This window comes from Pseudomonas sp. UV AK001 (assembly GCF_046097675.1).
GTDB lineage: Bacteria > Pseudomonadota > Gammaproteobacteria > Pseudomonadales > Pseudomonadaceae > Aquipseudomonas > Aquipseudomonas kribbensis.
The window spans coordinates 53,970-147,964 of the sequence record NZ_JBJUVZ010000013.1 but is presented as its reverse complement, the minus strand read 5'-3'; the positions used below and the strand labels follow the sequence as shown (position 1 = coordinate 147,964).

Annotated in this window: 90 protein-coding genes (1 of these 90 only partly in view); 34 read left to right on the top strand and 56 right to left on the bottom strand. The window is 59.8% G+C overall.

Features of this window, described 5'->3' with window-relative positions; genetic code table 11:
- Positions 1-542: 542 nt before the first annotated feature.
- From ACKLNA_RS27560 to rpmH, 24 genes are all read right to left on the bottom strand, one after another.
- Positions 543-737, bottom strand: a complete 195-nt coding sequence (locus ACKLNA_RS27560) for a hypothetical protein (RefSeq protein WP_408987707.1) — start codon at positions 735-737, stop codon at positions 543-545.
- 135 nt (positions 738-872) lie between these two features.
- Positions 873-1,109, bottom strand: a complete 237-nt coding sequence (locus tag ACKLNA_RS27555; protein WP_408987706.1) for a hypothetical protein — start codon at positions 1,107-1,109, stop codon at positions 873-875.
- Positions 1,110-1,217: 108 nt separating this feature from the next.
- On the bottom strand, positions 1,218-1,730 hold the full coding sequence (gene tenpIN, locus ACKLNA_RS27550; RefSeq protein WP_408987705.1) for a type III toxin-antitoxin system TenpIN family toxin: 513 nt from the start codon (positions 1,728-1,730) through the stop codon (positions 1,218-1,220).
- Positions 1,731-2,129: 399 nt separating this feature from the next.
- On the bottom strand, positions 2,130-3,962 hold the full coding sequence (glmS, locus tag ACKLNA_RS27545) for a glutamine--fructose-6-phosphate transaminase (isomerizing) (RefSeq protein WP_408987704.1): 1,833 nt from the start codon (positions 3,960-3,962) through the stop codon (positions 2,130-2,132).
- A gap of 2 nt (positions 3,963-3,964) precedes the next feature.
- Positions 3,965-4,741: a DeoR/GlpR family DNA-binding transcription regulator gene (locus ACKLNA_RS27540; RefSeq protein ID WP_085713102.1), complete on the bottom strand. Its 777-nt coding sequence runs from the start codon at positions 4,739-4,741 to the stop codon at positions 3,965-3,967.
- A 131-nt stretch (positions 4,742-4,872) separates the two neighbouring features.
- Positions 4,873-6,240 carry a bifunctional UDP-N-acetylglucosamine diphosphorylase/glucosamine-1-phosphate N-acetyltransferase GlmU gene (gene glmU, locus ACKLNA_RS27535; RefSeq protein WP_408987703.1) on the bottom strand — a complete coding sequence of 456 codons (1,368 nt, stop codon included), beginning with the start codon at positions 6,238-6,240 and terminating at the stop codon, positions 4,873-4,875.
- A gap of 118 nt (positions 6,241-6,358) precedes the next feature.
- Entirely contained in the window at positions 6,359-6,784 is a 426-nt protein-coding gene (locus ACKLNA_RS27530; protein WP_007954164.1) for a F0F1 ATP synthase subunit epsilon, read from the bottom strand.
- 45 nt (positions 6,785-6,829) lie between these two features.
- Positions 6,830-8,206, bottom strand: coding sequence for a F0F1 ATP synthase subunit beta (gene atpD, locus ACKLNA_RS27525; RefSeq protein ID WP_007954162.1), 1,377 nt, complete (start codon positions 8,204-8,206; stop codon positions 6,830-6,832).
- 27 nt (positions 8,207-8,233) lie between these two features.
- Positions 8,234-9,094: a F0F1 ATP synthase subunit gamma gene (gene atpG, locus ACKLNA_RS27520; protein WP_008084419.1), complete on the bottom strand. Its 861-nt coding sequence runs from the start codon at positions 9,092-9,094 to the stop codon at positions 8,234-8,236.
- A 50-nt stretch (positions 9,095-9,144) separates the two neighbouring features.
- Complete coding sequence (atpA, locus tag ACKLNA_RS27515; RefSeq protein ID WP_085606310.1) at positions 9,145-10,689, bottom strand: F0F1 ATP synthase subunit alpha; 1,545 nt, start codon at positions 10,687-10,689, stop codon at positions 9,145-9,147.
- A 21-nt stretch (positions 10,690-10,710) separates the two neighbouring features.
- Positions 10,711-11,247, bottom strand: a complete 537-nt coding sequence (locus ACKLNA_RS27510) for a F0F1 ATP synthase subunit delta (RefSeq protein WP_007911956.1) — start codon at positions 11,245-11,247, stop codon at positions 10,711-10,713.
- 12 nt (positions 11,248-11,259) lie between these two features.
- On the bottom strand, positions 11,260-11,730 hold the full coding sequence (locus tag ACKLNA_RS27505) for a F0F1 ATP synthase subunit B (RefSeq protein WP_007954149.1): 471 nt from the start codon (positions 11,728-11,730) through the stop codon (positions 11,260-11,262).
- A 58-nt stretch (positions 11,731-11,788) separates the two neighbouring features.
- Positions 11,789-12,046, bottom strand: a complete 258-nt coding sequence (gene atpE, locus ACKLNA_RS27500; RefSeq protein ID WP_003097235.1) for a F0F1 ATP synthase subunit C — start codon at positions 12,044-12,046, stop codon at positions 11,789-11,791.
- Positions 12,047-12,180: 134 nt separating this feature from the next.
- Positions 12,181-13,050: a F0F1 ATP synthase subunit A gene (gene atpB / locus ACKLNA_RS27495; protein ID WP_085686128.1), complete on the bottom strand. Its 870-nt coding sequence runs from the start codon at positions 13,048-13,050 to the stop codon at positions 12,181-12,183.
- 16 nt (positions 13,051-13,066) lie between these two features.
- Positions 13,067-13,474, bottom strand: coding sequence for a F0F1 ATP synthase subunit I (locus ACKLNA_RS27490; RefSeq protein WP_003229783.1), 408 nt, complete (start codon positions 13,472-13,474; stop codon positions 13,067-13,069).
- Between the two features lie 148 nt (positions 13,475-13,622).
- Positions 13,623-14,495 (bottom strand): ParB/RepB/Spo0J family partition protein, encoded by an 873-nt coding sequence (locus tag ACKLNA_RS27485; protein WP_085713100.1) that lies wholly within the window; start codon positions 14,493-14,495, stop codon positions 13,623-13,625.
- A 9-nt stretch (positions 14,496-14,504) separates the two neighbouring features.
- The gene (locus ACKLNA_RS27480; RefSeq protein ID WP_085713099.1) at positions 14,505-15,302 is read right to left on the bottom strand and encodes a ParA family protein; all 798 of its coding nucleotides are present in this window, start codon (positions 15,300-15,302) and stop codon (positions 14,505-14,507) included.
- Between the two features lie 18 nt (positions 15,303-15,320).
- On the bottom strand, positions 15,321-15,965 hold the full coding sequence (gene rsmG / locus ACKLNA_RS27475; RefSeq protein ID WP_007911906.1) for a 16S rRNA (guanine(527)-N(7))-methyltransferase RsmG: 645 nt from the start codon (positions 15,963-15,965) through the stop codon (positions 15,321-15,323).
- Positions 15,962-17,860: a tRNA uridine-5-carboxymethylaminomethyl(34) synthesis enzyme MnmG gene (gene mnmG, locus ACKLNA_RS27470; protein ID WP_408987702.1), complete on the bottom strand. Its 1,899-nt coding sequence runs from the start codon at positions 17,858-17,860 to the stop codon at positions 15,962-15,964. Before mnmG ends, rsmG begins: the two co-directional genes overlap by 4 nt.
- Positions 17,861-18,413: 553 nt before the next feature.
- Positions 18,414-19,784, bottom strand: a complete 1,371-nt coding sequence (mnmE, locus tag ACKLNA_RS27465; protein WP_408987701.1) for a tRNA uridine-5-carboxymethylaminomethyl(34) synthesis GTPase MnmE — start codon at positions 19,782-19,784, stop codon at positions 18,414-18,416.
- An 81-nt stretch (positions 19,785-19,865) separates the two neighbouring features.
- Entirely contained in the window at positions 19,866-21,548 is a 1,683-nt protein-coding gene (yidC, locus tag ACKLNA_RS27460) for a membrane protein insertase YidC (protein ID WP_408987700.1), read from the bottom strand.
- A gap of 2 nt (positions 21,549-21,550) precedes the next feature.
- Positions 21,551-21,796, bottom strand: coding sequence for a membrane protein insertion efficiency factor YidD (gene yidD / locus ACKLNA_RS27455; RefSeq protein ID WP_010465488.1), 246 nt, complete (start codon positions 21,794-21,796; stop codon positions 21,551-21,553).
- Positions 21,789-22,190: a ribonuclease P protein component gene (gene rnpA, locus ACKLNA_RS27450; protein WP_011336726.1), complete on the bottom strand. Its 402-nt coding sequence runs from the start codon at positions 22,188-22,190 to the stop codon at positions 21,789-21,791. The genes yidD and rnpA overlap by 8 nt, the downstream gene beginning before the upstream one ends.
- 16 nt (positions 22,191-22,206) lie before the next feature.
- Complete coding sequence (rpmH, locus tag ACKLNA_RS27445; protein WP_003213577.1) at positions 22,207-22,341, bottom strand: 50S ribosomal protein L34; 135 nt, start codon at positions 22,339-22,341, stop codon at positions 22,207-22,209.
- A gap of 564 nt (positions 22,342-22,905) precedes the next feature.
- Between rpmH and dnaA the strand changes: the two genes are divergently transcribed.
- The 4 genes from dnaA to gyrB are packed head-to-tail and all read left to right on the top strand — an operon-like array spanning position 22,906 to position 29,113.
- The gene (gene dnaA / locus ACKLNA_RS27440) at positions 22,906-24,429 is read left to right on the top strand and encodes a chromosomal replication initiator protein DnaA (RefSeq protein ID WP_085713096.1); all 1,524 of its coding nucleotides are present in this window, start codon (positions 22,906-22,908) and stop codon (positions 24,427-24,429) included.
- A gap of 39 nt (positions 24,430-24,468) precedes the next feature.
- A complete protein-coding gene (dnaN, locus tag ACKLNA_RS27435; protein WP_085733897.1) occupies positions 24,469-25,572 on the top strand; it encodes a DNA polymerase III subunit beta in 1,104 nt (367 codons plus the stop codon).
- A 14-nt stretch (positions 25,573-25,586) separates the two neighbouring features.
- The gene (gene recF / locus ACKLNA_RS27430; RefSeq protein WP_007911886.1) at positions 25,587-26,690 is read left to right on the top strand and encodes a DNA replication/repair protein RecF; all 1,104 of its coding nucleotides are present in this window, start codon (positions 25,587-25,589) and stop codon (positions 26,688-26,690) included.
- Between the two features lie 5 nt (positions 26,691-26,695).
- Positions 26,696-29,113 (top strand): DNA topoisomerase (ATP-hydrolyzing) subunit B, encoded by a 2,418-nt coding sequence (gene gyrB / locus ACKLNA_RS27425; RefSeq protein WP_085686140.1) that lies wholly within the window; start codon positions 26,696-26,698, stop codon positions 29,111-29,113.
- A 62-nt stretch (positions 29,114-29,175) separates the two neighbouring features.
- Here gyrB and ACKLNA_RS27420 read toward each other — a convergent pair whose 3' ends face one another.
- Positions 29,176-29,892: a response regulator transcription factor gene (locus ACKLNA_RS27420; protein WP_085713094.1), complete on the bottom strand. Its 717-nt coding sequence runs from the start codon at positions 29,890-29,892 to the stop codon at positions 29,176-29,178.
- A gap of 166 nt (positions 29,893-30,058) precedes the next feature.
- Between ACKLNA_RS27420 and ACKLNA_RS27415 the strand changes: the two genes are divergently transcribed.
- Positions 30,059-31,600: an ATP-binding protein gene (locus tag ACKLNA_RS27415; RefSeq protein ID WP_408987699.1), complete on the top strand. Its 1,542-nt coding sequence runs from the start codon at positions 30,059-30,061 to the stop codon at positions 31,598-31,600.
- Positions 31,601-31,757: 157 nt separating this feature from the next.
- Here ACKLNA_RS27415 and ACKLNA_RS27410 read toward each other — a convergent pair whose 3' ends face one another.
- The 4 genes from ACKLNA_RS27410 to glyQ form a co-directional block, all read right to left on the bottom strand.
- Entirely contained in the window at positions 31,758-32,537 is a 780-nt protein-coding gene (locus tag ACKLNA_RS27410) for a 1-acyl-sn-glycerol-3-phosphate acyltransferase (RefSeq protein WP_085713092.1), read from the bottom strand.
- Positions 32,538-32,619: 82 nt separating this feature from the next.
- A complete protein-coding gene (gmhB, locus tag ACKLNA_RS27405; protein ID WP_178083500.1) occupies positions 32,620-33,159 on the bottom strand; it encodes a D-glycero-beta-D-manno-heptose 1,7-bisphosphate 7-phosphatase in 540 nt (179 codons plus the stop codon).
- A gap of 4 nt (positions 33,160-33,163) precedes the next feature.
- Positions 33,164-35,218: a glycine--tRNA ligase subunit beta gene (gene glyS, locus ACKLNA_RS27400; protein ID WP_085713090.1), complete on the bottom strand. Its 2,055-nt coding sequence runs from the start codon at positions 35,216-35,218 to the stop codon at positions 33,164-33,166.
- A complete protein-coding gene (glyQ, locus tag ACKLNA_RS27395; RefSeq protein ID WP_003187265.1) occupies positions 35,215-36,168 on the bottom strand; it encodes a glycine--tRNA ligase subunit alpha in 954 nt (317 codons plus the stop codon). The genes glyS and glyQ overlap by 4 nt, the downstream gene beginning before the upstream one ends.
- Positions 36,169-36,249: 81 nt before the next feature.
- Between glyQ and tag the strand changes: the two genes are divergently transcribed.
- Together tag and ACKLNA_RS27385 are read left to right on the top strand one after the other, a co-directional pair.
- Positions 36,250-36,807 carry a DNA-3-methyladenine glycosylase I gene (gene tag, locus ACKLNA_RS27390; protein WP_408987698.1) on the top strand — a complete coding sequence of 186 codons (558 nt, stop codon included), beginning with the start codon at positions 36,250-36,252 and terminating at the stop codon, positions 36,805-36,807.
- Positions 36,808-36,847: 40 nt separating this feature from the next.
- Positions 36,848-37,735, top strand: a complete 888-nt coding sequence (locus tag ACKLNA_RS27385; RefSeq protein WP_085713088.1) for a lysophospholipid acyltransferase — start codon at positions 36,848-36,850, stop codon at positions 37,733-37,735.
- Between the two features lie 51 nt (positions 37,736-37,786).
- Here ACKLNA_RS27385 and ACKLNA_RS27380 read toward each other — a convergent pair whose 3' ends face one another.
- From ACKLNA_RS27380 to def, 5 genes are read right to left on the bottom strand one after another with little or no spacing between them, the layout of a single operon-like run.
- On the bottom strand, positions 37,787-38,101 hold the full coding sequence (locus tag ACKLNA_RS27380) for a tetratricopeptide repeat protein (protein ID WP_408987697.1): 315 nt from the start codon (positions 38,099-38,101) through the stop codon (positions 37,787-37,789).
- Positions 38,102-38,121: 20 nt separating this feature from the next.
- On the bottom strand, positions 38,122-39,498 hold the full coding sequence (gene trkA / locus ACKLNA_RS27375) for a Trk system potassium transporter TrkA (RefSeq protein ID WP_085713086.1): 1,377 nt from the start codon (positions 39,496-39,498) through the stop codon (positions 38,122-38,124).
- Between the two features lie 22 nt (positions 39,499-39,520).
- Positions 39,521-40,831 carry a 16S rRNA (cytosine(967)-C(5))-methyltransferase RsmB gene (gene rsmB / locus ACKLNA_RS27370; RefSeq protein WP_408987696.1) on the bottom strand — a complete coding sequence of 437 codons (1,311 nt, stop codon included), beginning with the start codon at positions 40,829-40,831 and terminating at the stop codon, positions 39,521-39,523.
- Complete coding sequence (gene fmt / locus ACKLNA_RS27365; protein WP_408987695.1) at positions 40,828-41,787, bottom strand: methionyl-tRNA formyltransferase; 960 nt, start codon at positions 41,785-41,787, stop codon at positions 40,828-40,830. Before fmt ends, rsmB begins: the two co-directional genes overlap by 4 nt.
- Before the next feature lie 57 nt (positions 41,788-41,844).
- Positions 41,845-42,351 carry a peptide deformylase gene (gene def, locus ACKLNA_RS27360; protein WP_085713083.1) on the bottom strand — a complete coding sequence of 169 codons (507 nt, stop codon included), beginning with the start codon at positions 42,349-42,351 and terminating at the stop codon, positions 41,845-41,847.
- A gap of 169 nt (positions 42,352-42,520) precedes the next feature.
- Here def and ACKLNA_RS27355 point away from each other — a divergent pair, with 169 nt between their 5' ends.
- The 8 genes from ACKLNA_RS27355 to ACKLNA_RS27320 all read left to right on the top strand — a co-directional run bounded on the left by ACKLNA_RS27355 (position 42,521) and on the right by ACKLNA_RS27320 (position 50,684).
- Positions 42,521-43,546, top strand: coding sequence for a LysM peptidoglycan-binding domain-containing protein (locus ACKLNA_RS27355; protein ID WP_408987694.1), 1,026 nt, complete (start codon positions 42,521-42,523; stop codon positions 43,544-43,546).
- Positions 43,547-43,625: 79 nt separating this feature from the next.
- Positions 43,626-44,726 carry a DNA-processing protein DprA gene (gene dprA / locus ACKLNA_RS27350; RefSeq protein WP_408987693.1) on the top strand — a complete coding sequence of 367 codons (1,101 nt, stop codon included), beginning with the start codon at positions 43,626-43,628 and terminating at the stop codon, positions 44,724-44,726.
- A 54-nt stretch (positions 44,727-44,780) separates the two neighbouring features.
- Positions 44,781-45,338, top strand: coding sequence for an L-threonylcarbamoyladenylate synthase (locus tag ACKLNA_RS27345; RefSeq protein WP_265812788.1), 558 nt, complete (start codon positions 44,781-44,783; stop codon positions 45,336-45,338).
- A 272-nt stretch (positions 45,339-45,610) separates the two neighbouring features.
- A complete protein-coding gene (locus tag ACKLNA_RS27340; protein WP_408987692.1) occupies positions 45,611-46,282 on the top strand; it encodes a hypothetical protein in 672 nt (223 codons plus the stop codon).
- Positions 46,260-46,994 (top strand): iron-containing redox enzyme family protein, encoded by a 735-nt coding sequence (locus tag ACKLNA_RS27335; RefSeq protein WP_408987691.1) that lies wholly within the window; start codon positions 46,260-46,262, stop codon positions 46,992-46,994. Before ACKLNA_RS27340 ends, ACKLNA_RS27335 begins: the two co-directional genes overlap by 23 nt.
- Before the next feature lie 42 nt (positions 46,995-47,036).
- Positions 47,037-48,131, top strand: a complete 1,095-nt coding sequence (locus tag ACKLNA_RS27330) for a DUF3419 family protein (protein WP_408987690.1) — start codon at positions 47,037-47,039, stop codon at positions 48,129-48,131.
- Positions 48,128-49,396: an aminotransferase class I/II-fold pyridoxal phosphate-dependent enzyme gene (locus ACKLNA_RS27325; RefSeq protein ID WP_408987689.1), complete on the top strand. Its 1,269-nt coding sequence runs from the start codon at positions 48,128-48,130 to the stop codon at positions 49,394-49,396. Before ACKLNA_RS27330 ends, ACKLNA_RS27325 begins: the two co-directional genes overlap by 4 nt.
- The gene (locus tag ACKLNA_RS27320) at positions 49,386-50,684 is read left to right on the top strand and encodes a phenylacetate--CoA ligase family protein (protein WP_408987688.1); all 1,299 of its coding nucleotides are present in this window, start codon (positions 49,386-49,388) and stop codon (positions 50,682-50,684) included. The genes ACKLNA_RS27325 and ACKLNA_RS27320 overlap by 11 nt, the downstream gene beginning before the upstream one ends.
- A gap of 23 nt (positions 50,685-50,707) precedes the next feature.
- Here the strand turns inward: ACKLNA_RS27320 and ACKLNA_RS27315 are convergent, their stop codons facing one another.
- Complete coding sequence (locus ACKLNA_RS27315; protein WP_408987687.1) at positions 50,708-51,685, bottom strand: NADPH:quinone reductase; 978 nt, start codon at positions 51,683-51,685, stop codon at positions 50,708-50,710.
- Between the two features lie 152 nt (positions 51,686-51,837).
- Here ACKLNA_RS27315 and hemF point away from each other — a divergent pair, with 152 nt between their 5' ends.
- Both hemF and aroE read left to right on the top strand, forming a co-directional pair.
- Positions 51,838-52,752, top strand: a complete 915-nt coding sequence (hemF, locus tag ACKLNA_RS27310) for an oxygen-dependent coproporphyrinogen oxidase (protein ID WP_408987686.1) — start codon at positions 51,838-51,840, stop codon at positions 52,750-52,752.
- Between the two features lie 9 nt (positions 52,753-52,761).
- Positions 52,762-53,583 carry a shikimate dehydrogenase gene (gene aroE, locus ACKLNA_RS27305; protein WP_408987685.1) on the top strand — a complete coding sequence of 274 codons (822 nt, stop codon included), beginning with the start codon at positions 52,762-52,764 and terminating at the stop codon, positions 53,581-53,583.
- Between the two features lie 7 nt (positions 53,584-53,590).
- On the opposite strand, the gene ACKLNA_RS27300 is transcribed toward aroE, so the two are convergent.
- From ACKLNA_RS27300 to betC, 3 genes are all read right to left on the bottom strand, one after another.
- Positions 53,591-55,159, bottom strand: coding sequence for a SulP family inorganic anion transporter (locus ACKLNA_RS27300; RefSeq protein WP_408987684.1), 1,569 nt, complete (start codon positions 55,157-55,159; stop codon positions 53,591-53,593).
- Positions 55,160-55,261: 102 nt separating this feature from the next.
- Entirely contained in the window at positions 55,262-56,179 is a 918-nt protein-coding gene (gene choX / locus ACKLNA_RS27295; protein ID WP_408987683.1) for a choline ABC transporter substrate-binding protein, read from the bottom strand.
- A gap of 16 nt (positions 56,180-56,195) precedes the next feature.
- Complete coding sequence (gene betC, locus ACKLNA_RS27290; RefSeq protein ID WP_408987682.1) at positions 56,196-57,710, bottom strand: choline-sulfatase; 1,515 nt, start codon at positions 57,708-57,710, stop codon at positions 56,196-56,198.
- A gap of 114 nt (positions 57,711-57,824) precedes the next feature.
- On the opposite strand from betC, the gene ACKLNA_RS27285 reads away from it, so the two are divergent.
- Positions 57,825-58,775, top strand: a complete 951-nt coding sequence (locus ACKLNA_RS27285) for a choline sulfate utilization transcriptional regulator (RefSeq protein WP_408987681.1) — start codon at positions 57,825-57,827, stop codon at positions 58,773-58,775.
- Here ACKLNA_RS27285 and ACKLNA_RS27280 read toward each other — a convergent pair whose 3' ends face one another.
- The gene (locus ACKLNA_RS27280; protein ID WP_408987680.1) at positions 58,776-59,441 is read right to left on the bottom strand and encodes an NAD(P)-dependent oxidoreductase; all 666 of its coding nucleotides are present in this window, start codon (positions 59,439-59,441) and stop codon (positions 58,776-58,778) included. It abuts the gene before it with no gap.
- Positions 59,442-59,525: 84 nt separating this feature from the next.
- Between ACKLNA_RS27280 and ACKLNA_RS27275 the strand changes: the two genes are divergently transcribed.
- Entirely contained in the window at positions 59,526-59,852 is a 327-nt protein-coding gene (locus ACKLNA_RS27275) for a DOPA 4,5-dioxygenase family protein (protein ID WP_408987679.1), read from the top strand.
- Here the strand turns inward: ACKLNA_RS27275 and ACKLNA_RS27270 are convergent, their stop codons facing one another.
- The 3 genes from ACKLNA_RS27270 to ACKLNA_RS27260 are packed head-to-tail and all read right to left on the bottom strand — an operon-like array spanning position 59,853 to position 61,788.
- Positions 59,853-60,254: a GFA family protein gene (locus tag ACKLNA_RS27270; protein WP_408987678.1), complete on the bottom strand. Its 402-nt coding sequence runs from the start codon at positions 60,252-60,254 to the stop codon at positions 59,853-59,855.
- Positions 60,255-60,271: 17 nt separating this feature from the next.
- A complete protein-coding gene (locus tag ACKLNA_RS27265) occupies positions 60,272-60,751 on the bottom strand; it encodes a hypothetical protein (protein ID WP_408987677.1) in 480 nt (159 codons plus the stop codon).
- Positions 60,752-60,774: 23 nt separating this feature from the next.
- On the bottom strand, positions 60,775-61,788 hold the full coding sequence (locus tag ACKLNA_RS27260) for an AAA family ATPase (RefSeq protein ID WP_408987676.1): 1,014 nt from the start codon (positions 61,786-61,788) through the stop codon (positions 60,775-60,777).
- 416 nt (positions 61,789-62,204) lie between these two features.
- On the opposite strand from ACKLNA_RS27260, the gene ACKLNA_RS27255 reads away from it, so the two are divergent.
- From ACKLNA_RS27255 to ACKLNA_RS27215, 9 genes are all read left to right on the top strand, one after another.
- Positions 62,205-63,512, top strand: a complete 1,308-nt coding sequence (locus tag ACKLNA_RS27255) for a CitMHS family transporter (protein ID WP_085713065.1) — start codon at positions 62,205-62,207, stop codon at positions 63,510-63,512.
- 70 nt (positions 63,513-63,582) lie between these two features.
- On the top strand, positions 63,583-64,350 hold the full coding sequence (locus tag ACKLNA_RS27250; RefSeq protein WP_408987675.1) for a TerC family protein: 768 nt from the start codon (positions 63,583-63,585) through the stop codon (positions 64,348-64,350).
- A 211-nt stretch (positions 64,351-64,561) separates the two neighbouring features.
- Positions 64,562-66,220, top strand: coding sequence for a Na/Pi cotransporter family protein (locus tag ACKLNA_RS27245; RefSeq protein ID WP_134828627.1), 1,659 nt, complete (start codon positions 64,562-64,564; stop codon positions 66,218-66,220).
- A 94-nt stretch (positions 66,221-66,314) separates the two neighbouring features.
- The gene (locus ACKLNA_RS27240) at positions 66,315-67,706 is read left to right on the top strand and encodes a M16 family metallopeptidase (RefSeq protein WP_408987674.1); all 1,392 of its coding nucleotides are present in this window, start codon (positions 66,315-66,317) and stop codon (positions 67,704-67,706) included.
- A 76-nt stretch (positions 67,707-67,782) separates the two neighbouring features.
- Positions 67,783-68,811 (top strand): DUF5924 family protein, encoded by a 1,029-nt coding sequence (locus ACKLNA_RS27235; RefSeq protein ID WP_119429912.1) that lies wholly within the window; start codon positions 67,783-67,785, stop codon positions 68,809-68,811.
- A gap of 55 nt (positions 68,812-68,866) precedes the next feature.
- Positions 68,867-70,015 carry an ABC transporter permease gene (locus ACKLNA_RS27230; RefSeq protein ID WP_085713058.1) on the top strand — a complete coding sequence of 383 codons (1,149 nt, stop codon included), beginning with the start codon at positions 68,867-68,869 and terminating at the stop codon, positions 70,013-70,015.
- A 14-nt stretch (positions 70,016-70,029) separates the two neighbouring features.
- Positions 70,030-70,815 (top strand): ABC transporter ATP-binding protein, encoded by a 786-nt coding sequence (locus ACKLNA_RS27225; protein WP_305834599.1) that lies wholly within the window; start codon positions 70,030-70,032, stop codon positions 70,813-70,815.
- A 1-nt stretch (position 70,816) separates the two neighbouring features.
- Complete coding sequence (locus ACKLNA_RS27220; RefSeq protein WP_085713056.1) at positions 70,817-71,755, top strand: MlaD family protein; 939 nt, start codon at positions 70,817-70,819, stop codon at positions 71,753-71,755.
- Positions 71,752-72,375: an ABC-type transport auxiliary lipoprotein family protein gene (locus tag ACKLNA_RS27215; protein ID WP_408987673.1), complete on the top strand. Its 624-nt coding sequence runs from the start codon at positions 71,752-71,754 to the stop codon at positions 72,373-72,375. The genes ACKLNA_RS27220 and ACKLNA_RS27215 overlap by 4 nt, the downstream gene beginning before the upstream one ends.
- 3 nt (positions 72,376-72,378) lie before the next feature.
- Here ACKLNA_RS27215 and ACKLNA_RS27210 read toward each other — a convergent pair whose 3' ends face one another.
- The 5 genes from ACKLNA_RS27210 to ACKLNA_RS27190 form a co-directional block, all read right to left on the bottom strand.
- On the bottom strand, positions 72,379-73,608 hold the full coding sequence (locus ACKLNA_RS27210; protein ID WP_085713054.1) for a nucleoside recognition domain-containing protein: 1,230 nt from the start codon (positions 73,606-73,608) through the stop codon (positions 72,379-72,381).
- A 102-nt stretch (positions 73,609-73,710) separates the two neighbouring features.
- Positions 73,711-75,042, bottom strand: coding sequence for a glutamate/aspartate:proton symporter GltP (gene gltP / locus ACKLNA_RS27205; RefSeq protein ID WP_085612511.1), 1,332 nt, complete (start codon positions 75,040-75,042; stop codon positions 73,711-73,713).
- Positions 75,043-75,739: 697 nt separating this feature from the next.
- Complete coding sequence (locus tag ACKLNA_RS27200; protein ID WP_408987672.1) at positions 75,740-76,204, bottom strand: inhibitor of vertebrate lysozyme family protein; 465 nt, start codon at positions 76,202-76,204, stop codon at positions 75,740-75,742.
- Between the two features lie 2 nt (positions 76,205-76,206).
- Positions 76,207-76,371 (bottom strand): DUF1328 domain-containing protein, encoded by a 165-nt coding sequence (locus ACKLNA_RS27195; protein ID WP_003177151.1) that lies wholly within the window; start codon positions 76,369-76,371, stop codon positions 76,207-76,209.
- Between the two features lie 67 nt (positions 76,372-76,438).
- A complete protein-coding gene (locus tag ACKLNA_RS27190) occupies positions 76,439-76,723 on the bottom strand; it encodes a hypothetical protein (RefSeq protein WP_408987671.1) in 285 nt (94 codons plus the stop codon).
- A 427-nt stretch (positions 76,724-77,150) separates the two neighbouring features.
- Between ACKLNA_RS27190 and algB the strand changes: the two genes are divergently transcribed.
- Both algB and ACKLNA_RS27180 read left to right on the top strand, forming a co-directional pair.
- On the top strand, positions 77,151-78,497 hold the full coding sequence (gene algB / locus ACKLNA_RS27185) for a sigma-54-dependent response regulator transcription factor AlgB (protein WP_025112294.1): 1,347 nt from the start codon (positions 77,151-77,153) through the stop codon (positions 78,495-78,497).
- A gap of 10 nt (positions 78,498-78,507) precedes the next feature.
- Positions 78,508-80,298: a KinB sensor domain-containing domain gene (locus ACKLNA_RS27180; RefSeq protein ID WP_408987670.1), complete on the top strand. Its 1,791-nt coding sequence runs from the start codon at positions 78,508-78,510 to the stop codon at positions 80,296-80,298.
- Here ACKLNA_RS27180 and ACKLNA_RS27175 read toward each other — a convergent pair.
- From ACKLNA_RS27175 to ACKLNA_RS27145, 7 genes are all read right to left on the bottom strand, one after another.
- Positions 80,295-81,908, bottom strand: a complete 1,614-nt coding sequence (locus ACKLNA_RS27175) for an EAL domain-containing protein (protein ID WP_085713050.1) — start codon at positions 81,906-81,908, stop codon at positions 80,295-80,297. The two genes, ACKLNA_RS27180 and ACKLNA_RS27175, sit on opposite strands and share 4 nt — an antisense overlap.
- 74 nt (positions 81,909-81,982) lie before the next feature.
- Positions 81,983-82,762 carry an N-acetylmuramoyl-L-alanine amidase gene (locus ACKLNA_RS27170; RefSeq protein ID WP_408987669.1) on the bottom strand — a complete coding sequence of 260 codons (780 nt, stop codon included), beginning with the start codon at positions 82,760-82,762 and terminating at the stop codon, positions 81,983-81,985.
- A 95-nt stretch (positions 82,763-82,857) separates the two neighbouring features.
- A complete protein-coding gene (locus tag ACKLNA_RS27165; protein WP_408987668.1) occupies positions 82,858-84,960 on the bottom strand; it encodes a diguanylate cyclase in 2,103 nt (700 codons plus the stop codon).
- On the bottom strand, positions 84,957-85,835 hold the full coding sequence (locus tag ACKLNA_RS27160) for an endonuclease/exonuclease/phosphatase family protein (protein WP_085713047.1): 879 nt from the start codon (positions 85,833-85,835) through the stop codon (positions 84,957-84,959). The genes ACKLNA_RS27165 and ACKLNA_RS27160 overlap by 4 nt, the downstream gene beginning before the upstream one ends.
- Positions 85,836-85,849: 14 nt before the next feature.
- Positions 85,850-86,491: a thiol:disulfide interchange protein DsbA/DsbL gene (locus ACKLNA_RS27155; RefSeq protein ID WP_085713046.1), complete on the bottom strand. Its 642-nt coding sequence runs from the start codon at positions 86,489-86,491 to the stop codon at positions 85,850-85,852.
- 211 nt (positions 86,492-86,702) lie between these two features.
- Entirely contained in the window at positions 86,703-87,314 is a 612-nt protein-coding gene (locus tag ACKLNA_RS27150; protein WP_169428253.1) for a cytochrome c, read from the bottom strand.
- Positions 87,315-87,346: 32 nt separating this feature from the next.
- Positions 87,347-87,652, bottom strand: coding sequence for a cytochrome c5 family protein (locus ACKLNA_RS27145; protein WP_085713044.1), 306 nt, complete (start codon positions 87,650-87,652; stop codon positions 87,347-87,349).
- 191 nt (positions 87,653-87,843) lie between these two features.
- Here ACKLNA_RS27145 and yihA point away from each other — a divergent pair, with 191 nt between their 5' ends.
- Complete coding sequence (yihA, locus tag ACKLNA_RS27140) at positions 87,844-88,488, top strand: ribosome biogenesis GTP-binding protein YihA/YsxC (protein ID WP_408987667.1); 645 nt, start codon at positions 87,844-87,846, stop codon at positions 88,486-88,488.
- Positions 88,489-88,773: 285 nt separating this feature from the next.
- Here the strand turns inward: yihA and polA are convergent, their stop codons facing one another.
- Positions 88,774-91,578 (bottom strand): DNA polymerase I, encoded by a 2,805-nt coding sequence (gene polA / locus ACKLNA_RS27135; RefSeq protein ID WP_408987666.1) that lies wholly within the window; start codon positions 91,576-91,578, stop codon positions 88,774-88,776.
- A gap of 74 nt (positions 91,579-91,652) precedes the next feature.
- Here polA and ACKLNA_RS27130 point away from each other — a divergent pair, with 74 nt between their 5' ends.
- A complete protein-coding gene (locus ACKLNA_RS27130) occupies positions 91,653-91,943 on the top strand; it encodes a DUF2782 domain-containing protein (RefSeq protein ID WP_085713041.1) in 291 nt (96 codons plus the stop codon).
- A 60-nt stretch (positions 91,944-92,003) separates the two neighbouring features.
- A complete protein-coding gene (locus ACKLNA_RS27125) occupies positions 92,004-92,957 on the top strand; it encodes a homoserine kinase (protein WP_408987665.1) in 954 nt (317 codons plus the stop codon).
- 41 nt (positions 92,958-92,998) lie between these two features.
- On the opposite strand, the gene ACKLNA_RS27120 is transcribed toward ACKLNA_RS27125, so the two are convergent.
- Entirely contained in the window at positions 92,999-93,919 is a 921-nt protein-coding gene (locus ACKLNA_RS27120) for a zinc ABC transporter substrate-binding protein (RefSeq protein WP_408987664.1), read from the bottom strand.
- A gap of 66 nt (positions 93,920-93,985) precedes the next feature.
- On the opposite strand from ACKLNA_RS27120, the gene zur reads away from it, so the two are divergent.
- A protein-coding gene (gene zur / locus ACKLNA_RS27115; RefSeq protein ID WP_011331783.1) for a zinc uptake transcriptional repressor Zur crosses the window boundary here: on the top strand, positions 93,986-93,995 show its start. Its footprint extends 473 nt past the window's final position; 10 of the gene's 483 nt are visible here — the first part of the coding sequence; the start codon lies at positions 93,986-93,988; the stop codon falls past the right edge of the window.

Here is a 93,995-nt window from a genome sequence, read left to right as displayed (position 1 = left end):
TGGACGAGATGCTCGGTTTCTTTCAACTCGTATGCATACGTCTTTACTTGTACATACAAGCATATGCAATTGAACGGCCAACTTATGGAGAAGCTGTTCGACAAACCCAGCGGACATCGGTGAAGACACCGAAATCACAGGGCATCGAGTGATTGAATTTTTTTCGAAGGGGCGCTTTTTGAAAGCAGAGAGGCTGTTACAGGAGCGTGGCATTGCACCGCGCTGGGGTGTTCGGTAACAAAAAGTGGGAAACATCCCACAGCCTGGAAACCCCAAGCTGGGGCTGTTTGGGTTGCTTACATCATAGTTGACACAACACACCCAGCGGAAACATTGAGCTTGCTAGCAAGACCAATGCTGCCGTGCGGCATCATAGATAGACACAGCTTCATGCATGCATCGAACTGCCATCGATAATTTGACACAAGCGCCGAAGCACGGGCTCATCTGTGAGCAACTTGGTCGCGAGGCCTTTATACAGCGGACCTTGAGTTAAGGCGCGCAGCCCTCTTCTCCTATAACGATTGCTGGACGCTTATCTACTACTTGACTGAAGCCCGGCTGCCATTTTGGCTGCCATGATCGCTGTGGAGTAAAACATTCTGTGGGCGGCCCCGCTGCTCATATGCCATGTCCTGGGCCTTGATCACCACATAGGCATCAGACTTCGCCTCCATCCGCCATTCTGCGATGGCGCGGATGGCGATCTCCGCTGCTTGCTCTAGGTTGTAGAGCACGCATGACCACCATGACGATTTCGTTTAAGTAGGAGTCGGCAGGGTAAAAAACCGTCACAGCTTGCTGTGGCGGTTTTTCATTTCCGGCGGGCAAAAGAAGCCCCAGTGCGGGCTTCTGGAGTTGCAGGGTAGATCTCAGGACAACTTTGCGATCACCAGCTTTTGAGCTTCCACAGCCTGACGTGCGTGATAAACCGCGTCGCGCATTCTCCGACCTTCTTCTTCGTGCATCTGGTCTTGGCGCATGCTGCCGTCGCGGCGACGGTAGTCATAATCCCGCCAGTCTGCCAGGTCCTTTTCGGCTGCTGCTAGGATCTGCTCCAACTCCAGCAGACGAGCGATCGCTGCCTCTTTCTCGGGTGTATCGGGCATAACGACTCCTTGGCTGCGCTTCTGCACAGAGGTATTCCCCTTCAGGCCAGGCCCTTATGCCTGGACGCGCTATATATACCCCTTCCCTTTAGGTGTAAAGCGCAAGCGTCACTCTACAAGCGCAGTCGCCGGGGCCTGTGCTGGAGCTGCAGCACCCGCCTGTTCCACGATCCCCAGCTCGACGTGGTAGTTGACCAGGGTGCTGAAGCGGTATTCGTAGCCAAGCACGGTGGACTCTGGAGTTTCCGTGCATAGCTTGATGTACCGGTCCACATACCGCTGAAATTTTTTCTCGATGACATACTCGTTATCACGAAGCTTCTGGTACTCAGCTCCGGGGATCCGAAACACCTCGTCGGCGATATAGGCTTCCTTGGTCAACAATACTGCCTTGCTGAAGTCCAAGCCCTTCTGCCCTTTCGTTAGGTAGCAGTGTTTGTTCGATACAGCCACGTGGGAACGCAGAGGGATGCCGAACGTCAAGCCGCGCACCTCAAACACTACGATGCCGTACCCGCGGGTCTTATTGCCGCCGACCCACCCGCCTGCATCCTTGTCCAGAACCTCCACGAGGTGAGTGTTCTCGTCGTAGAAGAGGTCTTCCAGTTTCCTCAGTTGCATCGCTATTGCTTTCCCCAGGTAAAAAAAAAGCCCTTCTTTTGAAGGGCTTTTTCTGTGCTTTCGAGTGGCGATTTCTTTTTTTTACGTGGGGTTCAACCTACCGCCACAACTTTCGTTTGGACATTTCTTTTTTTTACGTGGGGATTGTCCTTCCGCCACATCACGAGTCCAAAGGTACTGCTGGGTGACGGTGTTGTCAACCATTAAGCATTGACGACTGGGGTCGATCCATCACCGCCACCTTCCAATTTCTCTGAATTCGAGTACGCGGGTAAGTGTAAGCAGAAGAAAGCTTCGCTAGCTGCCGCCCCCTGCGGCATCGGTGCTAGCGACAGCCTTTATCCATTTCCGACAGACTTTATTTCGTAGGATCAATTGCTGGATACCAATGTGGATAACTTATTCCACCGTCACCGACTTAGCCAGGTTACGCGGCTGGTCCACGTCAGTGCCCTTGAGCACGGCGACGTAATACGACAGCAGTTGCAGCGGGATGGTGTAGAGAATCGGCGACAGGATGTCGTGGATGTGCGGCATCTGTACCACATGGGTGCCTTCGCCGTTGGTCATCCCGGCCTTCTCGTCAGCAAACACGATCAGTTCGCCGCCACGGGCACGGACTTCCTGCAGGTTGGATTTGAGCTTCTCGAGCAGTTCGTTGTTCGGCGCCACGGTGACCACCGGCATGTCGTTATCCACAAGCGCCAGCGGGCCATGTTTCAGTTCGCCGGCAGGATAAGCTTCGGCGTGGATGTACGAGATTTCCTTGAGTTTCAGGGCCCCTTCCATCGCGACCGGGTATTGCGCGCCACGCCCGAGGAACAGGGTGTGGTTCTTGTCGGCGAACAGTTCGGCGATCTTTTCCACGGTGCTGTCCATGGCCAGCGCTTCGCCCAGACGGGTTGGCAGGCGACGCAGTTCTTCGACCAGCGTGGCTTCAACGTCTTTGCCCAGCGTGCCGCGCACCTGGCCCAGAGACAGAGTCAGCAACAGCAGGCCAACCAGTTGCGTGGTGAACGCCTTGGTCGAGGCCACGCCGATTTCGCGACCGGCCTGGGTCAGCAGGGTCAGGTCGGATTCGCGCACCAGCGAACTGATGCCGACGTTGCAGATTGCCAGGCTACCCAGGAAACCCAGCTCCTTGGCGTTGCGCAGCGCGGCCAGGGTGTCGGCGGTTTCGCCGGACTGGGAGATGGTGACGAACAGCGTGTCCGGCTGCACCACGACCTTGCGGTAGCGGAACTCACTGGCGACTTCGACCTGGCACGGAATTCCGGCCAGCTCTTCGAGCCAGTAACGGGCAACCATGCCGGCGTGATAACTGGTGCCGCACGCGACGATCTGCACGTTGCGGACTTTGGCGAACAGTTCAGCCGCTTGTGGGCCGAACGCCTGCACCAACACCTGGTTCGGGCTGAGGCGACCTTCCAGGGTGCGCTGTACCACGGATGGCTGCTCATGGATTTCCTTGAGCATGTAGTGGCGGAACTCACCTTTGTCGGCGGCTTCGGCACCGTCGGTGTACTGCACGGTCTGGCGCTCGACGGCTTTGCCGGTCACGTCCCAGATCTGCACCTTGTCGCGCTGGATTTCGGCGATATCGCCCTCTTCCAGGTACATGAAACGGTCAGTGACCTGACGCAGGGCCAGTTGGTCGGAAGCGAGGAAGTTCTCGCCGAGACCCAGGCCGATCACCAGCGGGCTGCCGCTGCGGGCAGCGACCAGACGATCCGGTTGCAGCGCGTGGATGACCGCCAGACCGTAGGCGCCATGCAGTTCCTTGACGGTTGCCTTCAGGGCATCGGTCAGGTCCGGCAGGTTCTTGAGTTTTTCGGTCAGCAGGTGAGCGATGACTTCGGTGTCGGTGTCGGAAGAGAACACGTAACCCTGCGCCTTGAGCTGTTCGCGCAGCGCTTCATGGTTTTCGATGATGCCGTTGTGCACCACTGCGACGTTGCCGGAGAAATGCGGGTGAGCATTGCGTTCGCTCGGCGCACCGTGGGTTGCCCAACGGGTGTGGGCAATGCCGAGACGGCCAACCAGCGGGTGTTCCGCCAGGGCTGCGTCCAGTTCGCTGACCTTGCCCACACGACGGGTGCGCTCCAGCGTGCCGTCATTGGTGTACACCGCCACACCGGCACTGTCATAACCCCGGTATTCGAGGCGCTTAAGGCCTTCGACCAGGATGGCGGTGATATTACGTTCAGCTACCGCGCCGACAATTCCACACATGCTTATTTCTCCTGACTGACCGTCGCGCAAATCAAATTGATACCGCGAGCCTGAATCTGATCCCGTGCCTCCTGCGGCAGGCGATCATCGGTGATTAGGGTATGGACGCTGCTCCATGGCAGCTCCAGGTTTGGAATCTTGCGGCCGATCTTGTCGGCCTCGACCATCACGATCACTTCCCGCGCCACTTCCGCCATTACCCGGCTCAAACCGAGCAGCTCATTGAAGGTGGTGGTGCCACGCACCAGATCGATGCCGTCGGCACCGATGAACAACTGATCGAAGTCGTAAGAGCGTAGTACCTGCTCGGCGACCTGGCCCTGAAAGGATTCCGAATGGGGATCCCAGGTACCGCCGGTCATCAGCAGGACAGGTTCATGTTCGAGTTCGCTCAGGGCATTGGCGACGTGGAGGGAGTTGGTCATCACCACCAGCCCCGGCTGTTGGCCGAGTTCGGGAATCATCGCGGCGGTGGTGCTGCCGCTGTCGATGATGATCCGGGCGTGCTCGCGAATACGTGTCACCGCCGCGCGGGCAATCGCCTGTTTGTACTTGGAAACGTTCTGACTGACATCGGCCACCAGTTCCTGGGGCATGGTGATCGCTCCGCCATAACGGCGCAGCAGCAGACCATGGCTTTCCAGCGCGGCCAGATCCTTGCGAATCGTAACTTCCGAGGTTTCGAAACGCTTGGCGAGCTCGTCGACACTCACTTCGCCCTGCTCGTTGAGCAAGGCCAGTATGTTGTGGCGACGTTGGGGCGTATTGCGTTTCGACATGGCTTGGTAAGTTTCGTTTCGAAAGATAACGGAAGAAATCAAAACCTATCGACGCAAAGTCGTCAAGCTGGGGATGAAAAAAAATCGCTGCCCAGGGCAGCGATCCTTTTGATTGAAGCGCTGTGGATAACTCAGCTCTTCTTGATCTTCTCCGGCCGCTTCCAGCCATCGATGTTCTTCTGCCGCGCACGACCGACGGCCAGCTGGGCGTTATCCACATTCTGAGTGATGGTCGAACCGGCTGCGGTGGTTGCACCGGCAGAGATATCCACAGGCGCCACCAGCGAGTTGTTGGAGCCGATAAACACGTCTTCGCCCAACACGGTTTTCCACTTGTTGGCGCCATCGTAGTTGCAGGTGATGGTGCCGGCGCCGATGTTGGTACGGGCACCGATCTCGGCATCACCCAGATAAGTCAGGTGTCCGGCCTTGGCGCCCTCGCCCATGCGGGCGTTTTTCAGTTCGACGAAGTTACCCACATGGGCGCGAGCTTCCAGCACGGTGCCCGGACGCAGGCGTGCAAACGGGCCGGCATCGCTGCCTTCACCCAGCACTGCGCCTTCGATATGACTGTTGGCCTTGATGACAACGCCCTTGCGCAGGGTGCTGTCCTTGATCACACAGTTCGGGCCGATCACCACGTCATCTTCGATGACAACCTTGCCTTCGAGAATCACGTTGATGTCGATCAGCACATCGCGACCAACGGTCACTTCACCACGCACATCAAACCGGGCCGGATCACGCAGAGTCACGCCCTGCGCCATCAAGCGGCGGCCGGCACGCAACTGATAATGACGCTCCAGCTCGGCCAGTTGCTTGCGATCGTTGGCGCCCTGCACTTCCATCGGATCGTGGGGTTGCTCAGTCGCTACCACCAGGCCATCACCAACCGCCATTTCGATCACGTCGGTCAGGTAGTACTCACCCTGGGCGTTGTTGTTCGACAGGCGACTCATCCAGTCAGCCAGATGACTGGCAGGCACTGCGAGAATCCCGGTATTGCCTTCTGTAATCGCGCGTTGCGCTTCAGTGGCATCCTTGTGCTCGACGATTGCCGCAACCTTGCCGTTCGCATCGCGCACGATGCGCCCGTAGCCAGTCGGGTCATCCAGTTCGACGGTGAGCAACCCCATCTGACCGGGAACGACATGCTTGAGCAGTCGCTGCAGGGTTTCGACTTCGATCAACGGCACGTCACCGTAGAGAATCAGCACGGTGTCGGCCGTAATGAACGGCACAGCCTGTGCGGTGGCATGGCCGGTGCCCAATTGCTTGTCCTGCAGCACGAAATTGAGATCATCGGCGGCCAGGCGCTCGCGCACGACATCGGCGCCATGGCCGATGACCACGTGAATGCGCTGTGGATCGAGTTGACGGGCACTGTGGATAACATGGCCGAGCATGGAGTCGCCGGCAATCGGGTGCAGCACTTTCGGCAGTGCCGAACGCATGCGGGTGCCTTGGCCGGCCGCGAGGATAACGATTTCAAGAGACATGACTGGCTACCAATCCTGGGTGGTCAGCAACTGCGACCGGGTTTGTAGAATTCTGAAAAGAAAAAAGGGTAGCCGAGGCTACCCTTTTTTATCAATCGCACAACAAGTGGCTGACGGATTAACCGCCAAACTTCTTGCGGATCTGCTGGACGGTGCGCAGCTGAGCTGCAGCCTCGGCCAGACGTGCGGACGCAGCTCCGTAGTCGAAATCTGCGCTCTTCTCATGCAGAGCGGCCTCGGCTGCCTTGAGAGCTGCCTGAGCCTGAGCTTCATCCAGGTCGGCGGCACGTTGCACGGTATCGGCAAGCACCTTGACCATGTTCGGCTGAACCTCGAGGAAACCACCGGAGATGTAGAACACCTCGGCTTCCCCGCCTTGCTTGATCAGGCGGATCGGACCCGGCTTGAGATTCGTGATCAGCGGCGCGTGACCCAGAGCGATACCAAGATCACCCAGAGCACCGTGCGCAATCACCATCTCGACCAGGCCGGAAAAGATTTCTCCTTCCGCGCTGACGATATCGCAATGGACTGTCATAGCCATCTGATTGCCTCAACCTAAATGAGCGCCCGTTGCCGGGCGCCGGGATTACAGTTTCTTGGCTTTCTCGATCGCTTCTTCGATGCCGCCGACCATGTAGAACGCTTGTTCTGGCAGGTGGTCGTAGTCACCGTTGAGGATGCCTTTGAAGCCAGCAATGGTGTCTTTCAGGGAAACGTATTTACCCGAAGCACCGGTGAAGACTTCAGCCACGAAGAACGGCTGCGACAAGAAGCGCTGGATCTTACGAGCACGGTTTACCAACTGCTTGTCGGCTTCCGACAGCTCGTCCATACCCAGGATCGCGATGATGTCCTTCAGCTCTTTGTAACGCTGCAGCACGTACTGAACGCCGCGAGCGGTCTCGTAGTGATCGTTGCCGATCACGTTCGGGTCCAGCTGACGCGAAGTCGAGTCCAGTGGGTCTACCGCCGGGTAGATACCCAGGGAAGCGATGTCACGGGACAGAACGACGGTGGCGTCCAGGTGAGCAAACGTGGTCGCTGGCGACGGGTCAGTCAAGTCGTCCGCTGGTACGTATACGGCCTGGATCGAAGTAATCGAACCTTGCTTGGTCGAAGTGATGCGCTCTTGCAGCACGCCCATCTCTTCAGCCAGGGTCGGCTGGTAACCTACTGCCGAAGGCATACGGCCCAGCAGTGCGGATACTTCGGTACCGGCCAGGGTGTAACGATAGATGTTGTCGACGAACAGCAGAACGTCGTTACCTTCGTCACGGAACTTCTCGGCCATGGTCAGGCCGGTCAGCGCTACGCGCAGACGGTTTCCTGGTGGCTCGTTCATCTGACCGTAGACCAGCGCTACCTTGTCGAGAACGTTGGAGTCCTTCATCTCGTGGTAGAAGTCGTTACCCTCACGAGTACGCTCACCCACACCGGCGAACACGGAATAACCGCTGTGCTCGATGGCGATGTTACGGATCAGTTCCATCATGTTTACGGTCTTGCCTACACCGGCACCACCGAACAGACCGACTTTACCGCCCTTGGCGAACGGGCAAACCAGGTCGATAACCTTGATGCCGGTTTCCAGCAGCTCGTTGCCACCGGCTTGTTCCGCGAAGGAAGGAGCGGCGCGGTGGATACCCCAGCGCTCTTCTTCGCCGATCGGGCCAGCTTCGTCGATCGGGTTGCCCAGTACGTCCATGATCCGGCCCAGAGTCGCTTTACCGACCGGTACGGAGATGGCTGCGCCAGTGTTGTTGACGTCCAGACCGCGCTTCAAGCCTTCGGTGGAGCCCATCGCAATGGTACGAACCACGCCGTCGCCCAGCTGCTGCTGAACTTCCAGAGTGGTTTCGGCGCCTTGAACCTTCAAGGCGTCGTAGATGCTCGGTACGCTGTCGCGTGGAAATTCCACGTCGATAACGGCGCCGATGATTTGAACGATACGTCCGCTACTCATAGCTGGATCCTCTGAATATTTGAACCGTTAAACCGCGGCAGCGCCGCCGACGATTTCCGAGATCTCTTGGGTGATCGCAGCCTGACGCGCCTTGTTGTAGATCAGCTGCAAATCGCTGATCAAATCACCGGCGTTGTCGGTAGCGTTCTTCATCGCGATCATCCGCGCAGCTTGTTCGGCCGCGTTGTTCTCGACCACCGCCTGGTACACCTGCGACTCCACGTAACGCACCATCAAGCCGTCAAGCAGCTCTTTGGCGTCTGGTTCGTAGAGGTAGTCCCAGTGGTGCTTGAGATCCTGATCCGGGGTCGCTACCAGTGGAATCAACTGCTCCACGGTAGGCTGTTGCGTCATGGTGTTGATGAACTTGTTGGATACCACGGACAGGCGGTCAATACGGCCGTCCAGATAGGCATCCAGCATCACCTTGACGCTGCCGATCAGATCATTGATCGACGGCTCTTCACCCAGGTGGCTGATAGCTGCAACGACGTTACCGCCGAAGTTGCGGAAAAAGGCCGCACCCTTGCTACCAACGACACACAGATCAATCTCGACGCCGTTTTCGCGGTTTACCGCCATGTCCTTGACCAGGGCCTTGAACAGGTTGGTGTTCAAGCCGCCGCACAGACCACGGTCACTGCTCACCACGACATAGCCGACGCGCTTGATGGCGCGGTCGATCATGAACGGATGGCGGTATTCCGGGTTGGCGTTGGCCAGATGCCCAATTACCTGGCGGATACGCTCCGCATAAGGACGGCTAGCAGCCATGCGCATTTGTGCCTTGCGCATTTTGCTGACCGCCACTTTTTCCATGGCGCTGGTAATTTTTTGCGTGCTTTTGATGCTCGCAATCTTACTGCGAATCTCTTTTGCGCCTGCCATGTAACACCTATCAGGTTAGCAAGCGGGAGCCTTGCGGCTCCCGCTGCGGCTTACCAGGTTTGGGTGGCCTTGAACTTCTCGATACCAGCCTTCAGGCCAGCGTCGATTTCGTCATTGAAGTCACCTTTAACGTTGATCTTCGCCATCAAGTCGGCGTGATCGCGGTTGAAGAAAGCAATCAGCGCTTGTTCGAAGCTGCCGATCTTGGCGATTTCAATGTCAGTCAGGAACCCACGCTCAGCGGCATACAGCGACAGCGCCATGTCAGCGATCGACATAGGTGCGTATTGCTTCTGCTTCATCAGCTCGGTAACGCGCTGACCATGCTCAAGTTGCTTGCGGGTCGCTTCGTCCAGGTCAGAAGCGAACTGGGCGAATGCCGCCAGTTCACGGTACTGAGCCAGAGCGGTACGGATACCACCGGACAGCTTCTTGATGATCTTGGTCTGAGCGGCACCACCCACACGGGATACCGAAACACCGGCGTTCACTGCAGGGCGGATGCCCGAGTTGAACATGGCCGATTCCAGGAAGATCTGACCGTCGGTGATGGAAATCACGTTGGTCGGAACGAACGCGGAAACGTCGCCAGCCTGGGTTTCGATGATCGGCAGTGCGGTCAGGGAACCGGTTTTGCCGGTCACTGCGCCGTTGGTGAACTTCTCTACGTACTCTTCCGAAACGCGGGATGCGCGCTCCAGCAGACGGGAGTGGAGATAGAACACGTCGCCTGGGTAAGCTTCACGGCCTGGTGGACGGCGCAGCAGCAGGGAAATCTGGCGGTAAGCCACTGCTTGCTTGGACAGATCGTCATAAACGATCAGCGCGTCTTCACCGCGGTCACGGAAGAATTCGCCCATGGTGCAACCGGAGTACGGAGCCAGGAACTGCAGTGCTGCAGATTCCGAAGCGCTCGCTGCAACGATGATGGTGTTAGCCAGTGCACCGTTTTCTTCCAGCTTGCGAACCACGTTGGCGATGGTCGATTGCTTCTGACCGATTGCCACGTAGACGCAGAAAATGCCGCTGTCTTTCTGATTGATGATCGCGTCGATCGCCAGAGCGGTCTTACCGATCTGACGGTCACCGATGATCAGCTCACGCTGGCCACGGCCGACAGGGATCATGGCATCGACAGCCTTGTAGCCAGTCTGTACAGGCTGGTCTACCGACTTACGCCAGATCACGCCCGGAGCAACTTTCTCGACCGCGTCGGTCTCGGTGTTGCCCAGTGGACCTTTGCCGTCAACAGGGTTACCCAGTGCGTCGACAACGCGACCCAGCAGTTCCTTACCAACCGGAACTTCGAGGATGCGGCCGGTGCACTTGGCGCTCATGCCTTCAGCCAGAGTCGTGTATGCGCCCAGTACAACGGCACCTACGGAGTCTTGCTCCAGGTTGAGGGCCATACCGTAGACGCCGCCCGGAAACTCGATCATCTCGCCGTACATGACGTCGGCCAGACCGTGAATCCGCACGATACCGTCAGATACGCTGACGACAGTGCCTTCGTTACGGGCTTGGGAGGTCACATCGAGCTTTTCGATGCGGCCCTTGATAATTTCACTTATTTCGGAAGGATTGAGTTGCTGCATTGCTCTGCTGCCCCTTCAAACTCAAGATTTCAATGCTTCGGCAAGTTTCGCGATTTTGCCGCGAATCGAGCCATCGATAACCAGGTCGCCGGCGCGGATAACGACACCACCTATGAGGGCAGCATCCTCCGCAACTTGCAGGCGCACTTCCCGGTTGAGTCGTGCACTGAGAACCTTGGCGAGTTTGTCTTGCTGTTCTTGGTTCAATGCAAAAGCACTGGTCACTTCAACGTCTACCGATTTCTCTTGTTCGGCCTTGTACAGGTCGAAAAGAGCAGCGATCTCCGGCAGAAGCGGGAGACGGTCGTTTTCGGCAACGACATTGATGAAGTTCTGTGCCTTGGCATCAAACTTGTCGCCGCACACGTCAATGAACGTGGCGGCCTTTTCTGCGCTCGTCAGTCGCGGGGCCTTGAGCACGCGCTGCATGGTGTCGTCTTGCGACACCGCTGCAGCCAGGCCGAGCATGGCTGACCAATTGGCCAGTTGCTGGTGGGCCTGAGCGTGCTCGAAGGCCGCCTTAGCGTAAGGTCGGGCCAACGTGGTCAGTTCTGCCATGATCGCCCTCGCTTAGATTTCAGCAGCCAGTTGGTTAACCAGCTCTGCGTGCGCGTTTTGATCGATTGTGGCACCCAGGATCTTCTCGGCGCCGCCGACAGCCAGCAAGCCCACTTGGGCGCGCAGCTTGTCTTTGACACTGTTCAGTTCCTGTTCGATCTCGGCTTGAGCCTGAACCTTCACACGGTCAGCGTCGACACGGGCCTTTTCAACGGCCTCTTCGACAATCTGGTTACCGCGTTTCTTGGCTTGCTCGATGATTTCAGCTGCCTGAGCTTTCGCTTCGCGCAGTTGCTGACCCGCTTTCTCTTGGGCCAACTCCAGGTCGCGAGCTGCACGGCTGGCAGCGTCCAGACCATCAGCGATCTTCTTTTGACGTTCGTGCAGAGCTGCGATGACCGGAGGCCATACGAACTTCATGCAGAACAGTACAAAAATCAGGAACGCAACGGACTGGCCAATCAGGGTCGCATTAATGTTCACGCCAACACCTCGCAGTTACGTTGTCCATCACACCAAATCACTCGGAAAGTCCGAATGATTAGCCAGCGATTTGACCAACGAACGGGTTCGCAAAGGTGAAGAACAGAGCGATACCAACACCGATCATGGTTACGGCGTCGAGCAGACCGGCAACGATGAACATTTTAACTTGCAGCATTGGAACCATTTCTGGCTGACGCGCTGCGCCTTCCAGGAACTTGCCGCCCAGCAGGCCGAAACCAATTGCGGTACCCAGTGCGCCCAGGCCGATCAACAGTGCAACAGCGATAGCGGTTAGACCAACTACAGTTTCCATCTTTCCTCCCGACTTTTACGTCGTATGGTTTAGGTTTTTTAGATTAAAGCGGTAAAACAAATCGTTTCATGGTGCCCCGTGAGGAGCCCCTCCCCGTTTTACCGGGAAGGACATCAGACTAGTCGAGACTGGTCTTAATGGTTTTCTTCGTGCGCCATCGACAGGTAGACGATGGTCAGCATCATGAAGATGAACGCCTGCAGGGTGATGATCAGGATGTGGAACACAGCCCACGCCCACTGCAGGACAACGCCCAGGCCGCTGAGCCAGAGCAGGCCGCTGCCGAACATTACAGCGATCAGGATGAACACCAGCTCGCCGGCATACATGTTGCCGAACAGACGCAGAGCCAGAGAGATCGGTTTGGCGATCAGGGTCACGAATTCCAGCAGGAAGTTCACCGGGATCAGCAGGGCCTGAACGAAGATGTTCTTGCTGCCGAACGGGTGCAGGGTCAGCTCGCCGATGAAGCCGCCGAGGCCCTTGACCTTGATGCTATAGAAAATGATCAGTGCGAAAACCGAGAACGCCATGCCCAGGGTCGCGTTCGGGTCGGTAGTCGACACGGCACGGAACGGGATGTGGTGGTCGCCGGAGATCAGGATGGCCAGCTGAGGAATCCAGTCGACCGGTACCAGGTCGACGGCGTTCATCAGGAACACCCAGACGAAGATGGTCAGTGCCAGCGGTGCGATCACCGGGCTACGGCCATGGAAGCTGTCTTTCACGCTGCCATCGACGAATTCGACCAGGACTTCAACGAAGTTCTGCAGTGCACCTGGCTGACCGGAAGTCGCCTTCTTGGCCGCCATGCGGAAAAGAATGACGAAGATCAGACCCAGTGCGACCGACCAGCCGAGGGTATCGACGTGGAAAGCCCAGAAGCCCATTTCCTTGGCTTCTGCTGCGGTGTGGGCAAAGCCCCAGCCGCCGTTGGGTAGCTGACCGAAGGTCAGGTTCTGCAAGTGGTGCTGGATATAGCCCGAAGCGGTTGTTTCTGCCATGGTTGCCTCAAACGCCCTAAGGTCTCGAAAGTCTTGTTCTCATCAGCAGGGGAGCGAACCAGCTGACCGACTGAGTCAGCACGAAGGCGCCGAATACAGCGATCGGCGCCAGTGGCTTCACACCTGCAAACACCAGTGCAAACAGCACTGCCGTCAAAATCAGTTTGCCTGCCTCGCCGGCATAGAAAGACCGGACGATGGACTGGGCTGCTCGGGCGCCGGAAAACCGAAATGCCTTGTGAGCGAAATAAACATTGGGCAGCAAGGCTATCAGGCCTCCGCAAAGTCCCGAGTATCCGGCAACGACTCCGTGCCATTGCCAGAGCGCCAAAGCGGCAATGAGCAAAATGACAAATTGAGCCATCAACACCGGAAAAACCGCCAGGCGATGGAACGGCAGGCGGTTTGGCTTGCGGGTTTCCATCACTATTGCTCTCCAATGGTCGGCTGCCGAAATTCAATAACTTGGCATAATTTGTGCCGACAAAATGCGCGCAGAGTATAGGGGCGGTTCTGCCCCTATTCAACTGTCAGGTAGTGATTTCCGACTGCGCGCTACAAGAGGAATTGTTTCAGCGGATGTGTGCAAGCACACCCTGAAGCTCATCGAGGGAGTTGTAACCGATCACCAACTGACCCTTTCCTTTCTTCCCGTGGCGGATCTGCACCGCAGAGCCTAGGCGCTCTGCCAGACGCTGCTCGAGGCGCGCGATATCCGGGTCGGGTTTGGCAGGTTCAACAGGCTCGGGTTTGCCACTCAGCCACTGACGAACCAGTGCCTCGGTTTGGCGCACGGTGAGGCCGCGTGCGACAACATGTCGCGCCCCTTCCACCTGCTGATTGTCCGGCAGACCGAGCAATGCACGGGCATGACCCATTTCCAGGTCGCCGTGGGACAGCATGGTCTTGATGACTTCCGGCAATGCAATCAGGCGCAACAGGTTGGCCACCGTGACACGGGACTTACCCACAGCCTCGGCCACCTGTTGCTGGGTGAGCTGGAATTCCTGCTGCAAGCGCTGCAGGGCCACCGCTTCTTCGATCGGGTTCAAGTCTTCGCGCTGGATGTTCTCAATCAGCGCAATGGCGATCGCCGTTTCATCCGGCACGTCACGGACCATCGCCGGAATGGTTTCCTGCCCGGCCTGCTGGCTGGCACGCCAGCGGCGCTCACCGGCGATGATTTCAAAGCGACCGCCACCAATCGGGCGAACCACGATCGGCTGCATCACGCCTTGAGTCTTGATCGACTGCGCCAGTTCTTCCAGCGCCTGCGGATCCATGTCCCGGCGTGGCTGATACTTGCCACGTTGCAGCAGGTCCAGCGGCAGGTGCTGCAACTCACGGCTGTCAGCCTGCGCCGCCTGTTCTTCCAGCGAGCTGACAGTCGGACCGCTCAGCAGTGCATCCAGTCCTCGTCCGAGACCTCGTTTCTTGACGGCCATGGGGATTCCTTAAGTTGGCTGGGCAGCGGCGATGCGTGAATTTTTGCGCTGACGGCGAACCATCTCGCCCGCCAGGGCCAGATAGGCCAGCGCGCCACGCGATTGCTTGTCGTAGGCCAACGCCGGCATGCCGTAGCTCGGTGCTTCGGCCAGACGGATGTTGCGCGGGATGACGGTGTCGTACAGCTGATCGCCGAAGTGTTCCTTGAGCTGGGCCGATACATCGTTCATCAGGCTCAGACGCGGGTCATACATGGTCCGCAGCAGGCCTTCGACTTTCAGGTTCGGGTTCAGCAGTTCGGCGATGCGCTTGATGTTATCCACAAGGTCACTCAAACCTTCGAGCGCAAAGTACTCGCACTGCATGGGGATAATCACCCCGTCAGCGGCGACCAGTGCGTTCAGTGTGAGCATCGACAGCGACGGCGGGCAGTCGATCAGGATGTAATCGTAGTTTTCACGGATCGGCGCCAGCGCGCTGCGCAGACGGCTTTCCTTCATCTGCATTTCCAGCAGCACCACTTCGGCCGCCGTCAGATCCCGGTTGGCCGGAAGCAGTTGATAACCGCCATGTTCCGAAAAGTGCATGGCCTGGGCCAGATCGCATTCGCCGATCAGCAGGTCGTAGACCGAGTTTTCCAGGCCATGTTTATCCACACCGCTACCCATGGTGGCGTTGCCCTGTGGATCGAGATCGATCAACAGCACCCGGCGCTTGGTCGCGACCAGGGATGCTGCGAGGTTGATGCAGGTGGTGGTCTTGCCCACACCACCCTTCTGGTTCGCTATCGCGAATACCTTAGCCATTCTTGCTTGTGTTCCCAATCATGCCGTGCGGCGCAGTATCAGCAGATGGCGTTGGCCTTGGCAACCGGGTACGGCCAGGGCGTGTTCGCTATCGAGTTTGAAGTCTGCCGGCAATGCTACCAGCTCATCGGCCGGATGAACGCCCTTCATTGCCAGCCAGCGCGTATCGGCATCGCCGAGGTGGCGAGTCCAGTTGGTGAAGTTCTCCATGCTGCTGAATGCCCGGGAAATGATCCCGTTGAATGGCTGGGCAGGCTGGAACGCTTCAACGCGACTGTGGATAACTTGCAGGTTGTCCAGTTTGAGTTCGAGTTTGACCTGAGTCAGGAAGCGGGTTTTCTTGCCGTTGCTGTCCAGGCAGGTCACTTGCGAGTCCGGGTACAGGATCGCCAAAGGGATCCCCGGCATGCCGCCGCCGCTGCCGACATCCAGCCAGCGGCCGTTTTCGATGAACGACATCACGCTGAGACTATCAAGCAGGTGACGGGAAACCATTTCGTCCGGATCGCGAACGGCAGTCAGGTTGTAGGCCTGGTTCCATTTGATCAACAGGGCCAGATAACCCAGCAGCAATTCGTGCTGGGTTTCAGTGAGATTGACACCGAGCTCACGGGCTCCTGTGGATAACTCTTCGGCGTGTTGCGAAGTGACCTTAGAACTCAAGCGCTTTGCTCCAACTGACGGCCCGCGCCGCGTTTTTTCAAATGAATCATCAACAGCGATATCGCTGCCGGGGTCACACCCGGGATCCGCGAAGCCTGGCCCAGCGTCTCGGGACGCGTGGCACCCAGCTTGCTCTGGATCTCCTTGGAGAGACCGGAAATGTTGGTGTAATCGATATCCACAGGCAGTTTCGTGTCTTCGCTTGCACGCAGACGGGCGATTTCGTCCTGTTGACGGTCGATGTAACCGGCGTATTTGGTCTTGATCTCGACCTGCTCGGCGACCTGTGGATCTTCCGCGCCCTGCCCGGTCACTTCGACCAGACCAGCGTAGTCGATTTCCGGACGGCTCAAGAGATTGAGCAGGTTGTATTCGTGAGTCAGCGGCGTGCCGAATTTTTCTGCAATTGCATCGCCCTGCTGGGTGCCCGGGCGAACCCAGGTGCTTTTCAGGCGCTGCTCTTCCAGCTCGATGTTTTCGCGCTTCTTGCAGAACGCTGCCCAGCGCGCGTCATCGACCAGACCCAGTTCGCGACCTTTTTCGGTCAGACGCAGGTCGGCGTTGTCCTCGCGCAGAATCAGGCGGTACTCGGCACGGGAAGTGAACATGCGGTACGGCTCTTGGGTGCCGAGGGTGATCAGGTCGTCGACCAATACCCCGATGTACGCCTCATCGCGACGCGGGCACCAGGCTTCTTTGCCTTTGGCACGCAATGCGGCGTTCGCACCAGCCAGCAAACCCTGGGCGCCGGCCTCTTCGTAACCGGTGGTGCCATTGATCTGGCCAGCGAAGAACAGACCGCCGATGACTTTGGTTTCCAGGCTGTACTTCAGGTCGCGCGGATCGAAGTAGTCGTACTCGATCGCATAACCCGGACGCACGATGTGCGCGTTTTCCATGCCGCGAATCGATTGCACGATCTGCAATTGCACGTCGAACGGCAGGCTTGTGGATATCCCGTTCGGATACAGCTCATGGGTGGTCAGGCCTTCCGGCTCGATGAACACCTGATGGCTTTCCTTGTCGGCAAAGCGATGAATCTTGTCTTCGATGGACGGGCAATAGCGCGGACCAATGCCTTCGATCTCGCCGGCAGCGGAATACATCGGCGAACGGTCGAGGTTCGCGGCAATGATTTCGTGGGTGCGGGCGTTGGTATGAGTAATCCAGCAACTGACTTGCCGTGGATGTTGTTCCTTGTTGCCCATGAACGACATCACCGGGATCGGCGTATCGCCTGGCTGCTCGGTCATCACCGAGAAATCCACAGACTTGCCGTCGATACGCGGTGGCGTACCGGTTTTCAGGCGACCGACACGCAGCGGCAGTTCACGCAGACGATGCGCCAGGGCGATCGATGGCGGATCACCGGCGCGACCGCCGGAAAAATTCTGCAAACCGATGTGGATAAGTCCGCCCAGGAAGGTACCGGTGGTCAACACCACGGAATCGGCGAAGAAACGCAGACCCATTTGTGTGACAACACCGCGTACTTGTTCCTGCTCGACGATCAGGTCGTCGGCGGCCTGCTGAAATATCCACAGGTTCGGCTGGTTTTCCAGAATTTCGCGGACAGCCGCCTTGTAAAGAATCCGGTCGGCTTGCGCACGGGTTGCACGTACGGCCGGGCCTTTACGGCTGTTCAACACGCGAAACTGGATGCCACCCATATCGGTAGCAATGGCCATCGCGCCGCCAAGGGCATCGATTTCCTTGACCAGATGACTTTTGCCAATGCCGCCGATGGCCGGGTTGCAACTCATGGCACCGAGGGTTTCCACGTTATGCGTCAGCAGAAGGGTTTTTGCACCCATGCGTGCTGAGGCCAGTGCTGCCTCGGTACCGGCATGACCGCCGCCGATGACGATCACTTCAAAACGGGAAGGGAAATCCACCACGCACCTCGTGCCTGCTTAAGTAGGTAATTCAGGAATAGTTTGAGATCAGGTTTCTGGACCTGGTCGACAAGTATAGGGACTTCGCCCTTCCTAAAGAACCCTTTGCACAAAATTTAACCAGCTGTGGAGAACTCGCGGTTAAAAGAATAAAAAAGAGAGAAATTTATAAAACCTTTGTTTTAAAGCTTATTCTTACTGCCCGTGATTTCTGTGGATAGATTGATACAGGCCTTTATTTTCAATATGTACAGAGATTCAAAACCCTGTGCCCATGTGGCCATGAGGCCCTTGGATAACCGGTGTAAGCCTGTGGATGAATGGAGTGGTTATCCACAGAGGCAGTTATGTTCAGATTTCAGGCCCTGTTATCAACTGCCCTCAGCGGCAGTTATTCACAGGGCTTAATCCACAGAAATCGGATGAATGAGCATGCAACGGACAGGTGAAATCCGCTCAGGGAGAAGGAATCTGCCCGGCACTGGAAAAGAAGGAATGCGAGAAGGAGAAACAGACAGGCCGCGAATGGACCTGTCTGTGGACAACAGAAGGGTTATTTACCGATGCAGAAGCTGGAAAAGATCCGTCCCAGCAGATCATCGGAGCTGAACGCCCCGGTAATTTCCCCGAGATACTGCTGAGCCTGACGCAGATCTTCTGCCAACAGTTCGCCAGCCCCTGCCTGAGTCAGCTGTGCACGACCGTGTTCCAGGGCCGCGCTGGCATGACGCAGCGCTTCCAGGTGGCGGCGGCGTGCACTGAAGCTGCTTTCCGAGGTCTGCTCGTAACCCATGCAGGCCTTCAGGTGATCGCGCAGCAGATCCAGGCCTTCGCCGGCAGCCTTGGCGCTCAGGCTGATGGTGACATGGCCATCGTCGCTGACTTCCAGGGCAATCGCTTCACCGGTGAGATCCGCTTTATTGCGAATCAGGGTGACCTTTGCCGGATCTGGTCGGGTTTCGAGGAATTCAGGCCATAACGCGAACGGATCTGCAGCTTCCGGTGCTGTGGCATCGACCACCAGCAGTACCCGATCGGCTTCGCCAATGGCTTTCAACGCACGTTCGACGCCGATCTTTTCCACATGGTCGTCGGTATCACGCAAACCGGCGGTATCTACGACATGCAGCGGCATGCCATCGATGTGGATATGTTCGCGCAGGATATCCCGGGTCGTGCCGGCGATTTCCGTCACGATGGCGGCTTCTCGACCGGCCAATGCGTTGAGCAGACTCGACTTGCCGGCATTCGGACGACCGGCAATCACCACCGTCATGCCATCACGCAGCAGCGCACCCTGCCCGGCTTCACGCAGTACGGTGGATAACTCGTCGCGTACCTTGTCGAGCATGCTCAATACATGGCCATCGGCGAGGAAGTCGATCTCTTCTTCCGGGAAATCGATGGCTGCCTCAACGTAAATCCTCAGACCGATAAGTTGTTCGGTGAGGTTATGCACACGCTGGGAAAACGCGCCCTGCAAGGAACGCAAGGCGTTACGTGCAGCCTGTGCAGAACTGGCTTCGATCAGGTCGGCGATGGCCTCGGCCTGAGCCAGGTCGAGTTTATCGTTGAGGAAGGCGCGTTCGCTGAATTCCCCCGGACGGGCCAGACGGCAACCCAGTTCCAGGCAACGCTTGAGCAACATGTCCAGAACGATCGGGCCACCGTGGCCCTGCAGTTCCAGTACATCTTCACCCGTGAACGAGTTCGGCCCGGGGAAATACAGCGCCAGACCTTCATCCAGCACCTGTTGATCGTCACTGAAGAAGGGGCCGTAGTGGGCAAACCGCGGTTTCAGTTCGCGGCCGCTGATGGCTTTGGCCGCAACGCTGGCCAGCGGCCCGGAAATTCGAACGATGCCCACGCCGCCACGGCCCTGGGCGGTAGCGACGGCTGCGATGGTTTCACGAGGTGCGCTCATAAACCGGTATCCAGACAAAAATGGCAGATAGCAAAACGCCCCACTAGGGGGCGTTTTGAGTGGTGTTATCCACAGAGTAAGTTACGCCTCGGCTTTTTTCGTCGCCGCTTCGATCTTACGCGTGATGTACCACTGTTGGGCAATCGACAGGCAGTTGTTCACAACCCAGTACAGCACCAGACCAGCCGGGAACCACAGGAAGAAGAAAGTGAAGATGATTGGCATCATTTTCATCACCTTCGCCTGCATCGGATCCGGAGGAGTCGGGTTCAGACGCTGCTGGATGAACATGGTCGCGCCCATGATGATCGGCAGGATGAAGAACGGATCCTTGATCGACAGGTCGGTAATCCACAGCATGAACGGCGCCTGGCGCATTTCAACGCTTTCGAGCAGAACCCAGTACAGGGAAAGGAAAACCGGCATCTGCACGAGGATCGGCAAGCAGCCGCCCAGCGGATTGATCTTCTCTTTCTTGTACAGCTCCATCATGGCTTGCGACATTTTCTGCCGGTCATCGCCATGTTGTTCTTTCAGTGCAGCCAGTTTCGGAGCCACGGCGCGCATGCGGGCCATCGACTTATAGCTGGCGGCCGACAGCGGGAAGAAAATCCCCTTGATCAGCATGGTCAGGAAGATGATCGACCAGCCCCAGTTGCCGACAATGGCGTGGATATGTTGCAGCAGCCAGAAAATTGGCTGCGCAATGAACCACAGAATGCCGTAGTCGACGGTCAGTTCCAGACCTGGGGACAACTCTTTCAGTACAGCCTGGCTTTTCGGGCCAGCGTACAGAACAGCACTGGTCTCGATTTTTGCACCCGGTGCAGCGGTCAGCGAAGGACCGGTGTAACCGATGATGTAGTTGCCTTTGCTGTCTTTACGGGTCTGGACGATGTTGTTTTCGCCCTTCGGAGCAACCCATGCAGTCACGAAGTAGTGTTGCAGCCAGGCTACCCAGCCACCGGTAACGGTTTCCTTGAGCTGACCTTTGTCCATGTCTTTCATGGACACTTTCTTGTACGGCTCGGAACTTGTCCACAGGGCGGCACCCAGGTAAGTCGCGGTGCCGGTAGCTGTGGTCGACGAAGGATCGGCGCTTGCATCGCGTTTCAGCTGGGCAAACATCGAACCGGACCAGGGCTGTGCGCTCTGGTTGTCGATCAGATAAGTGACGGTCACGTCATACAGGCCACGTTTCAGGGTGAAACGCTTGATGTAGTTGACGCCGTCCTTGCTGAACTTCAGGTCGACGACCAATTGGTCCTGACCGTCAGCCAGTTGATAACTTTTCTTCTCCGACGCGTAAACCGGACGACCGGCCGGACTGGCGTCCGGACCGTTGGTGCCGATCAGACCGCTTTGTGCCAGATAAGTACGCTCGCCGCCGTTGTCGAACAGCTGGAACGGAACATCCGGACGATCCTGACGACGCGGATACAGTGGCAAGGTCAGTTGCGCAACGTCACCGCCCTGTGGATCGATCTCCAGATCGAGCACGTCGGTTTTGATCTGGATCAGATCCTTGCTGGCGGCGACCGGTGTTTCGGCAGGTGCGCTGGTATCGCTTGCGGCGCGCGGAATATCGTCACTGGCTGCAGCGTTATTGCCAGTGGCGGTGTCCGGCAAACCGGATGTAGTCGTACTGGAAGCAACATTCTGAGTCGGCAGGGCAGCCTGACCATAGTCCTGGTTCCATTTAAGAACCATGACGTAGGACACGATTGCCAGGGCGACGATCAGGATCGTGCGTTTGATATCCATGATTACTCGGCCATCGAAGAAGAACGGGAGGTAGGGATAGGTGGAACCGGGTCATAACCACCGGGATTCCACGGATGACAGCGACCTAAACGACGAAAGGTCAGCCAGCCACCGCGCAGAAGGCCATGATTTTCGATGGCTTCATACGCGTAGCAAGAACAACTGGGGTAGAAACGACAGTGACTGGCCATCAGGGGACTAATGGCGTAGCGATAAAACTGGATCGGAACGAGTGCCAGTTTACGCATCTGGACTGTCTACCCCTACAGTTTCGGTTTTGACTGCTGGTACCGGCTTGTTGCGTGCCAGACGCTTCCAGAGTTTGCCGAAATGCTGAATCAATTCGGGGTTTTCTACGTCACCCAAACCTTTGCGCGCGACGATAACGATGTCCCAGCCGACCAGTGAATCCTGGTGCAGGCGAAACGATTCGCGCATCAGACGTTTGAGGCGATTGCGCTCAACGGAGAGCTTTACGCTCTTTTTCCCGATAACCAGTCCGAGACGGGGGTGATCGAGATCGTTGTTGCGTGCAAGGAGCAGGAGATTTTTCCCCGGAACCTTGCCGGTAGGGGAGTCAAAGACTGCCTTGAAATGCCGGGGGGTAAGCAGACGCTTTTCCCGACTGAAGTCCTGACTCACCTCCAGTGCCGGATTATCAAACTGCCAGACGTGCGCGGCCTTTGGCGCGACGACGCGACAGTACGGCACGACCGTTCTTGGTAGCCATGCGAGCACGGAAACCGTGGGTACGAGCGCGTTTGATAGTGCTTGGTTGGAAAGTACGTTTCATGTCGTGTTACCTGGTTCGTCCACAACGGGCCGGAATGGCCCCCGTTTTAAGAGACCGGGGATTCTAGAGAAAGCAAGGCAATAGGTCAATTTCCAACCAACGTTTCCTTATAAATAGATCTCTGATGCCTCCAGCTCGAAACCTTGTTCGCCAGACATAAAAATAAAGAAGGGAACTATTTAAAGCTTTTCTGTAAAGCTTGTAAAAGCTAGGACAGCCACCTTCTGTGGATAACTGATCTGAGGCCTTGTTCGGCGTGATGTACAGAGAATGACAACTACGGTGGAAAACCGTGTTCAGCCTGTGCTGCGCTATCGGATAACCTGTGTGTGGAAAGTGCTGTTATCCACAGGCGACTTGTCCACCGAGTTTCGCCCCCAGTTGTCCAGTGCCCTCAGCTACGGTTATCCACAGAGCTTATTCACACACCGTCGGTCGCTTTTTCACCGGTTAAGGCATTGATAAATCATGCCCACCGGGCAACCTGCATGTGGATAAGTGAACGTCCCGCCGCTACAATGGCCGCTTGTTTTTGCCTCACCGGCTTTCAATTAGGGGATTTCCGTGTCAGTGGAACTTTGGCAGCAGTGCGTGGAGCTTTTGCGCGAAGAGCTGCCAGCCCAACAATTCAACACCTGGATCCGTCCATTACAGGTCGAAGCCGAAGGCGACGAGTTGCGTGTCTACGCACCGAACCGTTTTGTTCTGGACTGGGTCAACGAAAAGTACCTGGGGCGCGTCCTTGAACTGCTGGATGAGCATGGCAACGGCCTGGCGCCGTCGCTCTCCTTATTAATAGGCAGCAAGCGCAGTTCTGCGCCGCGTGCTGCGCCGAATGCACCGTTGGCCGCCGCTGCTGCATCCCTGGCTCAGGCCAATGCCGCACCCGTCAGCGCTCCGGCACCAGCACCGGCTCCAACCCCGGCCAAGCGTGCGACGCAGAAAACCGAGGAAGTCAGCGAAGAGCCGTCCCGCGACAGCTTCGATCCGATGGCCGGCGCGGCTTCGCAGCAAGCGCCAGTGCGTGCCGAACAACGCACCGTGCAGGTAGAAGGCGCGCTCAAGCACACCAGCTACCTGAACCGCACCTTCACCTTCGAAAACTTCGTCGAAGGTAAATCCAACCAGCTCGCCCGTGCGGCGGCCTGGCAAGTGGCAGACAACCCAAAGCACGGTTACAACCCGCTCTTCCTTTATGGCGGCGTCGGTCTGGGTAAAACGCACTTGATGCATGCGGTGGGTAACCATCTATTAAAGAAGAACCCGAATGCCAAGGTCGTGTACCTGCATTCCGAGCGTTTCGTGGCCGACATGGTCAAGGCACTGCAACTGAACGCGATCAACGAGTTCAAGCGCTTCTACCGTTCGGTGGACGCCCTGCTGATCGACGACATTCAGTTCTTCGCCCGCAAGGAGCGTTCCCAGGAAGAGTTTTTCCACACCTTTAACGCCCTGCTTGAAGGTGGTCAGCAGGTCATTCTCACCAGTGACCGCTACCCGAAAGAAATCGAAGGCCTTGAAGAACGCCTCAAATCCCGCTTCGGCTGGGGCCTGACCGTTGCCGTCGAGCCGCCGGAGCTGGAAACCCGCGTGGCCATCTTGATGAAGAAGGCCGACCAGGCCAAAGTCGAGTTGCCACACGATGCGGCGTTCTTCATTGCCCAGCGCATTCGCTCCAACGTCCGTGAGCTGGAAGGCGCGCTGAAACGCGTGATTGCCCACTCGCACTTCATGGGCCGTGACATCACCATCGAGCTGATTCGCGAATCCCTGAAAGACCTGTTGGCGTTGCAGGACAAACTGGTCTCTGTGGATAACATTCAGCGCACCGTCGCCGAGTACTACAAGATCAAGATCTCCGACTTGCTGTCCAAGCGCCGTTCGCGCTCGGTCGCTCGCCCGCGTCAGGTCGCCATGGCTCTGTCCAAGGAACTGACCAACCACAGCCTGCCGGAAATCGGCGATGTGTTTGGCGGTCGCGACCATACGACGGTGTTGCACGCCTGCCGCAAGATCAACGAACTTAAGGAATCCGACGCGGACATCCGCGAGGACTACAAGAACCTGCTGCGTACTCTGACCACTTGATGAACACCAGCGCAGCTTATTAAGGCAAGGGACTAGACCATGCATTTCACCATTCAACGCGAAGCCCTGTTGAAACCCCTGCAACTGGTCGCAGGCGTCGTCGAGCGCCGACAGACCTTGCCGGTACTGTCCAACGTGCTGTTGGTCGTCGATGGCCAGCAACTGTCGCTGACCGGTACCGACCTGGAAGTCGAGCTGGTCGGTCGCGTGCAGCTCGAAGAGCCGGCCGAAACAGGCTCCATCACCGTGCCTGCGCGCAAGCTGATGGATATCTGCAAGAGCTTGCCGAACGATGCGCTGATCGACATCAAGGTCGACGAGCAGAAGCTGGTGGTGAAGGCCGGCCGTAGCCGCTTCACCTTGTCGACCCTGCCGGCCAATGACTTCCCGACTGTGGAAGAAGGCCCGGGCTCGCTGACTACCAGCCTGGATCAGAGCAAGCTGCGTCGCCTGATCGAGCGCACCAGTTTCGCCATGGCCCAGCAGGACGTGCGTTACTACCTCAACGGCATGTTGCTGGAAGTGTCGACCGGTGTGATTCGTGCCGTAGCTACCGACGGCCACCGTCTGGCGATGTGCTCGATGCAGGCCGACATCGGTCAACAGGATCGTCACCAGGTGATCGTGCCGCGCAAAGGTATTCTCGAACTGGCACGCCTGCTCACCGAGCCGGATGGCAACGTCAGCATCGTCCTGGGTCAGCACCACATCCGCGCGACCACCGGCGAATTCACCTTCACCTCGAAACTGGTCGACGGCAAGTTCCCGGACTACGAGCGCGTTCTGCCGAAGGGCGGCGATAAGCTGGTTCTCGGCGACCGCCAGGCGCTGCGTGAAGCGTTCAGCCGTACCGCGATTCTGTCCAACGAGAAGTACCGCGGCATCCGTCTGCAACTGGCCAGCGGTCAGCTGAAAATCCAGGCCAACAACCCGGAGCAGGAAGAAGCGGAAGAAGAAGTGGGCGTGGAATACAACGGTGGCTCTCTGGAAATCGGCTTCAACGTGAGCTATCTGCTCGACGTACTGGGCGTGATGACCACCGAGCAGGTTCGTCTGATCCTGTCCGACTCCAACAGCAGTGCGCTGGTGCAGGAGTCCGATAACGACGATTCGGCTTACGTTGTCATGCCGATGCGTCTGTAATCAGCTGACTCTGGATGTCGCTAAGTCGCGTCTCGGTCACCGCGGTGCGCAATCTGCACCCGGTGACCTTCTCCCCCTCCCCCCGAATCAACATTCTTTACGGCGCCAACGGCAGCGGCAAAACCAGTGTTCTGGAAGCCATTCATCTGCTGGGGCTTGCCCGTTCGTTTCGTAGCACACGGCTGTTGCCGGTCATTCAGTACGAACAACTAGCCTGTACCGTATTCGGGCAGGTCGAGCTTGCCGAAGGTGGCCATAGTGCATTGGGGATATCCCGCGATCGTCAGGGCGAGTTCCAGATTCGCATCGACGGCCAGAACGCCCGTAGCGCCGCACAACTGGCGGAGATTCTGCCGCTGCAGTTGATCAACCCCGACAGCTTCCGTCTGCTGGAAGGTGCGCCGAAGATCCGCCGACAGTTCCTGGACTGGGGCGTGTTCCACGTCGAACCGCGGTTCATGGCTACCTGGCAGCGGTTGCAGAAGGCCTTGCGCCAGAGAAACTCCTGGCTGCGGCATGGTACACTTGACGCCGTTTCGCAAGCGGTTTGGGACAGGGAACTGTGCCAGGCCAGCGCTGAAATCGATGAATACCGCCGCGCTTACATCAAAGCCTTGAAACCAGTCTTTGAACAAACCTTGAGCGAACTGGTTGAGCTCGAAGGTTTGACGCTCAGCTATTACCGAGGCTGGGACAAGGATCGGGAACTGAGTGCTGTGCTTGCCGGATCCCTGCAGCGGGACCAGCAGATGGGGCATACCCAGGCCGGACCGCAACGAGCTGACTTGCGTCTTAGATTGGGCGCTCACAATGCCGCGGACATCTTGTCCCGGGGTCAGCAAAAACTGGTGGTCTGTGCGTTGCGTATTGCCCAGGGGCATCTGGTGAGCCAGGCCCGACGCGGCCAGTGTATTTATCTGGTGGATGACTTGCCGTCCGAGCTGGACGAGAGCCATCGTCGTGCGCTGTGCCGCTTGCTGGAAGACTTACGCTGCCAGGTTTTTATCACCTGTGTAGATCACGAATTATTGAGGGAAGGCTGGCAGACGGAAACGCCAGTCGCTCTGTTCCACGTGGAACAGGGCCGTATCACCCAGACCCACGACCATCGGGAGTGAAGGCATTGAGCGAAGAAAATACGTACGACTCATCGAGCATTAAAGTGCTGAAAGGCCTGGATGCCGTGCGCAAACGTCCCGGTATGTACATTGGTGACACCGACGATGGCAGCGGTCTGCACCACATGGTGTTCGAGGTGGTCGACAACTCGATCGACGAAGCCCTCGCCGGCCATTGCGACGACATCAGCATCATCATCCACCCGGATGAGTCCATCACCGTCAAAGACAACGGCCGTGGCATCCCGGTCGACGTGCACAAAGAGGAAGGCGTTTCCGCCGCCGAGGTCATCATGACCGTCCTCCACGCCGGCGGTAAGTTCGATGACAACTCCTACAAAGTATCCGGCGGTCTGCACGGTGTAGGTGTTTCGGTAGTGAACGCGCTGTCCGAAGAGCTGGTCCTGACCGTTCGCCGCAGCGGCAAGATCTGGGAACAGACCTACGTCCACGGCGTACCTCAGGCACCGATGGCGATCGTTGGCGACAGCGAAACCACTGGCACCCAGATTCACTTCAAGGCTTCCAAGGAAACCTTCAAGAACATTCACTTCAGCTGGGACATCCTGGCCAAGCGTATTCGTGAACTGTCCTTCCTCAACTCCGGTGTCGGCATCGTCCTCAAGGACGAGCGCAGCGGCAAGGAAGAGCTGTTCAAGTACGAAGGCGGCCTGCGTGCGTTCGTTGAATACCTGAACACCAACAAGACTGCGGTCAACCAGGTGTTCCACTTCAATATCCAGCGTGAAGACGGCATCGGCGTGGAAATCGCCCTGCAGTGGAACGACAGTTTCAACGAGAACCTGTTGTGCTTCACCAACAATATTCCGCAGCGTGACGGCGGCACCCACCTGGTGGGCTTCCGTTCTGCACTGACGCGTAACCTGAACAACTACATCGAGCAGGAAGGTCTGGCAAAGAAGCACAAAGTCGCCACCACCGGTGACGACGCCCGTGAAGGCCTGACGGCGATCATCTCGGTGAAGGTGCCGGATCCGAAGTTCAGCTCGCAGACCAAAGACAAGCTGGTGTCTTCCGAAGTGAAGACCGCGGTCGAACAGGAAATGGGCAAGTACTTCTCGGACTTCCTGCTGGAAAACCCGAACGAAGCCAAGCTGGTCGTCGGCAAGATGATCGACGCCGCCCGTGCCCGTGAAGCGGCGCGCAAGGCCCGTGAGATGACCCGCCGCAAAGGCGCGCTGGACATCGCCGGCCTGCCGGGCAAGCTCGCTGACTGCCAGGAAAAAGACCCGGCGCTGTCCGAACTGTACCTCGTGGAAGGTGACTCCGCGGGCGGCTCTGCCAAGCAGGGACGTAACCGCAAGACCCAGGCCATCCTGCCGCTGAAGGGCAAGATCCTCAACGTCGAGAAAGCCCGTTTCGACAAGATGATCTCGTCCCAGGAAGTGGGCACCCTGATCACTGCGCTGGGCTGCGGTATCGGTCGCGAAGAGTACAACATCGACAAGCTGCGCTATCACAACATCATCATCATGACCGATGCTGACGTCGACGGTTCGCACATCCGTACCCTGCTGCTGACCTTCTTCTTCCGTCAGTTGCCTGAGCTGATCGAGCGCGGCTACATCTACATCGCCCAGCCGCCGCTGTACAAGGTCAAGAAAGGCAAGCAAGAGCAATACATCAAAGACGACGACGCCATGGAAGAGTACATGACGCAGTCGGCCCTGGAAGATGCGAGCCTGCACCTGAACGAAGACGCACCGGGCATCTCCGGCGAAGCGCTGGAACGTCTGGTGAACGACTTCCGCATGGTGATGAAGACCCTCAAGCGTCTGTCGCGCCTGTACCCGCAGGAGCTGACCGAGCACTTCATCTACCTGCCGGCCGTCAGCCTGGAAATGCTCGGCGACCACGCCAAGATGCAAGACTGGCTGGCCCAGTACGAAGTCCGTCTGCGCACCGTCGAGAAGTCGGGTCTGGTCTACAAGGCCAGCCTGCGTGAAGACCGCGAACGTGGCGTATGGCTGCCAGAGGTCGAGCTGATCTCCCACGGCCTGTCGAACTACGTCACCTTCAACCGCGACTTCTTCGGCAGCAACGACTACAAGACCGTCGTCACCCTCGGCGCTCAACTGAGCACCCTGCTCGACGAAGGCGCGTACATCCAGCGTGGCGAGCGCAAGAAAGCGGTCACCGAGTTCAAGGAAGCCCTGGACTGGCTGATGGCCGAAAGCACCAAGCGCCACACCATTCAGCGATACAAAGGTCTGGGCGAGATGAACCCGGATCAGCTGTGGGAAACCACCATGGACCCAAGCGTGCGCCGCATGCTGAAAGTCACCATCGAAGACGCCATTGGTGCAGACCAGATCTTCAACACCCTGATGGGTGATGCGGTCGAACCTCGCCGTGACTTCATCGAGAGCAATGCTCTGGCGGTTTCCAACCTGGATTTCTGATCCCGGTCGGCGCCAACGAAAAGGCCAACGCACAAGCGTTGGCCTTTTTTATTGCCTGCGATTCACTCTCCAGCCGCCACACTCTCCAACCGATACCCATACCCATAAATCGTCAGCAACTGCCAACCCCGATCCGCCGTCAGCCCCAGCTTGTTACGCAGCCGATAGATGTGGGTATCCAGTGGCCGTGAAGAGGCCATCTCTTCATGGGGCCAGAACCTCTCGTATAAATAGTCCCGTGACAACGGCCGGCCGAGGTTACTGAACAGGCAATGCGCGAGGCGATACTCGCGCTCGGTCATCATGATCGGCTTCCCTTCGCGAGTGACGGTCAACTCGGCGTCATCAAATACCAGATCATTGAAACGCAGGACATTGGCCACCGTCGGGCGCTGATGGCTGTGCCGGCGCAGCACGGCGGTGACACGAGCCTTCAACTCGTTTGGACGAAAGGGCTTGCTGACATAGTCGTCGGCTCCTGCATTCAACGCCTGGACGATATCGCTCTCGCCGTCGCGACTGGTCAGCATGATGGCCGCTGGCGGCGCTTCCATATGCTCGCGAGTCCAGCGCAGCAGCGCCAGGCCGGTGAGGTCGGGCAGTTGCCAGTCGAGGATCAGCAGGTCGAAGGTTTCCCGGCGCAGTTGCCGCAGCAGGTCTTCTCCGCGTTCGAAGCTGTGCAGCGACCAGGGCTGTTCGCCGGCCTCGGCCATTTGTTGCAGGGTCTGCTCGACCCTGCGCAGTTCGGCGGGTTCATCGTCCAGTATCGCAACGCGCATACGCGGTATTCCTTGTCGCTTGGGTAATGGATGGTCGATACCGGCGGTTCGACCAAAGCAGTGAAAGTAAGCGGCACGCCGTGGGGTGAGCCGCTATGATTCTTCGGGTCCACGTCCTCAGACCTGTCGCCTATGAAACCATTCAACCCGCCCTGCCCTGTTTTCCATGATTAACCGACGCCGCCACGAAAGCCGTGTGCAAAGTCAGGTTCAACGCCTGTTTCGGCAACTGGTGCGCGAGTGGGTGTGGATAAGTCTAGTGCTGTTGCCGCTGACTGCATTGTTGTCCTGGCGTGCGCAGATCAATCTGCATGATCCGGCGCCTGTCAGCGGCGCAGTGCTGTCTACCGTGCTGGTGGCCATAGTACTGGGATTGTTGCTGTGGCGACCGCGTCTGGCGCTATGGCTCACGCTGATCGGCATGGTTGGCGTGCTGCTGACCAGCGCCGGCCTGGCGGAAGTTCAGCGTTGGTGGTCCCCGACGCCGGCAGTGCTGGGCATGCTGTTCGGTTATCTGATCTGGAACTGGCGACGTCTGAGTGTCGTGCTGACCTACTTCGGCTGGGAGTTGTCCCGGCTGGACGATGAACCGAAGGTGTTCCCCGAACGTCGCCGTACACAATTTGCCAGTGGCGACCGGTTGCAAGGCCAGATCATGGCGCTTGAACAGGCCATGAGCCGCACGCGTGACACCCGGCGTTTCATCGCCGATGGCTTGGAGTATCTGCCGGTCGCGACGCTGATCAGTGATCCCAAAGGTCAGATCCTGTTAGGTAACCGCAAGGCGCGTGACTTGTTCGGCAGTGATCTGGTCGGTGATGAAGTCCTCGATCACTTGGCGAGTCTTGGCTATCCGGATTTATCCACAGCGTCGCGTCCACTGTTGTCCGACCTGACTCTGGTGGAGTTCCGAGATCACAAGGAACGCAGCCTGCGGCTGGAACGCGCAGCCTTGTTACCGGTGGACGGCGACACGCCGATTGGCTGGCTGCTGAGCCTCACCGATCTGAGCGCCGAACGTGCCGCCGAAGAACAGCGCGGCGTACTGCTGCGTTTTCTGTCCCATGACCTGCGTGCGCCGCATTCGGCGATTCTCGCCCTGCTCGACGTACACCGGCATCAGGCCGGGACAGATTCGCCTTTATTCGAGCAGATTGAACGCCAGGTGCGTCGAGCGCTGGAGCTGACTGATGGTTTCGTGCTGCTGGCCCGGGCCGAATCCAAGGCCTATCAGTTCCAGCCGAGTCTGTTTGCGATGCTGGTAATGGACGTCCTGGATCAGGCGCTGCCCATTGCCCAGCAAAAGCGTATCGAGCTGCTGAACGATATGGATGAACAATCCCAGGAACGTCTGGTGCTGGCGGACCAGGGCCTGCTGACTCGGGCGCTGTTCAATCTGCTGGAAAACGCGATCAAGTACAGCCCGGCCGGGTCCACGGTCCGGTTGCGGGTTCGCTGCCATGATGACTGGCTGCACTGCGAACTCACCGATCAGGGCAAAGGCATTGCGGCTGAAGAACTGCCCGATCTGTTCACCCAATACCGGCGTTTTTCTTCGGCCAAGGGCATTGACGGCGTGGGTCTGGGGTTATCGATGGTCAAAGCCGTGGTGGATCACCATGGTGGTCGGATCGAATGCGTCAGCGTCATCGATCAGGGCACCACATTCCGTCTTGAGCTGCCGCTGATCGCCGAAGAGCAGGCATAAAAAAACCGGCTATATCAGCCGGTTTTCTTACTTCCGAAAAAAACTTATGCACCTTTTACGGTGTTTTATCAGCTTCAGAAATATGTATAAAAATCAGCAACTTAATTGCTGTTCTCGGAATATTGCCAACAAACCGTACACAGGTTATCCACAAAAATCAGACAGTCACTTGATCGCTGGCTGCCGGGGCTTGTGGTGCCGGTGGCAACGACCCCATTTCCCGTTGAGCCTGCTCGTTCCATGCCTGCACCCGGTCGTTCAGATCGGCGATGGCACGAGGGCCTGATCCTTCGGCATACATCGGTTCACCGATGACCACGGTGATCACACCCTGTTTTTTGCCCCAGCCGATTTTCGGCCAGAACTTGCCGGCATTGTGCGCAATCGGCAGAACCGGAAGCGCCGCGTTCACCGCCAATGCACTGCCACTGCGGGAGAACTTGCCGATGGTGCCATGAGGAACGCGAGTGCCTTCAGGGAAGATCAGCACCCAGACATTGTCCTTGAGCAGCTCGTCACCCTTCGCTGCGACCTGCTTGAGGGCGGCTTTCGGATTGTCGCGATCAATCGCGATCGGCCGCAGCATGGCCATGGCCCAGCCGAAGAACGGCACGTACAGCAATTCGCGCTTGAGCACCTGGCTCAAGGGCGAGAAATAAGCGGAGAGAAAGAACGTTTCCCAGGTGCTCTGGTGGTTCGATTGAATCACGCAGGGCCGGTCAGGCACGTTTTCTGCGCCTTTGACTTCGTAACGGATACCGAGGAACACCTTGGTCAACCACAAGGCGCAGCGGCACCAGTACACGTTGATGAAGCGATAGCGCGCCTTGAACGGCAGAAAGGGCGCGATAAAAAAGCTCAGGCTGCACCACAGCAGAGCGGTGGTGCCCAGCAGCAGGTAAAAGAGGAAGATTCTGATGGCCTGCAGTATCGACATGGCGACGTTTACCGTTACGGGCGATGCCCGACTGTTCAAGCGCACTCCCGATCAATCCCTGGTCAGGAACTTCAGAAGTACTCTAGTTGTGGATAAGTTCTGCGGCAATCGCCGCCAGATCGTCAAAAATCAGGGTGCCGACCGGCAAGGTCTTGCCCAGAGTCTTTTCGCCTTTCCCGGTCTTTACCAAAACGGGCTGTGAATCGACGGCTTTGGCGGCCTCCAGGTCACCAAGGCTGTCGCCGACGAACCAGACATTCGTCAGCGCCACGTTGTAATGCTGCGCGATGGTTTTCAGCATGCCGGGTTTCGGCTTGCGACAGTCGCAACCCTCGTCCGGCCCATGCGGGCAATACACGATCAGCCCGACTTCACCGCCCTGCTCCGCCACCAGTTCGCGCAGGCGAGCGTGCATGGCATCGAGGGTGGCGAGGTCGTAGTAGCCGCGAGCAATGCCCGACTGGTTGGTGGCGACCGCCACCGTCCAGCCGGCCTTGCTCAACTGCGCAATCGCTTCGATCGAGCCGGGCAGCGGAATCCACTCCTCCACCGACTTGATGTAAGCGTCGGAGTCGTAATTGATCACTCCGTCCCGATCGAGAATCAGCAGTTTCAACAGCAATCCCTCAACCCAGCAGCGAAATGTCGGCAACGCCCAGGAACAGGCCACGCAGACGCGCCAGCAGCGCGTAACGGTTGGCCCGCACATTGGCATCTTCGGCATTGACCATCACGGCGTCGAAGAATGCGTCGACCGGCTCGCGCAGGGCGGCCAGGCGTGCCAGCGATTCGTTGTACTGACGTGCCGCGGCCATTGGCTGTACAGCCTGGTCCGCCTGCTGGATCGCCGAGTACAGCGAGAACTCGTTGGCGTTGTCGAAGTACTTGGCCTGAACGTCGGTCGGCACGGAGCCTTCGACTTTGCTCAGCAGGTTCGATACACGCTTGTTCACCGCCGCCAGCGCTGCCGCTTCCGGCAGTTTGCGGAAGGCCTGCACCGCTTGCACACGCTGGTCGAAGTCCAGCGCCGAACCCGGCTTCAGGGCACGAACCGACAGGTAGGTGGCCACATCCACGCCTTCGTCTTCGTAACGCGCACGCAGACGGTCGAAGATGAATTCCAGCACCGCGTCGTTCAGGCCGGCAGCCTTGACCTTGGCACCGAAGGCGTTCACGGCGAAAGCCACGGCGTCGTTGAGGTCCAGATCCAGTTGTTTCTCGATCAGGATCCGCAGCACGCCCAGTGCCGCACGGCGCAGAGCATACGGGTCTTTGCTGCCGGTCGGCAGCATGCCGATGCCGAAGATGCCGACCAGGGTGTCGAGCTTGTCGGCGATGGCCACGGCCGCACCGGTCAGGGTGGCCGGCAGTTCAGCGCCGGCACCGCGCGGCATGTACTGCTCGTTCAGGGCCAGAGCGACGTCTTCCGGCTCGCCGTCATTGAGGGCGTAGTAGTAGCCGGCGACACCTTGCATTTCCGGGAACTCGCCGACCATTTCGGTGGCCAGGTCGCACTTCGACAGCAGGCCCGCGCGGGCAGCCCACGAAGCGTTGCCGCCGATGCGTGCGGCGATGTACGCGGCCAGTTTCGAAACGCGCTCGGCCTTGTCGTAGACGCTGCCGAGTTTTTCCTGGAACACCACGTTCTGCAGGCGATCGTTGAACGCTTCGAGCTTCTGCTTCTTGTCCTGCTTGAAGAAGAACTCGGCGTCGGTCAGACGTGGGCGAACCACCTTCTCGTTACCGGCGATGATCTGCTGCGGATCCTTGGATTCGATGTTGGCCACGGTGATGAAACGTGGCAGCAACTTGCCGTCGGCATCCAGCAGGCAGAAATACTTCTGGTTGTCCTGCATGGTGGTGATCAGCGCTTCCTGCGGCACGTCGAGGAAACGTTCTTCGAACGAGCACACCAGCGGCACCGGCCACTCGACCAGCGCGGTCACTTCGTCGAGCAGCGCCGGCGGCACGATCGCGGTGCCTTCCTGACGGGTCGCCAGCTCTTCGGTGCGCTTGCTGATGATCTCGCGACGTTCGTTGGCGTCGGCCAGCACGTAAGCGGCACGCAGGTCGGCCAGGTAGCTCGACGGCGAACCGATGCGCACGCTTTCCGGGTGGTGAAAACGGTGGCCACGGGATTCACGGCCGGCCTTCTGCGCGAGGATCGTGCAGTCGATGACCTGGTCGCCGAGCAGCATCACCAGCCACTGGGTCGGACGCACGAACTCTTCCTTGCGCGCACCCCAACGCATGCGTTTCGGGATCGGCAGGTCGTTCAGCGAGTCTTCGACGATGGTCGGCAGCAGGCTGGCGGTCGGCTTGCCGGCGATGTTCTGGCTGTAGCGCAGTTTCGGACCGCTCTGGTCGATTTCGCTCAGCTCGACGCCGCACTTCTTGGCGAAGCCCAGTGCCGCTTGAGTCGGATTGCCTTCGGCATCGAACGCGGCCTGACGTGGCGGGCCGTCGAGATTGATGCTGCGATCCGGTTGCTGGGTAGCCAGCGCGGTGATCAGCACAGCCAGACGTCGTGGCGCGGCGTAGACGGTTTTGGTTTCGTAGTTCAGGCCGGCAGCCTGCAGGCCCTTGTCGATACCGGCGAGGAATGCTTCGGCCAGGGTGTTCAGGGCTTTGGGTGGCAGTTCTTCGGTGCCCAGTTCAACCAGAAAATCTTGAGCACTCATTGTGCAGCCTCCAGCTTGGCCAGTACTTCGTCACGCAGGTCCGGGGTTGCCATCGGGAAGCCCAGCTTGGCGCGGGCCAGCAGGTAGGCTTGGGCGACGGAACGCGCCAGGGTGCGAACGCGCAGAATGTATTGCTGACGCGCGGTCACCGAGATCGCCCGGCGCGCATCCAGCAGGTTGAAGGTGTGCGACGCCTTCAGGACCATTTCATAGCTTGGCAACGGCAGCGGCTGGTCGAGTTCGATCAGGCGCTTGGCTTCGCTTTCATAGAAATCGAACAGTTCGAACAGCTTGTCGACGTTGGCGTGTTCGAAGTTGTAGGTGGACTGCTCCACTTCGTTCTGGTGGAACACGTCGCCGTAGGTCACTTTGCCGAACGGACCGTCAGCCCAGACCAGGTCGTAGACCGAGTCCACGCCCTGCAGGTACATGGCCAGACGCTCGAGACCGTAGGTGATCTCGCCGGTCACCGGGTAACACTCGATGCCGCCCGCCTGCTGGAAGTAAGTGAACTGAGTCACTTCCATGCCGTTCAGCCAGACTTCCCAGCCCAGACCCCAGGCACCGAGGGTCGGCGATTCCCAGTTGTCTTCGACGAAGCGGATGTCGTGGACCAGCGGGTCCAGGCCGACATGCTTGAGGGAGCCCAGGTACAGTTCCTGGAAGTTGTCCGGGTTCGGCTTCAGGACTACCTGGAACTGGTAGTAGTGCTGCAGACGGTTCGGGTTTTCGCCGTAACGGCCGTCAGTCGGACGGCGGCTTGGCTGTACGTAAGCGGCGTTCCAGGTTTCCGGGCCGATGGCACGCAGGAATGTCGCGGTGTGGAAAGTGCCGGCGCCTACTTCCATATCGTAGGGCTGAAGTACCACACAACCTTGCTCGGCCCAGTATTGCTGGAGCGCGAGGATCAAGTCTTGGAAGGTACGCACGGCTGGCGTAGGCTGGCTCACGAAATTCACCTGTTTCTTGGGCTGCGATTTAAAGAGCGGGAGTATACCCGATTCAGTCGCACCTCCACCCCCTGGAGCCTTATGCCACGCTGCTTTTGGTGCAACGAAGATCCGCTGTACATGGCTTACCACGATCAGGAGTGGGGCACGCCGCTACGCGATGCGCAGGGATTGTTCGAGTTGCTTTTGCTCGAAGGGTTCCAGGCAGGGCTTTCGTGGATCACCGTGCTGCGCAAGCGCGAGCGATATCGCGAGGTGTTGTACGGCTTCGACGTACAACGCGTGGCGCAGATGAGCGACGCGGAAATCGATGACTTGATGCTCGATCCGGGGATCATCCGCAACCGCCTCAAACTCAACGCCGCCCGGCGCAACGCCCAGGCCTGGCTGGCGCTGGAAGATCCGGTGGCCTTCCTCTGGTCGTTTGTGGATAACCGCCCGGTGATCAATCATTTCAAGGATCGTAGCGAAGTCCCGGCCATTACCCCGCAGGCCGTGGCCATGAGCAAAGGCCTGAAAAAGGCCGGTTTCACCTTCGTCGGGCCGACCATTTGCTATGCGCTGATGCAGGCTTCGGGCATGGTCATGGATCACACTCAGGACTGCGACCGCTACGCGCAGCTCGTCAACGGCGGTTAGAATGGCCGCCTCGCGCACAGCACAAGATCAGGAGTGACCTGTGGAAAAGTTTAAAGGCGCCATGCTGGTTGGCGCTCTGCGGCTGTTTGCCCTGCTTCCGTGGCGGGCCGTGCAGGCCGTGGGTTCGGCGATCGGCTGGATCATGTGGAAAACCCCCAACCGCTCCCGCGACGTGGTGCGGATCAACCTCGCCAAATGTTTTCCACAGATGGACCCGGCCGAACGTGAGCGTCTGGTGGGCCAGAGCCTGAAAGACATCGGCAAGTCCCTGACCGAAAGCGCCTGCGCCTGGATCTGGCCGGCCCAGCGTTCCATTGACCTGGTGCGCGAAGTCGAAGGCCTCGACATCCTCAAGGATGCGCTGGCGTCGGGCAAAGGCGTGGTCGGCATCACCAGCCACCTGGGCAACTGGGAAGTGCTCAACCACTTCTATTGCAGCCAGTGCAAACCGATCATTTTCTATCGTCCGCCGAAGCTCAAGGCTGTGGATGAACTGCTGCGCAAGCAGCGGGTGCAATTGGGCAACCGCGTGGCGGCGTCGACCAAGGAAGGCATCCTCAGCGTCATCAAGGAAGTGCGCAAGGGCGGTCAGGTGGGGATTCCTGCGGACCCGGAGCCGGCCGAATCCGCCGGGATCTTCGTGCCGTTCTTCGCCACCCAGGCCCTGACCAGCAAGTTCGTGCCGAACATGCTCGCCGGTGGCAAGGCCGTCGGGGTGTTCCTGCATGCCCTGCGTCTGCCGGACGGTTCCGGCTACAAGGTGATTCTGGAAGCCGCGCCGGAAGCCATGTACAGCACCGACACCGAAACCTCCTGCGCCGCGATGAGTCAGGTGGTCGAGCGGTATGTGGCGGCGTATCCGAGCCAGTACATGTGGAGCATGAAACGCTTCAAGAAGCGCCCGCCGGGTGAGGCGCGCTGGTACTGATCGGCGATGTGCAATTGTGGATAACCTGACAAAACGGGTTATCCACAGCCGTCACGGCTTCTGCCGTTCGAGCTTTTTCAGAAACACCGTCATTTCCTTCTCGGCCTGCTTGTCACCATGGGCCCGGGCCGCTTCCAGCCCCTGCTCCCACGCCTGCCGTGCAGCCGCCAGATCACCCAGCGCCAATTGCGCCTTGCCCAACAGTTTCCACGCCGCTGAATACTTCGGATCGAAGCCGACGCAACGCTGGAAATGCTCGGCCGCCTTCGCGTTCTCTCCCAGATCCAGATAACCCTTGCCCAGGCCAAAGCGCAGCAGCGAGTTATCCACACCCTTGGCGAGCATTTTTTCCAGGGATTCGATCATCGGTCTCGCCTCTTGGTCGGTCAGAAGAAACTCAGTCCCACGTGGAACAGCTTCTCCACATCGCGAATGTGCTTTTTATCCACAAGGAACAGGATCACGTGGTCGCCGGCGGCGATCACCGTATCGTCGTGGGCGATGATCACTTCTTCATCGCGGATGATCGCGCCGATGGTGGTCCCCGGCGGCAGGGCGATGTTTTCGATGGCCTTGCCGATGACCTTGCTCGACTTCGAATCACCATGGGCCACCGCTTCAATGGCTTCCGCCGCGCCCCGGCGCAATGAGTGCACGCTGACGATATCGCCACGGCGCACGTGGGCCAGCAAGGTGCCGATGGTCGCCAGTTGCGGGCTGATGGCGATGTCGATGTCGCCGCCCTGGATCAGGTCGACGTAGGCCGGGTTGTTGATGATCGTCATCACCTTCTTCGCGCCCAGACGCTTGGCCAGCAGCGACGACATGATGTTGGCTTCGTCATCGTTGGTCAGCGCGAGGAAGATGTCCGCGTCGGCGATGTTCTCTTCCAGCAGCAGGTCGCGATCCGACGCGCTGCCCTGCAGCACCACGGTGCTGTCGAGGGTGTCGGAGAGGTAGCGGCAGCGCGCCGGGTTCATCTCGATGATCTTCACCTGGTAACGGCTTTCGATGGCCTCGGCCAGGCGCTCACCGATCTGCCCGCCGCCGGCGATGACGATGCGTTTGTAGGTTTCGTCGAGACGGCGCATTTCGCTCATTACGGCGCGAATGTTCTCACGGGCAGCGATGAAGAAGACTTCGTCGTCCGCCTCGATCACCGTGTCGCCCTGAGGAAGAATCGGACGATCACGACGGAAAATCGCCGCCACGCGGGTTTCCACGTTCGGCATGTGCTCGCGCAACTGGCGCAGTTGCTGCCCCACCAGCGGCCCGCCGTAATAGGCGCGCACCGCCACCAGTTGCGCCTGGCCTTCGGCGAAGTCGATCACCTGCAAGGCGCCAGGATGCTGGATCAAGCGTTTGATGTAATTGGTGACCACTTGCTCGGGGCTGATCAGCACGTCGACCGGAATCGCTTCGTTCTGGAACAGTTGTTCCTCGCGGGTCAGGTACGACGCCTCGCGTACCCGGGCGATCTTGGTCGGGGTGTGGAACAGGGTGTGGGCGACCTGGCAGGCGACCATGTTGGTTTCGTCGCTGTTGGTCACCGCCACCAGCATGTCGGCGTCGTCGGCACCGGCCTGACGCAGCACGGTCGGCAGCGAACCCCGACCCTGCACGGTGCGGATATCCAGACGGTCGCCAAGGTCGCGCAGACGGTCGCCATCGGTGTCGACCACGGTGATGTCGTTGGCTTCGCTGGCCAGATGTTCAGCCAGCGAACCGCCGACCTGCCCTGCACCGAGGATGATGATTTTCAACCCGTCACTCCATTGAATCCGTTTAGCCGCGCGCGGCAGCGATCTTGATCAGCTTGGCGTAGTAGAACCCGTCATGGCCGCCCTGCTGGGCCAGCAACTGGCGACCGTGGGGCTGTTTGATCCCGGCCTGTGTGGCCAGATCCAGTTCCCGGGCGCCCGGCGTGCGCTCCAGGAACGCGCCGATGACTTCGGTGTTCTCGGTCGGCAAGGTCGAGCAGGTGGCGTAGAGCAGGATGCCGCCCACTTCGAGGGTTTTCCACATCGCGTCGAGCAACTCGCCTTGCAGTTGCGCGAGGGCGGCGATGTCGTCGGCCTGACGGGTCAGCTTGATGTCCGGGTGGCGACGGATCACGCCAGTCGCCGAGCACGGCGCGTCGAGCAGGATGCGCTGGAACGGTTTGCCGTCCCACCACGCGGCCGTGTCACGACCGTCGGCGGCGATCAGCTCGGCGCTCAGACCGAGGCGTTCGAGGTTTTCCTTCACCCGCACCAGACGCTTGGCTTCCAGATCCACCGCCACCACGCCGGCCAGCGCCGGTTCGGCTTCGAGGATGTGGCAGGTCTTGCCACCCGGAGCGCAGCAGGCGTCCAGCACTCGCTGGCCCGGCGCGAGGTCGAGCAGGTCGGCGGCCAGTTGCGCGGCTTCGTCCTGCACGCTGATCCAGCCTTCGGTGAAGCCCGGCAGGCTGCGCACGTCGGCGGCAGCGTCGAGGACGATACCGTCGCGGCTGAAGGTGCATGGCTGCGCGGCGATGCCCGCGTCAGTCAGCAAACCGAGGTAGGCGTCGCGGCTGTGATGACGGCGATTGACCCGCAGAATCATCGGCGGATGCGCGTTGTTCGCCTCGCAGATGGCTTCCCATTGCTCAGGCCAGAAGGCCTTGAGGGATTTTTGCAGCCAGCGTGGGTGGGCGGTGCGCACCACCGGATCGCGCTCCAGTTCGGCGAAGATCGACTCATGATCGCGCTGGGCGTTGCGCAGCACGGCGTTGAGCAGACCTTTCGCCCACGGCTTTTTCAGCTTGTCGGCGCAACCGACGGTTTCGCCGATGGCGGCATGCGGTGGGACGCGGGTGTAGAGCAACTGATAGAGACCCACCAGCAACAGCGCCTCGACATCGGCGTCGGCAGCCTTGAACGGCTTCTGCAGCAGTTTCTCCGCCAGCGCCGACAAGCGTGGCTGCCAGCGCGCAGTGCCGAATGCCAGATCCTGAGTGAAACCGCGATCGCGATCCTCGACCTTGTCCAGTTGCGTCGGCAGGGAGCTGTTGAGCGAAGCCTTGCCGCTGAGGACGGCGGCAAGTGCCTTGGCGGCGGCCAGACGCGGGTTCATTGCGCGTCCACCGCTGCGCCCAGCACTGTGCCGGTGGCGAACTTCTCACGGCGGCTGTTGAACAGATCGCTGAAGTTCAGCGCCTTGCCGCCGGGCAATTGCAGGCGGGTCAGACGCAGCGCCTGTTCGCCACAGGCGACGAGCAGGCCGTCCTTGCTGGCGCCGAGAATGGTGCCCGGTGCGCCTTTGCCTTCGGCTAGAGTCGCCGCCAGCACTTTCAGCGCTTCGCCGTTGAGCGTGCTGTGGGTGATCGGCCATGGGTTGAAGGCGCGGACCAGACGTTCCAGCTCGACGGCCGGACGGCTCCAGTCAATGCGCGCTTCGTCCTTGTTCAGTTTGTGCGCATAGGTGGCGAGGTCGTCGTTCTGTACTTCGCCTTCCAGGGTGCCGGCGGCCAGACCGGCAATCGCTTGCACGACGGCTGGCGGGCCCATTTCGGCGAGGCGGTCGTGGAGGCTGCCGCCGGTGTCGTCGGCGCTGATCGGGGTCACGACTTTGAGCAGCATCGGACCGGTGTCCAGGCCTGCTTCCATGCGCATCACGGTCACGCCGCTTTCGGCGTCGCCCGCTTCCACAGCGCGCTGGATCGGCGCCGCACCGCGCCAGCGTGGCAGCAGCGAGGCGTGGCTGTTGATGCAGCCCAGGCGCGGAATATCCAGCACCGCTTGCGGCAGGATCAGGCCGTAGGCGACCACCACCATCAAGTCCGGCTTCAACGCTGCGAGCTCGGCCTGAGCGTCAGCGTTGCGCAGGGTCGGCGGCTGCAACACCTGGATATCATTTTCCAGGGCGAGCTGTTTGACCGGGCTCGGCATCAGTTTTTGCCCACGACCGGCCGGACGATCCGGTTGGGTGTAGACCGCGACGATCTCGTAAGGGCTGTCCAGCAGGGCCTTGAGGTGTTCGGCGGCGAATTCCGGGGTACCGGCAAAAACGATGCGCAGTGGCTCAGTCATGGGGGGAATCTCATAAAAAGAAAAAGGCTTGCCGCAGCAAGCCTTTGGAGAGGGGCATCAAGCGTTCTGGCGGTGCTGCTTTTCCAGTTTCTTCTTGATCCGGTCGCGTTTGAGCGTGGACAGGTAATCGACGAACAACTTGCCGTTGAGGTGGTCGCATTCGTGCTGGATGCACACGGCGAGCAGGCCTTCGGCGATCAGTTCGTAAGGCTGGCCGTCACGGTCCAGAGCCTTGATCTTGACCTTCTGCGGGCGGTCGACGTTTTCGTAGAAACCCGGCACCGAGAGGCAGCCTTCCTGGTATTGCTCCATTTCGTCGGTCAGCGGTTCGAACTCGGGGTTGATGAACACCCGGGGTTCGGTGCGGTCTTCGGAAAGGTCCATCACGACGATACGTTTGTGCACGTTGACCTGGGTCGCGGCGAGGCCGATGCCCGGCGCTTCATACATTGTTTCAAACATGTCATCGACCAGCTGACGCACTTCGTCGTCCACTACAGCCACAGGTTTGGCGATAGTGCGCAGACGCGGGTCCGGAAATTCGAGGATGTTCAAAATGGCCATAAGCTTGATTGCTGCACGTGTGAGGTAAAGTCGGGCGATGGCCTGGCGGGTCCGAAGATGCAGGCTACCGTTGTGAAACGTAGCTCCTTGCTTTTCAGCATAGAGCAGAGAGCGAGCCACGGGGGCTCTGGCGTTTCACGCGAACGCACATGATAAAGGGATTCACCGCATGAGGAAATCACTACTCGCCCTGCTGTTTCTGGCCTCGGCCGGCACCGCGCACGGGCAAGTGCAACTCAAGGAAGGTTTTCCACAGCAGTACACGGTGGTTTCGGGGGATACACTCTGGGACATCTCCGGAAAGTACCTGCGCGAACCCTGGCAGTGGCCGCAGTTGTGGCGGGCCAATCCGCAGATCGAAAACCCCAACCTGATCTATCCGGGCGACACCCTGACGCTCAGTTACGTCAACGGCCAGCCACGCCTGACCCTCAATCGCGGGGCGTCGCGCGGCACGATCAAGCTGTCGCCACGGATCCGCAGCAGCCCGGTCGCCGAGGCGATCCCGAGCATTCCGCTGAAATCCATCAACAGCTTTCTGCTGAGCAACCGCATCGTCGACAAGGTCGAGGACTTCGACAAGGCGCCTTACATCGTCGCCGGTGATGCCGAGCGGGTGCTCAGCGGCACCGGCGACCGGATTTTCGCCCGCGGGCATTTCGATCCGAACCAGCCGGTCTACGGCATCTTCCGCCAGGGCAAGGTCTACACCGATCCGCAGAGCAAGGAGTTTCTGGGGATCAACGCCGATGACATCGGCGGCGGTGAAATCGTCGCCACCGAGGGCGACGTCGCCACCCTCGCCCTGCAACGCACGACCCAGGAAGTGCGCCTCGGCGACCGTCTGTTCAGCGGCGAAGAGCGTTCGATCAATTCGACCTTCATGCCCAGCGCGCCCACCAATGACATCAACGGCCTGATCATCGATGTGCCACGGGGCGTGACGCAGATCGGCGCAATGGACGTAGTGACCCTGAACAAGGGCAAGCGCGACGGTCTGGCCGAAGGCAACGTGCTGGTGGTGATGAAAACCGGGGAAACCGTGCGTGACCGGATCACCGGAAAACCACTGAAGATCCCTGATGAACGCGCCGGATTGCTGATGGTGTTCCGCACCTACGACAAGCTCAGCTACGGCCTGGTGCTGAACGCATCGCGCTCGCTGGCGGTGCTCGACAAGGTGCGAAATCCTTAGCTGGCTTCACAAGTTACCAACAGAGTTATCCACAGCTTGTTCCGAAAGGTTCGGGGCTTATAACGATCAAGGATGATCCATGATGATGCCTGTCTGTACGCCGGTTTCCCCAGCGGAACTGGAAGCACGCTTGCGGCTGCACCGCTTGCCGGAAATCGGCCCGAAACGTTTTGCCCGATTGCTCGAAGCGTTCGGCTCCGCCTCCAAAGCCATCAGTGCGCCGGCCAGTGCCTGGCATTCACTGGGGTTGCCGGTGGCAAGTGCCGAAGCGCGCCGTTGTCCTGAAGTACGCGACGGCGCGAGCCGCGCATTGGCCTGGCTAGAGCGCCCGGGCCAGCATTTGCTGATGTGGGACCAGCCGGATTACCCGGCCTTGCTGGCGCAGATTGCCGACCCGCCACCGCTGCTGTTTGTTGCCGGTGACCCGCTGATCCTGGAAAAACCGCAACTGGCGATGGTCGGCAGTCGCCGCGCCTCACGGCCGGGAATGGACACCGCCACGGCGTTTGCCCGCAGCCTGGCCGGGGCCGGTTTCGTCATCACCAGTGGCCTGGCGCTGGGCATCGATGCGGCTGTGCATCAGGCCGCGCTCGACGTCGGCGGGCAAACCGTCGGCGTGCTGGGCACCGGTCTGGAAAAATTTTATCCACAGCGCAACCGGCGGCTGGCGGACACGATGATTGCTTCGGGCAGTGCGGTAATTTCGGAGTTTCCACTGGACGCCGGACCGACGGCGAGCAACTTCCCCAGGCGTAACCGGATCATCAGCGGTTTGTCCCTCGGCGTACTGGTGGTCGAGGCCAGCGTGGCCAGCGGCTCGTTGATCACCGCTCGACTGGCGGCGGAACAGGGGCGCGAGGTGTACGCGATTCCGGGCTCGATCCACCACCCCGGCGCGCGCGGTTGCCATCAACTGATCCGCGATGGCGCGGTGCTGGTGGAAACCATCGAACATATTCTCGAAGCCTTGCGCGGCTGGCAGCACCTGTCGGTGTCCGCGACTGCACCGAGTACCGATAACCCGTTGTTGCGGCTGTTGCACGCCGCACCCCATACCAGCGAGGGGTTGGCCGACAGCAGTGGCTGGGCGTTGCCCAAAGTACTGGCGGCATTGACCGAGCTGGAGATGGAGGGCCGCGCCGTATGCGAAAACGGTCGCTGGTTTGCGCGGGTAAGCTAGGTTTTACATTGAAGATCGGTAAACTGCGCGAAACCTGTTTGCGGAGAGTTTTTCATGGTCAACAGTTGGCGTGTGCAACAAGCCGCACGAGAGATTCGCGCCGGGGCGGTGATTGCCTATCCAACCGAAGCCGTCTGGGGGCTGGGGTGCGATCCATGGAATGAAGAAGCGGTGGATCGCCTGTTGGCGATCAAGAACCGTTCGGTGGACAAAGGGTTGATCCTGGTCGCCGACAACATTCGTCAATTCGATTTCCTGTTCGAGGATTTCCCCCAGGACTGGATCGACCGCATGGCCAGTACCTGGCCGGGGCCGAACACCTGGCTGGTGCCGCATCAGAACCTGTTGCCGGAGTGGGTGACCGGGGTGCATGACACCGTGGCGCTGCGGGTCAGCGATCATCCGCAGGTGCGGGACTTGTGCTCGCTGGTGGGGCCGTTGATTTCGACATCGGCCAACCCGCAAGGCCGGCCAGCGGCGAAGACTCGCTTGCGGGTCGAGCAGTATTTCCGTGGTCAGGTCGATCTGGTGCTGGGCGGAATGCTCGGTGGGCGCAAGAACCCGAGCCTGATCCGCGATCTGGCGACCGGCAAGATTGTGCGCCCGGCCTGATATTACCCTTGGTTAATTCTGTGAGTACTCCTCGGCTTTCATGGCGAGGAGTACTACGAGTGCCTGCGATTTTTCCTTCATGTAACTGAAAATACTGACCAGTTTTTCGGTTTGATTTTTTCCTTTCTATGTCAGATGAATCGGTAAGTATTCATTTGTTGTAATTTTTCCGACGTTATTCTCAGAAGCCGCACAGTGGCGGTTTTTCTAAAAACATTCATTATTTCAATGCGCTCAGAAAACTTCGAAAAGTTAACGGCTGCGGAGAAGAAATGGATATCAGGTATTTGCAATTAACGGACTGTCTGCAGGCATTACAGGCGACCTTGAAAAGTCGTTATGAAAGTTATCGTATCGTTATTCTTGAGGCAGGCTCGGATACGCGAGAGTTTGAACAGTTTGTTGGTCGTCATTTTCGACTGCGATTGCAGCACTACATGTTGACGCCCAAAGCCAGATTGTTTGAAACACGCCTGGCAATTGCCTCGCGCAGTACCCACTTTTTGCTGTATCTGCACGACAGACCCATGGCTGTATTGAGAGTCACGCCTGCGCCGTTCGAATGGGCATCACTGACGCAGCAGCATGTTTCTCCCACGGTGGCGCTATCGCGCCATGTCGAGTTCAGCCGCTTGATCAGCCACTCGCAAAATCAGTTCCCGATGTCGGTCAACGGCCTGCTGGCGGCTGCTACGGAATGGGCGATCAGGCACGGTCATGAAGGCGTCACCGCCCTCTGCCGATCACCGCAACGGCGATTCTTCCAGCGCTTCGGCCTGACGCCGATCACTACCGACGCTCTACACATCGAACACCGCAAGCGTGGTGATTACTGGCTGCTTTCAGCTCAATGGCAGCAGATTTTCGCCGCACTTCAACAACCCACCCACCTGCTCGCCAACCCATCGGAGAAACACGTTGATGAATGCGCCCCTCAGTTTTAACCAACAGTTGAGCCTGCTCGATGAGCGAGTAGAAAAGTCATGGACCGATATTCTGGAGAATTCGCGGCTGGTTAAAGCCATTCGCGAAGGTGAAGTTTCCAGAGCGTTATATGCGATCTACATGATCGAAACCTTTCACTACACGGCACACAATGCGCGAAATCAAGGGTTGGTGGGTGTGCGACATGCAGATAATCCGGTGTATGCAAAGTTCTGTTTTGAACATGCGGCACAGGAAGTCGGTCATGAAAAGATGGCATTGCACGATGTCATGAGCCTTGGTCTGAAGCATGAAGTGTTCGATATTCCATCTGCACTTCCAGAGACTGAAGTGTTGATTGCCTATTTATACTGGATTTCCTTTACCGGTAATCCGCTACAGCGGCTTGGTTATAGTTATTGGGCAGAAAATGCCTACCAGTTCATTACGCCACTTATCAACCGTCTGAGTGAAACGCTGGAGCTGAAACCGGCTCAGCTGACGTTCTTCGTTGCACATTCCGACATCGATATCGAGCACTTCAACGAAATCAAACTCATGCTGCAGCGCACCTGCAAGCGTCAGGACGATTGGGATGCCATTGCCACCGTCATGGAAACCAGCCTGCGCCTGACCGGCAACATGCTTGAGGCCGTTTATGAGCGATACGAGGCCTGGCAAAACGGGCTGGCGCCCCGCTATGACTTTCTCCACGCCCTGGACAGCCAATGAAGATCTCGTGCCCATGTTCACATCAGGTGGCTGGAGGCAGGCATGGCTGACTATTTCGACCAGCTCAACTACACGCTGGGGGATGAAGACACCGCGCTTGAGTACGCGATCCTGCCCACGCATGCCCGACACGTACTGGGTATTGCCGGATGCGGCGGTCGCCTGTTGCCGCTGCTGGCCGCAAACCCGTTACGCATGACCTGTAGCGACATCAGTGCGCCGCAACTGGCGTTTACCCGGTTGCGTCTGGCGTTGCTGGAACAGACCGATCACGAGTCGTTCATGGAGTTCATGGGCTATCGGATGGAAAGTCTCAGAGCACGGCGCCGATCCATTTTTCAGCAATTGATTTTGCCGCCCGCGGATCGTCGCTGGTTGTTCGGGTTATTCCAGTCCAGGCAATGGGACGCGCCGATTTACATGGGCGCATTCGAGCAGACTCTGAAGCGGCTGGCGAAGATCACCGGACTGTTTACCGGCAAGGCGGGCCGGGGCATTTTTCAGTACGGCTGCCTTGAAGAACAAACGGAATATTACCGAAAGCGCTTTCCGCTCAAGCGCTGGAAGGCGGTGATCGCTTTGCTGGGCAACGCAGCAGTACTCAATTCGCTGTTGTACAAAGGCTCGTTTCCCCCCAACAACCTCGGTATCAGTTCTCGCGCGGCCTACCTGGATATTTTCCACAGGCTGTTCACCTCTCAGGTGGTCCGGGAGAGTTTTTTCCTGCAAATGCTGTTTTTCGGAGAGTTGCGCTATCCACAAGGCTTCCCGCTGGAGTGCGATCCGCAGATTTTCCAGCGTGCCCGTGAGGGGCTTAAGCAATGTGAATTACGCGTTGTGCAGGCTGACATCCTCGACTGCGTTGACGGGGAAACAGGCATCGATTTCGTATCACTGTCGGACGTGCCTTCCTTCATGCCCGAAACGGCTGGTGCCCATGTTCTCCAGAGCCTGGCCCCGGCGCTGGCAGAAAACGCGCGGGTGGTCATGCGTGGCCATTTGCATGTGGTTCAACCCGATTGTGCAGGTTTCTGCGATATCACCCATCAGTACCAGGCAGAAATCGCACGAGAAAAAACCCAGCTCTGGCGTGTGCAGGTCTATCGCCGGACAGCCGCTATGCAGGTATCCCGATGAACACCTTTCAACCGACCGTCAATTGGGTCAAAAACCGTGTCCGGCAATCTCGTGATGATCAACAGCAGTTATTCGATGCCGGGCTGAACGGTCTGAAACTGGTCAAGCGTGAAGGCAAGGAGATCGAACTCGACAGCGGCGAACGGCTGACGGAGTTTCTCTCATGTTCTTACCTGGGGCTGGAGTGTGATCCACGCTTGATTCACGGAGCCGTGAGCGCCGCCGAAGCCTTCGGCGTGCAGTTCGCTGCCGCGCGAACCCGAGCCCTGCTGCCTCCCATGCGTGAGCTGGATGAACAACTGAGCCGGATATTTCAGGGGCATACGGTTACCTTCAACTCGGTGGGCAGTGCGCATCTCGGCTGCCTGCCGCTGCTCGGTTCCGGTGAGATGCCCTCCTACCCCTTGAGGCGTGGTCCCTTCTGGATTGTTGACCGCGCGGCGCATGCCTCGATGCAGGTGCTGCAGGGCATTCTCTGGCAGTTTGGGCCGGTAAAACGCTGCGATTGCAGTGATGTGGAGCAAGTGGAGGAGGCGTGTCTGGCGGCGGTCGCAGCGGGTAACACGCCCGTCATCCTGACCGACAGCATTGGCTCGATGCGCGGTGTGTATCCGGTCAACCGCCTGTTGCAGCTGGCGGAGCGTTTTGACGGTTATCTTTATGCGGATGATGCCCACGGCACTTCGATCCATGGAGTGGCAGGGGGTGGGTATGCATTGGCCGCTGCTGAAGAACGGTTGCGCGGTCGGCTGATCCTTCTGTCGTCGCTGTCCAAGGCATTCGGTGCAACCGGTGGCGCGATCACCGTGCGTTCGGCGGCGGATGCCGAGCTGATACGCAGCCACGCCTCGACCTATACGTTTGGCGGCCCCCTTTCCATGGCTGGAGTGGGCGCGGCGGTCGTCTCCGGGAATATCCACCTGTCGCCGGAGCTGGGTCGATTGCAGGCTGACCTGTGGCGAAATATCGCCGTGATCGACGGTCTGCTTGGGCCGGTGCTGGGCAATCATCAGGTCGAGTCCCCCATTCGTTTCGTCCGTGTCGGGGCCGAGAGAGATGCGATCTGTCTGGCGCAGCATTTGCGTCGGCAGGGCATGGCGGTCACTACCGCACTGTTTCCGGTAGTGGCCAAGGGCGAGGCGATTTTGCGTCTGGCCATCAGCGCGAGCCACAGTCAGCGCCAGTTGGAATCTCTGGCGAGTGCCGTCCGTAGCGGATTCGACGAGTTGGGCATTCGTCAGGGAGGATGGGCTAATGAGCAATGATCCACTGATGGATTTATCAGCCGAGGCGCTTGCACAAAAATTGGCTCACGCGCGTTCTCTGCCGTGGTTCCGTGCGCTGTATCCCCGGATTCTGGAGGTGCAGACATCGGCTGATCTGCATCGACTGCCGGTTCTGGCAGTGGAAGACGAGTTCGGCGGTGGGCTGTTTTCCGCACTCGGCGATGCGTCGCACCGAGCGCCAGGTGGCGGACTGACCCTGACCTCGGGAGGGAGCACCGGCAATCGCAAACAGATCACCCATTCCTGGGCGTTCAACGCCGCGATCGTGCCTCTGGGGGCACGGATGTTTGATGTGGCGGACGAGCATCCGGAGGTGGTCATCAACTGCCTGACGGCCGGTGAAATGCAGGGTGCTTTTCATTACGCGACAGCCATTGTCCAGCACATTGGCGCACGCTTGTTGCCCGCCGGCTCACAGATGGGTGTTCAGCGCATTGCCGAGCTGATTCAGTCGCACGCGGCCGATGCGCTGATGTGCACCCCTTCTTTCGCCGCTGCGTTGTTCAATCATGAAAACGTTGGTTCAGAACAGTTGGGCAGTCTGAGGTGGCTTTACTACATTGGAGAACCCTGCAGTAAAACGCTGCGCAACCAATTGGCCCGGGATTGGCCGAAGCTGAAAATTCGCTCGTTGGGCTACAGCTCGACGGAAACGGGTCCCATCGGCTTTCAGTGTGCACACCTTGAACACGGTTTTTATCATTTGCATGCCGACGCGATGCTGGTCGAAGTGATTGATCCCCTGACCCTGCAAGCCGTGGCAGAAGGAGAGACCGGTGAGTTTCTGCTGACGCCCCTGCTGCCCGATCATGCGCCGCTGTTTCGCTACAGGATCGGGGATCGTGGGCGAATCCTGCGCACGGTGACGAATTGTGCCTGTGGCAGCTCCATGCCGGTTCTGGCCCTTGAGGGACGGGTCGAAACATCGATCAAACTGGGTGGGGCGATCATCACTCAGTCAAAGGTATTGCACGTACTTCGGCAGCTCTTGCCTGAATTGGACACTGCAGATATCCAGGTGCAGATCGATCGACAGCCCGGTGGAGCGCACATGTGTCTGGTTATCGCCGAGGACAGACTGACTGCCGTCGCGCAAACCTTCCTCGAACGTGCGTTGCAGGTCGAAGGGCAAGCGAGCGCATTGCTCAGTCTGCCCGGTGTATTGGGGCTGGAGGTGAAGCGTCTTGCCCGTCAGGCATTTGAAACGACCTTGACCGGCAAGACACCGTTTTTTGCTGAGTTACCACAGACTCCGACCAAGTCATGACGATTGGCCGGAGAGATCTGCCGTCAGGGCAGCAGAACGGTGGAGCCAGTGGTGCGTCGCGCCGACAACTCGGTCTGCGCCTTCGCCGCATCAGCCAGTGCGTAACGCTGGCTGATATCCACTTTCAGCTTGCCGCTGTTGATCATCCCGAACAGCTCATCGGCCATGCGTTGCAGGTTTTCGGCGTTGTTGGCGTAGGTCGCGAGCGTTGGCCGGGTGACGTACAGCGAGCCTTTCGCCGCCAGAATCCCCAGGTTCACTCCGTCCACTGCGCCCGAGGCGTTGCCGAAGCTCACCAGCAGACCGCGAGGCGCCACGCTGTCCAACGACGCCGGCCAGGTGTCCTTGCCGACGCCGTCGTACACCACCGGGACTTTTTTCCCGTCGGTCAACTCCAGCACCCGCTGGGCGACGTTTTCGTGACTGTAATCGATGGTTTCCCAGGCGCCGTGGGCCTTGGCCAGTTCGGCTTTCGCTTGCGAGCTGACGGTGCCGATCAGCTTCACTCCCAGCGCTTTCGCCCATTGGCAGGCCAGCAAACCGACGCCGCCGGCCGCCGCGTGGAACAGAATGGTTTCGCCGCCCTTGAGTTCATAGGTCTGGCGCAGCAGGTACTGTACGGTCAGGCCCTTGAGCATCACGCCGGCCGCGGTTTCGAAGGTGATGGCGTCCGGCAGGTGCACCAGATTCGCTTCCGGCAGGACGTGGACGTCGCTGTACGCGCCCAACGGGCCGCTGCCATAGGCCACGCGGTCACCGACCTTGAACCGGGTGACGGCGCTGCCCACCGCCTCGACGATGCCCGCGCCTTCCGCTCCCACTCCCGACGGCAATGCCGGTGGCGCGTAGAGACCGCTGCGGTAGTAGGTGTCGATGAAGTTCAGGCCGATGGCCTTGTTGCTCACGCGAACCTGCTGCGGGCCGGGTTCGGCGGGCTGGTAGTCAACGTATTCGAGCACTTCGGGGCCGCCATGGGCGCGGAACTGGATTCGCTTGGCCATCTGCCTACTCCTTGGTTCGTTCGCAAAGGCCCCTATCGAACTCCCCTGCTTGATCTTCGTCAACTGCGGCGTGCCGGCCTGCGATGGTATGCTACGCGCCCATTTGCGCCGCCCCCTTGCCCACGGGGCGATGCCCGATCCAAGGTGATGCCATGACGACCCGCACCGACGCCGTAAAGGCCTATCTGCTCGACCTGCAAGACCGCATCTGCGCGGCGCTGGAATCCGAAGACGGCGGCACGCGCTTCGTCGAAGACGCCTGGACCCGTGCGGCCGGCGGTGGCGGTCGCACCCGGGTGATCGAGAACGGCGCGGTGATCGAAAAGGGCGGCGTCAACTTTTCCCACGTCTTCGGCAGTGGCCTGCCACCGTCCGCCAGTGCCCATCGGCCGGAACTGGCCGGGCGTGGTTTTGAAGCCCTTGGCGTGTCGCTGGTCATCCACCCGCACAACCCGCATGTGCCGACGTCCCACGCCAACGTGCGCTTTTTCATTGCCGAGAAGGAGGGCGAGGAGCCGGTCTGGTGGTTCGGCGGCGGTTTCGACCTGACGCCGTACTACGGCAACGAAGAAGACTGCATCCACTGGCACCGCGTCGCCGAGCAGGCCTGCGCACCGTTCGGCCCGGACGTCTATCCGCGCTACAAGGCCTGGTGCGACACCTATTTCCATATCAAGCACCGCCATGAACCACGTGGCATCGGCGGCCTGTTCTTCGATGACCTGAACGAATGGGACTTCGATACCAGCTTCGCCTTCATGCGCGCCATCGGTGATGCATACATCGACGCTTACCTGCCGATCGTGCAGCGCCGCAAGAACGACGCGTTCACCGCCAAGCAGCGCGAGTTCCAGGAGTTCCGTCGCGGCCGCTACGTCGAGTTCAACCTGGTCTACGACCGTGGCACCCTGTTCGGCCTGCAGTCGGGCGGGCGAACCGAGTCGATCCTGATGTCGCTGCCGCCGCAAGTGCACTGGGCCTACGACTGGAAAGCCGAGCCGGGTAGCGAAGAAGCACGCCTGACCGAATACTTCCTGCAAGATCGCGACTGGCTGGCCCAGGCCTGAGGATTTCCGATGGATCGTTACGTCGTTTTCGGTAACCCGATCGGCCACAGCAAGTCGCCGATGATTCACAAACTGTTCGCCGATCAGACCGGACAGAGCCTCGACTACAGCACCCTGCTGGCACCGCTCGACGATTTTTCCGGCTGCGCCACGGCGTTTTTCCAGGAAGGTCGCGGTGCCAACGTGACCGTGCCCTTCAAGGAAGACGCCTACCGCCTGGCCAACAGTCTGACCGCCCGTGCTCAACGTGCGGGTGCGGTGAACACCTTGAGCAAACTCGCCGACGGCACCTTGCTCGGGGATAACACCGATGGCGCCGGGCTGGTGCGCGATCTGACGGTCAACGCCGAATTCAGCCTTACCGGCAAACGCATTCTGCTGCTCGGCGCCGGTGGCGCGGTACGCGGTGCGCTGGAGCCGTTGCTGGCGGAGAAACCGGCGTCGGTGATCATCGCCAATCGCACGGTGGACAAGGCCGAGTTGCTGGCCGAGCTGTTCTGCGACCTCGGGCCGGTGTCGGCCAGCGGTTACGACTGGTTGCGCGAGCCGGTGGACGTGATCATCAACGCCACCTCCGCCAGTCTCACCGGTGATGTGCCGCCGATTGCAGAAAGCCTGATCGAGCCGGGACAGACCCTGTGCTACGACATGATGTACGGCAAGGAACCCACCGCGTTCTGCCGCTGGGCCAGCGAGCACGGCGCGGGTGTGGTGATGGACGGATTGGGCATGCTGGCGGAGCAGGCGGCGGAAGCCTTTTTCCTGTGGCGTGGCGTACGTCCCGACACGGCGCCGGTTCTGGCGGAATTGCGTCGACAACTGGCGCTCTAAGGCGCCTTCAGTCCTCGAAGCGGATCGGGCACTTCTCCGGCCCTTCAAGTTTGCGCAACTCCTCCACCACCTGTGGTCGCGCCTGACGCAAGGTCAGGCTGCGATCCTGGCGCAGCAGGCGCCTGGCTTCCTGATGGAGCATTTCCACGCCGGAGTAGTCGATGAAGTTGATCTGCTGCGCCTCGATCACGACCCGCGCACCGTGCATCCGTTGCAGGCGCACTTGCAGGTAGTGGCTGGCGCCGAAAAAGATCGAGCCGCCGACCCGCAGCACATCGTCCTCGCCGTCGCGCCAATGCTGCACTCGCGGCTGCGAAGTGCGCTTGAGATAGAAAAACAGCGACGCCAGCACCCCGGCGTAAATCGCCGTCTGCAATTCCAGCAGCAACGTGGCAACGCAGGTCAGGCCCATCACCACAAACTCGGCCCGGCTGACCCGCAGCAGCGCACGAATGCCGCGATGATCCACCAGTCCCCAGGCGATCAACAGAATGCTGCCGGCCATGGCCGGGATCGGTATGTGCGCAATCAGCCCTGCGCCGAAAATCGCGAACAGCGCCACCCACAACGCCGAAAACACCCCGGCCAGCGGTGAACAGGCCCCGGCCTCATAACTCAGCCCGGAGCGGGTGAACGAACCGGCGGACAACGATCCCGAAAAGAACGCCCCGATGATGTTGGAAAGTCCCTGGGCACGGACTTCCTGATTGGCATCGAGCAATTGCTGGGAGCGCGCAGCAATCGAACGGGCGATCGACAGACTGGTGACCAGTCCGAGCATGCCCACCGCCACGGCACTCGGCAGCAGGCGCAGGACCAGATCCATGTCCAGCGGCAACCCGCTGAACGGCGGCAAGCGCCCGACAAAAGCACTGACCAGGTGAACATGGCCGAACATCGCCGGCCACAGCCACACCACCAGGCTGCCGAGCACCAAGGTCATCAACAGCGTCGGCCAGCGTGGCAGCAATTGTTTGAGCAATACGCCAACCACCACCGTGGCGACGCCAAGGACTAGAGATGGTTTATCCACAGCCCCTAGGTGGCGCAGCAAGTCCATCAGGCTGGCCAGCGCCGTGGCCTTGGCCGGCAGATCCAGCCCCAGCAGGTTCGGCAATTGCCCGATGGCAATCACCACTGCCGCACCGAGTGTGAAACCCAGCACTACCGAATGCGAGACGAAATTCACCAGCGCGCCGAAGCGCAACAGGCCGAGCAAATACTGAAAAATCCCGGCGAGGAACGTCAGCAACAGGATCAGGGTGATGTAGTCCTGTGATGCAGGCACGGCCAGTGGACTGACACTGGCGAACAGGACAATTGAAATCGCCGCGGTCGGCCCGCAGATCAAGTGCCATGACGAACCCCACAGGCAGGCGATCAGCACCGGAATGATCGCGGCATACAGGCCGTACTCGGGCGGAAGTCCGGCGATCAGGGCGTAGGCTATCGACTGCGGCAACGCGAGAATCGCGCCGCTGAGGCCGACGACCAGGTCCCGCCCGACGCTGGCGCGGGTCTGCCGGGGCAGCCAGGTCAGGAAGGGAAACAGTGATCGGCGGCTGGGGAAGGCCATGAATCCTCTCGGGTGAAATTTTGCGCATTGTACGCAGCTCGGGACGCGGAGCGTCCATGGCGGCATTCCCACGCAGAGCGTGGGAATGATCGGCCCGCGCAGTTACAGTTTGGCTTTAACCGCCGGCAACGCATCCTTGCCATCCACCGTCTTCACCCCATCAAGCCACTTATCCAGCACCGCCGGATTCGCCTTGATCCACGCCTTCACCGCATCTGCATTGCTGACCTTCTTGTTCACCACCTCGGCCATGATGCTGTTCTCCATCTCCTGAGTGAACGAAAGATTGGTCAGCAATTTACCCACATTCGGACAGGCCTCGGCGTAGCCCTTGCGCGTCAGGGTGTAGACGCTGCCGGTGTCGCCGAAGTATTTCTCGCCACCCTTGAGGTAATGCATTTTCAGCTGCACGTTCATCGGGTGTGGGGTCCAGCCGAGGAAGGTGACGAATTTCTGTTTCTTCACTGCCCGCGAGACTTCGGCCAGCATCGCCTGTTCGCTGGACTCGATCAGTTTCCACTGGCCCATGTCGAAGTCGTTCTTCTTGATGATCTCTTGCAGCGAGATGTTCGCCGGCGCGCCGGAGCCGATGCCGTAGATCTTGCGATCGAACTTGTCGGCGAATTTGTTCAGGTCGGAAAAGTTATGCACACCCGCGTCCCACACGTAGTCCGGCACGGCCAGGGTGAACTCGGTGCCGTCGAGGTTCTTCGCCAGTTGCGTGACGTCACCGGTGGCCACGAACTTGTCGTAGAACCCCTGCTGCGCCGGCATCCAGTTGCCGAGGAACACGTCGACCTGGCCATCCTTCAAGCCGCCGAAGGTGATCGGCACCGCGAGGGTGTCGATCTTGGCCTTGTAGCCCATGCCGTCCAGCAGAAACCCGGTGATGGCGTTGGTCGCGGCGATGTCGCTCCAGCCGGGATCGGCCATTTTCACCGTGTCGCAGCTCTCGGCGAACGCGGATGCGCTGCCCAGTGCCAGCAGGCTGACCGTCACGACTGTGGATAACTTGACCATGGACTTCCCCTTAACGTTATTGGTTTTGGCAGGGTTGTGGATAACGGGCCTTGCGCTCCAGGTCATCGAGGTCGATGTGGTTGCGCATGTACTGCTGACTGGCGTCCACCAGCGGCTGGTGATCCCAGCTCTTCAGCTTGCCGATGGTCAGCGCCTCGGCAACGAAGCGCCGGCGCCGCTGGCTTTCGAGCACCTCGTGGTGAATCGCCGGAATGTCCCATTTGGCCCGTGCTTCGGCGAGAAAATCGTCGAACAGCTGGCGATGTTGCGGTGATTGGCTGAGTTCTTCCTGCTCCCGTGGATCGTTATCCACATCGAAGAGTAGGCAAGGGTCGGTTTCGCTGTAGATAAATTTGAAGGCGCCACGGCGGATCATCATCAGCGGGCTGACAGTGCCTTCGGCCATGTATTCACCGAACACCTCGTCGTGACCGCCCTGCCCTTGCAGATGCGGCACCAACGAACGGCCGTCCAGCGGCAGATTCGGTTCCAGGTTGCCGCCGGCCAGTTCAACGAAGGTCGGCAGCAGATCGGCGGTGGAGACGGCAGAGCTGACACGGCCCGATTTGAACTGACCGGGTGCACTTATCAACAGGGGCACCCGAGCGGCCATCTCGAACCAGTGCATTTTGTACCAGAGGCCTTTTTCCCCAAGCATGTCGCCGTGGTCGCCGGAGAATACGATGATGGTGTCATCGATCAGCCCGGTATCCTCGAGGGTTTGCAGGAGTTTGCCGACGTTGGCGTCGATATAGCTGCACGCGCCGAAATAGGCCCGGCGCGCATCGCGGATCTTATCCACAGGCAATGGCTTGTCCCACAGGTCGTAGACTTTGAGCAACCGCTGGGAGTGCGGATCGAGCGAATGCTGGTCCGGTGTCGTCGGAAGCGGGATATCCGCATCGTCGTACAAATCCCAGAACGCCTTGGGAATCGTGTACGGATCGTGTGGGTGAGTCATCGACACTGTCAGGCAGAACGGCTGGTCGCCGTCTTCACGAATGTGGTCGAACAGGTATTGCTGCGCCTTGAACACCACCTCTTCGTCGAAGTCGAGCTGGTTGGTGCGCACGCACGGCCCGGCCTGCAGCACCGAAGACATGTTGTGGTACCAGCTCGGCCGGACATCGGGTTCGTCCCAGTTCACCGCCCAGCCATAGTCGGCCGGGTAGATGTCGCTGGTCAGGCGTTCTTCGTAGCCGTGCAGTTGATCCGGCCCGCAGAAGTGCATCTTGCCCGACAGCGCGGTGCGATAGCCGAGACGCCGCAGATAATGGGCGTAGGTGGGAATGTCGGCGGGGAAATCGGCGGCGTTGTCGTAGGCGCCGATCTTGCTCGGCAACTGGCCGCTGACCAGGGTGAAACGCGACGGTGCGCACAGCGGGCTGTTGCAATACGCGGCATCGAACACCACGCCCTGTTCGGCGAGGCGGCTGAGATTCGGCAGCTTGATCGGCGACGGGCCGTAGAACGGCAACATTGGCGCGGCCATTTGATCGGCCATGATGAAGAGAATGTTCTTGCGCTTCATGTGATCGCGGCATTCCATAGTGAATATTTATGCGACATTGCTGCGATCGAGCATGGATTCCACGCAATCTCCGGTAAAGCCCGCGCCGGACAATGACTAGGATAAGCACAGCTTATGTATGAAGCCCTCGGTGATTTGTCGTTGGACCTGCTGCGTGCCTTCGAAGCGGCGGCCCGCCATCGCAGTTTTACCGCTGCAGCGGTGGAACTCGGGACTACCCAACCGGCCATCAGTCAGCAGATCAAGCGGCTGGAGGAACAGCTCGGAACACGGTTGTTCGACCGGATCTACCGAGGTATTGAGCTGACCGAGGTCGGTTCGATACTTTTCGAGCAAGTAACCCTTGGTTTGCAGAATATCGACGCAGGATTGAGCGCGATCAGCGCACAACAGCAACATGAAGTGTTGCAGGTCGCCACCGATTTCGCCTTCGCTGCGTACTGGCTGATGCCGCGCCTGCATCGTTTTCACGAAGCCAATCCGCAGGTCGATGTCAGCCTGGTGACCAGCGAGCGCAATCACAACATGCTTCGGCCGGATATCGACGTTGCCGTGCTGTTCGGCGACGGTCGCTTCAAACAGGGCGAAAGTCACTGGCTGTTCAGCGAAGAAGTGTTTCCGGTGTGCAGTCCGCAATTGCTAAAAGATCGCGTCCGGCCCCTGCCGCCACAGGCGCTGCTGGAGTTTCCGTTGCTGCATCTGCGCGGCGAGAACAGCAGCAACTGGTTCGACTGGAGCGGGCTGTTTCGCGAACTCGGTATCAACACGCCGCCCGCGCCGGGCCAACTGCGTTTCGACAACTACACGCTGCTGATTCAAGCGGCGATTGGTGGTCAGGGCGTGGCGATTGGCTGGCGGCACCTTGTGGATAACTTGCTGGCCCAGGGGTTGTTATGCCGGCCGATTGCCGAGACCACCCTCTCTCGCCTCGGCTATTACGTGGTGCTGCCGCAGCGCAAACGGCGTGGGGCGTTGATCCAGCTGTTTGTCGATTGGTTGATGGCCGAACAGGCCAGCAGCGCGCAGTCGCTGACGGGAATGGATTTGCCTTCGATCGCGGTGTAATCAGCTTTCCGACGCCGCGACAAAACTCACGTGTTCGCCCACATGCAGATTCAACCGCAGCTCATCGGCCATTCCGATGGCCACCCGGTTCAGGCGTTCCAACGGTTCGGCCAGCCCCGGCTCAAGACTGCTGCTGACCTGGCTGAAATGCTCGATAGTCAATCCCGCCACGCCGCGCGGCGCATCGACCAGCGTCCAGCGCAACGGGCTGCCTTGCAGGGCTTCGCGGATTTCCTCGGCGGCGTGGCGTTGCAGGCGATCATCCAGATCCGGCTCGTCCAGCAGCGCGAAATCCCCGACGACAAACAGTCGCGACACATTGGCCGCTTGCAGACCGTCGATCAACGCATCCACCGCCAGCACCTGCTCCACCGGCCCGAGCACCACGGACTTTTCCACATGCTCGCTGCTGAACGGCAGGCCCGGCGCATCGAGCAGGCAGATCACCGCCGAGCTGCCGGCCACACTCTGGTTGACCCGTTCGGCGTCGAACAGATCGCCGCTTTTGGTACGCAGGCCAGGACGCGGCGCCAGTGCGGTCAGGTCGTCGAGGATGGCGATGACTTCGTGCTGGCGCCGCAGCAGTTCAGCCATCAACGCACTGCCCAGGCTACTCATGGCACCATAGAGCACCACTTTCACCACCGGGGTTTCGGCATTTTTCATGGCTGAGGTCCCTTTTGTTTTCCCTTGTATGGCGTGTGACATACGGCCAGCGCCGAGGGTTCGAACCGATTCAGAGGGTTTGCGATGCAGACGATCAAGGGTTACCACGCCCACGTTTATTACGACGCCAGCACCATCGAACAGGCGCGGGCGCTGTGTGAGCAGGCGGCAGCGTTGTTTCCATTGAAGATGGGTCGCGTGCATGAACGTCCGGTCGGCCCGCACCCGGACTGGAGCTGCCAACTGGCCTTTGGCCCGGAGTTGATCGGCGACGTGCTGCCGTGGCTGGCGCTCAATCGCAACGGCTTGGTGGTGTTCCTGCACCCGGACACCGGCGATGACTTGCTCGACCACACCGAGCACGCGATCTGGATGGGCGCGATGCGGTCGCTGGATCTGTCTATTTTTTAATCAGATGGTTTCTTCGGGCTCGCCCGGCAAATGCTCGTCCAGGTGCAGCCAAGGCAACTGGCTGTCAGTCCAGATATGCCGTTCGGCGGCGGCTTGTTCCGGGTGATCCAGCGTGGCGATGGTCAGATCGATGCTCTCGGGGCTGAGCAAGGTCACCAGCGCCAGTTGCGCGCCGCAGTTCGGGCAGAAGAACCGTGCGCAGCTGGTTGACGAGTCATAGCGCGAAGGCGTCCCGGCCAGCCACTGGAAGTTCGCCGCCGGCAACGTGATCCAGGTGGTGACGATGCCGCCGCTGACCTTTCGACAGATCGAACAATGACAGTGGGCGATGTCCTGCAACGTTCCGCTGAACTGATAGCGGATATGTCCGCAGTGACAGCCACCCAAATGCAAAACGGACATGGTGCTTTAACCTCATGTCAGGTGATCAAATTCAGCTCGCGCGCCTTTTCATCGTTGATGACCACTACAGATGTAGGACTCAATCCCATTGTTTTCACCAAGGACGTCATTTCTTTGTTCAAGGATTCCTGTAGCGGGGCAATCCATTCTTTACGGAAATTGCGGATCACCAGAACACACTTTACAGAGCACTTCTCCAAGTCCAGATTCCTGAACTCTAAGGGTAGAAATTCTTCGGTATCTCGATGTCGCTTGAGACAGGCAGCGAACGTCAGTTGTACCGAATTTGTAAACTTCTGTCGGATTTCCTCAACATAGATCGCATGCTCCTTTGGTGCACTTGATTTTGCTTCGATGAACCATGCTGCCTGTGTGTTGTTTGATGAGTCTCGCAAAAGAACAAATTCTGTGGCTTTTAGCCCTTTTCCGAGCTTTTTTAAAAGTGGGCTGGATTCGATCTGGAAACACTTATCCTCAGAATAGGGACCGAAGTTCATTCCTGATTCCTGGATTGAAATACTCATTCCAGCGCCAACTCCACTTCTTCTTCGTAGAGGCGAATTGACTCATCGACGATCGGGTTGTGCGGCATACCTTTCAGTAGGTCATCATCCACCCACTCCCCCGCAATGTTCGACAAAACCGGTATCGACATTTTTTGTTTTTGAGCCGCGAGATAAAGCGCCTTGATGACGAAGTACGAGTGGCTTGCGATAAAAAACTGAATCCCGCTATCAGCAAGTGTCACGATAATGTCGATTAGTTTGGTTATGGCAGTCGGGTGCAGGGCAGACTCTGGCTCATCAATGAACACAACCGAGTCTTTGGTCAGGTATCGATTACCCAGTAAGGTATCGAGAATGGCTATCTTCTTGATGCCTTCCGCTGTTGAACCGATCTGGAACTTTTGGTTTTGCTTTTTGAATTGCCAGCGATTTGTACGAGTGTCGAAAATCACCTTGCCATCAAGCATTTTTTCCAAGCTGGTCCTGGCCTTGACGAAATGTGAGTGGTTGTTGCCCTTTGTAGGCAAGAGACGCAGAGCTTGGGCCAGATCGTAATAGGTGTCGTCGAAGCCGAAGTCCTTATCGACATCGCGACTCTTCAAGATGATGTGTTGAAGAGAGAGCACTTCCTTGGGAGGAAGAAAGATGGAATTACTGAGTCGAGGGACGGCGTGGCTTTCCAGAGACGCGATGTTCTTGGTCGTGTCCTTACCGAAACCGTAACGGAATGCGCGCGTATCTACCTTGACCTTGCAGGAAAGAGGAGTATCCGCGCCTTTTGTTACCAAATCGCCAATCTTTTCTGTCTGGAAGGTCCAATAAAGCTTGTCGGCAAGGATATCGGCGGCTGATCGTTGGTCGTTCCCACGCTGATACCCTTCAACCGTCCGCATCGTGCAATACAGCGCCTTGAGCAAAAAGGTCTTGCCAGCGCTGTTTGCACCGATGATCAGATTCAGGTTTGAGAGCTTGCTCCAGCGAATTTTCTGTAATGGGCCGAAATTGTCTAAATCAACGCTGTTGAGCATTGGTTGGAGCTCCTCTCAAACTTTGCAGTGGTCGCAAGCCTAGCATTGCGAATGCCTTCCATACAGCGGTGGACATGGCCCTTCAAAATCTTCGGAAGGGCCTTACGATCACGTTCCACTGCAGATTCACTTGTTGCAAGAAACTGTCCGAGCCTCTCGTCAGACCTTTCATCCGCGAAAGCTGGCTGAAAGGTTGCCCCATTAGGATCGCCGCCACTACCGGCAACAGACCGGTTGGCCAACGCGTGTGATTGCTCCCGCGTCAGGCCCAATTAACAACAACAATGGTGATTCTGATGTCCTCTGTAGCCCGCCTCCTCGCTCCAACTCCGCCCGTACGTCTCGTGCTTCCCGTTCTGCGCTGATCCCGCCCGATCCGCTCACTTACCTAGCCGCGCTACGCCTGGAGTATTCCCATGCTGACTTTCCTTGGCTTCGCCATGGTCATCACGTTCATGTTCCTGATCATGACCAAGCGCCTGTCTGCGCTGATCGCTCTGATCATCATCCCGATCCTGTTCGCCCTGTTCGGTGGCTTCGCCCCGAAGATCGGCCCGATGATGCTCGAAGGTATTACCAAGCTTGCGCCGACCGGCGTGATGCTGATGTTCGCGATTCTGTATTTCGCCCTGATGATCGATTCCGGCCTGTTCGACCCGGCCGTGCGCAAGATCCTCAAACTGGTCAAGGGCGATCCGCTGAAGGTTTCGGTCGGCACCGCCGTACTGGCGCTCGTCGTTTCCCTCGATGGTGACGGCGCGACCACTTACATGATCTGCGTGGCCGCCATGCTGCCGCTGTACAGCCGCATCGGCATGAGCCCACGGATCATGGCCGGCCTGATCATCCTCGCCGGCGGCGTGATGAACATGACCCCGTGGGGCGGCCCGACTGCCCGTGCCGCCAGTGCGCTGCACGTGGACCCTTCGGACATCTTCGTGCCGATGATCCCGGCCATGGGCGCCGGTGTGATCGCGATCCTGATCATTGCCTACTTCTACGGCAAACGTGAACGTGCGCGTCTGGGTGAGCTGCACCTGATCGGCGACGAAATCGATCACAGCGAAATCAGCGTGTCGCAATTCCCGGATGCCCGTCGTCCGAAGCTGATCTGGTTCAACGGCCTGCTGACCCTGGCGCTGATGTGCACCCTGATCGCCGGCCTGCTGCCGCTGCCGGTGCTGTTCATGGTGGCGTTCAGTATTGCCATGATCGTCAACTACCCTTGCCTGCAAATGCAGAAGGATCGCGTCGCGGCTCACGCCGGCAGCGTGCTGTCGGTGGTCAGTCTGATCTTCGCGGCGGGCATCTTCACCGGTATCCTGTCGGGCACCGGCATGGTCGATGCCATGTCGAAAAGCCTGCTGGCGGTGATCCCTGATTTCCTCGGCCCGTATTTGGCGGTAATTACCGCGCTGGTGAGCATGCCGTTCACGTTCTTCATGTCGAACGACGCGTTCTACTACGGTGTGCTGCCGGTGCTGTCGGAAGCGGCCAGCCATTACGGCATCACCGCCGTGGAAATGGCCCGCGCCTCGATCGTCGGTCAGCCGGTTCACCTGCTGAGCCCGTTGGTGCCGTCGACGTATCTGCTGGTGGCACTGGCCGGGATCGAGTTCGGCGATCACCAGCGTTTCACCCTGAAGTGGGCAGTGCTGGTCTGCCTGTGCATACTGGCCGCCGCACTGTTGTTGGGGACTTTCCCGCTGTTCAGCACTTTGTAACGGCATCAACTCACCAGAGCGCCAGCTGCTTGCTGGCGTCCTGGTTTAACACACGCTCAAAGGAATACACATGGAATGGCTGACCAACCCTGAGATCTGGGTTGCCTTCTTCACCCTGACCGCCCTGGAAATCGTCCTGGGCATCGATAACATCATCATGATTTCGATCCTGGTCAGCCGCATGCCCAAACACATGCAGCAGCGCACCCGGATCTTCGGTCTTGGCCTGGCCATGATCACGCGGATCCTGTTGCTGCTGTCGATCACCTGGGTCATGCGCCTCACCGCCGACCTGTTCGTGGTGTTCGGCCAGGGTATTTCCGGGCGTGACCTGATCCTGTTCTTCGGTGGCCTGTTCCTGCTGTGGAAAAGCTCCCAGGAGATGTACCACGCGCTGGAAGGTGAAGACGAAAGCGACGAGACGCCCGGCGGCAAGGGCGGCAACTTCCTCTACACCATCATCCAGATCGCGATCATCGACATCGTGTTCTCGCTGGACTCGGTCATCACCGCCGTCGGCATGGTGTCCCATGTGCCGGTGATGGTGGCGGCAATTATCGTGGCGGTGCTGGTGATGATGGCGGCCTCGGGCAAGATCAGCGAGTTCATCGACAAGCACCCGTCGCTGAAAATGCTCGCGCTGTCGTTCCTGCTGGTGGTCGGCACCGTGCTGATCGCCGAAGCGTTCGACGTGCACGTACCGAAAGGCTACGTCTACTTCGCCATGGCGTTCTCGCTGGCGGTCGAAGCGATCAACATCAAGCTGCGTGGCGCGATGGCCAAGAAGAAACAACAGCAGGATCCGGTGAAACTGCGTAAGGATATTCCGGGTCAGTAACCCGAACTGCGCGAATGATCAAAGGGCCTTCGGGCCCTTTTTTCATGGCCGCATGAAGCTGTTTTCATGACGCTTTTGTTTCAATCCGCACTTTAGCTGTGCAATGCTGGCGCCCGGACCGTTAGCCAACTACAGCTTAAGAACAACACGTAGAAACCGCGCGGTATCGTCAACTTGCCCCTTTGGGGCGCTGCAAATACAGGGGGTCTGCATGCTAACCCTGCTCAATCTGCTTTCTGCCGTGGCCTTGCTGATCTGGGGCACGCACATCGTTCGAACCGGCATCCTGCGGGTGTACGGCACCAATCTGCGGCATGTGATCGGCCAGAACATGTCCAGGCGCTGGCTCGCGTTCATCGCCGGCATCCTCGTGACCGCCATGGTGCAGAGCAGCAACGCCACCGCCATGCTCGTCACCTCCTTCGTCGGCCAGGGCCTGATGGCGCTGACCCCGGCCCTGACCACCATGCTCGGCGCCGACGTCGGTACGGCGTTGATGGCGCGGGTGCTGACGTTCGACCTGTCGTGGCTGTCGCCGCTGCTGATTTTCCTCGGGGTGATTTTCTTTCTCTCGCGCAAACAGACGCGGCTCGGGCAGATGGGCCGTGTGGCTATCGGGCTGGGGCTGATCATTCTGGCGCTGCAATTGATCGTCGAGGCTGCCGGGCCGATCACCCACGCAAAAGGCGTGAAGGTGATTTTTGCCTCGCTGACCGGTGACATCCTGCTCGACGCCCTGGTCGGTGCATTGTTCGCGATGATTTCCTACTCCAGCCTGGCCGCCGTGCTGCTGACCGCGACCCTGGCCGGCGCCAATGTGATCAGCCTGCCGGTGGCGATCGGTCTGGTGATCGGTGCCAACATCGGCAGCGGCGTGCTGGCGTTCATGAGCACCAGCATGCAGAACGCCGCCGGCCGCCAGGTGGCGCTGGGCAGCCTGTTGTACAAACTCATTGGGCTGTTGCTGATCATTCCGGTGCTCGATCCGTTGGCGCACTGGATCGACAACCTCGATTACAGCCCGCAGGAAATGGTCATCGGCTTCCACCTGCTCTACAACACCGCGCGCTGCCTGATCCTATTGCCGACGGTCGCGCCCATGGCGCGGTTGTGTGCGTGGTTGCTGCCGGAGCGCCCCGAGGTCAACGGCACCGCCAAACCCCGTCACCTCGACGCGACGGCACTGGTCACGCCAAGCCTGGCGCTGGCCAACGCCGCCCGGGAAACCCTGCGCATGGGCGACCTGATCGACAACATGCTCGATGCCGCCCTCGATGTGCTCCGCGGCAAACAGACCGCCGTCACCCAGGAAATGCGCAAACTGACCGATGACGTCGAGGCGCTGTACAGCGCGATCAAGCTGTATCTGGCGCAGATGCCCCGGGAGGATCTCGGTGAGCAGGACAGTCGGCGCTGGGCGGAAATCATCGAACTGGCGATCAACCTCAAGCTCGCCAGCGACCTGATCGAACGCATGCTGCGCAAAATCCAGCAGCAGAAGACTTCGCAACGCCGTTCGTTTTCCGAAGACGGGCTGGAAGAGCTTGCCGGGCTGCACCAGCAATTGATCGCCAACCTGCGGCTCGGGCTGTCGGTGTTTCTCAGTGGTGACAAGGAAAGCGCTCGCCAGTTGTTGCGGGAGAAACGTCGCTTCCGCGCCCAGGAACGCCGTCTGGCTCACGCCCATGTCAGCCGTTTGCAACGCAAGATCGTGCAAAGTATCGAGACCAGTTCTTTGCACCTGGAGTTGATTGCCGACATGAAACGTTTGAACTCGCTGTTCTGCAGCAGCGCGTACGTGGTGCTTGAAACCTCCGACACCGGAGCATTGGCAGCGGATGAAATGGCTGACATCACGCATTCGCCTTGAACGTCTGGGGTTGTGGTCAGTCAGTAACTCAAGGCTCGGCCTCGCGGCCGGACTGATGACACGGATCTCCAATTCAGCTGTATGGAAGCTCGTTATGCGTTGCCTGTTGTTCGCTTGTCTGTTGCTCGGTTCCCTGCCCGCCTTCGCCCTGGATCGCTTCCAGGTCGAAGGCTATGCCCTGCCCAACGGCCTGCAACTGCTGCTCAAGCCCGGCACCGAACGCGGGCATGTGGCGATCCGGCTGGTGGTGGGCGTCGGCCTCGACGACTTCGACTGCAATGAAAAGGAGCTGCCGCACCTGCTCGAACACCTGCTGTTCAGCGGCATCGACGCCACCGGCGAAGGCGGCCTCGAAGAGCGTATGCAGGCCCTGGGCGGCGACTGGAATGCCTTCACCAGCAACGCCGACACCACCTTCGTCATCGAAGCCCCGGCGAAAAACCAGCGCAAGGTGCTCGACCTGTTGCTGGACCTGCTGACCCAGACCCGTTTCGACGACAACGCGATCAACGCCGCCAAACGGGTGGTCGAGCGCGAGGATGGCGGCCATTACACCCGTCTGCGGCGCTTTCTCGACCGTCAGGATCTGGGCCACAGTGCGAGCAATCAATTGGCGGTCGAGTTGGGCCTGAAATGCCCGCAACGGGCCGAAGTCGAGGGCCTGACCCGGGAGCAACTGGATAAGGTGCGCAAGGCCTGGTACGCGCCGAACAACATGACCCTGATCGTCGTCGGTGACCTCGACAAGCTGCTGCCGGCCTATCTCGAGCGGGCGTGGGGCGCGCTCGAGGCGGTCGATCCGAGCGAGCACCGATCGCTGCCGGACATCCGCACCAGCGCTGCTCACGAACGCACGATCACTCGCGGTTTCATCGGCAACGGCGCCAAGTTGCACTGGCTGGTGCCGGAGCCGATGCTCGACGACCAGTACGACGAGACTTTCGACCTGCTCAAGGAATATCTGGAGTGGGCGCTGTACCGCGAGTTGCGCCTGAACCATGGCCTGTCCTACGGGCCCTGGGCCGAGCGCGAGGTGTTCGGCGGTGTCGGCTTCATGAGCCTCAACGCCGATCTGGATCGTGGTGACATCAGCGAAGCCGAACAGGTGCTGGAAGACCTCAAGGCCAGCCTGCTGAAAAACGGCCTCGATGCCGATACCTTCAATCGCATCAAACAGGCAGCCATCGCCCATCAGGCCTGGGCCGTGCAAGGCAACAGCGGCATGGCCGACTATTACTGGAGCGCGCTGGGCGACTACGAAGATGGCCGCTTCGCCGATCCCGCCCGGGAACTGCAAGGGGTCACGCTGGAAGCGGCGAACAAGGCCATGCGTGAATTGCTGTTGCAGCCGGGGTATCTGCGGATCGAGAAGCCGTTGTTCAGTGACGATCAGGTGCTGTGGCTGATTGGCGGCGCGGTCGGTGTTCTGGGGCTTGTCCTGCTCGGCTGGCATCTGCGCCGGCGTAAATCCGTGCCTTCAGACTGATCGACAGCCTCGCCACAGCCCCCGGCGGGCGGTACTCTGTCGAGGTTTTTTTCTTCGACTGTCGTGAACCGCCCAAATGCCCAAATTGACCCTCCTGATCCAGCGCATCCTCGAACTGATGAAGCGCTACCCCGGGGTCATTGCGCTTGGTGGTTTCATCTCCGGAGTCGGCAGTTTCATCCTGGTCGACCGGCAACAGGGGCTGGCGAGCTGGATCACCACGATCATGCTGCTGAGCTGGATCTGGCTGATGCTGGAAAACAGCCTGACAGAGCTGTTCACGCGGGTTTTCAAACGGGAAATCCCCCAGCCGCTGCTGCGTTATGCGACGCAGATGATTCACCAGGAAAGCCTGTTTTTCGTCCTGCCGTTCTTCTTTATCACCACCACCTGGAACAGCGGCCAACTGGTGTTCACCGGTCTGCTGTGCATCGCCGCGCTGATCTCGATCGTCGATCCGCTCTACTACAAATGGCTGGCGCCCCGGCGCTGGGCGTTCCTTGCGTTGCATACCCTGACGCTGTTCGCTGCCTTGCTCACTGCGCTGCCGGTGATCATGCACCTGACCACGTCGCAGAGTTTCAAATGGGCGCTGGGGACTGCCGTGGTGCTGTCATTCCCGAGCCTGGCGTCGATCTTCCCGATCCGCACCGTGCGCAACGCGCTGGCGATCCTCAGCATCACCATTGGTATCGGCGGCGTCGGTTGGGTGCTGCGTTCGTGGGTGCCGCCGGCGACGCTGTGGATGACCGATGTGGCGATCAGCACCCAGTTGCAGGATCGCACTCCCGGCGCCAGCCTCGAACAAGTCAGCGCCGAGCAGATCCGCAACGGCGGGCTCTACGCCTACACCGCGATCAACGCACCGCGCGGGCTCGATGAGCGGATCTATCACGTGTGGCAGTTCAACGGCAAAGAGGTCGACCGCATTGCCCTCGACATTCATGGCGGGCGCAAGGAAGGCTACCGGGCGTGGACCCACAAGCAGGTTTTCCCCGGCAACCCGGTCGGTGACTGGCAGGTGCGGGTGCTGACAGAGGACGACCAGGTGATCGGCGTGCTGCGCTTCGAAGTCACGGACAGCACACCGACCAAAGAAAAGTAATCCGGTTCGTGCTATTACGTAGGTTCGCGAATTCAGCCGAACAAGCACGGAGCTTATGACCAGCAGCTCGATGACCGGTAATGCCCGACTGGACACCACGATCAGCCCTGCCCGTCTGCGGGTCACCGGGGACTGGACGCTCGCCCATTACGCTGAACTCAAGCACCTGAGCGAAACGCTCCGCGGTCAGTACGACGCCAGCACCACCATCGATCTCAACGGCCTCGGCGCCCTCGACACCGCCGGCGCCTCGCTGCTGGTGGAACTGCTCGGCTCCGAGCGACTGGGCAAATCCGCCGAACATCCCGACTGCACGATTTCCACGGCCGACCGCGCGTTGCTGCAAACCGTGTATCGCTCGCTGACCGACTTCTGCGTGCCGATCAAGGAGCCGGAAATCAGCGTCAGCGTGCAGCTGCTGACCCGCATCGGCCGGGCCGTCGACACGGTCTGGCAAGACACCCTGCAATTGCTCGGCTTCGTCGGCCTGATCCTCGAAACCATTGCTCGCAGTCTGTTCCGGCCCAAGCGCTGGCGGATCACGCCGATGATCGCGCACATCGAACAGACCGGCCTCGACGCCGCGCCCATCGTGGCGTTGCTGACCTTTCTGGTGGGCGCGGTGGTGGCGTTTCTCGGGGCGACGGTGCTGGCCAGTTTCGGCGCCAGCGTGTTCACCGTGGATCTGGTGGGCTTCGCCTTCCTGCGCGAATTCGGCGTGCTGCTCACGGCGATCCTGATGGCTGGCCGTACCGCCAGTGCCTTCACCGCGCAGATCGGCTCGATGAAGGCGAACGAGGAAATCGACGCCATTCGCACCCTCGGCCTCGACCCCATGGAGTTGCTGGTGGTGCCGCGGGTGCTGGCGTTGCTGGTGGCTCTGCCGATGCTGACCTTCCTCGCAATGATCTGCGGGATCATCGGTGGCGCGGTGGTCTGCGCCGTGTCGCTGGATATTTCGCCGGCGATGTTCCTGTCGCTGCTGCAAAGCGACATAGGGATTCAACATTTCCTGGTTGGCCTGGTCAAAGCCCCGATCTTCGCGTTCCTGATTGCCGCCATCGGCTGTCTGGAAGGCTTCAAGGTCAGTGGCAGCGCCGAATCGGTCGGCGCCCACACCACCTCGAGCGTGGTGCAATCGATCTTCGTGGTGATCGTGCTTGATGCGGTCGCCGCGCTGTTCTTCATGGAGATGGGCTGGTGAGTCGTCTACCCCGCATGCCGTCCGAGGCGGTGATCGAAGTCCGTGGCCTGTGCAATCGCTTCGGCAGCCAGAGCGTGCACGAGAACCTCGACCTGGACTTGTACAAAGGCGAAATCCTCGCCGTGGTCGGCGGTTCCGGCAGCGGCAAATCGGTGCTGCTGCGCAGCATCGTCGGCTTGCGCCGGCCCAGCGAAGGCAACGTGAAAGTGTTCGGCCAGAACCTGCCGAGCCTGTCCGAGCACGAGCGGTCGTTGGTCGAGCGGCGCTTTGGCGTGCTGTTCCAGAAAGGCGCTCTGTTCTCTTCGCTGACCGTCACCGAGAACGTCGCCCTGCCCCTCATCGAGCACGCCGGCCTGAGCCGTGACGACGCCGAGCACCTGGCGGCGGTGAAGCTGGCGCTGGCCGGGCTGCCGCTGTCGGCGGCGGACAAATACCCGGCGTCCTTGTCCGGCGGCATGATCAAGCGCGCGGCGCTGGCTCGGGCGCTGGCGCTGGATCCGGACATCCTGTTTCTCGACGAACCCACTGCCGGACTCGATCCGATTGGCGCGGCGCAGTTCGACCAATTGATCCTGACCCTGCGCGATGCCTTGGGCCTGAGCGTGTTTCTGGTGACCCACGACCTCGACACGCTCTACACCATCACCGACCGGGTGGCGGTGCTGGCGCAGAAAAAAGTGCTGGTGGCCGGGCCCATCGACGTTGTCTCGGAAACCGACGACGCGTGGATTCACGAATATTTCCACGGCCCTCGCGGCCGCTCGGCGCTGGACGCCGCCAAACTGCTCAACGAGGTCTGACATGGAAACCCGAGCCCATCATGTGTTGATCGGCCTGTTCACGGTGATTGTGGTGGCCGGCGCCCTGCTCTTCGGTCTGTGGCTGGCCAAGTCCAGCGTCGACACCGAGTTCAAGGATTACGAAATCGTCTTCAACGAGGCGGTCAGCGGCCTGTCCCGGGGCAGCCCGGTGCAGTACAGCGGGATCAAGGTCGGCGACGTGGTCAGCCTGCGGCTCGACCCGAAGGACCCGCGCCGGGTGCTGGCGCGGATTCGCCTTGGCGGCGACACGCCGGTCAAGGAAGACACCCTGGCCAAACTGGCCCTGGCCGGGATCACCGGCACCTCGATCATCCAGCTCAGCGGCGGCACGCCAGAGAGCCCGAAACTGCGTGGCAAGGACGGCGAACTGCCGACCATCGTTGCCTCACCCTCGCCTATCTCTCGGCTGCTTAACGACAGCAACGACCTGATGAGCGGGGTCAGCACGCTGCTGAACAACGCCAATCAGATGTTCTCCGCCGACAACATCGAGCGCGTGAGCAAAACCCTCGAACACCTGGAACAGACCACCGGCTCGATCAACGATCAGCGCGGTGATTTGCGCCAGGCCATGCAACAACTGGCAACCGTCGGCAAACAGGCTGGCAGCATGCTCGAGCAGACTTCGGCGCTGATGCGCAACGCCAACGGCCTGCTCAACGATCAGGGCAAGCAGGCGTTGGGTAGCGCCGAACAAGCGATGAAGTCGCTTGAGCAAAGCAGCGCCACCATCAACGGCTTGCTCAGCAAGAATCAGAATTCCCTCGACAGCGGCATGCAGGGCCTCAACGGCCTCGCGCCGGCAGTGCGCGAACTGCGTGAAACCCTGACTTCGCTGCGGGCCATTTCCCAACGTCTGGAGGCCAACCCCAGCGGTTACCTGCTGGGCAGTGAAAAGAACAAGGAGTTCACGCCATGAAGCTGACTCGCCTCGCCCTCCTCGCCGGCTTCACGCTGATCGGCGCCTGCTCGATCCTGCCCAAGTCCGAGCCGCTGGACGTTTACCGCCTGCCGGCCGCACAGGCGGCTGCCTCGGCCAGTTCGGCGGCTCAACACTGGTCGCTGCGCCTGAACAAATTGCAGGCCAGCGAAGCGCTGAACCGTCCGGGCATCGCCGTGATTCCCCAGGGCGATGTGATCAGCACCTACAAGGCTTCGCGCTGGAGTGATCCGGCGCCGGTGCTGGTGCGCAATCGGCTGCTCGATGGCTTTGCGCGTGATGGCCGGGTGACGTTGCTCAGCACCGACGACAGCAATTTTGCTGCGGATCTGGAACTGGGCGGCAGCTTGCAGGCGTTCCAGACTGAATATCAGGACAATCAGGCCAGCGTCGTGGTGCGGGTCGATGCGTTGCTGGTGCGCGGCTATGACCAGAAGATTCTCGCCAGCCGTCGTTTTGAAGAGCGCCAGCCGTTGAGTGATGTGAAGGTTCCGGCGGTGGTGGCCGGATTCGGTCAGGCCAGTGATCGCCTCACCGCGAAAGTCGTGGCGTGGGCGGTGGAGCAAGGCCAGAAAGTTGCCCCACCTGCCCGGCCTTGAGTCTTAACCGAAGAACCAGTAGCACACGCCGATAGCGCCGAGCACACCCGCCAGCTCGGCCAGCAGCGCGCAACCGACGGCATGCCGGGCGCGCTGGATACCCACCGCTCCGAAGTACACCGCCAGCACGTAGAACGTGGTTTCCGTGCTGCCCTGAATCGTCGCGGCCACCAGCGCCGGGAAACTGTCGACGCCCGAGGTCTTCATGGTTTCGATCAGCATCGCCCGGGCGGCGCTGCCGGAGAACGGTTTGACCATCGCGGTCGGCAGCGCATCGACGAACCGCGTGTCCCACCCTGCCCACTGCACCAGATGACGAATGCCGTCGAGGCCGAAATCCAGTGCGCCTGACGCGCGCAATACGCCGATGGCGCAAAGCATCGCCACCAGATACGGCAGCAGATTCTTGGCGACGTCGAAACCTTCCTTGGCACCTTCTACGAACGCCTCGTAGACCTTCACCTTGCGCAAGGCGCCGATCACCAGGAACAACATGATCAGGCCGAACAGCGTCAGGTTGCCGAGGATCGACGACAGCCCCGCCAGCGCCGTGGCCGACATCGTCGCCAGCAACGCCATGAAGCCGCCAAGGATCAGCGCGCCGGGAATCAGGTAGGCCAGCACCACCGGGTCCCAGACCCGCAGGCGCTGCATGAACGCCACCGACAGGAAGCCGACGATGGTCGAGCAACTGGTGGCCAGCAGGATCGGCAGGAACACCAGCGTCGGGTCCGGCGCGCCTTGCTGGGCGCGGTACATGAAAATCGTCACCGGCAGCAGGGTCAAGGACGAAGCGTTGAGCACCAGGAACAGGATCTGCGCGTTGCTGGCAATGGTCGAGCTGGGGTTGAGCTCTTGCAGCGCCTTCATGGCCTTGAGGCCGATCGGCGTGGCGGCGTTGTCCAGGCCCAGGCCGTTGGCGGCGAAGTTCAGGGTGATCAGGCCCAGCGCCGGATGCCCGGCCGGCACTTCCGGCATCAGCCGCAGGAACAGCGGCCCGAGCACCTTGGCCAGCCATTCGACAATCCCGGCTTTCTCGGCAATGCGCAGGAATCCCAGCCACAGGGTCAAGGTGCCGAACAGCAACACCATGACCTCGACCGACAGCTTGGCCATGGCAAAAATGCTTTCCACCATCGCCGCAAAGATTCCGGCGTTACCGCCGACCAGCCACTGCACCAGCGCCGACACGGCTGCCACGATGAAGAAGCCAAGCCACAGGCCATTAAGCATCAGTCAAATCCCCCGGAAGATGCGGCGAATGATAGCGGGGTCGCCAGAAACGACAAACCCCGGATTTCTCCGGGGTTTGTCAGGGTGCCTTGCAGGCGGGGATCAGTTTTTCGAAACGTCACCGGCCGGCAGTTTTTCCTTGCTGCGCCAGTGCGGCAGCGAGTTCCAGTAGCGCTGGCCCTTGGCGTCGTCGTACATGCCTTCCCAGCGGGCGATGACCAGTACGGCGAGGGCGTTGCCGATCACGTTCAGGGCGGTACGCGCCATGTCCATCACACGGTCGACACCGGCGATGAAGGCCAGGCCTTCCAGCGGAATACCCACGCTGCCCAGAGTGGCCAGCAGCACCACGAAGGACACGCCCGGCACGCCGGCGATACCTTTGGAGGTGACCATCAGGGTCAGGACCAGCAGCAGTTGCTGGCTGATCGACAGGTCGATGCCGTACAGCTGAGCAATGAAGATCGCCGCGATGGACTGGTACAGGGTTGAACCGTCGAGGTTGAACGAGTAGCCGGTCGGTACCACGAAGCTGCAGATGGCTTTCGGTGCGCCGTAGGCTTCCATCTTCTCGATCACGCGTGGCAGCACGGTTTCCGAGGAAGCGGTGGAGTAAGCCAGCACCAGCTCATCCTTGAAGATGCGCATCAGCTTGATCACCGAGAAACCGAACATCTTGGCGATCAGGCCCAGCACCACGAAGGCGAAGAAGGCGATGGCGACGTAAACCAGGATCACCAGCTTGGCCAGCGGCAACAGCGAAGCGAAACCGAAGTTGGCCACGGTCACCGCGATCAGGGCGAACACGCCGATCGGGGCGTAGTTCATGATCATGTGGGTGACTTTGAACATGCTTTCCGAGACGCCCTGGAACATCTTCACCAGCGGCTCGCGCAGGTCCGACTGCAGGCTCGACAGGCCGAGACCGAACAGCACGGAGAAGAAGATGATCGGCAGCATTTCGCCGCGGGCCATGGCCGCGAAGATGTTCGACGGGATCAGGTTGAGGATGGTCTCGATGAACGCGTGTTCATGCTGTACCTCGGCGGCGGTCGCCTGGTACTTGGAGATGTCCACGGTGCCCAGGGTGCTCATGTCGATGCCCGCACCCGGATGGAACAGGTTGGCCAGCAGCAGGCCGACGACAATGGCGATGGTGGTGACGATTTCGAAGTAGATGATGGTCTTCAGGCCGATACGCCCGAGCTTCTTGGCGTCGCCCACGCCGGCGATGCCGACGATAAGGGAAGAAATGACGATCGGGATCACGATCATCTTGATCAGACGGATAAAGATATCGCCTGCCGGTTGCAGGACGTTGCTGATCCACCAGGCCTTTTCGGCACTGAAATGGTTGAGCAACGCACCGATTGCAATCCCCAATACCAGACCGATGAGGATCTGCCAGGCGAGGCTAAGCTTTGCCTTCTTCATATTCTTTACCCTTACTTGCGTTTGACTCAAGGCACATGCAGGAACTGGAACGCTCTTGGCGGAAAAGTCTGTGCATCTGCCTCCGTATAAGGTGCCCCGAAGCGCGTGTTTACGGCTCTCCGGCAGGCGAAAAAAGGCGCAACTATTCCGATGCGGGGTTGCGCCGTCTAATGCCGTAAACGCCTACCCTATGCCGAATCGGCATGAGCTTTTTTAAATGAAACTGGCGTCCCAACCGGTTCGAATACGACATTTCGGCAGGCATAAGTGCCGTGAACCGGCCATTACAGCGTAGATTGGTTATTTTTTGAACGAGTGATTTCGACGAAAATTTTCCGAAAAAGCCTACGTTTGGAATCTAAAACGCCGACTGGCTTTATCGACTCTTTCTCGATATACGGTCGCGAGGAAACACCGCGAAATGCTTTTCGCGCGCAGTGTGATCGATAAAAAGATGAGCAGAACGCTCTGGATCAATGTTTTGTCACTTTGAAAGCTCAGCGCAAGTCCGTCGAACCGCTCCGGGTTGGCGAACTTGCGTCGCAGCTTTTACCCTGACCCGGCCCTCATCGCAGGCACTCCCTGTACCCGTAGGTCACTCCGACCCTGAAACAGTCAGAACGTCCCGGCCCCCTGGTCATGCACCGGCCTTCCTCGGGCGGGCGCAATGGAAAGCAGCTGTCGGCTGCCTTCATGTTCAATACCAGTTCGGATCTTTCTTCAGCGTTTCCATCAACAGATCCTGCATGCCCTGATCGGGTTTGCCGAGGAAGCGGTAGGTGGCATGTCGCGTTGGCGACTTGTCGGCCGGCAATCCTTCGGGCACATCGACCAGCATGGCGTAAGCGTGTTTCTTGTCGAAACTGAACGCGACGATCAAGCGGTGGTTGAGGCATTTGTCCTGCGATTCGCAGAGCGGCCCGACCAGGTACTTGTCGCCATCTTCAGTGACGGCATTCATCTGTTGGTCCGGCGCACCGGAGAGGTTCATCACCCATTCCGGCAGGCGTTCTTCCTTCTTCACCACGCCTTCCCAGGTTTCCCTGTAGTGCGGGTCCGAACTCAGAAGCTCGTTGACCCGCGTCTGGCCATCATTGGCCGCCATCGCCATGGCACTACCGCCCAGAAGCAGGGCGGCTGCCAGTGTCTTTAAAGCACTCATGGTCAACCTCGGCCGCGACGGCCAAAGAAGAACGAGGCGATGAACATCACCAGGAATACGACAAAGAGAATCTTGGCGATACCCGTGGCGGTGCCCGCGATACCACCGAAGCCCAGTACTGCAGCGATGATGGCAATGATCAGGAATGTGATTGCCCAGCTCAACATGGTGATTCTCCTTGTTTCTATTTAGGGGTGTTGCCGGTCTCGGCGCAGCGGCGCCCAGATTCGTGGATCAGAAAACCCAGCGTTCTTCGCGTGGCATGTCGCCCAGCGGCTGTGGCTGGTCGACATCCATCATGCGCATTGCACCGTTGTCGACCTGGCTGCTGCTGACGGCGCTGAAGTGCGTTTGCGTCGCGTGCTGCATCGAAATCAGGGGCTCAGGTTGCTGACTCTGTTCCCAGCGCAGGTATTGCTGGCAGGCGATCAGGGTAATCAGCAGCGCAAGTGCGCCAAACAGGGCCTGCTGCAGGTGCAGTGGCGAGATACGCATTTGGGCGGCACGTTGGCGAGTCATCCTGGGTTCCTCACTCTTATTCGGTTAGGGCAGCGCATATCTGCCCGGGCTGAGAGAGGTATTGCAGCCTGCATGCCAGCTTTTTTGTTTTAAAAAACACAATAAAATCAGATAGTTACAATCGTAATGAGAAATCAAGACGACGCATCCTGCACGATGGCTCCTCCACGGTCGTGCGAAATGCACGAATGTTTCGTAGGAGAAATCATTCTTTTTGAATTGAGAGCAGCGTGCGGATGTCAGAAAAGGAAGCAGGCAAATGCCTGAAAAACGCCGGTTGTTTAAAAAATCAACAAAATCAGTTAATTAGCCGTGAGGGCAGGAGAGAGCTACCCTGCTATGACTGGAATCGATCAGAATCAACCATGCAACTTGCCCGATTTTTCCGGGACTAACCCAAGACATTCACTTATGGAGCGTAGGAAAAATGGAATCAGCCACTGAGCATCAAGGCCGCATTCTGCTGGTGGATGATGAATCCGCCATCCTGCGAACCTTCCGTTATTGCCTCGAAGATGAAGGCTATACGGTTGCCACCGCCAACAGCGCGGCCCAGGCTGACGCGCTGTTGCAACGTCAGGTGTTCGATCTGTGCTTCCTCGATCTGCGCCTCGGCGAAGACAACGGTCTCGACGTGCTGGCGCAGATGCGCATCCAGGCGCCGTGGATGCGGGTGGTGATCGTCACCGCGCACTCAGCTGTCGATACGGCGGTGGACGCGATTCAGGCGGGCGCCGCCGACTATCTGGTCAAACCGTGCAGCCCTGACCAGTTGCGTCTGGCCACCGCCAAGCAACTCGAAGTCCGCCAGCTCTCGGCGCGTCTGGAAGCACTCGAAGGCGAGATCCGTAAACCCAAGGACGGTCTCGATTCCCACAGCCCGGCGATGAAAGTCGTACTGGAAACCGCGCGGCAGGTGGCGAGCACCGATGCCAATATTCTGATCCTCGGCGAGTCCGGCACCGGTAAAGGTGAACTGGCCCGGGCGATTCACGGCTGGAGCAAGCGCGAGAAGAAATCCTGCGTCACCATCAATTGCCCATCGCTGACCGCCGAGCTGATGGAAAGCGAGCTGTTCGGTCACAGTCGCGGCGCGTTTACCGGGGCCAGCGAAAGCACGCTGGGCCGGGTCAATCAGGCAGACGGCGGCACGCTGTTTCTCGACGAGATCGGCGATTTTCCACTGACATTGCAGCCAAAGTTGCTGCGATTCATTCAGGACAAGGAATACGAACGGGTAGGGGACCCAGTCACCCGCCGCGCCGACGTGCGCATCCTCGCGGCCACCAACCTCAACCTTGAGGACATGGTGCGCGACGGTCGTTTCCGTGAAGACCTGCTGTATCGCCTGAACGTCATCACCCTGCACTTGCCACCGCTGCGCGAGCGGGCCGAAGACATTTTGACCTTGGCCGACCGTTTCCTCGCCCGCTTCGTGAAGGAATACGCGCGCCCGGCTCGAGGCTTCAGTGACGAAGCCCGGGAAGCACTGCTGGGTTACCGCTGGCCCGGCAACATTCGCGAGCTGCGCAACGTGGTCGAGCGTGCGAGCATCATTTGCCCGCAGGAGCGTGTGGAAATCAGCCACCTCGGCATGGCCGAGCAGCCGGCCAACAATGCGCCGCGCGTCGGTGCGGCCTTGAGCCTCGACGAACTGGAGAAGGCCCACATCGGCGCGGTGCTGGCGACTGCCGGAACCCTCGACCAGGCTGCCAAGACTCTGGGGATCGACGCCTCGACCCTGTATCGCAAGCGCAAGCAGTACAACCTGTGAGCGCCCGCCGATGAAACTGGCGATGAAGTTGCGGACCCGCTTGTTTCTGAGCATTTCCGCGCTGATCACCGTGGCCTTGCTCGGGCTGATGCTCGGGCTGGTCAGTGTGATGCAAATGGCCGGTACTCAGGAGGCGCTGATTCGCAACAACTTCGTCACCCTCGATCTGGGCCTCAAGCTGCGCCAGACCCTGGGCGATCAACTGATCATGATGCTTGCCGAGAAACCCGATCCGGTGGCCTTCGAAGCATCGAAACAGCATTACTTCGAACTGCTCGACGAGGGCATCGCCCAGGAACAGAAGGACGACGGACGCCAGTACGGGTTCAGTCAGGCCAAAGCGGATTATCTGAATTTCCTTCAAGCTTTCGATGTGTCCCGCGACCCGGCTGCGGCCCTGAGCGGCAGCGGCGATCTGCGTGAACGCTTCAACACTCTGCGCAACGGCTTGATCGCCGAGCACAAGCACGCGCTGGATAACATCAACTCCGTACAACACGCCGCCCGCGACCGGGCCTTGCTGATTGCCGGCCTGCTCGGGCTGGTGGGGCTGGCGGTGTTGATCATCGGTTTCATCACCGCCCAGGGAATCGCCCGCCGGTTCGGTGCACCGATCGAGGCGCTGGCGAAAGCGGCGGACAACATCGGCCAGGGCAATTTCGAAGTGACCTTGCCGGTGTCTTCGGCGATGGAAATCAACCTGCTGACCCGGCGCTTCGGACTGATGGCCGAAGCGCTGCGCGAGCATCAGGCGACCAATGTCGATGAACTGCTGGCCGGCCAGCAGCGTTTGCAAGCGGTGCTCGACAGCATCGATGACGGTTTGTTGATGATCGACCGTCAGGGTCACCTTGAGCACTTGAACCCGGTTGCCCAGCGGCAATTGGGCTGGGACAGCGACCGTTTCGGCGAAGGGCTTGGCAGTGCGCTGCAACGTCCGGAGCTGGATGCGCAGCTGCAACTGGTGCTGCGCGGCGGCACCCTTGAGCGCGCGCCGGAAGATTTGAGCATCGAGGTTGACGGCGAGTCGCGGCTTCTGACCTACAGCCTGACCCCGGTCAGCCATACTCAGGGGCATATCCTCGGCGCGGTGATGGTGCTGCACGACGTCACCGAACAGCGCGCGTTCGAGCGGGTGCGCAGCGAATTCGTATTGCGTGCCTCCCACGAACTGCGCACGCCAGTGACCGGCATGCACATGGCGTTCGGGCTGTTTCGCGAACGGGCGAAGTTTCCGGCGGAATCCCGCGAGTCGGATCTGCTCGACACGGTCAATGAAGAAATGCAGCGCCTGATGCAGTTGATCAACGACCTGCTGAATTTCTCACGCTATCAGAGCGGTTTGCAGAAACTCACGCTGGCGCCGTGCTCCATCGAGGATTTGCTGGCTCAGGCGCAATCGCGTTTTGCCGACACGGCGGCGCAGAAGGGCGTGGCATTGAATGTCGAGGTACAGAGCCCGTTACCGCGCTTGCAGGCCGATCAGGCCCAACTGGATCGGGTGCTGGACAACCTGATCGACAACGCCTTGCGCCATACGGCACGCGACGGCCTGATCCGTTTGCAGGCACGCCGGCATGGCGAGCGGGTGATTATCAGCGTCGAAGACAACGGCGAAGGCATCGCCTACGGTCAGCAAGGGCGAATTTTCGAACCGTTCGTCCAGGTCGGACGCAAGAAGGGCGGGGCCGGACTCGGGCTGGCGCTGTGCAAGGAAATCGTCCAGTTGCATGGTGGCCGGATGGGCGTCTATTCGCGGCCGGGGCAGGGCACGCAGTTCTACATGGCGCTGGCGGTCTAGGCTTCGTCGTCCATCCGGCGGCCGGCGAGCCGCCGTCCCCGGGTAATCAGCTCGATGAATTGCACGGCGCTCAAGGCATGGGCGAACAGCCAGCCCTGACCGAACTTCACGCCTTCGCTGCTGAGCAGTGCCGCCTGGGATTCATGCTCGATACCTTCGGCAATCACCTTCAGATCCAGTGCCTGGGCCATGTGAATGATGTGCGGCGCCACGCCGCTGCTGGCCGCGTCATGGCCGAGGGCGTCGATGAAGGCCTTGTCGATTTTCAGGCAGTCCACGGGCAGGGTCTGCAGGTAGGCGAGGCTGCAATAGCCGGTGCCGAAATCGTCGATCAGCACTTGATGACCGACATCGCGCAGCGCTTGCAGGTTTTCCCGGGCCACCACCACATCGATCAGGCCGCGCTCGGTCACTTCGAACGCAATCTGCCGCGCTGCCACCCGGTGCAGGCTCAGCAGTCGCGCCATGACCTGACCAATGCGCGGCACCATCACATCGCATGCCGCCAGGTTCACCGAGATGTACAACTGCGGGTTGGCCCGCAGCAATTGGCCCAGTTGCTCCAGCAGGCGCTGGAGGACGAAGTCGGTCATCTGGCGGATCTGCCCGGTGTTTTCCGCCATCGGGATAAACAGGTCGGGGCTGGTCAGCGTGCCGTCCGGCCGGCGCCAGCGCAGCAAGGCTTCGGCGCCGACGCAGTTGCGGCTGTCGAGATCGAAGATCGGTTGATACAGCACCTGCAACTCGCCACGACGAATCGCTCCGTGAAGCTCGGCGTCCAGCGACTGACGCTGGCGCACGATCCAGAACACCAGAACACCCACCAGCGCTCCGAGTACCAGACAGAACGGCACCATCCACCACCACAGCTCCGGAATGTGCATGCCCGTGCGCGGACTGATCAGCACCAGCTGATATTCCGGGTTGTCGGTGGGCATGCGATAGATCAGACGCGTCTGGGTGACTTGTAACGCGTCAGTGGATTTAGGTGGCCACGGCTCAGTGGGCGGCCAGGCCTGTGGCACGCCGAGCACCGGAATCGCCCGGGTCCCGTGATCCAGCACCACCAGCAGGCTGCTGTCGGGAGACAGGTCGACCATGTCGGTCAGGTGCCCGCGAGAGGTGGCCACGCGAAAGTTGCCGCGGCCGAGCATCAGCGCTGCGCGGTTTTCGTCGGGTTCGGTGGTGGTGTTCAGCCAGTAGCTGTAGGTCGGGCCCTTGATGTCCGGCGGGCGGACGACTGACAGGCCTTCCTGACGCGGGCGGTTGGAGCAGATGCGTGACGCATCCATGTAGGCGGCTTCATAGACGAAGCGGTAGTTGAAGGTCACTTGCTGCAGCGTGGCGATCATTTCGTCATCGCAGCTGCGCAATGGCTGGGCTTCCAGATCGTCCAGACTCTCGCGCAACTGGCCGAACAATTGCTCGAGGCGAGCCAGGAAGCGCTCGCCCTGGGCGTTCATTTCCTGGCTTTCGCTCTGTTCGACCTGATGCATGGCGACGAACAGCCCGCCGGTGATCAACAGGCCTGCACTGAGGACAGCCGCCAGCATCGCCAGAAACCACGGACGATAAAACCAGCTACGCAGCGTCTCTCGGGTAGCAACCATATGGATATCCGAAGAATTACCAATGAGTTATAGCTGCTGATTGCGTTTTCGCCCTGACCGTCGGGCGGGCGTCATTATTTTGTCTGATTCAACACCAGCAGCAACGCTGCCGTTTGCGCATCCGGCGTGCCGTCGAAGCGGGCAGGGCGGAAGTGCATCTGGAAGGCTGCGAGTACATGGCGGGTCGCCACGTCCAGCTCGCCGTTCTGCGGCGTTGCGTAACCCAGGCGCGCCAGTTGCGCCTGGAACCAGCTGATGCTCGGCAACTCGACGTCGAATCGCACCTGCTGGCGGGCAACGGCTTGTTCGTCCGGCCACAAGCCAAGGCCTTCGGCAGCCAGGCGCTTCCACGGAAACAATGGACCCGGATCAAGCTTGCGCAGCGGTGCGATATCGCTGTGGCCGATGATGTGGTCCGGGCTGATGCCGTTGCGTTTGCTGATGTCCTTGAGCAAGACGATCAGCGACTGAACCTGGGCTTCGCTGTACGGAAACCACACGCGCCCTGTCGGAGTGTCCTTGAAGCCCGGGTTGACGATTTCGATGCCGATGGAGCTTGAGTTGAGCCAGGTACGTCCTTGCCATTCGCTTTCACCGGCATGCCAGGCACGCAGGTTTTCGTCCATCAGCTTGTAGATCGTGCCTTTCTTGTCGTCGCCGATCAGGTAGTGGCTGCTGACTTCACCGTGGGTCAGCAGTTGCAGCGAACGCTCAAGGGAGGCGGAGGTGTAATGCACGATCACGAATTGCGCGCGGCTGTCGTGATTGGCAGAAGGATGGCTGGTGTCGTAGCGCGGGCCGCTGGCACAACCGGCCAGAACGAGCAGCGACGTGATGAGGGCAAGGAATTTCATGGCAGTACACGCAAGTCAGTAATGCAACAGTGTAACGTACTGACTTGCGTGCGAACGGCAAAAGGGCTGATTTAAATGAAATGGAACAATTGCCTTCAGCCCAGCTCCACCCGGTTGCGACCTGCGTTTTTGGCCCGGTACAACGCCTGATCGGCTCTTTTGAGCACCAGATCGCTGTGTTCTCCCGGCCTGAACGCCGCCAGCCCCATGGAAATGGTGATCGTGACTCGCTCACCCTTGAAGTGGAACGGGCAGGCCTCGATGGACGCGCGCAGGGTTTCCAGCAGTTTGGCGCCGACGGCCGGCGGAGTGGCCGGTAGCAGCAGGACGAACTCCTCGCCGCCGAACCGGGCAATGAAATCACTGCCGCGCAGGCGCTTGCGCAGCACCGTGGCGATGATCTTCAACACTTTGTCGCCGGCAAGGTGCCCGTAGTTGTCGTTGATCCGCTTGAAGTGATCGAGGTCGAGCATGGCCAGGCTCAGAGTATTGCCATGCTGCTGCCATTGGGCGATTTCGTGGTCGAGCCGCTCGCTCCAGGCGGCGCGGTTAGGCAGGCCGGTGAGCGGATCGATCAGGGCTTTCTGGCGCTGCTCTTCGAGGTGCTCGCGGTAGCCCAGCGCTTCCTGCTCCATGTGCGCAACGCGTTCGGCCAGGCTTTTGAGGCGTCCGGCGACTTCCTGTTCCCGGGCGTCACGTTGTTTCTGGTGCTGGTCCATCGTGCCGAGCAGACCTTCCAGATGGTTTTCCAGAACCTGCTTGAGGTCGTCCAGGTCCGCCGCCTCCTGCACGCTGGTCTGCAGACCATCGACCTGTTCACGGATCTGCGTGTCCATCGCTCGCGCCGCCGAGCTGTTGTCGGCGTGACCTTCGCTGGCGGCCTGCAGATTGCTCTGGAACGCTTCGAGACGTTCGTTGAGCTGCTGCAGATAGGCTTCGAACTCGTGCTGACCGCTGTCGGTGATGGCCAGCATCAAGGTCGCCAGATCGTCGAGGATCGGTAACAGTTCGTACCAGTTCAGGCCATTTTTCAGCCGGTCGCGCATGGCTTCGGCTTGGGGGCGGTGGCGCTCCGGCAGGGTCAGGTCGTCCAGCAGGCCAATCAGGGTGTCTTCGATGTGTTTGGCCACCGAGCTGTAGGAGGGTTCGGGCGAATCCGGCAGGGCGTAAAGAATGTCGTGCTCGGATTGCTCCGGATCGATGGCCGCCAGGGCCTGCGCGATGGGCTCGGGCAGGGGCAGGCTGTCGAGGAAGACCGGGGGCGGGTTGTCGCCGGGGTGGATCAGTTCGTCAGGGTTGATGGCGATCGGTGTCGATGGCGCAAAGACCGGAGGCGGCGTGAAGGCTTGCGGCTCGGGTTCTGGCCCGGTGGGTTCCGGTTCGTCGGGAGTCGTAACGACTTCTTTGATGATCCGGGCAGGCTCGAAGGCGACCACTTCCGGCTCTGCAACAGGCTCGGGTGTTGATATTGCTGTTGGTGCTGAACCTTGAAGTGGCGCGACCAGAGGTGCGGCGACCGGTGCTTCACTGACGGCGGCAATGGCTGCCGGTTCGGCGATCGCGGCAGGCGCTTCTGGCATTGGCGCGCTTTCAGGCGCGGCGGGCGGTTGCTCTGGCTGAGCGGCCGGAGTGATCACGGCAGGCTGAGCCACAGGTGCAGGCGTTTCCTCGCTGTCGCGGCTGCCAAACAGGCGCTGCAACAACCCAGGACGTCCCGGTTCTGCCGGCGTCTCCAATTGACTCAACGCCTTGCCCTGCAAACCGCTGAGTTCGCTCAGCAATAACGGCATTTCCCGGGCCTGACTGACTCGCCCGTCGAGCTGCTTGGCGAATTTCTTCAGTGGCTGCGCGACATCTCGGGGCAGGGGCAGCGATTGCAGCTGAGCCACCAGCGAGTTCAGCGCGGTGCTGACCTGCTCGATCCGGGTTTCACGGCGCTGCTCGGAGTCGAGCACGGCTTTTTCAAGGCGCGGCAACAGGGCGGCGAGGCCGGCATCCATGTCGTCGGTGCGCACCACATCGCGCATTTCCTTCATGCATTGATCGACCACACGATCGGTGCCTTCCGCCGCCAGGGTGCTACGCACCAGGCCGCGACGCAGCAGGTCGAGCCGGGCGTCCCATCGACGTTCAAGCTTTTCCTGTTGTTCGATGCTTTTGAGGTATTTCTCTTTCCAGCGCTGGGCTTCGTCGCTCATTCAGGCGTTCCGCGAGGGGCAGGACTCAACGCGGGCAATGCATCGGCCGTGAGCGAACCCGGCAGACGAATCTCTACCGCGACGGGCAGGTGATCGGAAATCGGTTGGGCCAGCACTTCGACCTTTTCCAGGGTCAGGGTCGGGCTGAGCAGAATATGGTCCAGGCAGCGCTGCGGGCGCCAGCTGGGGAATGTCGCTTCGAGTTGCGGGGCCAGCAGGCCTAGGTCGCGTAGGGGCGAGTGTTGCAGCAGGTCGCTGGCGTGGGTGTTCATGTCGCCCATCAGCACCTGATGCTTGTAGCCGCCGATCAGCTCGCGAATATAAGCCAGTTGCATGGTGCGTACCCGGGCGCCGAGCGCCAGGTGCATCATCACCACCACCAGCGCCTCGGGACCTTCGCCGAAGCGCACCAGGATCGCCCCGCGACCTTTCGGCCCCGGCAGCGGATGATCCTCGATCGCCCACGGGCGCAGACGACTGAGTACGCCGTTGCTGTGCTGGGCCAGTCGGCCAAGGTTGCGATTGAGTTGTTGATACCAGTAGGGGAAGGCGCCGAGATGGGCCAGGTGTTCGACCTGATTGACGTAGCCCGAACGCAGGCTGCCGCCATCGGCCTCCTGCAGGGCGACCAGGTCGAAGTCGCCGAGCAGATTGCCGATCTTCTGCAGATTGCCGGAGCGGCCGGGGTGCGGCAGCAGATGCTGCCAGCTGCGGGTCAGGTAGTGCCGATAACGCTCGGTGCTGATGCCGACCTGGATATTGAAGCTGAGCAAGCGCAAACGGCTGTCTGCGGGCAAGCCCGTGGATTCCAGGTGATGCTCGTTGACCTGCGGATCATGCAGGCCGACGAGTCGTTCGGTTCCCCAGCGGCGCATGGCGATTGCCGCGCTTAGTTGGCGGCCGCCTTGTTGGCCGCTCGCTCTTTGGCGACCAGTTGGTCAGCCAGTTTCAGAGCCTCTTCGGCACCACCGGCAGAGCCGATGTCAAAGCGGTATTTGCCGTTGACGATCATGGTTGGAACGCCGGAGATTTCATATTTCTTGGCCAGTTCGCGAGCCTTGACGATCTGGCCCTTGATGGCGAAGGAGTCAAAGGTGGCCAGGAACTTGTCCTTGTCCACGCCCTGGGTGGCGAGGAAGTCGGCCATGTCGTTCTTGTCGGTCAGCTTCTTGTGTTCTTTCTGGATCGCGTTGAACACGGCAGCGTGAACGCTGTGCTCGACGCCCATGGCTTCCAGGGTCAGGAACATCTGACCGTGTGCGTCCCAAGGGCCGCCGAACATGGCAGGAATGCGCACGAAGTTGACGTCGGAAGGCAGTTTTTCAACCCAAGGATTGATCACGGGTTCGAAGGCGTAGCAGTGCGGGCAGCCGTACCAGAACAGTTCCACCACTTCGATCTTGCCAGGCACGGCAACCGGAACCGGATTGCTCAGCTCGACGTACGGGGCAGCAGGTGCTTCGGCAGCCTGGGCGGTTACGCCGAACAGACTGGCAGCGACGAGAGCGGCGCTGATGATCAGATTACGCATGCTTTACTCCTGGACAATTTTGTTCGCCTCGCGCGGGCTGTTTTCAGACAGATCCTGGCGGGCATGAGTTCTGTAGTGTAACGGCAGCGGCCACAAAAAAGGGCGGCCAAAGCCACCCTTTTTATACTTCATGCAACGGATTAATCGAGCGTTAACGTGGCAGGCGTTGCCCTTCGCGCGCAACGCTCGAATCACCATCGCAGGCTTGGCCTTAGTGCAGGCCTTGAATGTAGCTGGAGACCGCCGCAATGTCCTCGTCGCTCAGCTTGCGAGCGATGGTGCGCATGGTCATGGCATCGCCGTCGTTGCTGCGACCGGCTTCTTCCTTGCGGAAATCGGTCAGCTGTTTAGCGATGTATTGAGCGTGTTGGCCACCCAGGTGCGGGAAGCCGGCGGCGGCATTGCCCGCGCCGTTCGGCGAGTGGCAACCGGTGCAGGCTGGCAGGCCTTTTTCCAGGTTGCCGCCACGGAACAGGGCTTCACCGCGAGCGACGATCTTCGGATCGGCGGCGCCGACGCTACCTTTCTGGCTGGCGAAATAGGCGGCGATGTCGGAAAGGTCCTGATCGCTCAGGTTGGTCAGCAGGCCGGTCATTTCCAGAACGGTGCGCTTGCCCGACTTGATGTCATGCAGTTGCTTGGTCAGGTAGCGTTCACCCTGGCCGGCCAGTTTTGGAAAGTTTGGCGCCATGCTGTTGCCATCCGGGCCATGGCAGGCCCCGCATACGGCTGCCTTCGCCTGGCCTGCGGCGGCATCGCCTGCAGCATGGGCGAAACCTGAGATTCCCACGGTCAACAGCAGACTCACGATCAGTTTGTTCATCAGCTAATCCAACTACGGCTAAGGGTTAAGAGTTATGGACCGGGTTTACTTCCGCTCATCCAGAGGATGATGGCCTGGTAATCCTCGGCACTGCAGTCCATGCACAAACCACGCGGCGGCATCGCCTTGAAACCCTGGGTTACGTGTTGCACCAGCGTCTCCATACCTTTCGCCAACCTCGGCGTCCAAGCTTCCTGATCGCCTCTTCTGGGCGCCATGGGTAGTTGGCCGGAATGACAGGCACCACAAACACGGTTGTACACGGCTTCCGGATCCTGTGTAGCCTGTGCGCTGTAAAGCGGCATCAGAACTCCGGCAGCCAGCAGCCATTTCGTCATAAAACGACCTTTTCAGGGTTGAGAGCGATCTGCGTTCTGTTGCGCAATCAAAGTCTGTCGCTCTCGTGAACTTCATCCTTCGCTGGGACAAAGCACACACAAAATCTGCGGCATTATATACTGGCGTCACTGAAACGGAAGCGACACCGCGTTCCGCGCCCAATCCCGGCGCCGCCCACATCGGAAATCCCATGCAACTCAAGAATCCCATCCTCGGCCTGTGCCAACAGTCCACGTTCATGCTCAGTGCCGCCAAAGTCGATCAGTGCCCCGACGACGAAGGCTTCGAAGTGGCGTTCGCCGGTCGTTCCAACGCCGGTAAATCCAGCGCGCTGAACACCCTGACTCACGCCAGCCTGGCGCGCACCTCGAAAACCCCGGGTCGCACACAGCTGTTGAACTTCTTCAAGCTAGACGATGAACGGCGTCTGGTCGACCTGCCGGGCTACGGTTATGCAAAAGTCCCGATCCCGCTCAAGCAACACTGGCAGCGTCACCTCGAGGCTTACCTCGGTGGCCGCGAGAGTTTGAAGGGCCTGATTCTGATGATGGACATCCGTCATCCAATGACCGACTTCGACCTGCTGATGCTCGACTGGGCCGTTGCGGCCGGCATGCCGATGCACATTCTGCTGACCAAAGCGGACAAGCTGACCTACGGCGCAGCCAAGAACACGCTGCTCAAGGTGCAGTCGGAAATCCGCAAGGGGTGGGGCGATCTGGTGACGATCCAGCTGTTCTCCGCGCCAAAACGCATGGGCCTGGAAGAGGCCTACACCAAGCTGGCGGGCTGGATGGAACTGGCGGATAAGGGCGCAGAGCTGCCTGTTGAGTAAATCGCAGGCAAAAAAAAGCCCCGGACTTCATATGGGGAGGGAGAAGTTCCGGGGTTCAAGTTCCGAACCGCTAGGGCGGGGTTCAGATATCTGCCAACACTTAACACAACATAGGAGCATCGAAGGGCTTCACCAGCCATTCAGTATCTCTGAGTGGCCTGTCGCAAGATTAGTTCAGATTCTTTTCAAAAAACTTTGGAATAAGCTCAAGAGCAATCAGAACTAAGCCCCTTCCGATGCCTTTGCCGCGACGTCATGTCGCGGCAAAACCCTGTTCCAGAGGCCTCAGTGCGCCTCGTCCCAGTTGTTGCCAACCCCGACTTCCACCAGCAATGGCACATCCAGCTTCGCCGCTTCGCTCATGTGCACGCGAATTTCGTCGCGAACCTGATCCACCAGATCCTCGCGAACTTCCAGCACCAGTTCATCGTGTACCTGCAGGATAACTTTGGCGTCCAGCCCCGAGGTGCTCAGCCAGTTGTCCACCGCCACCATGGCTTTCTTGATGATGTCCGCTGCGGTGCCCTGCATCGGCGCGTTGATCGCCGTGCGTTCGGCGGCGGCGCGCTCCTGTGGTTTGTTGGAGTTGATGTCCGGCAGATACAGACGGCGGCCGAAGATGGTTTCCACGTAACCCTGATCCGCTGCCTGGGCGCGGGTGCGATCCATGTATTCGCGAACGCCCGGGTAGCGCGCGAAGTAGGTGTCGATGTAGGCCTTGGCGGTCTTGGTATCGACGCCGATGTCCTTGCCCAGCTTCTGCGCGCCCATGCCGTAGATCAGACCGAAGTTGATCGCCTTGGCGCCACGGCGCTGATCGGACGTCACTTCGTTCAGCTCGACCTTGAACACTTCCGCCGCTGTGGCGGTGTGTACGTCCAGGTTGTTGCGGAAGGCGTTCATCAGGCCTTCGTCGCGGGACAGGTGGGCCATGATCCGCAGTTCGATCTGCGAGTAGTCCGCTGCCAGCAGTTTGTAGCCTTTCGGCGCGACGAACGCCTGACGGATGCGCCGGCCTTCAGCGGTGCGCACCGGAATGTTCTGCAGGTTCGGATCGCTCGACGACAGGCGCCCGGTCGACGCGACGGCCTGATGGTACGAGGTGTGGATGCGCCCGGTACGCGGGTTGATCTGCTCCGGCAGGCGATCGGTGTAGGTGCTTTTCAGCTTGCTCATGGAACGGTGTTCCATCAGCACTTTCGGCAGTCGGTGATCGTCTTCGGCCAGTTTTGCCAGCACCTCTTCGGCAGTGGACGGCTGGCCCTTGGCGGTCTTCTTCAGCACCGGCAGGCCAAGTTTTTCGTAGAGGATCACACCCAGTTGCTTCGGCGAGCCGAGGTTGAATTCTTCACCGGCGATCTCGAACGCTTCACGCTCCAGCGCGACCATCTTGTCGCCCAGCTCGATGCTCTGAACGCCAAGTAGCGCGGCATCGACGAATGCACCCTGGCGCTCGATGCGGGCCAGCACCGGCACCAGCGGGATTTCGATGTCGGTCAGTACGCTGGCCAGGCTCGGGATGGCGCTGAGTTTTTCGAACAGCGTCTGGTGCAGGCGCAGGGTCACGTCGGCATCTTCGGCGGCGTACGGCCCGGCCTGTTCCAGCGCGATCTGGTCGAAGGTCAGTTGCTTGGCGCCTTTGCCGGCGATGTCCTGGAAGCTCACGGTGGTGTGATCCAGGTACTTCTGCGCCAGGCTGTCCATGTCGTGACGGGTGGCGGTGGAGTTGAGCACGTAGGACTCAAGCATCGTGTCGAAGGCAATCCCGCGCACAGTGATGCCTTCGTTCTGGTCGCCACCGATGGCGCAGTTGGCCAGGATATTCATGTCGAATTTGGCGTGCTGGCCGACCTTGAGCTTGTTCGGGTCTTCCAGGATTGGTTTCAGCGCGCGCAACACGCTGTCGCGATCCAGTTGCTCCGGCACGCCGATGTAGGAGTGGGTCAGCGGGATGTAGGCCGCTTCGTTGGCCTGCACCGCGAAGGACAGACCGACCAATTGCGCCTGTTGCGCGTCGACGCCGGTGGTTTCGGTGTCGAAGGCGAACAGCTTGGCGTTCTTCAGTTTTTCCAGCCAGACATCGAAACGGGCCTGATCGAGGATGGTTTCGTACGCAGCTTCAGTCGGAGCGGTGGGCGCTTCTTCCGCAGGTGCGCTGAACAGGTCGACGGCCGGCTCAGGCGCGGTGGCGCTGCTCAGCTCCAGACGCTTGGCATCGCGCTCCAGATCGTTGATCCAGCTCTTGAACTCCAGCAGGGTGTAAAGCTCAAGCAGCTTGGCCGGATCTTCCGGGCCCATTTGCAGGTCGTCGAGGCCGATATCCAGCGGCACGTCGACCTTGATGGTCGCCAGTTGATAGGAGAGGAATGCCATCTCCTTGTGCTCTTCGAGCTTGGCCGGCAGGGTCTTGGCACCACGAATCGGCAGGGTCGGCACAATGTCGAGCTGCGCATACAGCTCGGTCAAGCCGCCGTTGACGCCCACCAGCAGGCCGGACGCGGTTTTCGGCCCGATGCCGGGAACACCGGGGATGTTGTCGGAAGAATCGCCCATCAGGGCCAGATAATCGATGATCTGCTCCGGAGCGACGCCGAATTTCTCCTTCACGCCCTCCACGTCCATCGAGCTACCGGACATGGTGTTGACCAAGGTAATGTGGCCGTCGACCAGCTGTGCCATGTCCTTGTCGCCGGTGGAGATGATCACCGGGCGGTTGGCGGCCGCGCTGCTGCGGGCCAGGGTGCCGATCACGTCATCGGCCTCGACGCCTTCGACGCACAGCAGCGGGAAGCCGAGGGCTTTCACGCTCTGGTGCAGCGGCTCGATCTGCAGGCGCATGTCGTCGGGCATGCTCGGGCGGTTGGCCTTGTATTCGGCGTACATCTCATCGCGAAATGTCCCGCCCTTGGCGTCGAACACCACGGCGAACGGGCTGTCCGGATACTGCTTGCGCAGGCTCTTGAGCATGTTCAGCACGCCCTTGACCGCTCCGGTCGGCAGGCCTTTGGACGTGGTCAGCGGTGGCAGCGCATGAAAGGCGCGGTACAGGTAAGACGAACCGTCCACCAGGACGAGGGGGGCTTGGCTCATGAGCAGGATCAACCTTTTCGGCGGGTCCGGCGCTAGAATAGCGGGACCGTTGACGACAAAGGGACAAGGTTATCATGCGTACGTTAAATCGCTTGCTGCTGGTCAGTTTGATTGCTGTCTCACCGTTGCCTGCGATCGCGGCGGATGATGCGCCGTCAGCGGAGCCGGAAGTCACCATCCGCACCGAGGGTGACAGAACCATCCAGGAGTACCGGCAGAACGGTTTCCTGTACGCGATCAAGGTGACCAAGAAGGGTTTCCCGCCCTATTTTCTGGTGCGTGCGGACGGTACTGATGCAAACTTCATCCGCTCGGACCAGCCGGATATGCTGATCCCGTCGTGGAAGATTTTCGAGTGGAAGTAGTTTCTTAATTTCAACCGGCGCCGGCTCGATGGCGGCGCCAGAACTGAGCAGTTTTTAACCATGTCTGTGTTCACCCCCCTGGCTCGGCCCGAGCTGGAAACCTTTCTCGCCCCTTACGGGCTCGGCCGTCTGCTCGATTTCCAGGGGATCGCCGCCGGCAGCGAAAACACCAACTTCTTCATCAGCATGGAAAAGGGCGAGTTCGTCCTGACCCTGGTCGAGCGCGGTCCGGTGCAGGAAATGCCGTTCTTCATCGACCTGCTCGACGTCCTCCACGAAGCCGACCTGCCGGTGCCCTACGCACTGCGCACCACCGACGGCGTCGCCCTGCGCGAGCTGAAAGGCAAACCGGCGCTGTTGCAGCCGCGCCTGGCCGGCAAGCACATCAAGCAGGCCAACGCCCAGCATTGCGCGCAGGTCGGTGACTTGCAGGCGCACCTGCACCTGGCAACCCAGGGCGACAGCATGATCAAGCGCAAGACCGATCGTGGCCTGGACTGGATGCTGGAGGAGGGGACCGAGTTTCTCTCGCACCTGAGCGACGAGCCGCGTGCGCTGCTGCAAAAGGCGCTGGACGAAATCACCCAGCAGAAAGAAAAAATTCTCGCGCTGCCGCGGGCGAATATCCACGCCGACCTGTTCCGCGACAATGCGATGTTCGAAGGCACGCACCTGACCGGGCTGATCGACTTCTACAACGCCTGCTCCGGGCCGATGCTCTACGACGTGGCGATTGCCTTGAACGACTGGTGTTCAGACGAAGACGGCCTGATCGACGGCCCACGTGCGCGGGCCTTCCTGGGTGCCTACGCGGCACTGCGCCCGTTCACGGCCGCCGAGGCAGAGTTGTGGCCGACCATGCTGCGAGTGGCGTGCGTGCGGTTCTGGCTGTCGCGGTTGATCGCGGCAGAATCGTTCGCCGGGCAGGACGTGCTGATTCACGATCCGAAAGAGTTCGAGCAGCGGCTGGCGCAGCGTCAGCAGGTCAACACACCGCTGCCATTTGCCCTGTAAAAGAAAAAGACCGCAGCCTGTGCAGGCTGCGGTTTTTTGTATCAGAGCGATTCCAGGCAACCCGCCAGATCATTCCCCAGCTTCTCCAGCACCTGCTCATAACCTTGAGCCGTCGCCGGCGTGTAGCCGCCCAACGCATCCAGCTCCGCCAGCTTCACCGGCAAGCCTGCCACCAGGGTTTCCGCCAGACGTGGACGCAACGGCGGCTCACTGAACACGCAGGTTTTGCCGACTTCCTGCAACCGCGCGCGCATCGCCGCCACATGCTGGGCGCCCGGCTGCACTTCCGCCGCCACGCTGAACACACCGGTATGTTTCAAGCCGTAGGCATCTTCGAAGTAGTCGAAGGCTTCATGGAAGACGAAGTAGGGTTTGCCTTCAACACTGGCCAGACGTTTCTTCAAGCGTTGATCCAGTGCATCCAGACGCTCATCGAACGCCTTGGCGTTGCTCTGGTAGCGCTCGGCATTGGCCGGGTCGGCAGCGCTCAGGTCGGCGGCCATTTTGTCGGCAATCACCCGCGCGTTCACCGGCGATAGCCACAAATGCGCGTCGAGGGTGCCTGGGCGGTGATCGTGATCATGCTCGTCGGCATCTTCGGCGTGGGAGTGGCTGTCTTCGGCGAAGCGGCGCAGCTTCATGCCCGGCAAGTCCTGCACGGCGACGCTCGGCAGCGTACGACCATTCAGCACGCGAGGCAGGAAACCTTCCATGTCCGGGCCGATCCAGTACAGCAGGTCCACCGATTGCACCTTGCGCACGTCGGAAGGGCGCAGCGCGTAGTTATGCGGCGAAGCCCCCGGCGGCAGCAACACTTCCGGAATCGCCACGCCGTCCTGCACCGCAGCGGCAATCAATTGCAGCGGCTTGATGCTGGTGAGGACTCTGACTTCGGCCTGAGCCGAACCGATCAGCAGAAAACTGGCGACAAAGGCCACAAAAACAGAAAAAAGTCGGAACACGATGACCACTCAAGGAGGCGAGAACGGGTAACATAATAACGTCTCTAACCAAACTCGTCGCCGCTCATGCCTATTA

Bases quoted from the DNA above. Each gene is read 5' to 3' on its own strand.
- ACKLNA_RS27555 (WP_408987706.1), bottom strand. From the start codon at position 1,109: ATGCCCGATACACCCGAGAAAGAGGCAGCGATCGCTCGTCTGCTGGAG.
- tenpIN (WP_408987705.1), bottom strand. From the start codon at position 1,730: ATGCAACTGAGGAAACTGGAAGACCTCTTCTACGACGAGAACACTCAC.
- glmS (WP_408987704.1), bottom strand. From the start codon at position 3,962: ATGTGTGGAATTGTCGGCGCGGTAGCTGAACGTAATATCACCGCCATC.
- ACKLNA_RS27540 (WP_085713102.1), bottom strand. From the start codon at position 4,741: ATGTCGAAACGCAATACGCCCCAACGTCGCCACAACATACTGGCCTTG.
- glmU (WP_408987703.1), bottom strand. From the start codon at position 6,240: ATGTCTCTTGAAATCGTTATCCTCGCGGCCGGCCAAGGCACCCGCATG.
- ACKLNA_RS27530 (WP_007954164.1), bottom strand. From the start codon at position 6,784: ATGGCTATGACAGTCCATTGCGATATCGTCAGCGCGGAAGGAGAAATC.
- atpD (WP_007954162.1), bottom strand. From the start codon at position 8,206: ATGAGTAGCGGACGTATCGTTCAAATCATCGGCGCCGTTATCGACGTG.
- atpG (WP_008084419.1), bottom strand. From the start codon at position 9,094: ATGGCAGGCGCAAAAGAGATTCGCAGTAAGATTGCGAGCATCAAAAGC.
- atpA (WP_085606310.1), bottom strand. From the start codon at position 10,689: ATGCAGCAACTCAATCCTTCCGAAATAAGTGAAATTATCAAGGGCCGC.
- ACKLNA_RS27510 (WP_007911956.1), bottom strand. From the start codon at position 11,247: ATGGCAGAACTGACCACGTTGGCCCGACCTTACGCTAAGGCGGCCTTC.
- atpE (WP_003097235.1), bottom strand. From the start codon at position 12,046: ATGGAAACTGTAGTTGGTCTAACCGCTATCGCTGTTGCACTGTTGATC.
- atpB (WP_085686128.1), bottom strand. From the start codon at position 13,050: ATGGCAGAAACAACCGCTTCGGGCTATATCCAGCACCACTTGCAGAAC.
- ACKLNA_RS27490 (WP_003229783.1), bottom strand. From the start codon at position 13,474: ATGGAAACCCGCAAGCCAAACCGCCTGCCGTTCCATCGCCTGGCGGTT.
- ACKLNA_RS27485 (WP_085713100.1), bottom strand. From the start codon at position 14,495: ATGGCCGTCAAGAAACGAGGTCTCGGACGAGGACTGGATGCACTGCTG.
- ACKLNA_RS27480 (WP_085713099.1), bottom strand. From the start codon at position 15,302: ATGGCTAAGGTATTCGCGATAGCGAACCAGAAGGGTGGTGTGGGCAAG.
- mnmE (WP_408987701.1), bottom strand. From the start codon at position 19,784: ATGAGCGCACCTCGTGAAACCATCGCAGCCGTCGCTACCGCCCAGGGC.
- yidC (WP_408987700.1), bottom strand. From the start codon at position 21,548: ATGGATATCAAACGCACGATCCTGATCGTCGCCCTGGCAATCGTGTCC.
- yidD (WP_010465488.1), bottom strand. From the start codon at position 21,796: ATGCGTAAACTGGCACTCGTTCCGATCCAGTTTTATCGCTACGCCATT.
- rpmH (WP_003213577.1), bottom strand. From the start codon at position 22,341: ATGAAACGTACTTTCCAACCAAGCACTATCAAACGCGCTCGTACCCAC.
- dnaN (WP_085733897.1), top strand. From the start codon at position 24,469: ATGCATTTCACCATTCAACGCGAAGCCCTGTTGAAACCCCTGCAACTG.
- recF (WP_007911886.1), top strand. From the start codon at position 25,587: ATGTCGCTAAGTCGCGTCTCGGTCACCGCGGTGCGCAATCTGCACCCG.
- ACKLNA_RS27420 (WP_085713094.1), bottom strand. From the start codon at position 29,892: ATGCGCGTTGCGATACTGGACGATGAACCCGCCGAACTGCGCAGGGTC.
- ACKLNA_RS27415 (WP_408987699.1), top strand. From the start codon at position 30,059: ATGATTAACCGACGCCGCCACGAAAGCCGTGTGCAAAGTCAGGTTCAA.
- ACKLNA_RS27410 (WP_085713092.1), bottom strand. From the start codon at position 32,537: ATGTCGATACTGCAGGCCATCAGAATCTTCCTCTTTTACCTGCTGCTG.
- glyS (WP_085713090.1), bottom strand. From the start codon at position 35,218: ATGAGTGCTCAAGATTTTCTGGTTGAACTGGGCACCGAAGAACTGCCA.
- tag (WP_408987698.1), top strand. From the start codon at position 36,250: ATGCCACGCTGCTTTTGGTGCAACGAAGATCCGCTGTACATGGCTTAC.
- ACKLNA_RS27380 (WP_408987697.1), bottom strand. From the start codon at position 38,101: ATGATCGAATCCCTGGAAAAAATGCTCGCCAAGGGTGTGGATAACTCG.
- rsmB (WP_408987696.1), bottom strand. From the start codon at position 40,831: ATGAACCCGCGTCTGGCCGCCGCCAAGGCACTTGCCGCCGTCCTCAGC.
- fmt (WP_408987695.1), bottom strand. From the start codon at position 41,787: ATGACTGAGCCACTGCGCATCGTTTTTGCCGGTACCCCGGAATTCGCC.
- def (WP_085713083.1), bottom strand. From the start codon at position 42,351: ATGGCCATTTTGAACATCCTCGAATTTCCGGACCCGCGTCTGCGCACT.
- ACKLNA_RS27355 (WP_408987694.1), top strand. From the start codon at position 42,521: ATGAGGAAATCACTACTCGCCCTGCTGTTTCTGGCCTCGGCCGGCACC.
- dprA (WP_408987693.1), top strand. From the start codon at position 43,626: ATGATGATGCCTGTCTGTACGCCGGTTTCCCCAGCGGAACTGGAAGCA.
- ACKLNA_RS27345 (WP_265812788.1), top strand. From the start codon at position 44,781: ATGGTCAACAGTTGGCGTGTGCAACAAGCCGCACGAGAGATTCGCGCC.
- ACKLNA_RS27340 (WP_408987692.1), top strand. From the start codon at position 45,611: ATGGATATCAGGTATTTGCAATTAACGGACTGTCTGCAGGCATTACAG.
- ACKLNA_RS27335 (WP_408987691.1), top strand. From the start codon at position 46,260: ATGAATGCGCCCCTCAGTTTTAACCAACAGTTGAGCCTGCTCGATGAG.
- ACKLNA_RS27330 (WP_408987690.1), top strand. From the start codon at position 47,037: ATGGCTGACTATTTCGACCAGCTCAACTACACGCTGGGGGATGAAGAC.
- ACKLNA_RS27325 (WP_408987689.1), top strand. From the start codon at position 48,128: ATGAACACCTTTCAACCGACCGTCAATTGGGTCAAAAACCGTGTCCGG.
- ACKLNA_RS27320 (WP_408987688.1), top strand. From the start codon at position 49,386: ATGAGCAATGATCCACTGATGGATTTATCAGCCGAGGCGCTTGCACAA.
- ACKLNA_RS27315 (WP_408987687.1), bottom strand. From the start codon at position 51,685: ATGGCCAAGCGAATCCAGTTCCGCGCCCATGGCGGCCCCGAAGTGCTC.
- hemF (WP_408987686.1), top strand. From the start codon at position 51,838: ATGACGACCCGCACCGACGCCGTAAAGGCCTATCTGCTCGACCTGCAA.
- aroE (WP_408987685.1), top strand. From the start codon at position 52,762: ATGGATCGTTACGTCGTTTTCGGTAACCCGATCGGCCACAGCAAGTCG.
- ACKLNA_RS27300 (WP_408987684.1), bottom strand. From the start codon at position 55,159: ATGGCCTTCCCCAGCCGCCGATCACTGTTTCCCTTCCTGACCTGGCTG.
- choX (WP_408987683.1), bottom strand. From the start codon at position 56,179: ATGGTCAAGTTATCCACAGTCGTGACGGTCAGCCTGCTGGCACTGGGC.
- betC (WP_408987682.1), bottom strand. From the start codon at position 57,710: ATGAAGCGCAAGAACATTCTCTTCATCATGGCCGATCAAATGGCCGCG.
- ACKLNA_RS27285 (WP_408987681.1), top strand. From the start codon at position 57,825: ATGTATGAAGCCCTCGGTGATTTGTCGTTGGACCTGCTGCGTGCCTTC.
- ACKLNA_RS27280 (WP_408987680.1), bottom strand. From the start codon at position 59,441: ATGAAAAATGCCGAAACCCCGGTGGTGAAAGTGGTGCTCTATGGTGCC.
- ACKLNA_RS27275 (WP_408987679.1), top strand. From the start codon at position 59,526: ATGCAGACGATCAAGGGTTACCACGCCCACGTTTATTACGACGCCAGC.
- ACKLNA_RS27270 (WP_408987678.1), bottom strand. From the start codon at position 60,254: ATGTCCGTTTTGCATTTGGGTGGCTGTCACTGCGGACATATCCGCTAT.
- ACKLNA_RS27265 (WP_408987677.1), bottom strand. From the start codon at position 60,751: ATGAACTTCGGTCCCTATTCTGAGGATAAGTGTTTCCAGATCGAATCC.
- ACKLNA_RS27260 (WP_408987676.1), bottom strand. From the start codon at position 61,788: ATGCTCAACAGCGTTGATTTAGACAATTTCGGCCCATTACAGAAAATT.
- ACKLNA_RS27255 (WP_085713065.1), top strand. From the start codon at position 62,205: ATGCTGACTTTCCTTGGCTTCGCCATGGTCATCACGTTCATGTTCCTG.
- ACKLNA_RS27250 (WP_408987675.1), top strand. From the start codon at position 63,583: ATGGAATGGCTGACCAACCCTGAGATCTGGGTTGCCTTCTTCACCCTG.
- ACKLNA_RS27245 (WP_134828627.1), top strand. From the start codon at position 64,562: ATGCTAACCCTGCTCAATCTGCTTTCTGCCGTGGCCTTGCTGATCTGG.
- ACKLNA_RS27240 (WP_408987674.1), top strand. From the start codon at position 66,315: ATGCGTTGCCTGTTGTTCGCTTGTCTGTTGCTCGGTTCCCTGCCCGCC.
- ACKLNA_RS27235 (WP_119429912.1), top strand. From the start codon at position 67,783: ATGCCCAAATTGACCCTCCTGATCCAGCGCATCCTCGAACTGATGAAG.
- ACKLNA_RS27230 (WP_085713058.1), top strand. From the start codon at position 68,867: ATGACCAGCAGCTCGATGACCGGTAATGCCCGACTGGACACCACGATC.
- ACKLNA_RS27225 (WP_305834599.1), top strand. From the start codon at position 70,030: ATGCCGTCCGAGGCGGTGATCGAAGTCCGTGGCCTGTGCAATCGCTTC.
- ACKLNA_RS27220 (WP_085713056.1), top strand. From the start codon at position 70,817: ATGGAAACCCGAGCCCATCATGTGTTGATCGGCCTGTTCACGGTGATT.
- ACKLNA_RS27215 (WP_408987673.1), top strand. From the start codon at position 71,752: ATGAAGCTGACTCGCCTCGCCCTCCTCGCCGGCTTCACGCTGATCGGC.
- ACKLNA_RS27210 (WP_085713054.1), bottom strand. From the start codon at position 73,608: ATGCTTAATGGCCTGTGGCTTGGCTTCTTCATCGTGGCAGCCGTGTCG.
- gltP (WP_085612511.1), bottom strand. From the start codon at position 75,042: ATGAAGAAGGCAAAGCTTAGCCTCGCCTGGCAGATCCTCATCGGTCTG.
- ACKLNA_RS27200 (WP_408987672.1), bottom strand. From the start codon at position 76,204: ATGAGTGCTTTAAAGACACTGGCAGCCGCCCTGCTTCTGGGCGGTAGT.
- ACKLNA_RS27195 (WP_003177151.1), bottom strand. From the start codon at position 76,371: ATGTTGAGCTGGGCAATCACATTCCTGATCATTGCCATCATCGCTGCA.
- ACKLNA_RS27190 (WP_408987671.1), bottom strand. From the start codon at position 76,723: ATGACTCGCCAACGTGCCGCCCAAATGCGTATCTCGCCACTGCACCTG.
- algB (WP_025112294.1), top strand. From the start codon at position 77,151: ATGGAATCAGCCACTGAGCATCAAGGCCGCATTCTGCTGGTGGATGAT.
- ACKLNA_RS27180 (WP_408987670.1), top strand. From the start codon at position 78,508: ATGAAACTGGCGATGAAGTTGCGGACCCGCTTGTTTCTGAGCATTTCC.
- ACKLNA_RS27175 (WP_085713050.1), bottom strand. From the start codon at position 81,908: ATGGTTGCTACCCGAGAGACGCTGCGTAGCTGGTTTTATCGTCCGTGG.
- ACKLNA_RS27170 (WP_408987669.1), bottom strand. From the start codon at position 82,762: ATGAAATTCCTTGCCCTCATCACGTCGCTGCTCGTTCTGGCCGGTTGT.
- ACKLNA_RS27165 (WP_408987668.1), bottom strand. From the start codon at position 84,960: ATGAGCGACGAAGCCCAGCGCTGGAAAGAGAAATACCTCAAAAGCATC.
- ACKLNA_RS27160 (WP_085713047.1), bottom strand. From the start codon at position 85,835: ATGCGCCGCTGGGGAACCGAACGACTCGTCGGCCTGCATGATCCGCAG.
- ACKLNA_RS27155 (WP_085713046.1), bottom strand. From the start codon at position 86,491: ATGCGTAATCTGATCATCAGCGCCGCTCTCGTCGCTGCCAGTCTGTTC.
- ACKLNA_RS27150 (WP_169428253.1), bottom strand. From the start codon at position 87,314: ATGAACAAACTGATCGTGAGTCTGCTGTTGACCGTGGGAATCTCAGGT.
- ACKLNA_RS27145 (WP_085713044.1), bottom strand. From the start codon at position 87,652: ATGACGAAATGGCTGCTGGCTGCCGGAGTTCTGATGCCGCTTTACAGC.
- yihA (WP_408987667.1), top strand. From the start codon at position 87,844: ATGCAACTCAAGAATCCCATCCTCGGCCTGTGCCAACAGTCCACGTTC.
- polA (WP_408987666.1), bottom strand. From the start codon at position 91,578: ATGAGCCAAGCCCCCCTCGTCCTGGTGGACGGTTCGTCTTACCTGTAC.
- ACKLNA_RS27130 (WP_085713041.1), top strand. From the start codon at position 91,653: ATGCGTACGTTAAATCGCTTGCTGCTGGTCAGTTTGATTGCTGTCTCA.
- ACKLNA_RS27125 (WP_408987665.1), top strand. From the start codon at position 92,004: ATGTCTGTGTTCACCCCCCTGGCTCGGCCCGAGCTGGAAACCTTTCTC.